Genomic DNA, 115,085 nt, shown 5'->3' with positions numbered 1-115,085 from the left:
GGGCGGCCAGGGCGGGGCCCAGGACCTGGGGGGCGGAGTCGGCGATGTTGATGATGCCGAGGTCCTTGGCGCGGCCTGAGGCGCTGGGGAGGACCTGGGTGACCAGGGCGTGGTCGACGGAGAGGTAGACGCCGTAGCCGAGGCCGAGCACGACGGCCGAGGCGATGGCGGCGGTCCAGTCGGGGACGAAGGCGAGGACCACGCCGGGCACGGCCATCACCACGCCCGCCACGCAGACCAGGCCGCGGCGTCTGCCGATGCGGTCGGAGACCATGCCGCCGACGACCGTGGTGGCGATGACGGCGCAGGTGTAGACGAGGATCAGTACGAGCAGCCCGGTGTCGGGCTCGGGGTGGCCGACGGCGTCGCGCAGGAAGTACAGCAGGTACAGCGTGGCCATCGCGTTGCCGAGCTGCATCAGGAAGCGGGTCGTCCAGGCCCAGCCGAAGTCGGGGTGCCGCCGCGGGTCCACCCAGAAGCCGGCCAGGAAGGCGCGGGCCCTGAAGGGCGGGCGCTGCTCGCGCAGAAGCGGCGGCTCGGGCTGGGTGAGGGTGAAGGGCAGCGCGCAGACCAGCACCAGCGCGCCGACCGCGACGAAGCCCCAGGTGCCGTCGGTGACCAGGATGGTCACCACGAAAACGCCGACCACGATGCCCAGCGCCCGCGGCACCCCGAGCCAGCCGGACACCGCGCCGCGCTGGCCCACCGGCACCCGGTCGGGCACGGCGGCGTACAGGGCGGCGTGCAGCGCGTTCAGGCTGCCCTGCGCCAGGCACCAGCCGATCAGCAGGCCGACCACGGTGGCCTGCGCCGACAGCAGGCACAGCGCCAGCGCCCCGGCCACCGCGCCGAGCAGCACCCAGGGCCGGCGGCGGCCGAAGCGCCCGGCGGTGCGGTCCGACAGCGCCCCGGCCAGCGGGTTGACGACCAGGGAGACGGCGGCGCCCGCGGCGGTGATCCAGCCGAGCGCCACCACGTCGCCGCCGGGGGCGATCTCGGCGACCCGCGACGGCAGCAGGATCTGCAGCGGGCCGTAGTAGCCGATCATCAGGCCGAGGTTGGCCAGCGCCAGCAGCGCCACCCACGGGGCGCGCACCGGGCGGGTGGGTTCGGCCAGGGCCGAACCGGGGGGCTCCACCGAAGTCACCAGGGACCGTCCTCACGCCGCGCAGCCGGACAGCGCCATGCTGCCCGGCCGTGCGTGCCGCGTCCAGCGCGGCGGAGTCACGATACGCGCGCCGCACCCGGTGCCCGGGGGCGGCCGGAGGCTCAGTCGCGGGAGCGGCGGGACCTGGCCCGGCCGCGCTCCTTGGCGTCCAGCACCACCTTGCGCAGCCGCACGGTGTCGGAGGTGACCTCGACGCACTCGTCCTCGCGGCAGAACTCCAGCGCCTGCTCCAGCGAGAGGCGGCGCGGCGGGATCAGCCGCTCCAGTTCGTCGCCGGTGGAGGAGCGCATGTTGGTGAGCTTCTTCTCCTTGGTGATGTTCACGTCCATGTCGTCGGAGCGGGAGTTCTCGCCGACGAGCATGCCCTCGTACACCTCGGTGCCGGGCTCGACGAAGAGGGTGCCGCGCTCCTGGAGGTTGAACATGGCGTAGGCGACGGCCACCCCGGAGCGGTCGGCCACCAGCGAGCCGGTGGGGCGGGTGCGCAGCTCGCCGAACCACGGCTCGTAGCCCTCGAAGACGTGGTGGGCGATGCCGGTGCCGCGGGTGTCGGTGAGGAAGTCGGTGCGGAAGCCGATCAGGCCGCGCGCCGGGACCAGCCACTCCATCCGCACCCAGCCGGTGCCGTGGTTGGTCATCTGCTCCATGCGGCCCTTGCGGGTGGCCAGCAGCTGGGTGATTGCGCCGAGGTACTCCTCGGGGGCGTCGATGGTCAGCCGCTCGACCGGCTCGTGCAGCTTGCCGTCGACCTCCTTGGTGACGACCTGGGGCTTGCCGACGGTCAGCTCGTAGTTCTCGCGCCGCATCTGCTCGACCAGGATGGCCAGCGCCAGCTCGCCGCGGCCCTGCACCTCCCAGGTGTCGGGCCGCTCGGTGGGGAGCACCCGCAGCGAGACGTTGCCGACCAATTCGCGGTCGAGGCGGTCCTTGACCAGCCGGGCGGTGACCTTGGAGCCCTTGGTGCGGCCGGCCAGCGGCGAGGTGTTGATGCCGATGGTCATCGAGATGGCCGGCTCGTCGACGGTGATCAGCGGCAGCGGCCGGGGGTCGGCGGGGTCGGCCAGCGTCTCGCCGATCATGATGTCGGGGATGCCGGCGATCGCGATGATGTCGCCGGGGCCCGCCTGCTCCGCCGAGACGCGCTCCAGCGCGTCGGTCATCAGCAGCTCGGTCACCTTGACCTGGCTGACGCTGCCGTCGCGGCGGCACCAGGCGACCTGCCGGCCCTTGCGGATCTCGCCCTGGTGCACCCGGCACAGCGCCAGGCGGCCGAGGAACGGGCTGGCGTCGAGGTTGGTGACGTGGGCCTGCAGCGGCGCGCCCGGGATGTACTCGGGCGCCGGGATGGTGTCCAGGATGGTGCGGAACAGCGGTTCGAGGTTCTCGTCGGCCGGCAGCTGCCCGTCGCCGGGCCGCTCCAGCGAGGCCCGGCCGTCGCGGGCGCAGGCGTAGACGATCGGGAAGTCGATCTGCTCCTCGGTGGCGTCGAGGTCGATGAACAGCTCGTAGGTGGCGTCGACCACCTCGGCGATGCGGCTGTCGGGGCGGTCGACCTTGTTGATGACCAGGATGACCGGCAGCTTCGCGGCCAGCGCCTTGCGGAGCACGAACCGGGTCTGCGGCAGCGGCCCCTCGCTGGCGTCGACCAGCAGCACCACGCCGTCGACCATCGACAGCCCGCGCTCGACCTCGCCGCCGAAGTCGGCGTGGCCGGGGGTGTCGATGATGTTGATGGTCATCGGCTCGCCGCCCGGCGGCCGGTAGCGCACGGCGGTGTTCTTGGCCAGGATCGTGATGCCCTTCTCACGCTCCAGGTCGTTGGAGTCCATGACGCGCTCGTCCACGTCCTGGTTGGCGCGGAAGGCGCCCGACTGCCAGAGCATGGCGTCGACGAGGGTGGTCTTGCCGTGGTCGACATGGGCGACGATGGCGATGTTGCGCAGGTCGGTACGGAAGGCGGGTGCGGCCATGGGGAGTTCGACTCGATCCAGGTGAGACAGGGCCGCGCCCGGCGCGGCGGGAAGATACCCCAAGTCTAGGAGACCCACGCGCCGCTCAGATACGGCCGCACCGCCGCCACCACCGGCAGGTCGGCGGCGAGCCAGGCGACGTCGAGCAGTTCGTCGGCGGCCAGCCAGCGCAGGGCCAGGTGCTCCACCGCACGCGGCTCCCCCTCAGCCACCCGCGCCAGCCACACCCGCATCACCGCGCGTTCACTCAGCGGCCATGCCGCGCCCGTGCGCGGAAGCAGCTCGGGGCCCGGTTCCACCCGCACGTCGAGTTCCTCGCGGCACTCCCGCAGCAGCGCCTGCACCGGGGTCTCCCCCGGGTCGACCTTGCCGCCTGGGAACTCCCAGCCGCCGCGCAGCGCGGCCGGCGCCGCCCGCTGCGCGGCGAGCAGCCGCCCGTCCCTGACGATCGCCGCGCCGACCACCAGGGTCGTGCCCGGCGGAGCCGGCACCGGCTCGCGCGTGGCCTCCGACACGTCCGCGCCCTTCCCCCCGCGCGGCCCGCGCCGCGCCCCGTACCGCCCCGCCCGGCTCCGCCGGACGGGGAGGGTCATCCGCCGGTCATCCGTCGAGGCCCAGCTGCTCTCTGACCTGCTCGTGGGCGAGCGGCCGGGTGAAGCCGAGCACCTGGGCGCGCCCTTCGCCCTGGTAGGGACCGGTGAGGATGCCGTAGGCGCGTCCCCGCGCCTCGATCATCAGGTTGTCGCCGATGACCATGCCGACGTGTCCGGGCCCGGGGGGCTCACCGGCCCGGGAGATGTCGAAGAACACCAGGTCGCCGGGCTGCTCCTGGCCGATCGGGATGCTCGGGCCGAAGTTCCACTGGTCCTGGGAGATGCGCGGGATGGTCACGCCGACCTGCTCGTAGGCGCGCATCATCAGGCTGGAGCAGTCGTAGGCGTCCGGCCCGGTGGCGCCGTACACGTAGGGCAGGCCGCGCTGCGCCATCGCGAAGTCGATGACGGTCTGCACCAGCTCGTTGGGCGCTTCGAGGCTCGCCTCGGCCACGTTGACGACGCACTCGGCCGTCTGCCGCTCGCGCTCCACCACGTCGAAGTCGCCGTCGGCGTAGGCGGCGGCGATCTCCAGCACCTCGTTGACATACCAGTTGGCGTGGTTGTAGGCGAACAGCGCCTCGCGGATGTTCTCCGGCGCGCCGTGGGCGACCAGGTAGTCGGCGGCGGCCGGGATGGCGTCGCCGGGGTCGTAGACGCTCACCATGCCGTCGCCGTCGCCGTCGATGCCGAAGCCGTTCACGCCCTCGCGCTCACTGGCCGGCTGCTCGGGCTCGCCGCCCCAGGTGTTGCCGGCCGCGCCGCCGATGCCGAACTGCATCGGGCCGGCCGCGCCCCACGGGTTCGCGCCGCTGGTGACGCCCTCGGCGTCCCAGGTGCCGTGCCGGGTCTCGCGCTGGCCGATGGCGGCCAGCACGTTCCAGGGGACGCCGGCCTCCTCGCCGGCCTCGGTGTACATCTCCAGGTAGTCGCTGGGGATCTCGCCATTGGCCAGCACGGACGGGGCGGGCTGGTCCTGGTCCTGCCCACCGCCCTCCTCGCAGCTCTGCGCCATCAGCTGGACCAGCGGCGAGGGCGGGCCCATCATCATCGGGGCGCCGATGCCGAGCAGCAGCAGCGCGGCCAGGGCGCCGACGGCCAGCAGGCAGCCGCCGCGCACACCGCCGGAGTCGTCGCGCACGATCCGGCGCAGCAGGGTCGAGCCCAGGGGGTGGGGGGTGTCCGGGGCCATCGCCGCTAGCCCTCCCCCTGGTTCCCCACGTCGGCGGGCGCCAGGTCGTACACCAGCCAGGCGCCGCCTTCGTAGACCACGGTGACCAGCAGGTTCTCGGCGTCGTCCTGGGGGGCGCCGCCGGCCTCCGCGGTACTGGTCCGCACGCCCACCTCGAAGATGACCGTGCTCGCCGACATGTCGCGCACCGCGTCGATCGTGGCGGTGCTGGTGGTGACGGTCTGCGCCGTGACGCGCTCCTCGCGCGCCGCGCCGCCGCCCGCGCTGGCCGCGCCGCCCGCGAACTCCTCGGTGGACAGCTCGTTCATCCGCGCGACCGCGTCCTCGACGGACTCACGGTAGTCGAAGCGGGTGTACTCGACGGCGAACTCCTCCGCGACCGCGGCGGCCGCCAGCAGTTCCTCGCGGTCGACGGGGAACCAGGCGAACACGTCGGCCTCCGCCCCGCCCGACGCCGACGCGCCGCCCTCGGCGGGCTCGGCCGCATCCGGCGGCGGGCCGGCCGGGGTGGACGGCGCGCCGGCCGCCGCCTCCGCTCCCGGGTCCGGCTCCGCGGCGACCTCCTGGCCGCCGTCGGGCCGGAAGAACAGGATGTAGCCGCCGAAGGCGACCAGCACCAGTACCAGCACCCCGAACAGGGCCTTGCGCTGCCCGTCGGACAGTTCCCTAGCCACCCGCTGACTCCTCGGTCACCCGTGCCCCACCGTCGCGCCGTCCGTCAGTCGCGGTCGCCGGGGCGCAGCCAGAACGGCACGTCTCCCCCGCGAGCGCTGCCGCGGCGGCGCGGCGTCTCCCACAGCGGCGGCGCCTCGTCGCGCTCCGCGTCGAACCAGCCGTCGGGACGCGGCCGGGCGGCCGCGTCGGACCGGCGCCCGGCGGCGGGCTCGCCGCCGCGGGGACGCGCGGGGCCCTCGCGCCGGCCGCCGTCGCGCGGCCGCTCCCGGCGCGGGCGCGGCGCGGGCTCGGAGCCGCCGCGCCGGCCGCCGGAGAACCAGCCGCCCGCGCCGCCGCCACCGCCGCCGAACGGGGCGCCGCCGCCGGAGCGGGGCGGCGCCTCGGACGGTCCGCCGGCGTAGGCGTCGCCGCCTCCCCCGCCCGCGCTGTCCTGGCCGCGCGGCGGCGGGCTCGCCGACACGGGCCGCACATTGGCGGGCGTGCCGGAGCTGGACCGCCACGGGATGGGCCGCGGCGAGCCGGAGGGCGGCGCCACGCCGAGCGGCGGCGGCGCCGCGCCGGTGCCGGGGGCGGTACCGGTGCCGGGCTGCTCGCCCGGCCGGGTGGGCAGGTTGAGCGGCGGCGGGCTGCCGGACTGGCGGTTGGGGCCGCCGCCGCGCACCCGCGCCCGGCCGGTCTCGCCCTCGCCCGGGGTGCCCGCGGCCTCGGGGTCGTCGGTGCCGGGCTGGCCGCCCCGGCCGCGCACCCCGGCCGCGGCGGCCGCCGCGGTGCCCGCGGCCGCGGCGGTGATGGCCGGCTCGCCCTTGCGGTACATCCACCGGTTGAGCCGCGCCATCGCCACCGGCGGCAGCACGTTGGCGGCCTGGCCCACCACCCCGGTGGTGGCGGCGTCGCGGACGACGCGGCCGGTGAAGCTGTCGGCGTTCACCGAGGCGAACAGCCGCAGGAACGGCCGGCGGTACATGAACACCGCGAAGGTGAGCAGCGCGATGAGCAGCATCTGCAGGCCCCAGGCGAGCGAGCTGGTCATCACCAGGGTGTAGCAGAGCATCAGCACGCTGAGCAGCAGCACCACGAAGATCTGCTTCAGCAGGATCCCGATGGTCATCTCGAACCAGCGGGTGAGCAGGATGCGGCCGAAGCCCGGATGCAGGCCGAGCAGGAAGAAGAACGGGGAGACCAGCAGCAGGAGCAACAGGCCCAGCTTCAGCACGATGATCGCGGCCGACACCACCAGGATCAGGCCGCCGGCCAGCACCGCCGACAGCAGCGCGGTGAGCGCCACCCCGAACTGCCCGACGCCGTCATGGCCCTGGAAATACGGGTAGATCTCCGGGTAGTCCTCCTCGACCGCGCTGTGGATGCGGTCGAACTCCTCGCGCTTGTGGGTGACCGCCGCCTCATACGCCTGGCCGGGGTCGTCGGCGGCGCGGATCGCGGCCAGCTCCAGCCGGGTGAAGGCCTGGGCGTGCAGCAGCGCGGCGGCGTGCTCCTCGGCCGCCTGGTTGGCCACCGGGCCGCTGCCGAACTGGCCGGCCACCCACGGGCGGCAGACCAGGGTGGTCCACAGGACGTTGCTGTTGCTGCGGCTGGCGAAGTCGGCGTCCTCCTCGCCGGGCGCCCGCTCCACCGGAGCGGCGTCGCCGGGGCAGCTCTCCGACACCTCGCCCATGGTGACGCGCGAGAGCGCGCCGTTGGCGACGGTGGTGACGGAGTTGGTGACCCAGCTCGCGCCCGCCAGCACGCTGGAGGGGTTCGTCATGATCCAGATGGCCACGCCGGTGGCCAGCACCATCCAGCCGATGCCCTCGAAGGTGACCGAGGCACGCTGGCGGATCAGCGCCCACCAGGCCAGCCAGACCGCGCCGAGGATGATCACCGGAGTGAGGAAGGGGTTGAACAGGCCGTCGCGCAGGGCCGTCACCACGCGCTCGACCGGCTCGTTGAGCACATTGGTCAGGTCGGGGTTGTTGGCCGCCTGGTAGACGGTGATGGTCAGCTCGTTGACCATGTTGGACAGCTCGAAGGTGTGCACGGCGGCGAGCGCGCCGAAGTCCCACATCCCGGCGCAGCCCAGGCCGCGGGCGATCCACAGCTGCCCGGCGGTGCCGTACTGGCCGTAGTGGCTGGCGCCCTCGGGCACGGCGTCGGCCGCCTCGACGGGCCAGTCGGCCGGGGCGGGCAGCGGCGGGTCGGCCGGGCGGTCGGTCGGGCGCAGCAGGCCGCCCATGCCGCCGTCGGGGTCCTCGGGCATGACCTCGGGGTCGGCGCACAGGGCGTTCAGCGGGTTGCCGAACAGGCCGCCGCCCGGGCTGGCCTGCACGGAGGCGGCCGGGATGATCAGGAAGAGGCCGGTGAGCAGCGTCAGCAGCGCCGCCCGCAGCCGGCGCCGGGTCACCGCCGCGCCCCGGGCAGGGTCGTGCCGTCGTCGGCCGCTTCGGCTTCGGCCCGGTCGTCCGCCGCGGGCCGCTGCCGGGTGGGGTTCGTGTCGAGCCAACTCAGCAGCTCCTCGGAGACCAGGTCGACGCCGATCCGGCCGGCCCTGCCGTCCAGATCCCGGAATATGCACTCACCGTTGCCGAGGTTGCGCAGGACGGCCTTGTGCTCCTCGACGGGTTCGACGCCGAGCAGCGCCATCACATTGGCCACCTCGACGCGTTCGCTGGAGCGGAAGGCGAACACGCTGGACAGGCAGTTGGTGACCTGCTCGTTCAGCAGGTCGCCGGCGTTCTGGCTGACCAGGATCAGGGCGGTGTTGCGGGAGCGGCCCATCCGGGAGACCTCGGGCACCAGCTTGGCGCCCTCGGGGGTGGAGGTGATGGCCCACGCCTCGTCCAGGAAGATCGCCTTGGGCAGGCGCCGGTCCAGGCCGTTCATCAGCCGCCTGGCGAACTGGCTGACCAGGTAGAGCAGCGCGACCGACAGCCGCTGCTCGTAGCTGTAGTCGTCGCGGCCGAGGCCGGAGTCGGGCAGGGTGAGCCCGCCCAGGGTGAACACGGTGGTCCAGCCGGCGCTGTCGATCTGGTGCTCGCCCTGGGGGTCGAAGCAGAGGCTGGCCAGCCGCATCTCCGACATGGAGCGCAGCACCGCGCCGAGGTTGCGCGAGGCGGGGTCGGTGGCGCCCTCCAGGTGCTCCACCACCTTGAGCAGGCTGGGCTGCGGCTGGTTGGCCACCGCCGCCACCGCCTGGATCATCGCGCTCTCGCGCTCCTCGCTCATCCGCGGCAGCAGCAGCCGCAGCGTCTCGGTGGCCATCGTCTTCTTGGCGGCGAGGTCGTCGCCGAAGCCGAAGGGGTCGAGCAGGCCGGGGGCGGCCGAGCCGAGGTTCATCATCCGCGCCTTGCGGCCGCGGCGCCGCAGCAGCTCCACCAGCGACTCGGCGTCGCCCTTGGGGTCGATGGCGGCGACGGTCACTCCGCGCAGGGCCAGCTGGTAGATGAGCAGCAGCGCCAGGGTGGTCTTGCCGCCGCCCGGCTCGCCGGTGATCGCGATCGCGGTGGGGCGGTTGCGGGCCGCCGCCACCAGCGGGTCGAAGTGCACGATGGAGCGGGCCCGGCCCAGCGTCTCGCCGATGTAGGGGCCCACCCAGCCGGCCCCGGAGTCGTCGACCCGGTCGCCGAGGTCGACGGTGGCGGTGGGCATGCCGCCGGCGATGGTGCGCAGCGGCTGGCGCTGCGCGTAGGCGTTGAGCCTGATCCGGTCGCCCGGCAGCGCCTCGCAGAAGAGCGCGAACTGGTCGCCGGTGGAGTTGACGATGTCGATGCCGATGTCGCGGTAGTGCTCCACCACGGCCTCGACCCGCTGCAGCAGCAGCTGCTCGGTGGGCGCGCCGATGATCAGCCGGTGCCAGCCGTAGACGAAGGGCAGCCGCTCCTTGGTGATGCCGTGCTCCAGCATCCGGGCCGCGTCGATCTGCTCGGCGAGCGCGATCGGCGCCTCCACCCCGGCCTCGCGGATGTGGGCGTCCATGTCGCGGGCGTGCGCGAGCTTGCGGCCGACGTCCTTGCTGGCCTTGGCGGGCGGGATCAGCTTCATCCGCGCCGAGACCTCCACCGGGAAGGGCAGCGCGTCGGTGTAGTGCAGCCACGGTTCGCCGTCGGGGAAGGGCATCAGGTCGGGGAAGCGGGCGAAGGACACGTGGGCGGCGTAGGCGGAGCCGGTGGGCTGGTCCAGCCGCAGGTGGGAGCGGCCGTTGTGGATGACGCCCTCGGCCAGCGCCTCGATCTCGCCCGCCCCCCAGCGGCGGCGCGGGGTGGACGACGGGCGGGGCTCTCCGGCCAGGCCCATCACGGCGTGCCGGATCATCCAGGCCAGTTCGGAGGCGCGGGCGTGCCTGGCGTACAGGGCGCTCGCGGACAGGGCGCGGCCCAGCCGCTCGGCCTGCTCGGTCCAGCGGGCGATCTCCCCGGTCGAGATGGTCTCGTCCTCCAGGCCCAGCACCTGCTCGCTGCGCTGGTAGGCGGCGAAGAGCTGGGAGAAGACGCCGCTGCCGGCCAGCTGGGCGCGCACGCCGCGCTGCCCGAGCCGCACGCCGAGGTAGACCTCCTTGGTCCAGAAGTCCTTGGCCCACACGTGCCGGTAGGACTCGTCCAGGTAGTCGTACCAGCCGGGGCCGCCGTCGGAGGTCTCGTCCAGCCGGGTGGCCCACTCCGCCGCCGGGTAGGCGCGCTGCGCGATGCGCAGGTGCACCTCGGCGTCGGTCATCCGGATCGCGGCCAGCGCGATGGTGATGTTGGTGGCCAGCCCTTCGCGCTCCTCCGGAGTGGTGAACTCGTAGGAGACGGTGGGCAGCCGGAAGTAGGCCCAGGCCGAGGTGTCGCTGAGCAGGACGCGGTCGTCGAAGTAGCGGACGGCCAGCCTGCTGGTGGTCTTGGTGGAGCTCATCGCGGATGCCCTGGGGCGGCGCGGCGGGGCGGAGTGTTCATCGCGAGACCTCCTGGTGTCGGCCGCCGGCGGGGGACGGCGGCTCGGACGGCTCCTGCTCGGCGTCTGGGGGCGGTGCGGGCAGCGGCGGGGCGGGCTGCCTGGCGAGGCCGGCCACCACCACGCCGGCCAGCGCCGTGTAGGCGCGCCGGGCGGGGGTGCGGAGGTTGCCCGGTTCGGTGACGCCGCCCTTGCCGTGGCCGAGGTGGTCGTCCCACGGCACCCGCACGATCGCGCGGCAGCGGCCCCGGGCGACCGCCTCGGCCTCCTCGACGTGGGCGAGGCTGCGCTTGCTCACCCCGTTGACGACCACGGTGGAGCGGGCGCGCAGCCGGCTGTAGCCGTGGCCGTCGAGCCATTCGAAGGTCATCGAGACGGCCCGGGGCGCGTCGGCGCTGGCCGGGGCGACCAGTACGACGTGGTCGGCGAAGGGCAGCACCCGGGAGACGCCGGTGGCGGCGGGGTCGAGCAGCACCATCGAGTAGAAGCGGTCGAGCAGCCCCATCAGCTGCTCGTAGTCGCGGTCGTCGAGGGTCTGCACGTAGGGGTCCTCCAGGGCGCCGACGACCTCCAGGCGGGTGTTGGACTGCGAGGTGTAGGAGCGCATGGCCAGGTAGCCGCCGATGCGGTCGGCGTTGGCCAGCAGGGAGGTGAGGGTCTCCGGGGTCTCGGTCCTGGTGCGGCGCGACATCGAGCCGGGCCCCGGGTTGGCGTCGATGGCCACGACCCGCTCGTCGCGGTACTGGGCCAGCATGTGGCCGAGCATGAGCGTGGTGACGCTCTGGCCGGCGCCGCCGGTGCAGCCGAGGACGACGATCCTGCGGTTGCCCTCGACCGGGGCGCGCAGCCGGCGCAGCTCCTCCGACGGCGACTCGGCGCGGCCCGCTCCCCCGGCGACCATCCGGGTGAGGCGGCGCCAGCCGCGGGTGCCGGAGTCGGGGGTCGAGGGGCCGGCCGCGGGCGCGGGGTCGGCGGTGGGCCGGGCCGGCGGGCGGCCGTTGCCGCGCGGCGGGGTCGACGGGGCGGGCGGCTCGGGGCGCCGCTCGCGGCGGGCGGCGGGCGGCGGGGCGGCCGGCGCCTCGGCGGGCTCGGCCGCCTCGCGGCGCGCCGAAGGGCGCGGCTCGGTGGTGGCGGCGGCCGGGTGCACGCGGGCGGGCGGTGCCGGCGGCTCGGGGCGCGCGGGGGCGGGCCGCTCGGATGCGGGCAGGCCGAGGTCGGTGGGCGGCGGCGGTTCGGCGGTGCCGGACGCTTCGGTGCCGACCACGTCGATCTCGACCTCGGGCTCGGCGGGCGGAGCGGGGGTGCCGGGGGCGGGCCAGGCGCGTTCGGCCGGCCCGGTGCGGCGCCTCGGCGCCTGCTTGGCGGCGGGGTTGTCGCGGCGCGGCTCGCGGCGCATGGAGTCGAGTTCGCCGGTGCCGTGGTCGATCTCGACCGCCGGGTCGGCCGGGCGCTCGGCCTGCGGCCGCGCCGGGCGCTCGCCGCCCTCGGCGGGTTCGCGCTGCGGCGCCTCCCAGGGCAGCGGGCGCTCGGTCCAGGCGGGCTTGGCGCGTCCGGTACGGGGGCGGCCCGGGTCGGCGGGGGGCGCCGGCGGCCGGGCCGAGGCGGCCGGGCGCTCGGCGGCGGGCGGTGCGGGCTCGGCGGCGTCGGCCGGGGTGCCGGTGCGGGCGGGCCGCTCGGGGAAGAGCTGGCGCATCCGGGACCGCTCGGCGGGGCGCGCGGGCTCGGCCGGGGCGGCCGGTTCGGCGGGCCGGGCGGCGGCGTCGGCGCGCTCGGCGGCCGGCCGCGCGGGCGCGGCGGTGCCGCGCTCCTGGGCGGCGGGCCGGGCGGGCTCGGTTTCGGGCGGTGCCGCGGGCGCCTCGCCCAGCTGGGCGGCGGCGGCCGGGTGCAGCTCGCCCCTGCGGTCGGCGCGGCGGCGGATATTGGCCTGCCGGGCGCGGTCGACGACGCTGCGGGCGCCCTTGGGCGCAGCCTCGCCGCGCTCGGCACGGTCGTCCGTGCCCGAGGGCGGCTCGGCGGGAGCCTGGCCGGCCGCGGCGGTCGGGGCGGCGTCCGCGCGGACGCCGCCCCAGGGCTCGGCGGGCCCGCGGGCGGGCGACGGCTCGGACGCGGCGGGGGCCGGGGGCGTGGAAGCGTGGGCCGCGCGGACGTCACCGGCGCCCCGGGGTTCGGCGGGCCCGGGCGAGCCGTGCGCGGCGGGCCGTGCCGCGTGCGGCGGCTCTTCGGGGGCCCGCGGCGCGGCGGTGTCGCCGGGGGCCTCATCCGCCGGGGCGGGCCGGCGGGCCGAGGCGTCGCCGGAGGCGGGTCCGGACGTCGAAGCGGTGGACGTGGCGGGCCAGGGCGAATCGGAGACCCGGCGGCGGCCCGTTCCGTCCGCGCCCCGGGACCCGGCGGGCTCGGGGTGTCCGGATGCCGCCCGACCTGCGTCGGCCGACCTGGGCGCGGCCGTCTGCTCCGCCCGCGGCGGGGTGCCGGGCGCGGCCGCCTGAGCGGCCGGGGCCGTCGCGGACCGGCGCTCGGCGTCTGCGGCGCCGTGCGCCTCGTCGGCCTGGGGCCGCGCGCCGTTCCGCGGTGCCGCGGCCGTCTCGGTCGGGATCGGCCGGCCGGCGTCGGTGCCGGGAGCGGCCGCGTCGTACGGCGGCGCGGCCGGACCGCTCGCGGCGGGCCCGGACGCGCGTGCGTCCTCCGCCGCCGGAACCCCGGCGGGCCCGTGGGCCTCTTCGGCGGCGGACGCCTCCTCGGTCCATCCGGCGGGCCTGGGCCACGGCGGGTCGTTCCTGCGGCGGGCGGCGCGCGCCTCCTCACGCGGCCCGGCGGGCCGCGGCGCCTCGGCGGCGGGCCGCTCCTGGGCGGGCCGGGCGGCGGGGCGCGCCGGTGCGTCGGCCTGGCGGCGGGTGACGCGCACCAGCGCCGGGGAGACCTCGCGGCCGCGCCGGGCGGCGCCGCGCTTGCGCTTGGCGGCCTTGCCCTTGCGCCGCTCGGGCGCCTCGGCGGCCTCGGCTCCCCGCTCGTCGGCCGCCGCCTTCGCGGCGCGCAGCGGCAGCGGCGGCGCGTCGGGGGCCCGCCGCCACACCCGTGCCTCGATGACGACGCGGGAGGGCTCCCTGGACGGGGTGAGCCGGGTGAACACCCGGGGTTCGAGCAGGTAGCGGCCCTGCGAGAGCAGGAGTTCGGGCAGACGCTTGTTCTCGATCACCGGCCGGGTGCCGAGGAAGGTGAGGACCGCGGGCGGGACCAGCCACACGACATGGCCGATCGGGGGCTCGAAGGGCACCCCGACCAGCCGCATGAGCAGGATCCACACGAGGGAGACGCCCACGAACACGCCGATGGTGACGATCGGCAGCGGCATCGGCAGCCGGAAGTCGTACAGCTTGTACAGCCGCTTCTCGATCCGCCAGATGCTCGTATACGTGGGCAGGTCCACGCCGCGTACTCCTTCCCGGCAGGCGGCCCGCGATCAGGAGACGCCGAGCGCGCCTGCGATGGCCCGCGCGGTCGTCTCGATGATCCCGGGGACGTAGAAGATGACGCCGATCAGGATCGCCAGGATGATGAACTGGGCGAACCTGGTGATCTCCCTGGTGAACAGGAAGAAGATGGCCACGATCGACACGACGACCAGGAACAGCGGGCCGAAGAAGTTGCGCAGCCAGCTGGCCAGGCCCGAGGTGTCGGGCCCCTGGACCTCGGCGAGCAGGCCGGTGTGGGCTCCCGGGGTGTGCAGCGCCTCCGCGGACAGCGGCAGCTGCGTCACGGCGTCCTGCGACGCCTGGAGCAGGTCGGGGAACATCTACGTTCTCTCCCCCCGGGGGGCGGTGCGGGTGGGCAGGGCGGACATGGGCCTCTCCTTATTCACGAACCGAACGACTGCGGGGACGCCTGGATGTCCCGGATATACCACCTGTCTCCGTCGACCATGGTGAGCCGGTAGGTCTGGGAGAGGGCGGGTTCCTCGGCGACCATCTCGCCGCCGGCCTCGGTCGCGGCGGCGGGGCGCCAGACCACGGTGGCGGTGACGGTCACGGCGCCGTCGGGAGCGGCGCTCTCGGTGCCGGGGGCGGGGACGTTGATGTCGGCCAGTTCCTGGAACTCCACCACTCCGTTCAGGCCGGAGATGGCGGCGTCGACGTCCAGGTACTGGTCGAGGGCGGGGTCGCCGCTGGCGTAGGCGGGGAAGAAGCCGGTCAGCACCTGGGTGAGCTCCTCCTCGAGCTCCAGGTCGGGTTCGGGGGCGGGCACCTCGGGAAGTTCGGCGGCGGGCGGGGCGGCCAGCAGGGCCGGCCGGCCCGACACGGTGAAGCCGCCGTTCTCGGTGTAGACGGGCACGGCCAGCCGCACGGGCTCGCCGCCCAGGCTGGCGACCAGGTTGACGACGGCGTTACGCTCGTCGACGACGTCGACGCCGGCCAGGCGGAGGTTGTCGGCGCGCAGCCGCCCGGCTCCGTTCCAGCCGGCCTGGGTGTCGGTCTCGGGGGGCAGGTAGGCGGCGAGCGCCTCGGCCCTGGCCTCGGCGGAGCCGCCGTCGAAGTTCAGGTAGACGTCGGCGAACTGGAGGGCGAAGGCGGCGGCGCCGCTCTCGGGGAAGGAGCCGGCGGGGTCCTGCTCGGGCGCGGCCTCGGGAGGGCCGGCGGTGGCGTCGGTGAAGGGGGCGCGCACGCCGTTGACGATCACCACGATGATGAAGATCCACAGCACCGCGCGGCCGAGCCAGATGAGCCAGCGTCCACCGCCGCCCGACCAGCCCCGGCGGCGCCGGGCGGGTGGGGCGTCGAGGACGTCCATCGGACCGTCCCCGTCGACGACGGGAGCCGACCCGCTCCGACCGCTCACTGAGGCCACCCTCCGCTCGTTGGTGCGCACACGTGTCCGGACCCGGGCGCTTCGCCCCGTCCGGGTCCGGTGGGGCCACCCGCGGTCGCCCTCCTCCGCGACATCCCGCCTCCGCTCATTCCCGCTATCGGACGTCCGCGAACCCTCGCGGCGGCGGGAGTGCGGCGGCGCGGACGGGCCGACCGCTCCGGCCCTCCTCCATAGTGCGCCATCGGGCGGCGGCCGCGCTCGATTCTCTCAGCCCGAGGCGCGGGACGCCCACCCGTGACGGCGCCGTCACGGGGACGCCTCGCAACCTACGCCATGGATCGGCGCCGCACAGGCTTACTTTCCGGAGATGTATTACTGGCCGAGATGAATTCGGCGTTTCGCGATGCCCATCACCCTGTTTCGCACCCGATGTCCGGTTCCGGCCGTCCGCTTGTCTTGCCCGCCGGACAGGGCGTGATCGCCGTCCGGGCGGCGGGACGGGGCGGTGCGGACGGCCGCGCACGCCGGAGGGCCCGCCCGATACCAGGCGGGCCCTCCGGGGGCCGTCCGTCCACACAGGCTCCGGCCGCGCCCCGCGTGCGGCCGGATACTGCTCAGGCGGGGGCGAGCCCGTGCTCGCGGGCGTAGGAGTCGCGGCAGCCGCGCGAGCAGAAGCCCACCGTCTCCCCGTCGTGGTCGAGCGTGATCGAGCCCTTGCCGGGGCGGACGTACATCCCGCACACCGGGTCGAGCAGGGTGCCGTCCGGCGGCGGCGGGGCGGTCCCGGCGGCCTGGGCGGCGCGGAACTCCTCGGTCATGTGGGCGAGCACACCGTCGGCGGTGGCGGGTCTGCCGTCGAGGCCGATGCTCCCGTCGGGAACGCCGCGGACCGTCACCCACAGGTCCCCGCCGCGCCGCTCCCAGGCGCGGGCCGTGTCGACCTGGCGGACGGCGGAGCGCAGCACGCCGATCGCGTAGGGTGCGACGTCCTCGCGCCACGCCTCGGGGACGGTGACGCTCGCGATCACCGGCGGGGCGGCGCCCGGGTCCGGCGGGCCGTCGCCCCGGTGCCAGCCGTACAGCTCGCGGAAGGCCACATGCGTCATCGTGGCGGCACGGCGCAGGGTCGCCTCGGGGGCGGAGCCGGGGCCGCTGTCCCCGGTGAGGAAGGCGCCGACCAGGCGCTCGGCGACGAGCCGCCGGTCCTCTTCGCGCAGGGCCCCGGCGGGGTGGGCGATCTCGATGAGGATCACCGCGCGCCTCCGGCCCGCTCGGCCTCGGCCTCGTGGTGCTCGAAGCCCTCGGGCGCCCGGTCGAGGAACGAGACCACGGCGGTGATCCGGCCGTCGGGGGCGAGCTGCGCGATGTCGGTGCCGGCCGCGAAGACGGTGCCGTCGGCGAGCACGATCTCCCAGCCGAAGCGGGCGCGGTCGTGGTGGTGGTCCGGCGGGGCGGGCACCCGGTAGGTGGCGGCGCCCACGTGCTCGATGAACTGGGTGCGGAAGCCGATCAGCGCCTCCGCGCCGGTGAGCACGCCGGGCACCGCGCGGTACTCGACGTCCTCGGTGAACACCTCGGCGGCGGCCCTGCGCTGCTCGTCGGGCGTCTCGCCGTTCCAGAAGCGCACGTAGCGCTCGACGGCCTCGGCCGGGTTCAGGCGGGCGGTGGTCATGGTCGTCCCCTCTCGTCGCGGCGGCCGGTCGGCGCGCCGGGCTCCAGGGTGGGTGCGGCCGGGGCCGCGCGTCGATTACCCGGGAGGTCATTGCCGGGCCGCGCGCGCTCGGGCAGCCTGTCGCCATGACCACCACCGAGCAGGACGTCGGATCGCTGGTGCGCCGGTGGCGGGAGCGGCGGCGCCGCTCGCAGCTCGACGTCTCGATCGCGGCCCAGGTGTCCACCCGCCACCTGAGCTTCATCGAGACCGGGCGGGCGACCCCGAGCCGGGCGATGATCGAGCGGCTCTGCGACGAGCTCGACGTCCCGCTGCGGGAGCGCAACGCCTTCTACCTGGCGGCCGGGCTCGCGCCGGTGCACCGGGAGCGTCCGCTGGCCGACCTCGGCGCCGCCCGCGCCGCCGTCGAGGCGGTGCTCGGCGGGCACGAGCCGAACCCGGCGGTGGCGGTGAACGCGCGCTGGGACCTGCTGGCCGCGAACCGGGCGATGCGGCGCTTCCTGGCCGGCCTGCCGGCCGCGCTCACCGGGCCGCCGCTGAACATGCTGCGGGCCACCATGCACCCGGACGGGCTCGCGCCCCGGCTGCGCAACCCCGCGCAGTGGCGGGCCCACACGCTGCGCCGGGTGCGGCGGCAGCTGGACCGCACCGCCGAGCCCGCGCTGGCCGCCCTGCTCGCCGAACTGGAGTCCTATCCGGCCCCTCAGGTGTCCGGCGACGCGCCGGCGCCCGCGGGCGACATCGTCACGCCCATGCGGCTGGCGACGGAGGCGGGCGAGCTGTCCCTGCTGTACGCCGTCACGGTCTTCGGCTCGCCGCGCGACGTCACCCTGGACGAGGTCGCGGTCGAGACCTTCTTCCCGGCCGACGAGGCCACCCGCGAGGCGCTGCGCGCGCTGGCCCGGGACGCGGAGCGGACGGGCGCGGCCTCGCGCTGAGGTGGCGAGGGGCCTGCCCGGCCGCGGGCTTCACATCGCCGCGCGGCGGCGGGGCTGGACCGGGCGGGCGCACGCGTCCGCACGGTGGCCGTCGGCCGCCGTGGACGGCCTGACGCGCCTGTGGCGGCCGGCCCGGTCACCGCAGCGAGCGGCCGCTCGCCTCCAGCGCCTCGCGCAGGATGCGGATCGCCTTGGGGCCGACGCCGTGCAGCGCGCGCAGTTCGGCCTCGGAGCGCTCGGCGACCTGCTCCAGCGAGGTGATGCCCGCGGTGTACAGCGCCGAGGTAGCCGGCCGTCCGATGGCCGGCAGGTCGCCGCCGGGCCGCCCGGCCGCCCGCTCCGCCTCGTCGTACGCGGCCACCAGCCGCTTGGGCGCGCGGTGGCGCCACGCCTCGGCGGCCAGGCCGTTGAGCCGCTGCCCGTCGATGTCGGCCAGCGGAAGCCGCACGCCCAGCAGCGTGCCGCGCCGCTCCAGCCGCTCGCCGGTGGGGTACTCGGCCAGCACCCGCTCGACCGCCTCGGCGGGCAGGTGCAGCAGCACCGCGTCCCGCCGGTCCAGCACCGCGAAGCCCTTGCCCCGCACCGAGAACGACGGCATCCCGAAATGGGTGCCCTCCTCGGCCTCGGGCATCGCCAGCGCCGCCTTGCGCACCTGCGCCTTCGTCGTCATGGGGGCGATGCTAGGACGCGGGACCGACAGTCGGCGGCCGCCGGGCTCAGACGTTGAAGCGGAACTCCACCACGTCGCCGTCGCGCATGACGTAGTCCTTGCCCTCCATGCGGACCTTGCCGGCCGCGCGGGCCTCCTGCATGGAGCCGGCGGCCGTCAGGTCGTCGTAGGAGACGATCTCGGCCTTGATGAAGCCGCGCTGGAAGTCGGTGTGGATGACGCCGGCCGCCTCGGGGGCGGTGGCGCCGACCGGGATGGTCCAGGCGCGCGCCTCCTTGGGGCCCGCGGTGAGGTAGGTCTGCAGGCCGAGGGTGGCGAAGCCGGCGCGGGCGAGCAGGGTGAGGCCGGGTTCGGCCTGCCCCATCTCGGTCAGCAGTTCCAGCGCCTCGTCGTCGTCGAGTTCGGCAAGCTCCGCCTCGATCTTGGCGTCCAGGAAGATGGCCTCGGCCGGGGCGACCAGCTCCGACAGCCGCTTCTTGACGCCGTCGTCGGCGAGTTCGCCGCTGTCGAGGTTGAAGACGTACAGGAAGGGCTTGGTGGTGAGCAGGCTCAGCTCGCGCAGCAGCGCGAGCTCGATGCCCGCGGCGGCGGCGCCCGCGTACAGGGTGGTGCCGCCGTTGAGCAGCTCCTGGGCGGCCGCGGCGGCCTCGGCCACCAGCACCCGCTCCTTGTCCTTGGCGTCGCGGACGAACTTGGCCTCCTTCTGCAGCCGGGGCACCGCGCGCTCCAGGGTCTGCAGGTCGGCCAGGATCAGCTCGGTGTTGATCGTCTCGATGTCGCGCGCCGGGCCGATGTCGCCCTCGACGTGGGTGACGTCGGGGTCGTGGAAGGCGCGGACCACCTGGCAGATCGCGTCGGTCTCGCGGATGTTGGCGAGGAACTGGTTGCCCAGGCCCTGGCCTTGCGAGGCGCCGCGCACCAGGCCGGCGATGTCGACGAACCGCACGGTGGCGGGCAGCACCTTCGCCGAGTCGTACATCTCGGCGAGGCGGGCCAGCCGCGGGTCGGGCACCCCGACGACGCCGACGTTCGGCTCGACCGTGGCGAACGGGTAGTTCGCGGCGAGCACGTCGTTCTTGGTGAGGGCGTTGAAGAGGGTGGACTTGCCGACGTTGGGCAGGCCGACGATGCCGATGGACAGACTCACGAGTGGCGAGTCTACCGGCGGCCCCGACCGGCCCGGCTGCCCCGGAGTCCGGCCCCTCGGTGCGCGGGCGCCTGGCCGGAGCGGGCCGCCCGCGCGCGTCGGTGCGCCCCCGGCGCGCCGAGGGCTGGCAGCATGCCCGCATGGACGCGCTGTGGATGTTCGCCTGCCTGCTGCTGGGCCTCGCGGTCGGGGTGGCCGTCGGCCTGGTGCTGGCGCGGGCCCGCCAGGCGGAGCTGCGGGCGCAGGCCACCGCCGCCGAGGAGAAGGCGGCCTACATCGAGGAGCAGCTGGCCGAGCGGTTCAGATCGCTGTCGGCGCAGGCCCTGGACGCGACCAACCAGCGCTTCCTGGAGTTGGCCGAGGGGCGGCTGCGGGCCGCCACCCAGGCCGCCGGGCACGACCTCGACCAGCGCAGGACCGCGGTGGAGCACCTGGTCGGGCCGCTGCGCGAGACGCTGGCCAAGGTCGAGGCGCAGCTGCGGGAGTCCGACGCGGGGCGCATTGCGGCGCAGGCGGAGCTGTCCAAGCAGGTCGAGTTCGTCCGGGAGGGCTCCGAACGGCTCAGGGAGCAGACGCAGGCGCTGGTCACCGCGCTGCGGCGGCCCGAGGCGCGGGGGCGCTGGGGCGAACTCCAGCTGCGCCGGGTGGCCGAGCTGGCCGGAATGGACTCCTACTGCGACTTCCAGGAGCAGGCGTCCGCCGTGGCCGCCGACGGCAGCGCGCAGCGGCCCGACATGGTGGTGCGGCTGGTGGGCGGCAAGAGCATCGTGGTGGACTCCAAGGTGTCGCTGTCGGCGTACCTGGAGGCGGCGGAGGCAGGCGAGGAGCGGGTGCGCGCCGAGCGGCTGGCCGCGCACGCCAGGCAGCTGCGCCGCCACGTCGACCAGCTGGCCGCCAAGGCGTACTGGGCGGCGTTCTCGCCCGCGCCGGAGTTCGTGGTGCTGTTCATCCCGGGCGAGGCCTTCCTGGCCCCCGCGCTGGAGCACGACCCCCGGCTGCTCGACTACGCTCTGGCCCGCCGCGTGCACATCGCCACCCCGACGACGCTGGTCTCGCTGCTGCGCACCGCGCAGTACGCCTGGCAGCAGGCGGCGCTGAGCGAGAACGCCCGCGCCGTGTTCGAACTGGGCCGCGAGCTGCACGAGCGGCTGGGCTCGCTCGGCCGCAACGTCGACGGGCTGGGCAAGGCGCTGGACCGGGCCGTCGCCTCCTACAACCAGACGGTCGGCTCGCTGGAGAGCCGGGTGCTGGTGACGGCGCGGCGCCTGCGCGACCTGGGGCTGGTCGCCGACGAGCTGGCCGCGCCCGACGCCGTCGACGCCCGCTCGCGGGTGCCGTCGGCGCCGGAGCTGCTGGACGCCGCGGCGCTGCCCGACCCGGTCCCGTACGGCCGCAACGGCGACCGCTGACTCGCGCCGGCGGGACCGGGTACGACGAGACATACGGGGGCGAGGCCCCGCGCCGTCCGCGGGGGCGGGCGGCGGGAGGGGACGGGAGGACGGCCATGGCAGGGCGGACACACGGGGGGCCGGGGCGCGCGGACGCGCCGCGGGCATCAGGGCGCCGCGCGCCGCGCTCGCGCGGACGTCGCGGCCAGGGCGGCGCGGCGCCGGTCCGGCTGACGGCGCGGGGGGCGCTGCTGGCCGTCGTGCTCATCCTGACGGCCGCGGCGCTGATCGGCTCGCTGCTGCGCACCGTGGTCGCGCCGTCGACGCTGATCGGAGTGGTCTTCGTCGCCGTCTCACTGGCCGGGGTGCTGCTGGTGCGGCGGCGCGACGTGATCTGGATGGCCGTGACACCGCCGCTGACCTGCTTCGTCGCCCTACTGCTCGCGGAGACCCTGCTCGCGCTGCCCACCGGCGCCTTCGCGCAGGCGCTGGCCATCGGCATGGGCACCCGCCTCGCCGAACTGGCACCGTGGCTGTTCGGCGGCACCGCCCTCGCCCTCGCCCTCGCCTGCTTCCGCGGCCTCCCCGACAACATCCGCGAACTCCGCGAGGACCTGTCGGGCCGCGCCGTCCGCCGCTACGCGTCGCGGCCGGAGGAGTGACGCGGCCCGGGCGGCCCGCTAGCCCGCCGTGAGGCGCAAGGCTTCGGCGCGGAGGTCGCGGCGGAGTTCCTTGGGCATGGAGAAGGTGAGCTTCTCGCGGGCGGACTCGACCTCGCGGACGTCGGAGAAGCCGTGGCGGTCGAGTAGGGCGAGGACGTCCTGGACGAGTTCGTCGGGGACCGAGGCGCCGCTGGTGACGCCGACGGTGGTGGCGGCGGTCAGCCACTCGGGGTCGACCTGGTCGGCGTTGTCCACCAGGTGGGCGGCGTCGGCGCCGGCGTCCAGGGCGACCTCGACCAGGCGCACGGAGTTGGAGGAGTTGGTGGAGCCGACGACCAGCACCAGTTCGCACTCGGCCGCGATCTCCTTGACCGCGGTCTGGCGGTTGGAGGTGGCGTAGCAGATGTCGTCGCTGGGCGGGTCGAGCAGCTTGGGGAAGCGCTCGCGCAGCGCGGCGACGGTGGCGTTGGTCTCGTCGACGGACAGGGTGGTCTGGGAGAGCCAGGCGACCTTGTCGGGGTCGCGGACCTCGACGTTGGGGACGTCCTCGGGACCGCCGACCAGGGTGATGTGCTCGGGCGCCTCGCCGCTGGTGCCGATGACCTCTTCGTGGCCCTCGTGCCCGATGAGCAGGATGTCGTAGTCGTCCTTGGCGAAGCGGACGGCCTCGCGGTGCACCTTGGTGACCAGCGGGCAGGTGGCGTCGATGGTGGCGAGCGAGCGGCCGCGCGCCTCCTCGTGCACGACGGGGGCGACGCCGTGGGCGGAGAAGACCACGATGGCGCCCTCGGGCACCTCGGCGGTCTCGTCGACGAACACCGCGCCGCGCTCCTCCAGCGTGCGCACGACGTGGGTGTTGTGCACGATCTGCTTGCGGACGTAGATCGGGGCACCGTACTGTTCCAGCGCCTTCTCTACCGTCTGCACCGCCCGGTCGACCCCGGCGCAGTAGCCGCGCGGCCTGGCGAGCAGCACGCGCCGGGCTGGTGCGGCGGGGTCGGCGGTCGCGGCCGGCGCCACGGACTCGGACGGCTCGGTCGTAGCGGCTGAAGCGGCAGACACAGCAGACATGATCCCCATCCTAGGTGCTGGCGCCGAACGGAGGGCGTTCGGCAGGTCGGCCGCCGCGCATCCCGCGCGGCGAGCGGCGCCGAGACGCGCAGGAAACCAAAATGGTGCAGGTTCGAGGAGGCGACGGGGCGGCGCGGAGCCGTGAGATACGGCACAGTGGACGGCAAACCATCGAAACGGCGCGAATCCGTACCTCCCGGCACAGTAGCCACGCTATAACCGTGACCCGTACACGCGTATAAGGAGCACAGCATTCATGCCTAACGCCGGACTCAAGGGAGTCCTGGACTCGGTGAAGATCGGCTTCGCCAAGCTCCTGGGCCGCACCGACACCCCCGCCAAGGATTCCGCGGCCGCCGAACCGGCTGCCAAGCCGACCACCGCGAGCACCCCCGCCCCGGCGACGGCGTCGACCGACACGGTCGCACCCGCCACCGACACGGCCGCCGACACCGCCACCGCCGCCCCCGCGCCGGCCCCCGCCGGCACGGTCGACGTCGCCGCCGACACCGCGAGCTCCACCGGCACGGCCGCCCCGGCGGGCGCCGCGACCGAGGCGGACACGGCCGCGAAGGCGGAGGCGAAGTCCGAGGCCGCCGTCGCGGCGGACCCCGCTCCCGCCGCCACCGCGCCGGAGCCCGAGCCCGCGGCCGACCCCGTCGCGGACCCGGCACCGGCCGCCGTCGCCGACCCCGAGGCCCCCACCGCGGCCCCGGCCGAGCCGCCGCTGGCCAACTACGACACCCTCTCCGTCGCGTCCATCCGGGCCCGCTTCCGCAACCTCAGCCTGGAGCAGGTGCGCGAGCTGCGCGCCTACGAGGAGGCGAACGCGGCACGGCCGGAGTACCTGAAGATGTACGACAACCGGATCGCGAAGGTCCAGGCCGGCCCGGCCAAGTAGCCGCCCGCCCCCCGCAGGCCGGGGCCCTTCCTCCGCCCCGCCCCCTACCGGGCCGCTCGGCGCCGGCGCCGTCCCGTGCCGGACGCCGTCAGGCCCGCCCGCTCCGCATGCCGGCCCGCGGCGCCCGTCCCCACCCGGCCGGCGCCGCGCCGCCGGCGGCCGCGCGGCGGCTCCGCCGCGCCCTCCCGGGCCCGCCCGCCGCCGTCCCGCACGCCGCCGCTGACCGTGGCAGCGGCTAGGGTCGGGCGCATGGGTATGGACACGTCGGCCGAGTCGCCGGCCCCGGTCCGGGTGGTGAACCAGCTGATCGGCCAGTGGATCGGCAAGCTGGGCCGCATCTGGGTCGAGGGCCAGATCGCCGAGCTGAGCGTGCGCGGCGCCACCGCCTACCTCACCCTGCGCGACCCCGTCGCGAACATGTCGGTGCGCGTGGTCTGCCAGCGGCGGGTGCTGGAGGCGTCCCAGCCCGCCCCCACCGAGGGCACCCGCGTCGTGGTGCACGCCAAGCCCGACTTCTGGGTGAACCGGGGCAGCTTCTCCCTCCAGGGGCTGGAGATCCGGCACGTCGGCGTGGGCGAGCTGCTGGCCCGGCTGGAGCGGCTGCGCGCCACCCTCGCCGCCGAGGGCCTGTTCGCCGAGGCGCGCAAGCGGCCGCTGCCCTTCCTGCCCGGCCAGGTCGGGCTGATCTGCGGCCGCAACTCCGCCGCCGAGCGCGACGTGCTGGAGAACGGCCGCCGCCGGTGGCCGGCCGTGCGCTTCCGGGTGGAGCAGGTCGCCGTGCAGGGCGACCGCGCCGTCGGCCAGGTGCTGGCCGCGCTGCGCGAACTCGACGCCGACCCGGCTGTGGACGTGATCGTGATCGCCCGGGGCGGCGGCTCCATCGAGGACCTGCTGCCCTTCTCCGACGAGGCGCTGGTGCGCGCGGTGGCGGCCTGCCGCACCCCCGTGGTCAGCGCGATCGGCCACGAGCAGGACAGCCCGCTGCTGGACCTGGTGGCCGACGTGCGCGCCTCCACCCCCACCGACGCCGCCAAGCGGGTGGTCCCCGACGTCGCCGAGCAGCTGGCCCTGATCGCCCAGCTGCGCGAGCGGGGGCGCCGCTGGCTGCACGGCTGGCTGGGCCGCGAGGAGGCGTGGCTGCGCGGGGTGCGCTCCCGGCCGGCCCTGGCCGACCCGGTGCGCGAGATCGACCGGCTGGCCGAGCAGGCCGAGGGCCTGCGCGACCGCGCCCGCCGCTGCTTCGAGGGGCGGCTGGACCGGGCCGGCGAGGACCTCGGCCACACCCTGGCGCGGCTGCGCGCGCTCTCCCCCGCCGCCACCCTGGGGCGTGGCTACGCCATCGTGCAGCAGGCCGACGGCACGGTGGTGCGCTCGGCCGCGCAGGTGGCGGCCGGCGAGGAGCTGCGGCTGCGCTTCGAGCACGACGCCCTCGCCGTCCGGGCCGGCGACGCGGCGGATGGCGGCGAGGCGGCCGAGGCGGTCGGCGCCGACGGCCAGGCCGCGACGGGCTGACACACCGAAGGACGGACGGAACCGACATGGGCGGGAGCACCGCGATGGGCAAGGCGAGCGGCGAGACGGCGGCCGGCACCGGCGAGGGCGCGCCGGAGGCGGCCGAGGCCACCCTCAGCTACGAGCAGGCCCGCGAGGAGCTGGCGGCCGTGGTCAGGCGGCTGGAGGGCGGCGGCCTCAGCCTGGAGGAGTCGCTGCGGTTGTGGCAGCGCGGCGAGGACCTGGCCACCACCTGCGAGCAGTGGCTGGAGGGCGCCCGCGCCAAGCTCGCCGCCGCGCTGGCCGAGCGCACCGAGCCCGACGACGGGGCCGAGGCGCCGTTCTGAGCCGGGGCGCGGCGTCCTCAGCCGCTGTGCGGGCGCAGGGAGCCGGCCAGTTCGGCGAGTTCGTCGAGGCTCGCGGTGCCCTCGACCACCAGGGTGACGCCTTCGGCCTCGCGCGCCAGGGCGCGGCGCTGCCCGTCGCCGCTGAGGTAGCGGGTCCACGGCTCGCCGCCGAGGTTCAGCTCTCCGTCGGGGCGCGGCTCGGCCAGGCGCTCGGCGACCAGTTCCTCGGCGGCCGTGCCCGCCTGCCAGACGGAGGCGTGCTCCAGCTGGGGGGTGGCGAAGCCGAGGCGCCAGGTGACGGCCTCGCCCTCGCCCTCGACCCGCGAGGCGGTGGGGCGCCACTCGGGGCCGAGGCCGGCGGGGGCGTACACCGGGAAGGGGTCGGTCATCTCCAGGGCGGCCAGCTGGGCGGAGTAGTCGTGCGGGGGCGGCGCCTCCGGCTGGTGCAGGGCGGCGTTGGCCGCCATCAGCACACCCACCAGCGCGCACAGCCCGAAGGCGACCGCGAAACCGCCGAAACCCGCACGCGCGCGGCCCGCCGCGCCACTCATCGCCCGCCTCCTCGCTCCGCCGCGCCCTCGCGGCGGCCCTCCCCTCGACCTTAAGGGGCGCCTGCTCAGCCCGCGCGCGAGGTCCGGATTCCGGCGAGGGTGCCCAGGACGTCGGCGGCGAGCGCGCGGGCGCGCCGCTCGTCCTCCAGCCGGGCCAGCTCGGCCACCGCCGCGATCATCGTGCCGCTGACCACGATCAGCAGCGCGGCGTCGACGGGCTCCTCGGCCTGCCGGAACACCCGGGCGCTGCGGTTCACCCAGTCGTGCATGTGCCGGCGCAGGATCGCGTCGAAGCCGGGCGGGCCGTCGCCGCTGACGAACAGCCGCGACAGCTCCCGCTCCAGGATGCAGCCGTCTAGGTAGGCGCGGGCGCCCTCGATGAGCAGCGGCACCGGCTCGGTGCGGCCCTGGGCGCGGGCGGCGTGGATGGCGGTGCGGGTGCGCTCCTGCTGCCGCTGCTGGAAGTCGTTGTAGAGGCTCAGGTAGAGGTCGCCCTTGCCGCTGAAATGGTGGTAGAGGCTGCCGACGCTGGCCCGCGCACGGGTGACGATGTCGTGCACCGACGCCTGCGCGAAACCGACCTCGCCGAACACCGCGCGGGCCGCCGCGAGCAGGGCGTTCCTGGTGGCCACGCCGCGCTCCGACACCGGACCGGGACTCTGCACGCACTCCTCCGTCCGCTCGGCCGAAAGCGGCGCGGCGCGCCGCGCCGCACAGCGGCCCCGGAGCGCTGCGCTCCGGTGCCTCCAAACTACGCTGGTGGTGCGCCGGGCGGCACGTCCGTCCGGTCGGTCCTGCGGACGCGCCCCGACCGCGCAGCGGAGCAGACGAAAGCAGAGAGGCAGCCCCACGATGGCGAACCCGACCACCGAACCGCTGGCCACCGACCACGCCGCCCCCGACCGCAACCTCGCGCTCGAAATGGTCCGTGTCACCGAGGCCGCGGCGCTGGCCGCCGCCCGGTGGGTGGGGCAGGGCGACAAGAACGGCGCCGACGGCGCGGCCGTCACCGCCATGCGGCGGCTGATCAACACGGTCGCCATGAACGGCACGGTCGTCATCGGCGAGGGCGAGAAGGACAACGCGCCCATGCTGTTCAACGGCGAGTCCGTGGGCGACGGCACCGGCCCCGACTGCGATGTGGCGGTCGACCCGATCGACGGCACCCGGCTGACGGCCGACGGCATGCCCAACGCCATCTCGGTGATCGCGGTCAGCGCCCGCGGCTCCATGTACGACCCCTCGGCGGTGTTCTACATGGAGAAGCTGGTCACCGGCCCCGAGGCCGCCGACCACGTCGACATCGGCGCCCCGGTCGCCGACAACATCCGCGCGGTGGCGCGCGCCAAGGGCGGCTCGCCGCAGGACGTCACCGTGGTCATCCTGGACCGGCCGCGCCACCAGGACCTGGTCCGCGAGGTGCGCGCCGCCGGGGCCAGGATCAAGTTCATCACCGACGGCGACGTGGCGGGCGCCGTAATGGCCGCGCGGGCGGGCACCGGTGTCGACCTGCTGCTGGGCATCGGCGGCACCCCGGAGGGGGTGATCGCGGCCTGCGCGATCAAGTGCCTGGGCGGCGTCATCCAGGGCCGGCTGTGGCCCACCTCCGACGACGAGCGGCGCCGCGCCCTGGACGCCGGGCACGACCTCGGCCGGGTGCTGACCACCGACGAGCTGGTCGCCTCCGACGACGTGTTCTTCGCCGCCACCGGCATCACCGACGGCGAGATCATGAAGGGCGTCCGCTACCGCTCCGGCGGCGCGCACACCAACAGCCTGGTCATGCGCGGCCGCAGCGGCACCATCCGCCAGATCGCCAGCGAGCACCGGCTGGCCAAGCTGCACGCCTACAGCGTCGTCGACTTCTCCTCGGCCGCCGAGCGGCGCTGACCGGTCCGCCCTACCCCCGGCGCCCGAAGCGGCGGCGCGGGCGCTTGGGGGTGTGGACGCGGATGGAGCCGAGCACCGTGTAGCCGACGATCTCCACGACGGGGGCGTCGGGGCGGGGCGGGCGGCGCGGGGGGCGGCCGCGGCTGCCGAGGAAGGACCAGCCGCCGGTGAGGCGCACCTCCACGCCGTCGGGCACGGTGATGTGCACGGTTCCGGCCAGGGCGGCGGCGGTGACGACGACGCGGCGCTCCTGGAGCAGGGCGTCGGTGAGGTCGAGGCGGGCGTTGCTGAACGCGGCCACGGCCAGTTCGCGCTCGCCGACCACCCAGCGGCCGTCGCGCTCCTGGGGGCGGCCGAGCGCGATGACGGGGCCGTGGGCGATGCGGACCGGCTGGGCGTTCTCGGGGGCGAGGTCGGCGGTGATGGCGGCCAGTTCGCCCAGGGTGCGGGCGCGGGCGGCGCGCTCGGACCGGGCGGCGTGCTCGTCGAGGTCGAGGCGGCCGTCGGCGGCGGCCGCGTCCAGCAGTTCCCGGACGCCCTCGCGGTCGGCGTCGGAGGCGCGGAGGTCGCGCGGGGGCAGCGGCTGGCTCACACCGCAACGGTAGCCGATCCGACCCCGGCACCCCGGTGCCCGCGGGCCTTCGGGCCCTTGGCGGAGGAGTGGCGAGCCGACGCGAACAGGCCCGTGCCCGGCGCGCGGCGGCCGTCCCTCCCGGACCGCCCGCGATCGGCCCCGACGCGACGCCCGCGCATGGGCGCCGCCGGCCGCCTGACGCTTCGGGACGCCTGTCAAATCGGCCGTGCACAGGCGGCCGAGTGCGGGGCCGCTCGTCCACAGGCGGCGGCGCACGGCGGCGCGGACCGTGCCGGGCGCGAAATAATGGTGATGGGGTCGCCCCCCTGGGCGGGAGGGGGATGCGCGGAGGGGACGTGCGCGTGCCGGGCGGGACCCGCCCGGCGGTTCGGGGCCGGCGCCCTTCGAACACATCAGCGAGCGGGCCCGTAGGATGGCGCAATGATCTCGTCCGATGCCGTGCTCGGCCCCGACCACGTGCCCGGTGGGCCCGCGATCCGGCTGGGCGGGGTGGTGAAGCGCTATGGCGACGTCGCCGCGGTGAACGGGCTCGACCTCGATGTTCCCGCCGGGATCTGCATGGGGCTGCTCGGGCCCAACGGCGCGGGCAAGAGCACCACCATGAGGATGCTGACCGCGCAGAGCCGGGCCGACGCCGGGGAGATCTCGGTGCTCGGGTTCCCGGTCCCGGCCATGTCCAAGCAGGCGCGGGCGCTGATGGGCGTGGTGCCCCAGCACGACAACCTGGACGAGGAGCTGACGGCGCGGCAGAACCTGGAGGTGTTCGCGCGGCTGTACCGGGTGCCGCGGCGCGAGCGGGCGGCCGCGGTGGACCGCGCGCTGGAGCTGGCGCAGCTGACCGACCGCCAGCGCAGCCGCACGGTCGACCTCTCCGGCGGCATGCGCCGCAGGCTGCTGATCGCCCGCGGCCTGGTGCACGCGCCGCGTGCGGTGCTGCTGGACGAGCCCACCGTCGGGCTCGACCCGCAGGTGCGCCAGCAGCTGTGGACGCTGATCACGGCGCTGCGCGACGACGGCGTCACCGTGCTGATGTCCACCCACTACATCGAGGAGGCCGAGCGGCTCTCCGACGAGGTGGCGCTGATGTCCAGGGGCCGGGTGATCGCCCGGGGCCGCCCGGCGGACCTGGTGGCCGACCATGCCGGGGTGCGCACCGAAGAGTTCTACGGACCGCCGCGCCGCCTCGCCGAGGTGGAGCGGATCGCGGCCGACCTCGGCTTCACCACCCGGCGCACCGGCCCGTCGGTGTCGGTGCTGCGGGCGGAGAAGATCACGCCGCAGGCGCGCGAGCGGCTGGGTCAGGGCGAGGCCAGGGCCAGCCACCTGGAGGACGTGTTCGTGCTGCTGACCGGCGAGACGGTCGAGTAGCGGAAGGCGAGGACGATCATGAACGCCGACGCCGACGCCGCGGTGCGCACACCGCTGCGCACCGGCCGCCCGCACGGCCCGGTGCACCGCTTCGAGCTGGCGGCGGTGGCCGGGGTGTGGCGGCGCGAGCTGGCGCTGTACCGGCGGTACTGGACCACCACCACCTTCGCGTCGGTGGTGGAGCCCACCATCTACCTGCTGGCCTTCGGCTTCGGCTTCGGCTCGCTGGTGGGCGTGGTGGCGGGCTACCGCTACATCGACTTCGTCGGCACCGGGGTGGTGGCCACCGCGGTGCTGTTCACCTCGGCCTTCCCCGGCATGTTCAGCACCTACGTGCGCCGCACCTTCCAGCACACCTACGACGGCATGCTCTCCACCCCGGTCGACACGCACGAGTTGGTCACCGCCGAGGCCACCTGGATCGCGGCCAAGTCGGGGGTGTACGGCTGCGCGCCGCTGCTGGTGGCGATGGCCTTCGGGCTGCCGCCCGCGCCGACCATGCTGCTGGTGCCGCTGATCGCGTTCGTCACCGGGCTCGGCTTCGGCCTGTTCGGCATCCTGGTGTCGGCGCTGGTGCCCTCGATCAACTCCTTCGACTACATCATCTCCGGCGTCCTCACCCCGCTGTTCCTGGTCGCCGGAACCTTCTTCCCGCTGGACCAGCTGCCGCCGTGGGTGGCGGTGCTGGCGCAGTTCAACCCGCTTTACCACTGCGTGGAGCTGGTCAGGCACGCCGTGTTCGGCCCGCAGCCGCTCGCCGATCTCGGCCACGTCGGCGCGCTGCTGCTGTTCGCCGCGCTGATGTGGGTGCTGGCCGTGTGGCGGATGCGCCGCAAGCTCATCGACTGACCGGCCCCCGTCCGCGGAACCGGAGCCGAGAGGACGCCCGCATGCTCGTCCGCGACGCCCACGGCAGCGCGCTGCTCGCGCTGCACCCACCGGACGCCGCGCCCGGCGGCATCCCGGTCCCGGCCGCCCTGGTGGTCGCCCGGCTGGGCGGCTCGGTGCTGCTGGTCTTCGACCGGTGGCGCGCCCGGTGGGAGCTGCCGGGCGGCGGGATCGACCCCGGGGAGACGCCGCGGCAGGCGGCCGGGCGCGAACTCTTCGAGGAGTCCGGCCAGCGCGCCGACCGGCTCGACCCGGCCGTGCTGGCCGAGTTCGAGCTGCCCGGCGGCGACGGCACCGTCCGCCGCGAGCTGGCCGCCGTGTACCGGTGCGCCCTGGCGGCGCTGGAGCCGGGGGGTGTGCCCAATGACGAGATCGCCGAGACCATGCTGTGGGACCCCGCGCGGCCGCCGCCGGCGGACGCCTCGCCGATCGACACCGCCATCGCGGCGGCGGTGCTCGCGGCCTGGCCGGGCCCGCCGGGCCGCCGCGGCGCCCCTTGTCCGCCCTCCGGCCTAAGCTGAACGGATCCGCGGGTCGAAGCCTCGACCCATCCCCCGGGAGAGCCGCCGTGGACCTGAACTACTACCGCACCTTCATCGCCGTCAGCGACGACTGCCCGGCCGAGGCCGCCGCGGAGCCGCCGGTGCGGGCCGGCCGCGAGACGGTCGCCTCCGTCCAGTACCGGATGCTCGCCGAGCACCCCGCCGCCTACACCCAGGAGGACGTGCTCTTCGAGAGCTGGCTGCGCCGGCAGCCGCCCTCCGAGGAGGTGCCCGCCGAGCCCACCGACGCCCAGCGGGCCGCGCTGCGCGACCGCTTCTTCTCCCGGTCCCACGCCTGCCTGCGCGCCTCCCCGCTGCCCAAGACCTACGGCTGGGGGCTGCTCTTCGACGACGAGGGCCGCATCACGCTCTGCCCCCGCGAGTCCGAGGAGTACGCCCGCCTCCTCACCGGCCCCGACGGCATCCGCGTGCTGAAGGCGATGCGCTCCAAGCGCGCCTGAGCGGGCCGCGCGGCCGTCAGCCGACGGCGCGGTCCAGACGCTCGCGCAGCCTCGCGCAGTAGGAGCGGAAGGCGTCGGGTTCGGTGATGTCGAAGTCGACGCCCAGGGTGAGGACGACGGTGGCGAGCCATTCGAAGGAGTCCACCCAGGCGGTGAGGCGGCAAGCGCCGTCCGTCAGCGGTTCCAGCACGCCGTCCTGGGCGCGCAGCCGGTCGGCGACTTGCTCGGCCGGGGCGTGCAGGGTGAGCACGGCCCGGTGCCGCCGGGCGCGGAAGGCGGCGGCCAGGTAGTCGGCGGCGGACTCTGCGGGCAGCTCGCGCGGGGTGAAGTACTGGCCGGTGCGGACCAGCCCGCTGACGCGGTCCAGCCGGAAGCTGCGCCAGTCGGCGCGCTCGGTGTCCCAGGCCAGCAGGTACCAGCGGCGGCGGAGCAGCACCTGGCGGTAGGGCTCGGCGCGCCGCCGGGTGTCGGCGCCGTCGCGGTCGCGGTAGGTGAAGCGGACGCGCTCGTGCCGCCGCACCGCGCCGCCCAGGTCGGCGAGCAGCCCGGCCGGCACCTGCGCGCCGGGGTCGGGGGCGATCTCGGTGCCCTCGTGCGCGGCGGCCACCCGGGGCCGCAGCCGGGCCGGCAGCACCTGTTCGAGCTTGCGCAGCGCGCGGGTGGCGGCGGAGTCGTCCACATCGGCGATGGCCGAGGTGCGCGCGGCCAGCCGCACCCCGACGGCCACCGCGATCGCCTCCTCGTCGTCCAGCAGCAGCGGCGGCAGGGCGGTGCCCGCCGCCAGCCGGTAGTGCCCGCCGGGCCCGGGCCGGGTGTGCACGGGGTAGCCGAGCGAGCGGAGCCGGTCGACGTCGCGGCGCAGGGTGCGGCGGCTGACCCCCAGCCGCTCGGCGAGTTCCTCGCCGCTCCAGCCGCCGCCGTCCTGGAGCAGCGAGAGCAGTGCCAGCATGCGGCGGCTCGCGTCGGCCATCCGGCCATTGTGCCCGAACACCTGGGAGATGCGGCCGCGTTCTGGCCGCATCTCTGCCTAGCGTGGCGGCATGGACACGAAACAGCAGGTCACCGCCGAACATGACCGCATCAGGGTCGTCGGGGCCCGGGAGAACAACCTCAGGGACGTGAGCCTGGAGATCCCGAAGGGATGCCTCACGGTGGTCACCGGGGTGTCGGGCTCGGGCAAGTCCTCGCTGGTGTTCGACACCGTCGCCGCCGAGTCGCAGCGGCAGCTCAACGAGACCTTCCCCGCGTTCGTCCGCAACCGGCTGCCGCACTACGGGCAGCCCGAGGCGGACGCGCTGGAGAACCTGTCGGCGACGATCGTGGTCGACCAGCGGCGGCTGGGCGGCAACGCCCGCTCGACCGTGGGCACCGCCACCGAGATCGGCCCGCTGCTGCGGCTGCTGTACTCGCGGGCCGGCACCCCGTTCGTGGGCTACTCGCCCGCGTTCTCGTTCAACGACCCGCGCGGCATGTGCCCGCGCTGCGAGGGGCTGGGCCGGGTGGACGACATCGACGCCGACCGGCTGCTGGACTACGACCGCTCGCTGCACGAGGGCGCCATCCGCTTCTCCCCCTTCGCGCCGGGCGGCTGGCGGCTGCGGCGCTACACCGAGACGGGCCTGTTCGACAACGACCTGCCGCTGCGCGACTACTCCGCGGAGCAGCTGCACACCCTGCTGCACGCCGAGGGCTTCAAGCCGGCCGACCCGGGGCCGGGCTGGCCGCCGTCGTCCACCTACGAGGGGCTGCTGCCCCGGATCAGGCGCGGCTTCCTGACCAGGAGCAACGAGCGGGCCAAGCCCGAGGTGCTGGCCGAGCTGGACACCTTCGTCACCCGGCGGACCTGCCCGGCCTGCGGCGGCGCCCGGCTGAACGCGGCCGCGCTCAGCAGCAGGGTCGACGGCCGCACCATCGCCGAGTGCACCGCCATGGAGGCCGAGGCGCTGCTGGAGGCGGTGCGCGGCATCACCGATCCGAAGGCGGCCACCCTGGTGGCCGCGCTGGCCGCCCGGCTCGAAGCGCTCATCTCGGTGGGGCTGGGCTATCTCACCCTGGACCGGGAGACGCCGTCGCTGTCGGGCGGGGAGTCGCAGCGGGTGAAGCTGGTCCGCCACCTCGGGTCCAGCCTGACCGGGATGACCTACATCCTGGACGAGCCGAGCGCCGGGCTGCACCCGCACGACGTGGCCCGGCTGAACCGGCTGATGCTGCGGCTGCGCGACAAGGGCAACACCGTGCTGGTGGTCGAGCACGACCGCGACGTGATCGCCATCGCCGACCACGTGATCGACATGGGCCCCGGCGCGGGCGCCGACGGCGGCACCGTGGTCTACCAAGGCGATGTGGCCGGCCTGGCCCGCTCGGGCACCGCCACCGGCCGCCACCTCGCCGCCGCGGTCCGCACCCGCGCCGAGCCGCGCACCCCCGCGGGCTGGATCCGGGTGCGCGGCGCCACCCGGCACAATCTGCGCGGGGTCGACGCCGACCTGCCCACCGGTGTGCTGACCGCGGTCACCGGGGTGGCGGGCTCGGGCAAGAGCACCCTGGTCCGCGAGGCGCTGCCCCCGTCGGACCCGGACACGGCCACGATCGACCAGTCGCCCATCCCCGGCTCGCGCCGCTCCAGCCCGGCCACCTACACCGGGGTGCTCGACCCGATCCGGCGGCTGTTCGCCCGCGCCAACGGGGTGCCCGCGGCGCTGTTCAGCGCCAACTCGGCCGGCGGCTGCCCGGAGTGCGGCGGCCTGGGGGTGATCGAGACGGACCTGGCCTTCATGGACCCGGTGACGACGGTGTGCGAGGCCTGCGGCGGCGCCCGCTTCTCGCCCGAGGCGCTGCGGCACCGGCTGCGGGGCCGCGACATCGCGCAGGTGCTCGGCCTGTCGGTGGCCGACGCACGCGACTTCTTCACCGAGCCCGAGATCGCGCCCGCGCTGGCCCGGCTGGACGAGGTGGGCCTCGGCTACCTCAGCCTGGACCAGCCGCTGAGCACCCTGTCGGGCGGCGAGCGGCAGCGGATCAAGCTCGCCGCCGTGCTGGACCGCGGCGGCGGCCGCTACGTGCTGGACGAGCCGACCACCGGGCTGCACCCGTCGGACACCGGGCGGCTGCTGGCCGTGCTGGACCGGCTGGTCGACCAGGGCGGCACCGTGGTCGTGATCGAGCACGACCTGGAGGTGATCGCCCGGGCGGACTGGGTGCTGGACCTGGGGCCGGGCCCCGGCCGCCACGGCGGGCGGGTGCTGTTCGCGGGCCGGCCCGCCGCGCTGGCGGAGTCGCCGGACTCGCTGACAGGCCGCCACCTGTGCGGATTTCGCTACGACACCACGTCGGCGGAGCGGAAGCGGCGGAAGGCCCACGCGAACAGCACCACGGCGTAGCTGAGCGAGACGACGGCGCCGGTGGTCATCTGGTCGTAGGAGACGGTGGGCGCCAGGGCGTCCAGCCAGGCGAAGCCCCAGTGGCCGGGCAGCGCCTGCCGCCAGTCGCCCAGCGCCTCCACCGCGTCCAGGATGTTGGAGACGATGATCATGGCCACCGCACCGCCGACCGCGCCGAGCGGGGAGTCGGTGGCGACCGAGAGCAGGAAGGCGGCGCCGGCCACCACCGCCAGGTTCACGAAGGCGTAGCCGACGATCAGCGCCACCCGGCCCAGACCCTCCCCGGCGGGCAGTTCGGCGCCGCCGCCCGGCAGGGTCAGCGGGTTCCAGCCGTAGACGACCGCGCCGGACACCAGGGTCATCACCACCAGCACGGCCAGCGCCGCCGCGCTCAGCACCAGCGCGACCAGCAGCTTCTGCCGCAGCAGCCGCGAGCGGGGCACCGGCGCGGCCAGCAGGTAGCGCAGCGAGGACCAGTTCGCCTCGCTGGCGACGGTGTCGCCGAAGAAGAGCGCGACCACCACCACCAGCAGGAAGCTGCTGGAGACCAGCATGGTGAAGACGGTGAAGTTCAGCGCCCCGCCGGTGGCGAGGTCGACCAGGCTCACCGCGGTGCCCTCGTCGTCGCCGCCGCCGATCTGGAAGGCGGCGATCAGCACCCACGGCAGCGCCAGCAGCAGCCCGAAGGTGATCACGGTGCGGCGGCGCAGCAGCTGCCGCAGCAGCTCCACCCGCAGGGGCAGGGTGCGCCGCGCCCGGTAGCCGGCGGCGGTGACGGCCGCCTCAGGGGCGCGCCCGGTGCCGTCCGCGCTCATGCCCGCTCTCCGATCAGGCTCAGGAAGGCGTCCTCCAGCCGGCGGTGCGGCATCACCCGCTCGACGGGCACCCCGTGCGCGGCCAGCGCCGCGACCGCGTCGGCGGTGCTCGCGCCGTCGAGGGTGACGACCAGGCCGTCGGGGCCGTCCTCGACCGCGGCCACCCCGGGCAGCCCGGCCAGCGCTGCGCGGGCCCGCTCGGGCTCGGGGGTGCCGACGGCGACGGTGCCGGCGCCGCCCACGATCTCGCGGACCGGGCCCTCGGCGACCTTGGCGCCGCGGTCCATCACCACCACGTGGGTGCACACCTGCTCCACCTCAGCCAGCAGGTGGCTGGAGACGATGACGGTGCGGCCGCCCCTCGCGTAGCGGGCCAGCACCTCGCGCATCCGGTGGATCTGCGGCGGGTCGAGGCCGTTGGTCGGCTCGTCCAGCACCAGCAGGTCGGGCAGGCCGAGCATGGCCTGGGCGATGGCGAGCCGCTGCCGCATGCCCTGCGAGTAGCTGCGCACCGGGCGGCGCAGCGCGGCGCCGAGGTCGGCGATGGCCGCCGCTTCCTCCAGGTGCGCGTCGGCGGCCGGGCGCCCGGTGGCCCGCCAGTACAGCTCCAGATTGGCCCGGCCGGACAGGTGCGGCAGGAAGCCGGGCCCCTCCACGAAGGAGCCGAGCCGCGAGAGCGCGGGCGTGCCGGGCACCACCCGGCGCCCGAAGATCCGGATCTCGCCGCCGTCCGGGGTGATCAGGCCCATCAGCATTCTCAGGGTGGTCGTCTTCCCTGCCCCGTTGGGGCCGAGCAGGCCGAGCACCTGGCCCCGCTCCACCCGCAGCGACAGGCCGTCGACGGCGAGGTGGCCGTCGCGGTAGCGCTTGGTGAGATCGGTGATGACCAGCGGCACATCGGCCAGCGCGGGCTCGGGCGGCCCGGGGCGGACCCGGCGCCGCCCGGTGAGCAGCAGCAGCGCGGCGAGCGCGAGGGCGGCGAGCGGCAGCACCGGCACCCACCAGGCCAGCGGGGTCTCGGGCGCCGCGAGGCCCTCGCGGACCGGCATCTCCACCCCGACGTCGGCCGCGGCGATGGCGACGGCGCCGTCCCGCTCGGGGACGTGGTAGGCCATGTCGGTGGTGCTCACCACGAAGGCCAGCGTGTGTCCCTCGGCGAAGGTGTAGTCCATCGCGGGCAGCCGCACGTCGACCTCGGTGCCCTCGGGGGTGGCCGTCACCGTCAGCGGCGCCACCAGCTGGTGCGGCAGCACCGGCACCCCCTGCGGACCCACGTCGTAGACCTTGGCGAACAGGGTGACCTCGCCCTCGCCGATCACGCTGATGCGCATGGACGGGCTGCCGGTGACGGCGAGGTCGGCGCCGAGCGGTTCGGAGCTGAGGTAGGCCGCCTGCCCGGGCGGGTCGACGGCGAGGCCGCCGGCCGCGGCCCCGCCGAGCGCGCCGAGGCCGCCGCCCGCCCCCGGCATGACCGACACGGACTCGGGCACGCCGCCGATGGGGGTGGTGACCGGCTGCGGCGGGGAGGGCAGCAGCCCGACGGTGCGGCGGGTGTCGCCGCCCAGGCCGGTGTACTCGGCCGTGCTCACGTGCTGGAGGGCGCCCGGCGCGGCCTGCCCGCCGCCGCCCTGCGGGCCGGGCCGGGAGGCGACCGGGCCGGCGTAGCGGGTGACGGTGAAGCCCTGGCCCGCGCCGTGGGCGGCGTCGTCGGCGGAGTCGCCCGGACCGCCGGGTTCCCCGGTGGCCGGGGCGGCCAGTTCGCCGGAGGGGGCGGGCTCGGCCAGCCAGCGGTCGAACCACTCGCGGGCGCGGGCGCGGCGCAGTTCGTCCTCTCCGTCGCCGCCGTCGTGGCCGCCCTCGAACCACACCACCTCCACCGGCGCGCCGTTGGCCTGGACGGCCTCGGCGATCGCGTCGGCGTGGGTGAGCGGGAAGAGCGAGTCGTTGAGGCCCTGCATGACCAGGGTGGGGACCGCGATCCGGTCGGCCACCGCGGCCGGGCTGTGCTCGCGCAGCAGGTCGAGCTGGGCGCCGGTGGCGGCGCCGTCCTCGGCGACGTCCTGGTAGAGCGCGCAGATGTCGGAGCGGAAGCTGCCGCAGCGGATGCCCTCGCCGATCGCGGCCAGCTCCCCGGCGGTGGGCGGCGCCATGTCCTCGGCCGTGGGCGGGGGCGGCTCGGGCGGCGCCGCGCCCGGGCCCGGGTCCGCGTCCTCCCCTTCGGCCGGTCCGGCGAGGGGCGAGGGCCCGTCGAGCCCGCCCGCGCCGAACAGCACCCCGGCCCAGCGGCGCTGGAAGACGCCCTCGGCCGGGCCGCCGGGCCCGGCGTTGGGGAAGAGCGCGTCGGCCAGGTCGAAGTAGGTCATCTGCGGCACGATCGCGTCGACCCGCTCGTCGTACCCGGCCGCCTGGAGGGCGACGGCGCCGCCGTAGGAGGCGCCGCTGATGCCGACCCTGGGGTCGCCGGGCCCGTCCAGCCGCACGTAGGGGCGCGCGGCCAGCCAGTCGATCAGCGCCCGCACGTCGGCCACCTCGTGGTCGGGGTCGTTGAGCCCGATCAGGCCGTGGTCGGGGTCGAAGGAGCCGCCGGAGCCGCGCGCCGACCAGGTGAGCACCGCGTACCCGCCGGCGGCCAGCTCGCGGGCCTCCTCGGCGGTGTCGTCCTTGGTGCCGCCCAGGCCGTGCCCGATCAGTACCGCCGGGTAGCGCGCGTCCTCGGGGCCTTCGGGCAGGAACAGGGTGGTGTCGATGCCGACCGTCTCGCCGGGGTCCGCGCCGGGCCCGGCCGGGACCTGGAGGGTGCGGTCGAAGTCCTGGACGGCGGGCTCGGCGGCGGGCGCCGACACCGCCCAGGCCGTGGCGCCCGCGACGGCGGCGAGGGCGGCCACGGCGGCGATCGCGGCGGTCGACTTCCCCCGAAGAGCCATGGACGCACTCTATGACGCACCCCATGGGGCACCGCGCGGGGGCGCTAGGCGGGCAGCCGCCGCCGCCACTCCAGGGGGTCCACCAGGATGCGCGTCGACGGGGAGCCGTCCCAGCTCACCTGGAATCCGGCGCCGCGGAGCGCGTCGGCCACCTCGCGGCCGACCGCGGCCGTGGTCTCCTCGGAGCCGTCGAAGCCGCCGTAGGCGAGGTAGAGGCCGGAGCCGGCGGCTGCGGCCTCGGTGTCCTGGTAGTGGTAGAAGACGAAGCCGCGGGTGCGGTCGTCGGCCTCGGCGCCGATCTCGGCCAGCCCGCAGCTGCGGCAGCAGGTGAAGTTCTCCCGCGCCACCACCCCGGCGGCCGACAGCTCCCCGAACACCTCGGTGAGGCGGTCGGAGTCGGTGCGCTCGGGCCAGCCGGCCTGCTCGGCCAGGCGCCGCTCCCACAGCGGGCGGACGATCAGCCGCGCGTGGTAGCCGCTGACGCCTTCGCGGCTGGACTCCTGCGCGACGGCGCGGACCACGGCGGGGAAGCCCATGAACCCGGCGGCCACGTGCGCCCTGGCCGTCGCCTCGGCCGCCGCCCGCGCCTCGGGGCCGGGCTCGGCGGGGACGGGCGGCTCGGCCGGGAGCCGCGCCGGGTCCTCGGCCCAGGCCCTGATCCGGTCCCAGAAGACGCGCATCACCTCGTCGCCCTCGGCGAGGACGGTGGCGGTGATCTCGCTGTCGGCGCCCTCCCTGGTCTCGACCTCGTAGGCGCCCGCGCCCGAGCGGTAGGTCTGCGCGAAGCGCGCGTCCACCGGCGGCAGCGGCCCGAAGGTGATCCAGGAGTCGCCGTCCGCGCCGATGAACTCCACCAGGTCGGACAGTTCGGCGGCGGTGGGGTACTCCTTGGTCGTCCCCCGCTCGGTCTCCACCGCCACCGGCAGGACGGTGTCGGCGGGGTCGGCGGGGGTCTCGGACACGGGGTGGTCGGCCATGATCAACGTCTATCGGTTCGCCCCGGCGCCCGAAGCCCCCCGGGAGCGAACTGACCGCTTGTGGACCGGCCGCCGGGCGGGGGGCGCCCCTGGTCTGGCAGGCTGGCCCGAGGAGGTAACACACGAAGATGAGCGAGTTGAGCGAGTACCGCATCGAGCACGACTCGATGGGAGAGGTCCGGGTCCCCGCCCACGCCAAGTGGCGCGCGCAGACGCAGCGCGCGGTGGAGAACTTCCCGGTCTCCGGCACCCGGCTGGAGAGCGCGCACATCGCGGCGCTCGCCCAGATCAAGGCCGCCGCAGCGAAGGTGAACGGCGAGCTCGGCGTGATCGAGGCCGACCTGGCCGATGCCGTCGCCGCGGCCGCCGCCGAGGTGGCGTCGGGCGCCTGGGACGCCCACTTCCCGGTCGACGTGTTCCAGACGGGCTCGGGCACGTCCAGCAACATGAACGCCAACGAGGTGATCGCGACGCTGGCCACTGAGCGGCTGGGCCGCCCGGTGCACCCCAACGACCACGTCAACGCCTCGCAGTCGTCCAACGACGTGTTCCCGTCCTCGATCCACATCGCCGCCACCGCCGCCGTCACCGGGCAGCTGATCCCGGCGCTGCGCCACCTCGGCCGCTCGCTGGAGCGCAAGTCGGCCGAGTTCGCCTCGGTGGTCAAGAGCGGCCGCACCCACCTGATGGACGCCACCCCGGTCACCCTCGGCCAGGAGTTCGGCGGCTACGCCGCGCACATCGCCTTCGGCGTGGAGCGGCTGGAGGCGAGCCTGCCGCGGGTGGCCGAGCTGCCGCTGGGCGGCACCGCCGTCGGCACCGGCATCAACACCCCGCCCGGCTTCGCGCCGAAGGTGATCGCGGAGATCGCCAGGGTCACCGGCCTGCCGCTGACCGAGGCCCGCAACCACTTCGAGGCGCAGGGCGCCCGCGACGGCCTGGTGGAGCTGAGCGGCCAGCTCAAGACGATCGCCGTCGGGCTGATCAAGATCGCCAACGACCTGCGCTGGATGGGCTCCGGCCCGCGCACCGGCCTGACCGAGATCTTCCTGCCCGACCTCCAGCCGGGCTCCTCGATCATGCCCGGCAAGGTGAACCCGGTCATCCCCGAGGCCGTGCTCCAGGTGGCCTCGCAGGTGATCGGGAACGACGCCGCCGTCACCGCGGGCGGCGCCTCGGGCTCCTTCGAACTGAACGTGCAGCTGCCGCTGATCGCCAGGAACGTGCTGGAGTCGATCCGGCTGCTCAGCTCGATCAGCGTGCTCTTCGCCGACCGCTGCGTCGACGGAATCGAGGCCAATGTCGAGCGGGCGCGGGAGTACGCCGAGTCCTCCCCCTCGATCGTCACCCCGCTCAACCGCTACATCGGCTACGAGGAGGCGGCCAAGGTCGCCAAGCAGGCCCTCGCCGAGCGCAAGACGATCCGCCAGGTCGTGGTGGAGCGCGGCTACCTCGACCGCGGGCTGCTCACCGAGCGGCAGCTCGACGACGCCCTCGACGTGCTGGCGATGACCAACAGCGGCGCCAAGTAGCGCCGCCGGGCGGCTCCGCGGCGGCGGGTCCGGGCACGGGTCCCGGCCCGCCGCCGCCGTGTCCGCATCCGGCCGCATCCGGCCGTCCGGCCCGTCGCGGGCTCCGATCCGGGGTCCGGCGCGTCGTTACCATGACAGCAGACACGCCGGGGAAGGGCGGGTGCCAATGAGCCAGCGGGACCGGCTGGTGGCGGGGCGCTACCAGCTGCTCGCGCCGCTCGGGCGCGGCGGCATGGGCGCGGTGTGGCGCGCCCGCGACACCCTGCTCGACCGCGATGTCGCGGTCAAGGAGGTGCTGCTCCCGGCCGACCTCGGCGAGGAGGAGCGGCTGCGCTCCTACGAGCGCACCCGCCGCGAGGCGCGGCTGGCGGCCCAGCTGAACCAGCCGTCCATCGTCACCATCCACGACGTCGTCGACGACGGCGGCCACCCGTGGATCGTGATGGAGCTGGTCTCGGGGCGCTCGCTGCAGGAGACCGTGGACGCCACCGGCCCGCTGCCGGCCCGCCGGGTGGCCGAGATCGGCCTGCAGCTGCTCGACGCCCTGGAGGCGGCGCACGCCCTGGGCGTGGTGCACCGCGACGTCAAGCCCGCCAATGTGCAGCTCGCCGACAACGGCCGGGTGGTGCTCACCGACTTCGGCATCGCCACCCGCGACGGCGACCCCTCGGTCACCCGCACTGGCGCGCTGGTCGGCTCGCCCGAGTACATGGCGCCCGAGCGGATCAGCGGCGAGGGCGCCGGCCCGGCCGGCGACCTCTGGAGCCTGGGCGCCACCCTCTACCTGGCCGTGGAGGGGCGCTCCCCGTTCCGCCGCGAGGGCATCACCGCCGTGATCGCCGCCGTGATGAACCAGCCGCCGCCCCCGGTGGTACGGGCCGGTCCGCTGGCCGGCGTGCTGTCGGGCCTGCTGGACAAGGACCCCGCGCGGCGCTTCGACGCGGCCCGGGCGCGCGCCGCGCTGGCCGAGGCGGCCGGCACCGCCCCGGCCCGGCCGGCCGCTCCGCCGGCCACCCCGCCGGCCGGTTCGGCGGGGCACGGCCCGCCGCACTGGCCCGCGCACGGCGGCCGCTCCGGCCCCACCCTGCCACCGGGCCCGACCGGCCCGGCCCCCCACCCGGCGCACGGCGGTCGCACCGTGCCCGCCACCTCGGCCGGCTACTCGGTCTCGGCGGGCTACCAGCCCCGCCCGCCCCGCTCCGGCCGCCCGTGGACGCTCGCGGCGCTGATCGGCATCCCGGTCGCGCTCGTGCTGGCGCTGGTCGGCGGGGTCGTGGTCGTCATGGCCAACAGCGAGGCCGGCGCCGTCGCCCCGCCCGGCGGGGCCGCGTCCTCGCCGGCGCCGGCCGCCACCGAGCCGCCGCCGCGCCAGTCGCCACGCGGCTACCGGGTGGAGTCCAACGCGGTCGACGCGGTGCACTACTCGGTGCTGGTCCCCGACGGCTGGTCGGTGAACACGGCGGACGAGACGGTCACCGAGTCCGACCTCGCCTTCCGCTCCTACGACAGCCTGCACTCCTTCTACGTGCAGTACCGCGACACCTACACCGACCCGGAGAACTTCGCCCGCGACACCGAGTCCTGGCTGGAGGGCGAGTACGACGACTACGAGCGGGAGCGCCTGGAGGACCTCGACCGGCCCGGCGAGTGGACCGTGCTCGACGCCACCTTCGACTACACCGCCGAGGGCTACGACCCGCAGGAGTACCGCACCCTCGTGTACACCACCGTCGACGCCTCGGGCAATGCCTTCCTGCTCATCTGGTACTCCCCCGCCGACCTGTGGGACGCGCTGGCCGACGAGCGCGAGGCCGTGATGGACTCGCTGCTCACCTACAGCTGTGAGGGCCCGTCCGGGTGCGTGCCCGGCCAGTCCTAGGCCGCCGGAGCCGCCGGGCGCGGTAGAGTCGGCCGCCGCGCTCCCGCGCGGGCGCGGGCGGACCCGGACCACCGGACGACACTGCGAGCACCGGTCCGCGGCGCGGACCGACCAGGAAGGACGGACTGGCGATGGCCCAGCGGGAACAGCTGGTGGCGGGGCGCTACCGGCTGCTGGCGCCCCTGGGGCGGGGCGGCATGGGCACGGTGTGGCGGGCCCACGACGAGACGCTGGACCGCGAGGTGGCCGTCAAGGAGGTCGTCTCGCCGCCCGACCTCAGCGATGAGGAGCGGCAGGAGTCCTACGCGCGGACCCGCCGCGAGGCGCGCTCGGCCGCCCGGCTGAACCAGTCCTCCATCGTCACCATCCACGACGTGGTCGACGACGGCGGCCACCCGTGGATCGTGATGGAGCTGGTCTCGGGGCGCACCCTGCACGACGCCGTGCGCGACGACGGCCCGCTGCCGCCGGCGCGGGTGGCCGAGATCGGGCTCCGGCTGGTCGACGCGCTGGCCGCCGCGCACGCCGGCGGCGTGGTGCACCGCGACCTCAAGCCGGCCAATGTGCTGCTCAGCGCGGACGGCCGGGTGGTGCTCACCGACTTCGGCATCGCGTCGATCGCCGGCGGCGAGACCCTGACCAGCACCGGCGCGCTGCTCGGCACTCCGGAGCACATGGCGCCCGAGCGCTTCGAGAGCGGGCCCGCCGCGCCGGCGGCCGACCTGTGGAGCCTGGGCACCACCCTGTTCACCGCGCTGGAGGGGCGCTCTCCGTTCCGGCGCGACACCCTGACCGCCACCGTCGCGGCCGTCATCGGCGGCGCCCTGCCCGCGCACCGGGCCGACGGGCCGCTGGCCGCCGCGCTGACCGGGCTGCTCACCCGCGACCCTCGGCAGCGGATCACCGCCGCGGCGGTCCGGCCGCTGCTGGCCCGTGCGGCGAGCGCCGCCGCGACGGCTCCGGTCGCACCCGCCCCGGACCTGCGCCCCGAGGCACCGCGCGAGGCGGCGCCGACGGGCCCCCGCCCGCCGCTGCACCCCACCGGGCCGCAGCCGCTGTACCCGCCGCGGCCCACCGCGCCGGTCCATCCGCCCGCGCAGCGGGGCGACCGGGTCACCCGGACCGCGGTCGGCCTGGCCATCGCGGCCGCCGCCATCGCCGCGGTGGTGGTGGTCGCCGCGGCGCTGTCGTGGCCGCCCGGCCCCGAGTCCCCGACCGGCTCCGTCGATCCGGCCGCCGCGGAGGGCGCGCAGGACGGCGGCCCGACCGGCGGGCAGACGGACGCGGGCTCGGATACGGATGACGACGCCGGCACGGACGACGGCCAGGAGACCGGCGAGACCGGCGACGGCGAGCCGGCCGGGTCCGGCGGCACGGCCGAGGAGCCGCCCGAGGGCTACGTCCTGCACGAGGACCCCTCCGGTTTCGGCATCGTGGTGCCCGAGGGCTGGGAGCCCAGGTACGAGGGCGCCAGCGTGTACTTCGAGTCCCCCGACGGCCCGGCCTACCTCCAGGTGGACCAGACGGAGCACCCGACCTCCGACGAGATGGCCCACACCGAGCAGGCCCACGCCGACACCGCCTCGTCCGGCCGGCTGGAGGGGTACCGGTTGGTCGAGATCCGCCCGGTCGACTATCCCGGCGGCTCGGCGGCCGACTGGGAGTTCACCTGGACCGACGACGACGGCCCCAGGCATGTGCACGTCCGCAACATCACCACCGGGGGCGGCTCGCCCTACGCGGTACTGCTGTCGGTACCGGAAGCGGAGTGGGACTCGCACGCCGGCATGCTCTCCATGGCGATGGACAGCTTCCAGCCGGCCGGCTGAGCGGGGGCCGGGCCGGCCGGAAGCGTGCGCGGTACGGGCCGGTCAGTACCAGCCGTTGGCCTCGGAGTGCTCCCACGCGCCGCACGGGCTGCCGTAGCGGTCCTCGATGTAGCCGAGGCCCCAGGTGATCTGGGTGGCGGGGTTGGTCTCCCAGTCGTCGCCCGCGGTGGCCATCTTGGTGCCGGGCAGCGCCTGGGGGATGCCGTAAGCGCCCGAACTGGGGTTCTGCGCCTGGTGGTTCCAGTTGCTCTCGCGCTCCCAGAGGCTGTCCAGGCAGGGCCACTCGCTCTCGCCCCAGCCGTGATCGGCCAGCATCTCGCGGCCGAGCGCGCGGTTGGAGCCGGGGTCCACCGGGCCGTTGCCGGCGGGGGCGTCGGTGCCGCCGGAGTCGGTGGACTCCTCCGCCGGCTCCTCTTCCTCCTCCTCGACCGTCATCCCGGCCTGGCCGGCGGCGGAGGCGCCGATCAGCTCGGGGCGCTCGGTGGGCGCGCCGCTCTCCTCGGGCTCGGCCGAGGGCTCGGCGGACGGGCTGGCCGGGGCCGAGCCGGAGGGGCTCGCTGAGGCGGCGGCCAGCGGCTCGGGGACGACCATCTGGGTGCTGTCCTCGGGCCGGACGAAGCCGCTGAGCGCGGCCGCGCCGCCCGCCGCCACCACGACGGCGGTGGCGGCACCGCCGACCACCAGGGGGAGTCGGGCGCCGGTGGGCCTGAGTCGGGACACGGCGAGGGCCAAGCCGTTCTTCTTGCGGCGTCTTCCCGCTTGTCTGGGCACGACGTTCACTTTCGACGGCGACAGGTGAGTTCGCTCCGTCCCCTGCTCTGCTACGGGGTGGGGCGTCGGGGGGCCGTCCAAGGCCGCACCGGACGCCGGAGCCGGGACGGGGGCGCGGACCGCGCTGCGGGACAGGGCAGCCGATCGCCTGAGGCGAGGGTCGCGCACCCATGGGTGCCGGTTCAGCTCGTCCGTGTATATCAGACCGTGACCAATAGGCCCAACAAAACAGCGAAATGTGTTGGTTCGTGCACAGAACGCCCGGTACTCACGGCGATTGAGTACGGGGCTTGAGTACGCCTCCGCTGGGGCGCGCCGCCCGGCGCGTACAGGCTCGTCGCATGCGGTACGACACCCTCCCCCCGGCACCCGGGGTGGCCTGCCCCGACTGCGGTGCCGCCGTGGCGGTCGGCACCCCGGCCTGCCCGTCCTGCCGGCTCCCGCTGCGCGGCCCCTGGGCCGAGCGGCTGTGGGCCGTGGACCAGGAGCTGGACCGCCTGGGCCGCCACGCCCACCGGCTGGAGGCCGAACGCGTCCACCTGCTCGCACTGCTCCGCCGCGAGCGCACCGCCGCCCGGCCGCATCCGGCCACCGCCCCGCCCGGTGCCGGTGCCCGGACCCCCGGACGTGACCTTGGCGACACCCCGGCCGCGGCCGGGGCGGGGGACGGGCACGGGACGGGGGAGGCGCCCCGCACGCCCGGCACGGCCGTCCCGGCCCACGCGGGCGGCGAGGCCCGGACGCACAGCCGGCCCCGCGCGGGCAGCGGAGCCCACCCGGCCGACGCGGCGGCGGTCGGGACCGGCGCACCCGGCGCGAACGCGGCCGCTCGCCCGTCCGAGGCGGCGGCCCCGCGCTTCGAGCTGAGCCGCCACTCGGTCCGCAACCTGCTGCTCATGCTCGGCGGCGCGCTGCTCGCCGTCGCGGCCGTCGTCTTCACGGTGGTCAGCTGGGGCCAGCTCGGCATCGGCGCCCGCGCCGCCGTCCTGGGCGGACTCACCCTCCTGGTCGGCTTCCTCCCGCTCCCGCTGCACCGCCGCGGCCTGACCGCCACCGCCGAGGCCGTCGCCGCGCTGGCCCTGCTGCTGGTCCTGCTGGACGCCTACGCCGTCTGGGCCGTCTTCGACCTGAACGTGCCCCCGCTCCCCTACGCCGCCGGAGTCGCCGCGGCCGTCGCCGCCGGCTGGGCCTGCTACCCGGCCCTGGTCCCGCTGCGCGGCCCCCGGATCGCCGCCCTGCTCCTGGCGCAGCTCCCCGCGCTCCTGCTCGCCTTCGAACGGCCCAGCGCGGCCGCCTTCGCCCTCGCCCTGGCCGCCACCGCGGTACTGGACGCGGTCGTGGCCGCCCGGGCGGCACGGAGATCCGCCCGCGCGGCCGCCGGCCCCGCCGGACCGCTGGCGGCCGCCGTCACCGCGACCGCCGAGACCGCTGCCGACCTGCTCGCCCTGTTCGGCATCCGCGTCGGCGCGACCGACGCTGCGGGCCCCGGCGGCGCCCGACCCGCGCCGAGGCCCGACGGGTCCGCCCGCACGGACCGCCCCGGTCCCACCGGACGGCCGGCCGGCCCTGGCGGCACCGCCTCTCCGGCCGCCGCGACGGCCACGCCCGACGACACGCCCGCCGCCAACGGCCCGACGGCGCGCTCCCGGACGCACGGCGCGGGTGTCGGGACCGGCTCCAGTCCGGCGCACCGGCCCGCCGAGCGGCCGAGATCCGTAGCGGACGCCACCGGCGCCGCTGCCACCGCACCGCCCGGCGGCGCGTACGGCGCCGGCGCACCGGCGGCACCCGGCGTGCCGACCCCCGCGATGGCCGCTCCGGACGCTGCGCCGTCCGCCCTCGGCTCCATCGGTCTCCTGGCGGCAGTGCTGGGCGCGTCGGCCTGGGCGAGTGCCGCGCTGCTGGCCCTGGTGGGGACGGTCGCCGTCGCCACCGCGCCGGGCGGCGCGTGGGCCGGTCCCGCTTGGCTGCTGGCGGCGGTGCTGCTCGCGGTGGCGGCGCGGGCCCGCTACGACCTGCTGCCCCCGGCGGCGGAGCGGGTCGTCGGATCCGCCGCGGCCGTGCCGGCGGGCACGGCCGCGGTGGTGGCGCTGGTCGCCGGGTGGGCCGGTCCCGGTATCGGTCCGGTGCTGGCCCTGGCGGCGTGCGGGCCGGTCGCGGCGGCCTTCGGGCGCTTCGGGCCGGCCGGGCGCCGGGGGGCGGGCACCGCCGCCGCGCTCGCGGTCGTCGGCCTGTCGGCGCTCACCGCGCTGCCGCTGCTGCTCGGGCTGCCCGCCGTCTACCTGCTCCCGGCGGCGGTCCCCTGGGCCGGGATGCCCGCCGCCGTTCCCGACCTGTTGGGGCTGGGCACGGACTGGCGGGCCGCCCTGGCGGCCGCGCTGGCCGCCTCGGTCGCGGGCGGCGGTCTGGCGCTGGGACGCTGGGCGCCCAGGTACGCGCACCGCGTCTGGCTGCTCGGCGGGGCGCTGACGGCGCTGGCCGGGATATCGCTGGCCGGGGACTACCGGGCCCTGCTGCTCGCGGCGGCGCTGCTGGCGGTGGCCGCCTGGCCGGCCGCGAGCCTGGCCGGGGAGCGGCTGGGCGTCGCGGCGGCGGCCGCCGCGCTGGGCTGCACCGCCGCCGCCTGCTGCGTCGCGCTGGCCGATCCTTCGGCCAGTACGGCCCTCGCGGCCGCGCTGCTCGCGGTCACCGCCGGGTGCGCGCTCGCCCCTGGACGGGCCGGCAGCGGCCCGGCGCGGTGCGCGGCGGCCGGCGTGGCGGTGCCGGCCGCCGGGGCGCTCGCCGCCTGCCTGGCGCTGCGGGCCGGGCTGCCGCCCGCGCTCGCCGCCTTCGCCGTCATCGGCACCGCCGCCGTCGCGGTCGCCGGACTCGCGGCCGCGCACTGGGCGGCCGGGCGCATCGGCCGCGCCCAGGCCGACCCCGCGGACGAGCGACAGGACCAGGCGTCCCGGGCGACCCGGACGACGACCGCTCCGCAGGCCGGTTCACCACAGGACCCGAAGCCCGCCGCAGCCGCCCCGGCGGCGAGCCCTCGAACCGAACCACCGCACGACCAGACACCCGCCACCGAGACCCCCCGCGCCGTACTCCGCCGCCGCCAAGGCGTCGCCGTCCTCGCGGCGGCGGCCGTGCTGGTCGGGGTGGGGGTGCTGATGACGGTGCCGTACCGCGACGCCACCGCGCTCGCCCTGGTGTGCGGGGCGGCCCTGGCCGCGCTGGCCGCGTGGCGGCCGCTCGGCGCCGAGGCGCCCGGTGCCGCCCCGGCGGCCCGGGGGCTGTCCCTGGCCGCGGCGCTCGGTGCCGCCGCGGCGCCGCTGCTGCTGCTCGACCAGCTGGCGGCGGTGCTGGTCGGCCCGTTCGCCTGGCTGTTCGCGCCGTGGTCGGGACCGCCGGGCGGCACGGCGGCGGCGCTGCCGCCGCTGGGCTTCGTCGCGCCCTCGCCGCTGCTGCTGCCGGTGCTGGCCGGGGCCACCGCCGTGGCGGCCGGCGCCGTGCTGCCGCTGCGGCGCGGAGCGGCCGCCGTGGTCGGCGGCACGGGCCTGGCCGTGCTGGTGGTGCCGGTGGCGCTGGTCGCCCTGGACGGCCCCTACGCGCTGTCGCTGGCGGTGCAGGCGGCCGTCGCCGTCGCGGTGACGCTGTGGTCGGCGCTGGCCGCCGATCGCACCGCGGCGCGGGTGCTGGCGCTCGTCGGCGGCTACCTCGGGGCGGCCGTCGCCGCCTGGGCGCTGACCGGCCGCGTCGCCACCCTGCTCGTCCTGGCGGTGCTCGCCGCCGGGGTGGCGGCCGCCGCCCTGCTGGCGCGCGACGGCCGCTCGCCCGCCCCGGTCCCGGCCGCGCTGGCGGCCCGGGCGGTGCTCACGGCGGGTCTGGCGGCGACGGTGGGCGCGCTGGTCGCCGGGGTGCCCGAGGCATGGCTGCCCTTCGTGCCGCTGGCCGCGGCGGCGGCCGCCTTCGCGGCCGCGCGGGTCCCGGTCTCCGCGCGGCGGCTCGGCTCGCGGGCGACCGGCATGGCGGCGGGCGCCGCCGTGCTGGTGCTGTTCGCGTCGGTGGTGGCGGGCTTCGGCTACGGGCCGTTCAGCCTGGTGGCGGCCTGCGCGGGCGCGGTGTTCGTCGGTGCCGCCTGGGGTGCGCGCGGCCCGTGGGCGCGGGCGGCGGTGCTGGCGGGCACGGCAGCGCTCGGCCTGGCCGCCGCCCTGGTCGCGCTGCCGCTGCTGTACGTGTACGCCGGGCCCTACGGCTGGATCGCCGCCCCCTGGAGCGGGCTGCCCGCCTCCGGCGGCGCCACGCCGCTCGCCCCCGGCGGTCCGTCGCCGCACCCGGGCGGCGCCGTGCCGGTGGCCACGGTGGTCTGCGCCTCGCTGCTCGCGCTGGCGCGCGGCGCCGGCGGGCCGGCCGGACGGGCCAGGGTGCACACCGCCGCGGGCGTCCTCGCGCCGTTCCTGCTGCTGCCCTACGGCGCCGCCGCCGAGCTGCCCTACCCGGCGGCGCTGGCCTGGTGCCTGGTGGTCTGCGCGGTCCCGGCCGCGCTCGCGGTGCGGGCCGCCGATCCGCGCACCGCGCGGATCGCGGGCGCGGCCGCGCTCTACCCGGCGAGCCTGGCAGCCGCGTGGTCGCTGACGGCGCCCTCGGCGACCGTCACGGTGCTCGCGGCGCTGTTCGCGCTGGCGATCGCGGTGGCGGTGCTCTCCCAGGACACCGTCCTGTCTGCGGGCGCGGCCGCCGCCGCGGTGCTGGTCGCCGGCGGGGTGGCGGTGGCGGGCGCGCTCGCGGCCGGGGCGCCGCCGCCGCTCGCCGCCTTCGCCGCGCTGGCCGTCGCCGGCGCGGCGATGGGCGCGGCGGCGGTGCCCGCCCTGCCCGAGCGCACGGTGCCCGCGGTCGAGGCGGCCGCCGCCGTCCTCGCCGTCTTCGCGGCGCTCGCCACGCTCGACCGGCCGGAGCTGTTCAGCCTGGCCTGCGCCGTCGCCGGAGTGATCGCGCTGGCGACGGGGCTGCGCGAGGACCGCCGCGCCGCCGGCTATGTCGGCGCCGCGCTGCTGCTGGTGGCGCTGTGGCTGCGGCTGGCGCACCTGGAGGTGGCCGTGCCCGAGCCGTACACGCTGCCCCCGGCGGCGCTCGCGCTGCTGGTCGGCTTCCTGCACCGGCGCGGTGTGCCGCGCCCGCTGCGGCCGCACTCCTGGCTCGGCTACGGCCCCGGCCTGGGCCTCGCCCTGCTGCCGAGCCTGGCCATGGTCGGGCTGGCCGACGAGGGCCCGCTGCGGCCGCTGCTGCTCGGCGCCGCCGCCCTGGCGGTGACCCTGCTCGGGGCCCGCTCCCAGTTGCAGGCGCCGCTGCTGCTGGGCGGCGGGGTGCTGGCGCTGACGGCCGCGCACCAGCTGGTGCCGCCGCTGGTGGCGTGGACGGCCGCGGCCCCGCCGTGGATCCCCGCGGCGGCTGCCGGGGCGGTGCTGCTGGTGCTCGGCGCCACCTACGAGCGGCGGCTGCGACAGCTCAAGCGGCTGCGCGAGCGCATCGCGGCGCTGCGCTGAGAGCGGGGCGGCGCCGGTCGAGGGGGGCCGGCGCCGCCCTGCACCCGCTAGCGGCGGCCCTCAGGCCGCAGCGTCGTGGACCACAGCGAGCGGCCGTCGATGTCGCGCAGGTCGACCCGCAGGTCGCCGCTGCCGGCGTCGATGTTCACCTCGCCGAAGTGCTGGAAGCCGTCCATCGGCGAGGTGGCGGCGTTGGGCGGGGCGTTGACGAACTCCACCCGCGGCCCGAAGGTCGGGTCGAGCCGGTTCGGGCCGAAGGCGCCCGCGTGCAGCGGGCCGGACACGAACTCCCAGAACGGGCTGAAGTCGCGGAAGGACGCGCGCTCGGGCGCGTAGTGGTGGGCGGCGGTGTAGTGCACGTCGGCGGTCAGCCAGACCACGTTGCGCACCCGGGCCCGGTGGATCTCGCGCAGCACCCACGCCAGTTCGGCCTCGCGGCCGTTCGGCGCGCCGGGGCGGTCGTTGGCGACGCCCTCGATCACCTCGCCGTCGGGGACGACCACCCCGATCGGCATGTCGGAGGCGACGATCTTCCAGGTGGCGCGCGAGCGGTCCAGGCCGTGCGCCAGCCAGCGCGCCTGGCGGTCGCCCAGCACCCGCTCGTACCCGGAGGTGCCCGCCGAGTTGGGCTCGCGGTAGGGGCGCATGTCGATGACGAAGACGTCCAGGTCGGGCCCGTAGGAGATCTTGCGGTAGATCCGGCCGTCGACGGCCTCGGAGGGGCGGATCGGCTGCCACTCGTGGAAGGCCCGGTGCGCGCGGGCGGCGAGCACGTCGACCCGCCGCTCGGTGTAGCGGGCGTCGGTCAGCACCTCGCCCGGCCACCAGTTGTTGGTGACCTCGTGGTCGTCCCACTGCACGATCTGCGGCACCTGGGCGGCGAAGGCGCGCACGCCCTCGTCCAGCAGGTTGTAGGCGTACTGGCCGCGGAACTCGGCCAGCGTCTCGGCGACCTTCTGCTTCTCCGGGGTGACGAGGTTGCGGTAGACGCGGCCATCGGGCAGGGTCAGCGCCTCCACCAGCGGCCCGTCGGCGTAGACGGTGTCGCCGCTGTGCAGGAAGAAGTCGGGCTCGCGCCGCGCCATCGCGCGGTAGATGGGCATCCCGCCCAGGTCGGGGTTGATCCCGAAGCCCTGCCCGGCCACGTCGCCCGACCACAGGAAGCGGATGTCGCGCCGGCCGACGGTGCGGAAGCCGCCGGTCACCGGGGCGCTCGCCAGCCGCCCGTCGGGGTCGGTCGCGGTGACCCGGACGTGGACGTGGCTGCCGGGCCGCAGCCCGCGCAGCCGCAGCCGCCCGGTGCCGTCGGTCTCCGGGGTGAGCAGCGGGCCGCGCACGCGGCGCGCATCGCGGAAGTCGGGCCGGGAGGAGACCTCCACCACCATCCGGGCCGGCCGGTCCGCACGCGCCCACACCACGGCGCCGTCCGCGCGGGGGTCGCCCAGCTGGATGCCGTGGGTCAGCTCGGGCCGGCCCCGGTGCACCAGCGCGGGGGCGGCCGCGCCCGCGGGCGCGGCGCCGAGCAGCCCGGCCGTGACGGCGGCGCCCGCCCCGAGCACGCCGTAGCGCAGCGCGGTGCGGCGGCTCAGCGGCGGGGCCGGCGGCTCCTGGGCGGGGGTTTCCGGTGCCGGGCTCTCGGACATGGGCGCTCCTCGCGGACGGGGTGGGACCTGCGGCGCCGCTCGGGGTGTGCGGGACGCGGCGCCGGCCAAGATCAGCCTCACCGGCATGCCCGACCTGGCCGGTAACGCAGGCCGTCCCCCCGGTGAACCCGGAGGGACGGCCGAGGCGCGGCGGCAGGTCAGCTGCCGATGTCCTCCAGCATCTCGGTGACGAGCGCCGCGATCGGCGAACGCTCGGACCGGGTCAAGGTGACGTGCGCGAACAGCGGGTGGCCCTTCAGCTTCTCCACCACCGCCACCACACCGTCGTGCCGGCCCACCCGCAGGTTGTCGCGCTGCGCGACGTCGTGGGTGAGCACCACGCGCGAGCCGGTGCCGATCCGCGACAGCACCGTCAGCAGCACGCCGCGCTCCAGCGACTGCGCCTCGTCGACGATCACGAAGGAGTCGTGCAGCGAGCGGCCGCGGATGTGGGTGAGCGGCAGCACCTCCAGCATGCCGCGGTCCACCACCTCGTCGATGACGTCCTGGGTGGTCAGCGCGGACAGGGTGTCGTGCACCGCCTGCGACCAGGGGCTCATCTTCTCGTTCTCGGTGCCGGGGAGGTAGCCGAGGTCCTGGCCGCCGACCGCGTACAGCGGCCGGAAGACCAGCACCTTGCGGTGCTGGCGGCGCTCCAGCACCGACTCCAGGCCCGCGCACAGCGCCAGCGCGGACTTGCCGGTGCCGGCCCGCCCGCCCAGCGACACGATGCCGACGTCGGGGTCGAGCAGCAGGTCGAGCGCGATGCGCTGCTCGGCGCTGCGCCCGCGCAGCCCGAAGACCTCGCGGTCGCCGCGGACCAGCCGCACCTGCTTGTCGGGAGTGACCCGCCCCAGCGCCTTCCCTCCCTCCGACAGCAGCACCAGGCCGGTGTGGCAGGGCAGTTCGCGGGCGTCCTCCAGCTCGACCGTGCCGCTGTCGAACAGCTCTGTGACGGCGGCGGCGGGGACGTCCAGCTCGGCCATGCCGGTCCACCCGGACTCCGGCGCCAGTTCGGCGCGGTACTCCTCAGCGCTCAGCCCGATCGAGGACGCCTTGATCCGCAGCGGGAGGTCCTTGCTGACCAGCACCACCTCGCGCCCCTCGTCGGCGAGCGTGCGCGCCACCGTCAGGATGCGGGTGTCGTTGTCTCCGGTGCGGAACCCGGCCGGCAGGATCGAGGGGTCGCTGTGGTTCAGCTCGACTCTGATCGATCCACCGAGCTCGCCCACCGGGATCTCCACGTCGAGGCTGCCGTGCCGCACGCGGAGGTCGTCAAGGTGCCGGAGGGCCTGCCGGGCGAAGTAGCCCAGCTCCGGGTGGTGCCGCTTGCTCTCCAGCTCGGTGATGACGACGATGGGCAGGACCACCTCGTGCTCGGCGAAGCGGCTGAAGGCCGACGGGTCGGCCAGCAGCACGCTGGTGTCGAGCACGTAGGTGCGTCGGGCCCCGTCTCCGGTGCGGAATGCGGACTCACCGGTGCCGGAACCGACGGATGGGCTGATGGAGGGACTGGTCACTCGTTCTCCCCCGGGCGCCCCGCAGGGCGCCCTGCACTCGCGGGACTGGCGGCCGCATGACCCACACATCTGGCCTTGCGGCCTTGAAGGACCGGGTCCGGACCCCGTGATGAGGGCCGAGCACCGACCCTCCTCGAGTGGTGCAACGCAGGCTGCGCAAACGAGTCGGGGCCTCCCGAACGGGTGTACGGACGACACCCGCTGGTTGCGACGCTACGCGAAATTCGGCGACATACAAGCCCGAAACTCCCGCCACGCCGTTAACGGCGGGTAACACGGGCCGCAGGTCACGTGCCGTAGCGGCGGTGCCGGGCCGCGTAGGAGCGGAGCGCCCGCAGGAAGTCCACCTTGCGGAAGGCGGGCCAGTAGACCTCGCAGAAGTGGAACTCCGAGTGGGCGCTCTGCCACAGCATGAAGCCGGACAGGCGCTGTTCGCCCGAGGTGCGGATGAGCAGGTCCGGATCAGGCTGGCCGCGGGTGTAGAGGTGCTCGGCGATGTGCTCGATGTCGAGGGTCTCGGCGAGTTCCTCCAGCGGTGTGCCCTTGGAGGCGTGCTCAAGGAGCAGCGAGCGCACCGCATCCGCGATCTCACGCCGACCTCCATACCCGACGGCGACGTTCACAATCAGCCCCGGCTTGCCGGATGTGGCCTCCCCCGCCTCCTTCAGGATCGCGGCGGTGCCGTCGGGCAGCAGGTCGAGCGCGCCCACCGGGTTGGTCCGCCAGCCGCCCGCCACCAGCCGCCGCACGGTGTTCTCGATGATGCGCAGCAGGGGGTCGAGCTCCTTGGCCGGGCGGTTGAGGTTGTCGGTGGACAGCAGCCAGAGGGTGACCACCTCGATGCCGCTCTCCGAGCACCACTGCAGCAGCTCGAAGATCTTGTCGGCGCCGCGCTGGTGGCCGGTGTTGACGTCGGTGAGCCCGACGCTGCGCGCCCAGCGCCGGTTGCCGTCGAGCAGGACGCCGACGTGCCTGGGGGTCTCCATCGCGCCGAGGGTGCCGCCGAGACGCCGCTCGTAGAGACGGTACGCGAGCTTGCGAAGTCCCATACTGGTTGCCTTTCGGGACAGTTCGAAGGAGCTTTCGGGCGGAAGGGCGGCGAACCGGTAGGCGCGGACGGGCCGGCGGAGGCGGGCGCAAGCCGACGCGAACCGGCGATCGCGGGGCGTCCTGGACGCCGCGGGGCACGCTGGACACCCACGTTACTCGCCCGAGCCGCCGCGCGGGGCCTTCTCGCCGGTCCCGGCCACCGGTCACCGGCGTCGGGCGCCCGGCCCCCTCACAGCTGGGCCGCCAGCTCCTCCGGCTCGGTCACCGGCGCCCGGCAGGCGAAGTCGCGGCAGACGTAGGCGGCCGGACGCCCGTCGACGGCGGTGCGGTGCTCCAGCAGCGGCACCGGGGTGTCGGGCGAGCCGTCGCCGAGCGAGACGACGGCACCGGGCGAGACCCCGCCGAGCGCCGTGCGGTGCAGGGCGCTGGTGCGGGGGTCGCCGGCCGGGCCCACCACGGCGATCTCCACCGGCCCCGCGAGCAGGGCCTCGGCCACGGCCAGCCCCCACCCGGCGAAGCGGGGCGCCCGCGCGGCCAGCAGGCCCACCGGCGCCAGTGCGGCGGCGGCCGCCTCGCGGTGCCGGGCCGAGCCGGTCAGCGCCGCGTAGGACAGCAGCGCCCCGGCGGCGGCGAAACTCCCGCTGGGGGTGGCGGTGTCGGTGGGGTCCTGCGGCCGGCGGAACAGCCGCTCGGCGTCGTCGGCGGTGTCGTAGAAGCCGCCCCGGCCGTCGCCGAAGCGCTCCAGAACGGTGTCGAGCAGCCGCCCGGCCGCGCCCACCCACTGCGCCTCGCCGGTGACGGCGTGCAGCACCAGCAGCGCCTCGGCGACGCAGCCGTAGTCCTCCAGCACCCCGGCGTTGGCGCCGGCCGCGCCGCCCAGCGAGGTGCGCAGCAGCCGGCCGCCGCGCAGGTGCACCGCGAGCAGCAGCTGGGCCGCGCTGCGGGCGGCGGCCACCAGGTCGGGGCGGTCGAACAGCGCGCCCGCCTCGGCCAGCGCGCTGATCGCCAGCCCGTTCCAGGCCGCCACCACCTTGTCGTCGCGGCCGGGCTGCACCCGCTGGTCGCGTGCGTCGAGCAGCGCGGCGCGCACCCGGGCGTAGCGCTCGGGGTCGTCGGGGTCGGCGGGCAGCCGGAGCACGGAACTCCCGTGCTCGAAGCTGCCCTCGTCGGTGACGCCGAACAGGCCGGCGGCCCACTCGGCGTCCTCGCCGCCCAGCACCTCGCGCAGCTGCCCGGGCGTCCAGACGTAGCTGCGCCCCTCCTCGCCCTCGGCGTCGGCGTCCAGCGCCGAGGCGAACCCGCCCTGCGGCGTGCGCAGCCCGGCGAGGGTCCAGTCCAGGGTCTCCAGCGCGATCCTGCGGGCGAGGGCGGCGGTGCCGGCGTCACCCGAGGCGACGGCCTGCCGCCACAGGTGGGTGTAGACCCGCGCCAGCAGCGCGTTGTCGTACAGCATCTTCTCGAAGTGCGGCACCACCCAGCGCGCGTCCACCGAGTACCGGGCGAAGCCCCCGGCCAGCTGGTCGTACATACCGCCGCGCGCCATCGCCTCGGCGGTGTGCCGCACCATCTCCAGCGACCCGGTATCACCGGTACGGGCGTGCTGCCGGAGCAGGAACTCCATCACCATCGACGGCGGGAACTTGGGCGCCCCGCCGAAACCGCCGTTCACGGCATCGAAGTCGGCCCGCAGCGCCCGCACCGCACCGTCCAGCGCCTCCGCCCCGGGCGCGGCGCCTCCCCCGGCCGACCGAGGCCGCGCCAGCGCGTCGACGACCTTGCGCCCCTGCGCCAGCACCCCGTCGCGGTCGCCCCGCCACGCCTCGGCCACCGCCCGCAGCAACTGCTGGAAGTGCGGCCGCGGATAATAGGTCCCGCAGTAGAACGGCTCGCCGTCGGGAGTCGCGAACACCGTCATCGGCCAGCCGCCCTGGCCGCTCATCGCCTGCGTCGCCTCCATGTACACCGCGTCGACGTCAGGCCGCTCCTCCCGGTCGACCTTCACACTGACGAAGTTCTCGTTCATCAGCGCCGCCGTACCGGGGTCCTCGAAGGACTCGTGCGCCATGACGTGGCACCAGTGGCACGCGGAGTACCCCACCGAGAGCAGCACCGGCACATCCCGCCGCCGCGCCTCCTCAAAGGCCCCCGGCTCCCAGGGCCACCAGTCCACCGGGTTCTCGGCGTGCTGCAGCAGATAGGGCGAGGTCGCACCAGCCAAGCGATTCACGCGTTCCAGCCTCTCACACCGCCCCGGACCTGACGGCTCAGCCCGCGGGCCCGCCGCCCGGCCGGACCGGTGTCAGCGGATGTCGTGACCGGGATGGGCCTGGTCGTAGGCGTGCCGCGCCTCGGCGATGGCGGCACGGTGCGCGAGGGACCAGTCCGCGAGCGCCTTGACCAGGTGGGTCAGGCCGGCGCCGGTCCCGGTGAGGCGGTAGTCGACCTGGGCCGGGACGGTCGGGTACACGGTGCGCAGCACGAGGCCGTCGCGTTCGAGCCTGCGCACGGTGAGGGTGAGCATCCGCTGGGAGATGCCGTCGATGGCGCGTTGCAGTTCACGGAAGCGGCGCGGCCCGCCGGCGAGCTCGACGATCACGAGCACCGACCACTTGTCGCCGATGCGGTCCAGGACATCGCGGATACCGCAGTCGGGGTGGTCTTCGCGCCCGCACGGGTCGAGGTCGGCGGAGGTGGTGGTTACCCCGGTGTGCGTGGGTGACATCGAACTGCCTTCTTGTGGCCGGTGGGCGTGCGGTCGAGGATCAAGCGTAGTTACCGAAGAGAACCACGACGGAAGACTGTGATCGATCATGATCTTGGTGACCGGAGCGAACGGGAACCTCGGCTCGGCCGCCCTCGCGGCGCTGCGCGCCCGTGGCGTCCCTGCGATGGGCGGCAGCCGCACGCCGGGCGAGGGCATGCGGCGGCTCGACTTCGACGACCGCGTGGGGCTCGACCTCGCCGGAGTGTCGACCCTCGTGCTCGTCTCCGCCGGCTATGCCGAGGACGACCAGGTCGTCGCCCGGCACACGGCTGTCCTGGACGCCGCCGTCCGCGACGGCGTCGGCCACGTCGTCTACACCAGCCTGACCACTGCCGGCGACCACCTCGGTTTCGCCCTGGCCCACCGGGCGACCGAGCGCCTGGTGCGGGCGAGCGGCCTGCCGTGGACCGTCCTGCGCAACGGCCTGTACGCCGAACTCTTCGGCGGACTGCTGATGTGGGCCGGGCACGGGGTGGAGTCCGCGTTCGGGGACGGCGCCCTGGCGGCGGTCGCGCGTGAGGACCTGGCCGAGGTCGCGGCGGTGGTGGCGTCGGATCCGGCGCGGCACCGCGGGCGCGTCTACGACCTCGTCGGCACGCCAATCACGGCGGAGCAGGTGGCGAACGAACTCGGCGTGGCGCATCGCACCATCAGCCTGGGCGAGTACCGGCGCAGGCTCCTTCAGGAGACGCCGGGGCTGCTGCCATTCCAGCCGCCGATGCTCGCCTCGATCGCCACGGCCGTCCGGCACGGCTGCCTGGACGGGACCGCACCCGACCTCACCGACCTGCTCGGCCGCGCGGCCCGGGACCCGCTGACGACGGCCGCCGCGGCCGCGTCGGCTGCCCGGCCGGCGGCGCGCGTCTAGCGGCGGCGTTCGCCCTGCGGCGGGATGCGGCCCCCGCTCCTGGCCTCCTCGAAAAGGGTCCCATGCGGCTCGTGCGCCGACCGCCCTTACCGCCCCGAGTCAGCGCCGGCCTGGTGGTATTCGAGCACTTCGACGACCGTCTGCACCGCTTCCGGGTCGCTCCGGCCCATCAGGGGCAGCGCCCAGTACCAGGCCGGAGTGTCCAGGGCCCTGACGAGGAGGTCGCGCACGAGAGCCGTATCACCGGCTCCCTTCGGACGCAGGTGATACGCGAGGGAGCGGAGCAGCGACAGCCTCCAGCGATCCTCACTCCCGGCCACGTCCGGGTATACGGGGAACCCGGACAGGTAGGCCGCCACGGTCACCTGAGCGATGCCCCGCGTCTCCGCGTCCGGCACCTCTCCCGCCGTCCGGCACGCTTCCGCGGTGTCTCCGCACCCGGCCTGGAGCAGGGCGTATCCCGTGGCGATCAAGGGTTCGCTCGCGAGGCGGGTGCGTGCCTCCTCCTTCAGGGAGGCCATCCGGGCGTCCAGTCGATCGCCTGAGGCGAGGGCACGGAAGGCCGCCGACAGTTTACTCTCGGCGGTGATGCCGCTGCCCGGCAGACCGTTCGCCTTGAACCCGTCGACGAAGGCCGTCGGCCGCAGACCCAGTTGCACAGCGAGAGCGGCACGTCGATACAGATCCCCCGGCCGCCCACGGGGACGGACGCCGGAGCCGGGCCCAGCGCCCAAGTCCGCCTTCTCGGCATCGCCCAGGTGAGCGAAGACCTGCGCCAGCAGCGCCCACGCCTCCGTTTCTCGCGGTTTGAGGCGTTCGGCGATCCGCGCCGCCTCCACCGCGTACTCCAGCGCCTCATTGCGACGCCCAATTGCGGCATGCCCCCTCGCAGCCGACACCAGCACACGTACGTGCGCCAAGCCGTCAGGGTCTCCACTCGTCAAGGGGGCGAGAGCGGGGCCGATGTCCTGAGCGGCCGCCGCAAGGGCTTCGGCGAGGAACGGCAGCCACGGGACGCGGGTCTCCGCTACGGCGCGGGCTCTCATGAACTCATCGAGCCGCCTCCTGAGCCGCGGGCCGTCGCCGAGGGCCGACAGGTCGCTCATCTGCTCCAGCAGCAACTCCTCCTCTGTCTCGGCCGCGTTCTCCCCTTCGCCCTCAGTGACGGCCCTGACCCGGTCCGCGCGGTCCGCGGAGTCCGTGACGGCGTCGAGCAACGACCAGGCACGCACGGCGAAATCGGGCGCCCCGACGAGCATGTCGCGTATCTCGGCATGCCGTTCGCCGAGATCGAAAAGGGCCTGCACCAAAAGGGCCAAGGTCTCACCGAGTTCGTCCGCCGCTACGGGGTCCAGCGCACCCGGTCCTCCGTCCTTTCCGGTCGCCACCAGGCCGCGCGCCTGCTTCCAGACCTCCTCGCGCATGGCGCGGGTCCCCGCCTCGCCGAACGCGGAGGCCGTGAGGGCGAGGCATCTGACCGCGATCGGGCCCGGGTGGTCCGCGAGGAGTTCTTCGGAAGCCTCTTTCATAATCCGGAGAACCTGCTCAGCCCGTCCGGGTTCGTGCGCGGCCACGGAGGCCCGGATCACACAGGCGAGGACGGGGCCTCCCTGTTCCTCAGCCGCCTGGGTCTCGGCCACGGACAGCAAATCGTCCAGCATGTGCTCGGCGAGGGAATCGGTGGCCGTTCGAATTTGTGACCGTACGGCCGGCACACGCCTAGTCGAAGAACCGGCGGTCCCACGGACTCCCTGCATATCCGGCACATATGGCGCAAGGTGAGCGGCCATCTCACGCAGTTCCGCGTCCGCCAGGTGTTCCGCAAGGGAATCGGCGGCCTCACGAAGTAGGCACGTCGCCCTTACCACCGCTTCCGCGTTCTCTTGCCGGCAGCGGTCCACTCGTACCAACGACCGGACAGCTGCTACGAACAACCGGGCCGCGTCGCCGCTCAGTTTCGCCTCGGCCAGTCGGCCGGCCAGTCCCAGCTCGACCAGTACGACGGCGAGCCGCGGAAACTCCACAGGTGTGTCCGACTCGGCCGCACCGGAGGTCAGGTACGGCTGTCGTTCGCACTGCTCGGCCGACTCGGCCGCTTGCTTGACGAGCGGCACCGCCTTCGCCGGCTCCGTCTTCGTGGCCAGAACCGCCTTCACCACCTCGACGAGCCGGTGCGCCGTGGCGACCGGGTCACCGGGCACCACCGCCAGCGCACCGGCCCGCTCCTCGTCCCCCACCACGCACAGCGCGTGCAGCACCTCCCGGGGGACGAGCCTGCGGTCCGCCTCGAGGAGGCTCCGGGACGCAGCCACCGAAGCCAGAGCGACAGGAGTCGGTTCCTTCTGGTCCTTCTGCACGACGCGCTGCGCGACGCGGTCGAGCGAAGCCAACGCGAGGTCGACCCGGCCTCTGGCGGCGAGCCGCACCAGCCGACGGTGGTCGCGGGCGAAGGCGGTGTAGCGCTCCGCATCACCGGAGCGCTCCAGCAGGTTCGCGTAGTGGTGGAGCAGGTATCCGGGGGTGGATGCCGGCCAGCCTGCTTTTCGAAAGCCGTCCGCCCAGGCGTGGAGGCGTTCACTCAGCGCAGTGCGTGTTCGGGGGCGCACTTTGTATAAGGCCTCTTGGAGCAGGTCCGCGTGCGCTAGAACGAGCGTGTCCGGGTCCAGGTCTTCGGCACAGAACCCCCTAGCGGCCACGCTGCGCAGCCGATTCTCCAGCTCGGCCGGGATCGAAATGCCATTGTGGCCACCGCTTTCCACCAAATCGAGCAGGTCGTCCTGAGTAAGGCCGCCATCGGCCACCACCAGGAATCCGACCAGCTCCGGAACCCAGGGCCGACGGTCAGTAAGTAGTGCTTCGAGATCGCGCCGTGCCGCCTCGCGCATGCCGACAGCCTCGGGAGAAGGGCGGAACCCCGATATCCGTTCAGCACTACGCAAAGGATGGTCCTGCGGGACGTCGTCCGGCAGAGGCGGATGGTGCCGACGGCTGACCAGGACGAGCAGCCCGGTGTACGACCTCGGCGGCAGCAGTGAGGCGATACTCTCCCTGGCCGGAGACGCCTCGGCGTCTTCATCGAGCCCGTCGACCACCAGCAGTAGTTTTCGGCCATCCGCCACACTTTTCCTGGCCGCCGCGTCGTAGATGTTCAGGAGTGCGGCGGCGTCCTTGACGGCGGGCTGTGTCCCGACGTGGTTGCCCAGTTCGGTGCACATGGTCCTGAGAAAGTCCTGAGCATTGTCGCTTCCGGTCTTCCAGCGGACGAAGTAGGCGACAAGGTCGATCTTCGGCAGCGTGCACGTCATGACGAAGGTGGCGAGGAGTGCGGTCTTGCCGGACCATGGCGGCGCCACCAGCGACAGGTAGCCCGCACCACTGCCCGCCCACTCGTGCAGTCGATCCAGTTCGGCTTGCCGGCCAGGCAGCGCCTGCGGCTTGTACCTCTCGGCAGTGTGGGGCGAATGAAAGGGACCTTTAGCGGTAGGGCGGTATGAGTTGCCCGGCCTGCCGCCCTTACTCCTCTGGGACTCCTTCTGGGCGGCCTGCAGCAGTTCCGTCCAATGCTGCGGCGGATGCAGCGGTTCGCCGCGATGTTCCTCCATGACGGCGATCACGCGTCGGGCCTCCAGCAACGACGGAAGCTCGATCCTCCTCTCATTCCTAGCGCGCCAAGCGCTGAACCTTTTGTCGTCTACACCCGCCTTCTCGCAGATCTGCCTGTTCGTGAGGGGTGAGCCCGGAATCGTCGTGGCAAGGCTGTACAGCTCTGCGAGGGCGTCGGCAAGCGCTCTCCGAGCCTTCCGCCGCGGGTCCGGAGTCTCCAGGGCGTTCATTCCGTCCGCCTCCTCGCATTCGTCCTCAGATTTTTTTCATCTCTGACCAGCGGAAAAACCGTCGCACCGGTCACCCAACCTCGCCGGAAACCTCCCGGACGAGAGACAACCGTCCAGCAGTCGGCCACCAGCGTCCGGTCGACCCGTCCAGGAGGGAACTCTCGCCATGTCCACACTGCTCACCCTGCTGACCGATGCCACGGTGCTGGCCGCCGCCACCGGGCTCGCTTACGCGCTCACTCTGGTCGGCGTCGCCCTGGTGTCGGTCGTGGCTCGCACGTCGACTCGTCGACGCGACGCACGGGCGACCCTGGCAATTCTGGTACGGCGCAACCCTCGCGAGTGACCAGTTTCCACACAAGCCGAGCATGGGCAAGATCCGCTTCGTGCATTTTGCGACGAAACTGGGCAGCGCCACCGAAAGAACGGAACTCGGAATCGCTAATTGTAGCCGTTCCACCAAACTACGGACACTGGTCCGCGCCTCATGCGACGCTTCTTCCCACGGGTGCACCTCGGGCACCGCGTATCCGCCCCTTGACGCATGCCATGGGTCAGGACTCAGGTTCCGTGCCTGGAGGGATGATCCTTCGGAATCGCTGCTTGGCGGAAAGGCCGCAGCGTCGTCCCCGCACACCCGCGGGGAGTAAATCCCTCGGACTCCACCGGGGCAACCCACGACCTTCAGGAACCAACCGACATGCAACCGCCTGATCCTCCGCCACCCGGCAGGACCGTCGAACGCCCCCACTGGGACCCCCGCAAGCACAAGTGCGTCAAGGCCCTCACGCCGGACGGCGCCGTGGTCGGGCAGCGCCTGCCCGAGCTCTTCTCACAGGCCGACAAGCTGACGGAGGTGCACGGTGACACTCCGGGCGAGAAGGTCGCCGTCATCGAATTCCTCCTCGCCCTCTGCTACGCCTCGGGCGTCTACCCCACCTCCGCCGAGGAGTGGCGGCACTGGGTGGAGTCGGAACACCCACTCGACGGGGTCGCCACCTGGCTGGCAGAGCAGCAGGACGAGGACTGGGATCTGTTTCACCCGACCAGACCTCTGGGGCAGAACGGTCTACTCGCCGAATTCCTGGCAGAGCACGGAACGGGCCCCGCCCAGCTCGTGCTCGAACGCGCCGGGGACTACAACCAGTTCGCAGATCACCACCATCTGGCCCATCCCGCCCCACTACCGGCCGCCAAGGCATTTCGGGCCATGCTGATCCAGCACGTCTACGGCCCGTCCGGCCGCGCGCGGATATCGGGGAAGGCGACTCTCGGGCCGACCCTCACCAACCTCGCCACCGGACGGCTGGCGGGCCGCGTCCGGGTCCTCGCGCTGGGGCAGACCCTCGGCGACATCCTGCGCCTGAACCTGACCCCGACGACCGACGATCCGCGCATGCTCAACCTGACGTGGACCCAGGACGGCGCCGAGCGGCGCGGGTTCAAGCACAAGCCGGATCCCCGCACCGTCAATGGCTACGCGGACCTGCACAGCTACCTGGGCCGGTCGGTGCTGCTGGAGCCGAAGCCCGGCCTGTCCGGCGAGCAAGCCGTCGTCGAGCGGGTTCTGGTCGGCGCGGGCGAGCTGATCGACCTTGATGCCGACGCGCACCTCCAGGACGCGGTCATATCGGACACGCGCACCGGGGTGCGGAAGCCCTTGTGGCCGTCGCCGACGCGCGACCTGTGGCGTGAGGCGCACGCCCTCTACGCGGCGGTCGAGAAGAGGTCGGGCGGCCTCTACACCCGCCTGGCAAGCCTGCCCAGGGAGAGAGGAGTCGCGCGCCGTCGCTGCGATCTGCTGGCGGTCGGGCTCCTCACCAACAAATCGGCACTTATCGGCTGGGTCTCCAGCGTCTTCCCCTTCGCCCCCGGTCTGGCCCCCGAGCTGTACCAGGCGTCGGCGCGCGGCTCCCAGGTGGCGGAGTACATCGCCCGCGCCTTGGACCGTGCCGCGTACAAGGCCTGGGAGGTGATGTTCCCCAACCCCAAGCCGAGCGACAAGAAGGCGCAGATCGCCCGCTTCGACGCGCGGGGCGAGCAGTGGAAGGCGACGGAGCAGCCCTTCCACACCCTGCTCACCGACGTCGCCGACGGCGCGATGGTCGCCGACTGCATGCCCGAGTACACCCGGTGGCTCGTGGAGCTGGCAGAGGGATCCCTGAACAAGCGCCTGGACGCGCTGCCGAGAAACGCCCAGGGCTGGCGCGCGCGCAAGGCCGCCCTTCGCGGATTCACGGACTTCCTGGCCGACTCCCGGGCACCGGCCGACCTGGCCTACCTCAGGAACGGAGGAGCATGACCAGCGCAGACGGACCGGAGTCCGTGGAGTCCAGTGCCGCCCGGCTGACGGCCTGGCTGGCGGCACTGGTGCACAACCGGCAGTACGGCGACCTCGCCCAACTCCGGCGTGTCACCGCCGCCAGCAAGCCCAGCTACCAGGCCGGGTGGTTCGCCCCGGGGCGGGACAGGCGGGAGACGTACGAGCAGGTGGCCTTCCTGTTCGCCGTGTACCACCGGGGTATGGCCAGGCCGCTGCAGGGCCACGGCAGTTTCGGCGCCGCAGCCCGCAGGATCGGCCACCCCCGCTCCCGAGGTCCCGAAGACCCCGGGGCGACGCGCCTGATCGACCGGATCGTGGCCAGCCGACGCATCCCGTGGCGGCACCTCCAGCACGGCATCGCGCGGCTGCGCACCTGTGAGCGGCCACCGCCCTCCTGGACCGCACTCGTCGTGGACCTCGACCGGTGGAACGACCGGAAGGCCCGCGTCGCCTACAACTGGGCGGTCGATTTCCACGAGCCGCCCAGCCTCAGTCGGCCCAATCGCCAGAAGGGCGAGAGCACATGACCGCAAGCCCTCCTCCGAACGCACAGTTCCTCTCGCTCCACCTGCTGGAGACGCTGGCAGCGGTCCTCCCGGTGCGGGATGAGAACAACGCCCCGAAGACCATCGTCTTCGGAGGCTTCGAACGGCACATGATCACCAGCCAGGCCAGGCGCCGCGCCGAGCGGGTGCACGCCCGGAACCGGGCGAACGCCGGAATCGGCCCGCTCGCGGGCCGCACCACGGGTCTGCGCACCCGGGAGTGGGCGCTGTCCACGGCGCGGGAGCTGGAGAGCACGCACGGCTGGGAGAAGGACGAGGCCGTGACCACGGCGCGGGCGGTCCTGGAGGCGGTGGGCCTGAAGTTCGGCGACCCTTCGAAGAAGACCGTCGCCAACCTCACCAAGGTGCTGCTGTTCGCCCCCGCCGACACCGGTGCGCGGATCGCGGCGCACATCGCCGAGCACGCCGAGGAGCTGCGCCGGTGGCGGGACGAGTACCACAAAGCCCAGGCCGCCGCCGCGAAGCCGAAACGGGGCGCGCGCAAAGCGTCCGAGGAGTCCGAGAGCGACGAGGGCGACGCAGCCAACGGGACGCAGGACAAGAACCTCCCGCCGCTGCTGAAGGAGTCGCGCGCCGCGGTCCTCACCGCCCTGGCCCCGCGCGACGCCATCGACATCGCGCTCTACGGCCGCTTCCTCGCGGAGGTCGCCGACTCGCCGAACGTGGACGGCGCGGTCCAGAGCGCGCACGCCTTCACGATCCACGAGGCGGAGACGGTGGACGACTTCTACGCCGCGGCGGACGACGCGAAGCTGGAGCGGAAGAAGAACGCGCTGGACTTCCTGGACGCCCCGGACGACGCCGGAGCCGGAATGACGGGGTACCAGTCCCTGATCTCGGGCACCTTCTACCGGCACGCCGTCCTCGACCGGCGCCAGCTGCGGACCAATCTCCAGGCCGCGGGCATGTCCGCGCCGGAGGCGGAGAAGCTCGCCGTCGCCGCCGAGCAGGAGTTCGTCACCGCGTTCGTCGAGGCCTTCCCCGAAGCCAAGAAGAACTCCACGGCCTCCACCGGCTCACTGCCCGCACTCGTGCTGGCCTTCGAGGGCGGACGCCCGTACAACTACGCGGCCGCCTTCCAGAAGCCCGTCAACGAGGACCCCCAGGACCGGGGCGGTGAGGGACCGGCCGGGCTGGCGGGAGTGAAGCGGCTGCTCGACCACCACGTGTTCGTCGGCAGCCGCCGGCCCGACATCCGCGCCGCCCGGCTGCTCACCTACGACCCGCAGGTGGACGCGCTCCTCGACGACTTGCAGTCCCTGGAGGCGGCCCGGGTGGACACGATCGAGGGGCTGACGTCGTGACGCACGTCCTGCTCATCCGGCTGGCGGGGCCCCTTCAGTCCTGGGGTGTGGCCAGCCGCTTCGCCGCCCGCCGGGACTCCCACAGCCGCCCCGCCAAGTCCGCGGTGATCGGCATGTGCGCGGCCGCCCTGGGCCTGCCGCGCTCCATGGGGCTGGAAGAGCCGGAGCAGCCGGGATCCACGCGGCGGCGCGGAGAACCGACGATCCTGGGCGAGCTGGCGCGGAGCCTGTTCGGCGTACGCGCCGACCACGCCGGGGTTCCGGTCCGCGACTACCACACCGTGGGCGCCGGTTCCTTCCCGCTGCGCCCCCGTGACCTGATCCTGGACCACCGACGGGCCGCCGCCGTGGCGGCGGAGGTCGACACGGGCCCGAGCGACCGGTTCGGCCACCACACCCTCGCGGGCTGGTACGGCTCCCCGAAGAAGATCGCCGCCGATCCCGTCTCCGGCGTCCCGGTGTCCGGCGAACTGACGCGCTCGGCACTCATCACGGAGCGCTGGTACCTCGCCGACGCCACCTTCGTGGTCGGCCTCCAGCACGAGGACGAAGGCTTCCTCAGGTCGGTCGGCCGGGCGCTGGAGCACCCGCGGCGCCTGCTGTGGCTGGGGCGCAAGTCCTGCCCCCCGTCCGGAACCCTCACCCTGGGCACCTTCCCCGGCGACCTGGACACGGTCTTCCGGGCGCGGCGGCTGCTCCCCGGTCCCGACGGCACCGGGCAGTCGAAGAGCCGCGTATGGGCCTGGTTCCAGGTCCCGCCCTCCGAGCCGGGCGCCACCCCCGTTCACGACCAGCCGGTGAGCTTCGACGCCATGGGGCCCGAACACACCACGCGCTGGGAGGTCCGCCGCAGGATCACGATCTCCCTCGACGCCGCCGAGTGGGAGGACATCATCCCGTGAGCACACCACCACGGCTCCGGACGGCGGCGGCCCGCTTCATCGCCTCCCACTCGGTGCTGACGCTGGACGCCCGCCACCCCTATGTGGCGAAATCCCTGGTAGACGCCCAGGAGATGCACCGCACCGTGATGTGCGGCTTCCGAGGGTGGGTCGACGACGGCAGCGCCGACGCCCGGGCTCAGATGGGCGTCCTGTCGACCTGGGCCCTGGACCTCAAAGCGGCCGCCCTGGTGCTCGTCGTGCAGTCCAAGGTGGCCGCGGACTGGCAGCACATCCCCGAGGGCGCGCTGAGAGAGGCACCGCGCCTCCTCACGGTCGACCGCACCTTCCGCGCCGGCGACGCCGCCGGATTCCGCGCGGTCGTCAACCCCACCTACAGCAAGCCGCGCACCGCGCCGGACGCGAGCCTGCTTCGCGGCCGCCGGGTGGCGCACACCAACCCCCAGGGCGTCCGGAAATGGTGCGCGCGCCGCTTCGGAGACGGCAACGGATCCGAGGGGAGCGCCGGCGCCGCCGCCGACCCGGAGACCATCTCCGTGCGCATGCTGCCCACGGTGTCCAGTCCCGCCCCCCACAAGGGCTTGAAGATCGCCCGTGCCGAGCTGCGCGGCTCGCTGACCGTCACCGACCCCGACGCCTTCGTCCATGCGCTCTCCGAGGGCGTGGGCCACGCGCGGGCGTACAGCTGCGGTCTGATCCTGACCCGGTGACCCGCTCCGCCGCACGGAGGCGGGGGCGCCGTACTCCCGTCCCGTCCGGTGGCCGTCCGGGCCCGCTACGCTCGGCCGCGTGGACGGGAGGGACTCCATGGACAGCGTCGGCACCGTGCTCTTCGCCGCCGACCCGCTGCGGCCGGGCCGGGTGGATCCGCACTTCGCGGCGCAGGCCGAGGCGGTGCGCGAGCTGGGCGGGACCGTGAAGACGGTCGATCACGACGCGCTCGCGCACGGTGACGCCGAGGGGGCGGCGCGGCGGGTCGACCGCGACTTGGGGCCGGCCTGGTACCGGGGGTGGATGATCCCGGCGGTCGCCTACCGGGCGCTGGCCACGGCGCTGGCCGGGCGGGGGACACCGCTGGTGGTGGGTCCGGGCGCCTACGTGCGCGCCCACCACCTGCCCGGCTGGTATCCGCTGTTCGCCGAGGCGACGCCGGCCAGCGTGTGGTGGGCGGCCCAACCCGGCGAGGTGCCCGGTGAGGCGGAGCTGGCGCGGGCGCTGGCGCCGCTGGGCGGCGGGGCCGGCATGGTGAAGGACTACGTCAAGTCGCGCAAGGACGCCTGGGCCGACGCCTGCCACATCCCCGAGCTGTCCGACACGCCGGCCGCGCTCGCGGTGGTGCGCCGCTTCGTGGAGCTTCAGGGCGAGTACCTGGAGGGCGGGGTGGTGGTGCGCGCCTTCGAGCCCTTCGAGGGCACCGACGGGCGGGCCGCCGAGGCCCGGGTCTGGTGGCGCGACGGCGAGCCCGTGCTGGTCGCCCCGCACCCCGACTCCCCCGGCGAGCTGGTCGAGCCGGACGTGGAGCCGTTCCGGCCGCTGGTCGACGCGCTGGCCTGCCGCTTCGTCACCACCGACCTGGCGCGGCGCACGGACGGCCGCTGGCGGCTGGTGGAGCTGGGCGACGCCCAGGTCAGCGACGCCGGAGCCGGGGTTCCGCCGGACGCCCTCGCCCGGATGCTGCTCGGCCTGCCGATGGCGGAGGACTGAGGCGCGGCGATCAGCTCCCGTCGACCCTGCCCCACAGCTCGCCGTAGCGCCGCACCAGCCCGACGGGGTCGGTCGCCAGCAGCGCCTCGAAGGCGAGCGAGGGCGCGCGGTAGCGCCAGGTTTCGGGGCCGAGCCGGGTGTAGGTCTGGTCCAGCCGCTCCACCACCAGTTCGGGGTAGCGCAGCCAGGCGGCGGCGACCGGGTGCTCCTCGCCCTCGGCGGCGCCGCTCAGGCGGCGGATCGGCAGGGTGTTGGTGACGGGTGAGAAGCCGAGGTCGACGTCGGCGCAGCCGGTCAGCTCGGGCGCCGGCAGGCCGTCGCGGATCCAGCCGCCCGCGCCGTCGGCGCGCAGCTCCAGCCGCCAGGGCTCGCCGCCGGAGCTGATCTCGACGGAGGCGGAGCGGGTGGTGCCGTCGGGGCCGGTCTCGACCCGGTAGCCGATCCGGCCGGGCCGTCCGCCGATCGGCAGCAGCACCACTCCGGTGAGCCGTTCGCCGCCGGGGGCGGCGGCCGCCTCGGCGTACTCGCGGGCGTCCAGCCAGTCGGCCCGCCACAGGGCGGCGCCCAGCAGCCGGGCGTCGTCGTCCACGGCGCGGCGCCTAGCGGGCCGCGCCCGCGCACGCGGGTGTCACCCGCGCTCCGGACCGGTGTCGGCCTTGTCCGACGCCTCGGACCGCTCCGCCTGCTCCCGCTCCTCGAAGCGCAGCCGGCTGATGCGCTGGTTCATGTTCTTCAGCAGCAGGTACAGCACGAAGCCGAGCGCCGCGATGACGGCGAAGCCGAGGATGCCCGGAGTGACGTTCGCTGCCATGGCCATGGTGTTCACCCTTCCACTGTCGCACGCCCCGCCCGCCGCGGGCACCCGGGTGCGGCGGCGGGCGGGCCGGGGCCGGTCAGACCGCGGCGGCGACCGGCGGCCGGCCCTCGCTGCCGTCGCGCTGCACGCCCGCGAAGAGGTCGGTCTCGGGGAGTTCGGTGTCGACCAGCGAGCGGGCGAGGTGGTAGTCCTCGGTGGGCCAGACCTCGCGCTGGAGGTCGAGCGGGATGGCGAACCAGAAGCCGTTGGGGTCGATCTGGGTGGCGTGGGCCAGCAGCGCCTGGTCGCGGATCTCGAAGAACTCGCCGCACTCCACCCGGGTGGTGATCGACCACTCCTTGCGCTCCTCGGCGCGGTCCTCCTCGCGCTTGAACCACTCCGCGTAGGGGTCCTCCAGGCCGCGCTCGGCCAGCGCCCGGGAGATCGCCTCGAAGCGCGCCCGGTGGAAGGAGACGTGGTAGTAGAGCTTGAGCGGCTGCCAGGGCTCGCCGGAGCCGGGGTAGCGGGCGGGGTCGCCGGCCGCCTCGAATGCCTCGACGGAGACGCGGTTGGTCATGATGTGGTCGGGGTGCGGGTAGCCGCCGTTGTCGTCGTAGGTGAGGATGACGTGCGGCCGGAACTCGCGGATCGCGCGGACCAGCGGCTCGCTGGCCACCTCCAGGGGCTGCAGCGCGAAGCAGCCCTCGGGCAGCGGCGGCAGGGGGTCGCCTTCGGGCAGGCCGGAGTCGACGAAGCCGAGGAAGCGCTGCTGCACGCCCAGGATCTCGCGCGCCCGGTCCATCTCGGCGCGGCGGATCTGTGTCATGTTCTCCGCAACCTCGGGGCGGTCCATCGCCGGGTTGAGGATCGAGCCGCGCTCGCCGCCGGTGAGGGTGGCGACGAGCACGTCGGCGCCCTCCTTGACATAGCGCGCCATGGTCGCGGCGCCCTTGCTCGACTCGTCGTCGGGATGGGCGTGCACGGCCATCAGCCGAAGTCGCTCGGACAACTCTACGGATTCCCTTCGCGCGTCTCGTGGCCGCCGCACCCGCCTCCCGCGGGTGACGGCCGGGGGGGTTCTGCGGCGGCGGCACCCCGCGCGCGGTACACGCCACGGGTGCGCCATGATTATCTCTGTCAACACCTGTTCAGCGCACGGAGATTCCCATGTCGACCCCCTCCGCGGAAGCGAGAACCCCCGCGGACGACGGCGTCGCGCCCGCCCGGCCACGCCGCCCGTCCGTCGGCCTGATCGTGCTGGGCGTGATCGCCGCGGTGTTCACCGTCGGCTGGGGCATCGCGCACTTCACGTACAAGGAAGGGGGGAGCGTCTCCAACCAGATGATCAGCTATTCGGTCCCGACCGATGACGAGGTGTCGCTGCGGTTCGCCGTCGGCCGTCTCACCCCGGGCCATGTCACCTGCCTCGTCCGCGCCACCGACGCGCAGCACGTCGAGGTCGGCACGGCCGAGGTGCCGGTTCCGCCCGGCGACGACGAGGTCCGCTTCGAGCTCGCCACGACGCACCGCGCCGCTTCGGCCGAGATCACAGGTTGCTGGATGACCGATACGGGGAACGAGGGCTAGGGAACACCGTTCCGCAAGGACCCGTTCACCCGGTAGTGCGTCTTTTGTGACCTGTCATAGAGGCTTTTGTTACTCCGCGTACCAAGTACGGCGGTGGTAGCCTCGTACATTCAACTGCGGTTTCCCCGATATACGCAGTTCACGGACGGAACAAGGAGTAACCGTGACCGAGACCCGCGACAAGGCCGTCACCTGGCTGACTCAGGAGGCGTACGACCGGCTCAAGGCGGAGCTGGACCATCTGTCGGGCCCTGGTCGCATCGAGATCTCCGCGAAGATCGAGGCAGCTCGCGACGAAGGCGACCTGAGGGAGAACGGCGGCTACCACGCCGCCAAGGAGGAGCAGGGCAAGATCGAGGCCCGCATCATCCAGCTGCAGGAGATCCTGGCCCACGCCCGCGTGGGTTCGGCCCCGCAGACGGAGGGCGTGGCCAGCCCCGGCATGACCGTCACCGTCCGCTTCGACGGCGACGACGAGGAGGTCACCTTCCTGCTGGCCTCCCGCGAGGAGAGCAGCGGCGCGCCGATCGACGTCTACTCGCCGCGCTCGCCGCTCGGCTCGGCCATCAACGGCAAGAAGGTCGGCGAGAAGGCCAGCTACACCCTGCCCAACGGCCGCACGCTGAGCGTGGAGGTGCTGGAGGCCGTCCCCTACGTGGGCAACTGAGCCCGCGCGGGACCGCCCGGCCCGTTCAGCCCGCGCCGCCGGCCGCGCGCACCAGCGGCAGCGTCCGGTAGGCGACCGGCGTCGCCAGCGCGATCACCGTCGAGGCCCGCACCACCCCGTCCACCGCGACGATGCTGTCGATCACTCGTTGCAGGTCGGCGTTGGTGCGGGCCACCACTCTGCACAGCAGGTCACCGGTGCCGGTGATGGTGTGCGCCTCCAGCACCTCGGGAATCTCGGCCAGCCGCGCCGCCACGGGGTCGTGCCCGCCGACCTGGCGGATCTCCAGCGTGACGAAGGCCGTCACCCCGTAGCCCAGCGCGCCGGGGTCGATGTCGGGGCCGAAGCCGGTGATGACCCCCCGTTCCACCAGGCGGTCCAGCCGGGCCTGGACGGTGCCCCTGGCCACGCCGAGCCGGCGGGACGCCTCCAGGATGCCGACGCGCGGTTCGCGGGCGAACAGCTCCACGATCCGGGCGTCGAGTGAGTCGAAGGCCATGCGGGCCGCCTTCCGGTGGTCGGTGCAAGTCCCAGCTATACCAACGGACACCCGGTCCGCTCTAGTGCGGGCCGCGTCCCGGGACGCGCGGGGCCGGGTGGCACCGGGCACGGGTCCGCGCCAAGATGTTCGACCGTGAACCCATCGATTCCCTACGGCGGCCCGCCGTCCGGCCGGCCCGCCGCCACCGGGCCCGCCGGTCCGCGGGGCGAGCCCGTCGCCGACTGGCCGCTGCGGGCGCTGGCCCGCGTCATCGACCTCGTGGTCTTCCTCGGCGTCTGGTGGGGACTGGTCCTCTTCGCGGCGGTCGTCATCGCCATGCTGCTGCCGCCGGAGGTTATGAACGCCCCCGAGGTCCCGCCCGCCTACGACGCGCTGGTCTGGGTCTGGTTCTTCTGCGGGCCGCTGCTGCAGTGGCTGGGCGACTGGCTGTGCCACGCCCAGTGGGGCGCCACCCTCGGCAAGCGGATGCTGTCGCTGCGGGTGGTGGCGGTCTCTGACGGCGGCCTGCCCACCGGCGGGCAGGCGGCCGGGCGCGCCGCGCTGGCGTGGCTGCCCGGCCTGCTCCCCTGCCTGGGCACGCTGTTCCAGCTGGTCGACGCCGCCTCCCCGCTGTGGGACGAGCGGCGCCGGGCGTGGCACGATGTGGCCGCCGGCACCCTCGTGGTGCGCACCCGCTGGTGAGGCCGCCGCGGCCCGGCCGGGGCGCGGATGCCGACTTGGCCGCCGGCCGTCCACGCGTCAGGATGGGCGCATGAACCCAGGCGTCCCGCACCACGGTGCCCCGCCGGGCGGCTACGGGCCGCCGCCCGGAGCGCCGTACGGGCCCCACCCGTACGCGATGCCGCGCCCGGCCGTCAGCCCGCAGGGCGTACCGCTCGCGGAGTCCTGGCGGCGCCTGGCGGCGCGGGTCATCGACGGCCTGGTGGTGGGCGTCCCGGTCACCGCCGTGCTGCTGGGCGCCTTCGCGTGGATGGTGTACGGGATCGTCGGCCTCTCGGAGGCCGATCCCTCCACCGTGGGCGGAGCGGAGGTGCTGTCGGTCTTCGGCGGCATGTTCCTGCTGATCATCGCCGCGATCGCGCTGCCGCTGGGCGCCCTGTGGGTCTACGACTGGGTGTGCCACGCCCGCTCGGGCCAGACCGTCGGCAAGCGGATCCTGGACATCAAGGTCGTCAGGATCGCCGATGGCGGGCTGCCCACCGGCGGGCAGGCGTGCGGGCGCGGCGCCGCCTACGTCGCCATGAGCCAGCTCCCGGTCATCGGCCTGCTCGACGCGCTCTGGCTGCTGTGGGACGAGCCCTTCCGGCAGTGCCTGCACGACAAGGCGGCCGGCACCGTGGTGGTGTCCACCGATTACGAGGGCTACCCGGGCTACTAGGCGAAGGCCAGCACGCAGGCGGTGAAGCCGTGCACGTGGTTGCGGCCGGCCACCGGGCCGATCTCGCCCGCGCCGAAGAAGCCGCCGACGGCGTCGACACCGAGGGTCTGGCGGACCAGGGCGGGGTCGTGGCCGGTGGAGTCGAACATGGCCGAGCCCCGGCCGTTGCAGGTGAACAGCAGCGCGCCGCCGGGGCGCAGGGCGGCGTTCTTGGTGAAGCGCAGCAGCCGCTCGCGCAGGTCGGTCTCTGCCGTGGCGGCGTCGCGCACCTGGAAGCGCACGGTCTGGCCGACCGAGACCAGGCTGCCGAGCAGCAGCGCCGTCTCGTCGCCCTCGGCCCCGGCGACGGCGCGGATCAGGAAGTCGCCGTGCTCGTGGCGGTCGGCGTACTCGTCCATGGCGACGCCGATGTGCAGGCCGAGCGCCGCCAGTTCCTGCTCGGCCGGCGGCAGCCCGTTGACGATGGACTCCAGCTTCTCCAGCGCGGGCACCCCGGCCAGTTCGAGCACGACATTGCCCTCGGCGCGGGTGACGACCATCGGCGGGCCGATGGGGCGGCAGCCCTGGCTGACGGTGGCGCCCAGCACGCCTTCGCCGCCGAGCAGCACGCCCACCGCGCCGCCGCGCAGCACCCGGCCGTTGAGGAAGAGGCGGACGCCCTCGCCGCCGATCGGGGAGTCCGCCAGCCCGCCGACCAGCGGCATGCCGCCCAGCGCCTCGGTGGTCTCCTCGACGAAGGCGTCGGCGGGGAAGTCGTAGGGGTCGGCCAGGATGACGGCGACCTGGTCGTCGGGCCCGGGCTCGGCCATGCCGAGGACGGCGAGGTGGTCGTCGTCGCGCACGGTCGTCAGCTCGAAGGGCACCAGCCGGGTGCCGGGCAGCCGCGCCGCCCAGACGCTGACCGCGCCCTCGTTCTCGACCGCGCGGTCGCCGCCGAGCACGCCGACGGCCGTGCAGCCGAGGATGGTGCCGGCGCCCGACAGCTCCATGGCGCGGCGCGCCGCCGCCTCGACGTCCTCGGGCGAGCCGCCGCTGACGAAGACCGTGAGGAGGTCGGGCATCTCCTCCAGCCCGAAGACGGCCTCGCGCACCGCCCTCTCGGCTGCGCCGACCAGGTCGGCCCCTGTAGCGAGCCCTGTGCCGAACCGGTTCACCGACCGCCTCCTCAAGTGCTTTCAGGAACGTTGAGCCCGGGCGTCCGATCCGCGCGGATGCGCGGCGGTACGCGCCGGTCCGTGCGGGTTCGCCCCCCGCGCCGGGCGGACCGGCGCCGTGCTCGCAGTGCCTACCCCATTGTCCGGCCGATACCCGCTCCGCACGCGGGTGCGGCGGGTTTCGCCCGCGGCGTACGGACTGCTCCCAGTAGACGTGAACGCCGGAGTTTACAAGGCATTCCTTGACAGGAGCTTTCTCCACCTACATAGAGTCGAACGGTGCGAACCGAGAACCGCCCCACCACGCTGCGCGAGCTGCGCGCGTCCGGGCACCTCCACCGCTCGGTCAAGGCCGAGCTCCGCGACAACCTCCTCGACCGGCTGCGCGACGGCCGGCCGAGGTTCCCCGGCATCGTCGGTTTCGACGCCACCGTGCTGCCCCACGTCGAGCGGGCCGTACTGGCGGGCCACGACTTCGTGCTGCTCGGCGAGCGCGGCCAGGGCAAGACCCGGCTGATCAGGACGCTGGCCGGGCTGCTCGACGAGTGGACCCCCGTGGTCGCGGGCTGCGAGATCAACGACCACCCCTACGCGCCGGTGTGCGCGCGCTGCCGCCGGCTCGCCGCCGAGGCGGGCGAGGAGCTGCCGGTCGGCTGGCTGCACCGCGACGACCGCTACGCGGAGAAGCTGGCCACCCCCGACACCAGCGTCGGCGACCTCATCGGCGACATCGACCCGGTGAAGGTGGCCGAGGGCCGCACCCTGGGCGACCCCGAGACCGTCCACTTCGGCCTGGTGCCGCGCGCCAACCGAGGCGTGTTCAGCATCAACGAGCTGCCCGACCTCGCCGAGCGCATCCAGGTCGCGCTGCTGAACGTCCTGGAGGAGCGCGACATCCAGGTGCGCGGCTACACCCTGCGGCTGCCGCTGGACGTGTTCCTGGTCGCCAGCGCCAATCCCGAGGACTACACCAACCGGGGCCGGATCATCACCCCGCTCAAGGACCGCTTCGGCGCCGAGGTCCGCACCCACTACCCGATGGACCTGGCCGACGAGCTGGACCTGATCCGCCAGGAGGCCGAACTCGACCACCCCGGCGGGGCGGTCTCCTCGGTGGTGCCCGGCTACCTGCTGGAGACCGTGGCGCGCTTCACCCGGCTGGTCCGCGACTCCACCTCGGTGGACGCCCGCTCCGGGGTGTCGGCCCGCTTCGCGATCGCCGCCGCCGAGACCGTGGCGGCCGCGGCGGCGCGGCGCGCCGCGCTGACCGGTGAGGAGCGGCCGGTGGCGCGGGTGTGCGACCTCCCGCCGATCGTGTCCACCCTGCGCGGCAAGGTGGAGTTCGAGGTGAGCGAGGAGGGCCGGGAGCAGGAGGTGCTCGAACACCTGCTGCGCCGCGCGACCGCCGAGACCTTCCGCCGCACTCTGGGCACCGCCGACCTCAGCGGCCTGCTGGAGCGCTTCGCCGACGGCGGCACCGTCGAGACGGGCGAGCTGGTGGCCGCCTCGGAGCTGCTGCAGCGGGTGGGGCGCGTCACGGGGCTGGCCGCGATCATGGACCGGCTCGACCTCGGCGACGGCGCGGAGGCGCCCGAGTACGCCGCCTCGGCGTGCGAGTTCGCGCTCGAAGGGCTGTTCCTGACCCGCAGGCTGTCAAAGGACGACCTCGACGGCACCACCGTGTACCGGACGTGAGCCCGATGCGGAACTTCCGGTACGGCCCCTACCGCGACGGCCCCGACCCGCTCGCACCGCCCTACGACGTGCGCGCGGCGGTCGACGCCGTCGGCGACTCCGTGATGTCGGGCAAGGGCACCGCCGAAGCCCTGCGCGAACTGCTGCGCCGCGGCTCGCAGGGCCTGCGCGGCCTCAACGACCTCCTCCGCCAGGTGCGGCGGCGCCGCGAGGAGCTGCGCGGGAGCGGCCGGCTGGACGACGTGCTGGCCGGTGCCCGCGAGCTGCTGGACCGCGCCGTGGAGCAGGAGCGCGACGCGCTGGCCGCCGACCCCGGCGACGACGCCCGGCTGCGCGAGGCCGAGCTGGACTCGCTGCCCGCCGACACCGCGCAGGCGGTGCGGCAGCTGGCCGACTACGGCTGGCGCTCCCCCGAGGCGGCCGCCACCTTCGAGGAGCTGCGCGCGCTGCTGCGCAGCGAGATCCTGGACAGCCGCTTCCAGGGCATGAAGCAGGCGCTGGGCGGCGCCGACCCCGAGGCGATGCGCCGGGTCCGCGAGATGATGGCCGACCTGAACGCGATGCTGGACGCCGACGACCGCGGCGAGCACACCCAGGCCGACTTCGACCGCTTCATGGAGCGCCACGGCGATCTCTTCCCCGACCGGCCGGAGAACCTGGAGGAGCTGGTCGACTCCTTGGCGCGGCGGGCCGCGGCGGCGGGCCGGATGCTGGCCTCCCTCACCCCCGACCAGCGCGCCGAGCTGGAAGCGCTGATGAACGACGCCATGGACCGCGCCGGCCTGGGCCAGGAGCTGTCGGGCCTGTCCGACCGGCTGCGCGCCCGCCGTCCCGACCTGGACTGGTCCAGCGGCGAGCGCTTCACCGGCGAGGGCTCGCTGGGCATGGGCGACGCCACCACCGCCATCGAGGAGCTGGCCGACCTCGCCGAGGTCGAGGGGGCGCTGCGGCAGAACTACCCCGGTGCGCGGCTGGACGACGTCGACCCCGAGGCGGTGCGCCGGGCGCTGGGCCGCTCGGCCGTCGACGACCTCGCCCGGCTGCGCCAGATCGAGCGCGAACTGGAGGAGCAGGGCTACCTGCGCCGCTCCGGCGGCAAGCTGAGCCTCACCCCCAAGGCGGTGCGCCGGATCGGCGAGTCGGCGCTGGGCCGGATGTTCAACGGCTCCACCGCCACCCGGCGCGGCGGCCACGACGACCGCAGGGCCGGCCACTCCGGCGAGCCCACCGGCGCCAGCCGCCCGTGGGAGTTCGGCGACTCCCAGCCCGTCGACGTGGTCCGCACCGTGCGCAACGCGGTGCTGCGCGGCGAGCGGCGCGAGGGCGGTGTGAGCGGCGGAGTGCGGCTGCGGGTCGAGGACTTCGAGGTGGCCGAGACCGAGCGGCGCAGCGGCGCGGCGGTCTGCCTGCTGGTGGACCTCTCGTACTCCATGGCGCTGCGCGGCACCTGGGGGCCGGCCAAGGAGACGGCGCTGGCGCTGCACACCCTGATCACCACCCGGTTCCCGCAGGACGCCGTGGAGATCATCGGCTTCAGCAACTACGCCAGGCCGCTGCCGGCCACGGGCCTGGTCGACCTGGAGTGGGACATGGTGCAGGGCACCAACCTGCACCACGCCCTGCTGATCGCGGGCCGCCATATCGACCGCCACCCGGGCTTCGACCCGATCGTGCTCGTCGTCACCGACGGCGAGCCCACCGCCCACCTGCTGCCCGACGGCCGCTCGTGGTTCGACTGGCCGCCGTCGGAGGAGACCCTGGCGCTGACGCTGGCCGAGGTCGACAAGATGACGCGCCGCAAGGCGGTGATGAACATCTTCATGCTCGCCCCCGACGAGCGGCTGCTGGCCTTCGTGGAGGAGGTGGCCAGGCGCAACGGCGGGCGGGTCTTCTCGCCCGCGTCGGAGAACCTGGGCGAGTACGTGGTCAGCGACTTCCTGCGCTCGCGGCGGGCCAGGAGCGGCGGCTAGCGGACGGCGCCCGGCTAGGTGGCGTGCTCGGTGAAGTCCGACACCTCGCCGGTGAGGTCGTAGAGCAGTTCGTTGCGGTCGGCCGGGAAGATGGTGACGGTCAGCCGGATGGGGCGCCGCGCGGAGTTGGCGGTGCGGGCGTGCACGATGACGGGCACGCCCGGGCCCAGCTCCAGCCGGCGCTGCTCGGCCGGGTTGGGCATCCGGGCGCGGATGGTGTCGGTGTAGCCGACCTGCTCGTGGCCGAGTTCGGCGAGCAGCTTGATGGTGCCCCGGTCGATGTTCACCGGGTTCATCAGCTCGGTGCCCTCGGCGATGTCGGCCGGGTAGAAGGAGTCCTTGAACCACCAGGGCGAGCCGTCGAGGATGTGGATGTGGCGGCGCCGGATGACGGCGGCGCCCACCTCCAGGCCGAGGCGGCGGGCCACCCGCTTGTGCGCGGGCAGCAGCCGGACGTCCAGCTCCTGCCTGACCTGCTCGATGCCCGACTCCTCGCGCAGCCGCTCGGCGTAGTGGCGGACGAAGTGGGCGGCGTCGGGCTGGTAGCCGCTGGGCGAGGCGTCGTAGGTGAGCACCCGCCCCCGGCGCACGTAGGTGCCGCTGCCCTGCCTGCGCTCCAGCAGGCCCTCGTTGACCAGCACCTCGATGGCGTTGCGGATGGTGTTGCGCGAGGCGTCGTACTCGGCGCCCAGCTCCTCCTCGGTGGGCAGCTTCCCGCCGTCGGAGCCGTCGGGTCCGGCGTCCGCCGGCGGGTCGAACTCGCCGCCCTCGATGCGTGTCCGCAGGTGCTCGGTGATCTGCTGCTTCTTCGACGTGATCATGGCTGTCCTCCGCGCCCGCCGCCCCGGCCGGGGCGCGGCTCCTATCGTTCCGAGTCGCCGTCGAGTCCGGCGAAGTACGCGCTGACGTCGTTGACCTCGTACTGGAAGCGGGCCAGGTCGCCGGCGAAGACCGTCCAGGTGACCCGGATGGGACGGGTGGCGGAGTAGGCGGTGCGGTAGCACTCCACCACCGGTACGCCGGGGCTGAGTTCGAGTTCGCGCGACTCGTCGGGGGTGGGCATCCGGGCGGCCAGTTCGTCGACGTAGCCGACCTGCTCGTGGCCGTGCTCGGCGAGCACCCGGATGGCGCCCCGCTCGATGCCCTTCGGGCTCAGCAGCTCGGTGCCCTGGGCGATGTCCTGCGGATAGTACGAGAAGACGATCGAGACGGGCTGGTCGTCGATCTTGCGCAGCATCCGCCGCACCACCACGGTGGCGTCGGTGGCGATCCGCAGCCGCGCCGCCACCATCGGGCCGGTGATCTCCAGGCCCACCTCGGGCTGCTGCTCGGCCCGCCGACCCTGCTCGGCGACGGCCAGCGCGAAGGCGTCGATCGGCGGGCCGTCCAGGCGCAAACGCTCGCGCGACTGGTGGTAGGTGAAGGCCAGCCGCTCCTTGACGTAGGTGCCGCGGCCGGGCCGGCTCACCACCAGCCCCTCGTTGACCAGCTCGGCGACGGCCAGCCGCACCGTGCTGCGGGAGGTGTCGTAGGTGCGCTGCAGCTCCTGCTCGGTGGGCAGTCTGCTGCCGGGGGCGAGCGTGCCGTCGGCGATGCGGTCGCGCAGATCGCCGGCGATCTTGCGGAACCTGCTGCTGTAGGCCACCGCGAGTCAACTCCTAGTGATTCGCCATTGAACACACCGTGACGACGCCGAGGGCACTCAGCGATATCTCAGCAAAATTGTACCAACAAGCCGGACCATGCCTATTGACGACCCGGTTGAGACTCCGTCATTATGGCCGTAGAAATAGGTTGGTACAAGTCGAACCGTCAGATCAAGGCCAATCGTTACACCGGTACCCCACATGCCTGCGATACCCGCCATACCTGCCAACGGCGGATCCGGTCGGGGCACCCGGCGCCCCCACGGCGCCCGAACCGCGGTAAGGAGCGAAGTACCTGCTTAAACGGAGGTAGCCCCCATGATCGGAGCAGTCATCGCCGTCGGGATGGTCCTGTTCGCCGCCGGAGTCGGACTGGGTGCCTTCGTCCTGATGTCGCTAGCGAATCGGAGCAAGTCCAAGGACTGACACAAGCCCATTTGGAGGAAGCCATGTTCGGTTACGTCGTGATCGCCCTCGCGGTCGTGCTGGCCGGCGCCGGCCTCGGCGTCGTCTTCTTCGCCTCGATCGCCATCCACCTCGACGACCGCGACCGCCAGCGCCTGGGCAGCCGCCCCGGCAGCCTGGTCTCGGCCAGCCGCCGCCTGACCGGCCTGTACGTCGGCGGCGCCCCCGGCGCCCCCCGCGCGGTGCCCGCCCCCCGCACCGCCGCGGACGACGCCGTCACCGAGCGCGAGCCCGCGCTGCACTAGCCGCCCCACGGCCCCGACCGCGCGGACAGTCCCCTCCGCGCACGCGAATCGGCCAGTGACCTCGTAGCGCGACCGTCAGCCCAGCGCCTGGCGCAGGTCCGCTACCAGGTCGTCGGCCGACTCGATGCCCACCGACAGGCGCACCAGGTCGCCCGGAACCTCCAGCGGCGAGCCCGCCGCCGAGGCGTGCGTCATCCGGCCGGGGTGCTCGATCAGCGATTCCACGCCGCCCAGCGACTCCCCGAGGGTGAACAGCCGGGTGCGGGCGCACAGCTCGACCGCCGCCTGCTCGCCGTCGCGCATCCGGAACGACACCATGCCGCCGAAGGCGCGCATCTGCTTGGCCGCCACGTCGTGGCCCGGGTGGCCGGGCAGCCCCGGGTACAGCACCGAGCCCACCTTCGGGTGCTCGGCCAGCAGCCGCACCACCTGCTCGGCATTGGCGCAGTGGCGGTCCATCCGGACCGCGAGGGTCTTGGCGCCGCGCAGGGTGAGCCAGGCGTCGAACGGCCCGGCCACGCCCCCCATGGCGTTCTGGTGGTAGGCCAGCCGGTCGCCCAGCTCGGGATCGGCCACCACCAGCGCACCGCCGACCACGTCGGAGTGGCCGCCGATGTACTTGGTGGTGGAGTGCACCACCGCGTCGGCACCGAGCGCCAGCGGCTGCTGGAGGTACGGCGAGGCGAAGGTGTTGTCGACCACCAGCAGCGCGCCGCCGTCATGGGCCACCCCGGCCAGCGCCGCGATGTCGGCGATGTTCAGCAGCGGGTTGGTGGGCGTCTCCACCCACACCGCGACGGTCTCGGACCGCATGGCCGCCCGCACCGCCTCGGGGTCGGCCGGGACCGCGTCCCAGGCCACCCCCCACTCCGCCAGCACCCGCGCGAACAGCCGGAAGGTGCCGCCGTAGGCGTCGTCGGGGATCAGCACATGCGAGCCGGGCCGCGCGATGGTGCGCATCAGGGTGTCCTCGGCCGCCATGCCGGAGGCGAAGGCCAGCCCGCGCGCCCCGCCTTCGAGCGCCCGCAGGCACTCCTCCAGCGCACTGCGCGTGGGGTTCGCGCTGCGGCTGTACTCGTAGCCCGACCGCAGCCCGCCGACCCCGTCCTGCGCGTAGGTGGACACCTGGTAGATCGGCACCACCACCGCGCCGGTGGTCGGATCGGGCTCCTGGCCCGCGTGGATCGCCAGCGTCTCGAAGCCGTCCGCACTCATGCGCCCGACCCTACCGGGAGCACCGCCCGCGCCGGTCACCCGTCCGCAGCCGGGCGATTCCCGGCGGCCCGGCGTGCCTCCGGCCGCCGATGGGTACGCTGCCGCCGGGACGCGGCGGCCGTGGGTGAAGGAGTGGGCGTGACGCGAATCGGGATCACCGGGCATTCCAACCTGTCCGCGGAGACGGTGGGGCTGGTGCGGGCGGCGCTGGGTGACGCGCTGGCGCCGTACGCGGGCGGGGAGCTGGTGGGGCTGTCGTGCCTGGCTCGCGGGGCCGATCAGCTGTTCGCCGAGGTGGTGCTGGCGGCGGGCGGGCGGCTCGAGGTGGTGCTGCCGTCCGCCGACTACCGCGAGGCGAAGGTGAAGGCCGCCGACCGGGAGCAGTTCGACCGGCTGCTGGTGCGGGCGCACCAGGTGCGCTATATGCCGCACCTCACGGCGGGGCGGGCCGCCTACGAGGACGCCAACGAGGCGGTCCTCAACGGGATCGACCGGCTGTTCGCGGTCTGGGACGGGCGGCCGTCCGGCGGGGGCGGCACCGGCGACGCCGTCGAGCGCGCCCGCAAGCGCGAGGTGCCCGTCGACGTGATCTGGCCGCAGGGCGCGCGGCGGGTCTAGTCGCCCTCGGGCGGCTCGCCGCCCGGGACGCCGTCGACCAGCTCCTGTTCGGCGGCCAGCGCCGCGACGGGCGGACCCGCCGGGTCCTGGGCGCGCAGCGCCTGCGGGCCGCGCAGCGGGGGCTGCCAGCCGGTGCCGGGCTCGTAGCGGCGGACGACGCGGGCGGGCACCCCGGCCAGCACGCAGTGGTCGCCGTAGACGCCGCGCACCACCGAACCGGCCGCCACCACGCAGTTGCGGCCCAGCACGGTGCCGGGCAGGATCACGGCGTTGGCGCCGATCCAGCTGCCCGAGCCGATCCGTACCGGCTCGTTGACCGGCCACTGCTTGCCGATGGGGGTGTCGGGATCGACATAGGCGTGGTTCTGGTCGGTGATGTAGATGTAGGGCCCGGTGTAGACGTTCTCGCCGATCTCGATGGACTCGTGCGCCACGATGTGCGAGCCGCGGCCGATGGTGCTGCCGTCGGCGATCCGCAGCAGCGGCTCGGGGCCGAGGTCCAGGCCGGGCACCATCCCGGCCGACAGGGTCGCCTCGGCGCCGATCATCACGCTCGAGCCCAGCGCGATCCAGCGCTCGCCGAAGAGGGTGCCGTACGGGAAGGCGATCGAGCTGTGCTCGCCGAACGCCCCGAACGCGCGCCCCTGCGAGGTCTGCGCGGTGATGTGGCCGTGCAGCCGCCCCCACATCCAGGCCCGGCGCAGCCAGGCCCGGCCGAGGCGGCGCAGCGCGTCCCTCGGCCAATCACGTCGTGCCATGGACGCCAACGATAATGCGGCCGACCGAGCGCTCGGTCGGCCGCGTCCGGCCGTCCGCGCCCCTCAGCCGCGGCTGAGGAAGCTGAGCACGTCCTGGCGGGTGACCACCCCGGCCGGCTTGCCGTCGACCACCACGATCGCCGCCCCCGCGTGCTGGAGCAGGGTGACGGCCCGGCTCACCGGCTCGCCCGAGCCGACATTGGGCAGCGGGCGGCCCATGTGGTGCTCGACGGGGTCGTCGAGCTGGGCCCGGCCGTTGAACAGGGCGTCGAGCAGGTCGCGCTCGGCGATGGCGCCGACCACCTCCGCGGCCATCACCGGCGGCTCCTCCTTCATCACCGGCAGCTGCGACACGTTGTACTCGCGCATGATCGCGATCACGGTGCCGACGGTCTCGTGCGGGTGGGTGTGCACGAACTCCGGCAGCTGCGGGCCCTTGCCCGCCAGCACGTCGGCCACCCGCGGCTCGCCGGTCTCGGTGCTGAGGAAGCCGAAGTCGCCCATCCACTCGTCGTTGAAGATCTTGCCGAGGTAGCCGCGGCCGCCGTCGGGGAGCAGCACCACGATCACGTCGTCGGGCCCGGCCCGCTCGGCCACCCGCAGCGCCGCCACCACCGCGAGCCCGCAGGACCCGCCGACCAGCAGCGACTCCTCGCGGGCCAGCCGCCGGGTCATCAGGAAGGAGTCCTTGTCGCTGACCGCGATGACCTCGTCGCAGATGGAGGTGTCGTAGGTGGCGGGCCAGATGTCCTCGCCGACGCCCTCGACCAGGTAGGGGCGCCCGCTGCCGCCGGAGTAGACCGAGCCCTCGGGGTCGGCCCCGATGATCTTGACTCGGCCGCCGGAGACCTCCTTGAGGTACTTCCCGGCCCCGCTGATCGTGCCGCCGGTGCCGATTCCGGCCACGAAGTGGGTGACCTTGCCCTCGGTCTGCTCCCAGACCTCGGGGCCGGTGGAGTGGTAGTGCGAGGCGGGGTTCTCGGGGTTGCTGTACTGGTCGGGCTTCCAGGCGCCCGGGATCTCCTTGGCCAGCCGGTCGGAGACGGAGTAGTAGGACTCGGGGTGCTCGGGCGCGACGGTGGTCGGGCAGACCACCACCTCGGCACCGTAGGCGCGCAGCACGCTCAGCTTGTCCGCGCCGACCTTGTCGGGGCAGACGAAGACGCAGCGGTAGCCCTTCTCCGCCGCCACGATGGCCAGCCCCACACCGGTGTTGCCCGAGGTGGGCTCCACGATGGTGCCGCCGGGGCGGAGCCGTCCCGACGCCTCGGCCGCCTCCACCATGCGCAGCGCGATGCGGTCCTTCACCGAGCCGCCGGGGTTGAAGTACTCCACCTTGGCCAGCACGGTCGGGCGCGGGCCCGCGACCACTTTGCGCAGCCGGACCAGCGGGGTGTCGCCGACCAGCTCGATCAGGGAGTCGTACACGCGCACGCGCAACCGCCTTCACATCCGTTCACCGGGGCGGCGCGGATCGGCGCGCCCTGCCCCCTGCCCCTGCTCCACCACTATGCCCCACGGCGGCCGGCGGCCAGGCGCACTCGCCGACGTCGGGCGGGACGCCGCGCCCAGCCGTTCGGGCCGGTCGCGGCGACGTGACGGAACCTACCTGCCCCGGCCCGCGGCACGCCAGCCCGGGCCCGGCACCGGACGTGAGCGGGGCGGATCGCCTAATCTGGTCAGAGCGTGCCGCAGCCGGGCGCAACGGGGACGCTCCGGGCGCGGCCTTCGAGTCGAGGGGGTGCTCACCGCAGTGGTGTTCCGTGCTGCGCGGGTGCGCCGGATCGCGACCGCGACGGCCTTCGGCGGGGGCGGCCTGACCCTGCTCGGCGCGGCCACCGTGGGCCTGCTGTTCGTCCAGGCGCTGGTGGCCAGGCGCACGATCGGCCTGCCGACCGAGTCCCCGCCCCCGGCCGACGGGCTGTACGGCGCCGGCGGCGGCCCCGAGATCTCCATGGTGATGATGGGCGACTCCATCGCGGCCGGCCTCGGCGTCGACGACGGCGTGCGCACCCCGGCCGGGCTGATCGCCGGGGGGCTGGCGGCGGTGGCCGAGCGCCCGGTGCGGCTCACCAGCCTCGCCGTGGTGGGCGCGGAGTCCAAGGACCTCCCCGCCCAGCTCAGCACCGCGCTGGAGCTGCGCCCCGACCTCGCCGTCATCTTCATCGGCGGCAACGACGTCACCCACCTCACCCGCCCGGCCGACTCCGTGCGCTACCTGGAGACCGCCGTGCGCGAGCTGCGCGCCGCGGGCTGCACGGTGGTGGTCGGCACCTGCCCCGACCTCGGCACCATCGAGCCGCTGGGCCAGCCGCTGCGCTCGCTGGCGCGGCGCGCCTCCCGGCAGCTGGCCGCCGTCCAGACGGTCGCGGTGGTGGAGGCGGGCGGCCGCACGGTCTCGCTGGCCGACCTGCTCAGCGCCGACTTCTCCGCCAATCCCAAGATCATGTTCGGCCCCGACCGCTTCCACCCCTCGGCGCGCGGCTACGCCCAGGCGGCCGCCGCCGTCCTGCCCTCGGTCTGCTCGGCGCTGGGCTACGGCCCCGAGTTCGACGCGCTTCCCGACGTCCGCGAGGACGGCGGCGCGCTGCCGGTCTCGGTCGCGGCCGTCGAGGCGGCCGAGGAGGCCGGTGCCGAGGTCTCCGGCGCCTCGGTGGCCGGGCGCGACCGCGGCCCGCGGGGCCGCTGGGCCACCCTGATGCGGCGGCGCCGGGCGCCCGCCGGGCCGCGCGAGGGCGATCCGGAGACGAGCCGCAGCCCGTCCTGACGGCCCCGGTCTCGGCGTCCGGGAGCGCGACGCGCTACCGTTCAGAGACGAAGCGACTCGCGGGTAACATCCGGCGCGCCGGAAGCGCCCGCCCGCCGCTGCCGGCCGGGCCGCCGCCGGGCCCGGGTGCTGATCAGGGAGACGCCATGCCAGAAGCCGTCATCGTCGCCACCGCCCGGTCCCCCATCGGACGGGCCTTCAAGGGATCGCTCAAGGAAATCCGGCCCGACGACCTCACCGTGCAGGTGATCCAGGCCGCGCTGGCCAAGGTGCCGCAGCTCGACCCGGCCGACATCGAGGACCTGCTGCTGGGCTGCGGCCTGCCCGGTGGCGAGCAGGGCTTCAACCTGGCCCGCGTCGTCGCGGTCAAGCTGGGCCTGGACACGCTGCCCGGCGCCACCGTCACCCGTTACTGCTCCTCGTCACTGCAGACCACCCGGATGGCCTTCCACGCCATCAAGGCGGGCGAGGGCGACGTGTTCGTCTCCGCCGGCGTGGAGATGGTCAGCCGCTTCACCAAGGGCAACAGCGACTCCCTGCCCGACACCAAGGACCCCGCCTTCACCGAGGCCGAATCGCGCACGGCCAAGCGGGCCGAGGGCGGCGCCGCCGCCTGGCGCGACCCGCGCGAGGACGGCGAACTGCCCGACGTCTACATCGCGATGGGGCAGACCGCCGAGAACGTGGTGCAGCTGCGCGGGCTGAGCCGCCGCGAGCAGGACGAATTCGGCGTCCGGTCCCAGAACCTCGCCGAGCAGGCCCTGGACAACGGCTTCTGGGCCGGCGACATCACCCCCGTCACCCTGCCCGACGGCACCGTGGTGAGCGCCGACGACGGCCCCAGGCGCGGCACCACCTACGAGGTGGTCTCCCAGCTGCAGCCGGTCTTCCGTCCCGACGGCACGGTCACCGCGGGCAACAGCTGCCCGCTGAACGACGGCGCCGCCGCCGTGGTGGTGATGAGCGACACCAAGGCGGCCGAGCTGGGCATCACCCCGCTGGCCCGGATCGTCTCCACCGGCGTGGGCGCGCTCTCGCCGGAGATCATGGGGCTGGGGCCGGTGGAGGCGTCGCGGCGGGCGCTGCGGCGGGCCGGCCTGACCATGGAGGACATCGACCTGGTGGAGATCAACGAGGCCTTCGCGGCGCAGGTGATCCCGTCCGCGCGCGATCTCGGCATCGACTTCGACCGGCTGAACGTCAACGGCGGCGCCATCGCGGTGGGCCACCCCTTCGGCATGACCGGCGCCCGGATCACCACCACGCTGCTGAACAGCCTCGCCTTCCACGACAAGACCCTCGGCCTGGAGACCATGTGCGTGGGCGGCGGCCAGGGCATGGCCGCGGTCTTCGAACGGCTGAGCTGAGAACTCGCGGCGGGAGAGCGGGGCGGTCCGGGACCGGCGCGCCGCCGCCGGAGCAGCGATCGGTAACGGTCGGACCGGCGGAGGTAAATTAATTCATTCGTTTCCAGGTATTGCCCTCAGCGTCATCCTGATGCACCCTCGGGTGCAAGGTGATCCGGCCTGACCGGGTCGGATCCGCTGCCGGTCCCCGCGGGCCGCAGCGAGCCCGACATCGCGGAGGTGCCTCGCCTATGTCCCTGAACCACTCGCCGGAGACTCATTCCAAGCTGATCAACCGCATTCCGACCGTAACCGGACGCGACCTCCCCGAGTGGTTCGGCCGCATTGAGCAGGGACCCGCGTTCCTGCGCTGTGCGGAACGCACCAGCTGGCTGGCTGACGAGTACAGCCTCTCCCACGGATACGCCCGCGCCATCGTGCGCGAGTACGAGATGCGCCGCAAGGGCCGCCTGCGGGTCTGAGCCCGGCGCCGCACCGCACATGACGAAGCCGGCCCGTTCGGATGCCGATGAGGCACCCGATCGGGCCGGCTTCGCCGTGCCGTCGGCTGGGCCGCCGGAGGGTCAGTCGCCGCCCTGGAAGTACGAGAGCAGGCGCAGCACCTCCAGGTAGATCCAGACCAGGGTGAGGGTCAGGCCCAGCGCGCACTTCCAGGCGAAGTTGCGCGGCGCGCCGTAGTTCACGCCGTCCTCGATGTCCTTGAAGTCGAGGCAGAGGAAGAAGCAGCCGATCAGGATCATCACGATCGAGAAGATCCAGCCGAGCGGGCTGTCGGTGCGCAGGCCCAGGCCGCCGGGGACGAAGAAGCCCACCAGCAGGTTGACCAGCACCAGCGCGAGCGCGCCCACCGCGGCGCCGATGACCACCTTGGTGAACATCGGGGTGACGCGGATGACCCGGAAGCTGTAGAGCGCCAGCATCGCGCCGAAGGCGAAGATGGTGCCGAGCACGGCCTGGGTGACGATGCCGTTGAAGACGCTGTTGAACAGCAGGCTGATCACGCCGAGCGCGGTGCCCTGGAAGGCGGCGTACAGCAGGGTCAGCACCGGGCTGGGCTGCGACTTGAACGAGGCCCACAGGCCGAACACCAGACCGCCGATGGCGCCGACGATCATGAGCATGGTGCCGAGGCCCGGGTTCAGCTGCGTGGCCATCCAGCCGAAGGCCGCGCCGAGCACCAGGACGCCGAGCGTGATGAAGCTCTTCACCACGACGTCGTCATAGGTCAGCGTGCGGCCGGTCTGGGTGGGGTGCGCGGGACCGTACCCGGGCGGCATCGGCTGCCCGTAGCCCGGCTGCGTCTGGGGGTACGGCTGGCCGTACCCCTGCTGGGGGTACTGCTGGCCATAGGCAGGCCGGTTGTACATGTCGTTGAGCTGCTGGTGGGACGGCGCGGCGCCGGCACCGAACCCCCGCTTAAGGATGGGGTTCCTACTCCTCATGATGGCCAAGCCTTTCGGGGCGGACACGTCTGCGATCAACTAACGACCGAGTACAAGGCTAAAGTTCCCTGCCGCCCCCAACTCCACCACAACCTCCCCCGCCCAGCAAAGCCACGCCACATACCAACCCGGTCACACGCCGGAACCGGCCCGCACCCCACCCCGCCCAGGTCAACCCCGCGAACTCCGACCGCACCCGTGAGGGGCGAAGCCCCAACCAACCACCGCGAACCCGAACCGCACCCGCAAGGACCGAGGACGCACCGCACGCCGTGGGGGTCGGGGGGCGTGGGGGGCGAAGCCCCCCACATCGGGGGGTTCCGGGGGGTCGCCCCCCCGGGAGATATGCGAACCGAGCCAGGCGAAGGGGCCCGCCAGGGCCACAAGCACACCTCCCCCGAGGTTCGCGTGCCCTCGGTCGGATTCGAACCGACACTCATGACCCTTTTAGGGGGCCTGCCTCTACCGTTGGGCTACGAGGGCGAGGACATAATACCCGCAGCTCAAGTACATCAGGCGAATCAGCGGAGAGCGCCACAAAGGGGAAAATCAATTTGACGCGCGGCGTACGGGGCATTTCCGCACTTCGCGCCGGAGTGCGGAGAATGCCGCGGCGCTTTGCGATGATCGTCCGCCTTCCTCAATTCTCACCAGCGGGCCAGAACGTTGTATCCGTCGTTCGCCCGGCTGGCGGTGGCCGGGACGCTATGGTATCGAGCGGACGCGTGCGGCGCCCCGGCCACGCCGGTGATCAGCTGACGCGTCGCAGCCGGCCGTCTTCGAATTGCGGGTTGGCGGCCATCTCGAACGGCAGTCGCGGCTGTTCCAGTCCGCCGAGGGAGACGAATTCGCGGCGGAAGAAGAGCGAGAGCGTCCAGTCTGCCATCACCCGGGTCTTGCGGTTGACGGTGGGCACCCGCGACAGGTGGTAGGTGCGGTGCAGGAACCACGCCAGCACGCCGCGCACTTTCACGCCGTAGACGTTGGCGACGCCCATGTGCAGTCCGAGCCCGGCCACCGAGCCGACGTAGGCGTGGCGGTAGGGCTTGGGCTCCTTGCCGCGGAGCCGGGCGACGATGTTGTCGCCGAGCACCTTGGTCTGCCGGACGGCGTGCTGGGCGTTGGGCGCGCAGAATTCGCCGGGGGCGGTGAGGTCGGGGACGGCGGCGTTGTCGCCGGCGGCGTAGGCGTCGTCGTGGCCGGCGACGCGCAGGTACTCGTCGGCGACGACGCGGCCCTTGCCGTCGGTGGGCAGGTCGCTGGCGGCGACGACCGGGCTGGGCTTGACTCCGGCGGTCCACACCAGGGTGCCGGCGTCGAAGGCGGTGCCGTCGCTGAGCCGGATGTGCTGGTCGACGGCGGATTCGAGCCGGGTGCCGAGCCGGATCTCCACGCCGCGGCCGCGCAGCTGGTCCAGTGCCCAGCGGCCCATCTCGGGGCCGACCTCGGGCAGGATGCGGTCGCTGGCCTCGACCAGGTGGAAGCGCAGGTCCTCGGGCCGGATGCTGGGGTAGAGCGCGCAGGCGTCGCGGGCCATGTCCTCCAGTTCGGCGATGGCCTCGACTCCGGCGAAGCCGGCGCCGACGAAGACGAAGGTGAGCGCCTTGCGGCGTTCGTCGGCGTCGGTGGTGGAGTCGGCGGTGTCGAGCTGCTGGAGCACATGGTTGCGCAGGTGGATGGCCTCGCCGACGGTCTTGAAGCCGATGCCCCACTCGGCCAGGCCGGGGACGGGGAGGGTGCGCGAGACCGAGCCGGCCGCCATCACCAGCACGTCGTAGCCGATCTCGCGGTTGGGTCCGGCGTTGGGTTCGAACTCGACGGTGCGGGCGGCGTGGTCGATGCGCACGGCCCGGCCGTTGAGGACCTCCACCCGCCTTAAGACCCTGCGCAGCGGCACCACGACGTGGCGGGGCGAGAGGTTGCCGGCGGCGGCCTCAGGCAGGAACGGCTGGTAGGTCATGTACGACTGCGGGTCGATCACGGTGATCGCGGCTTCGTCCCTGCGGAGCCGGCGCTGCAGCCGCAGCGCGGTGTAGAGGCCGACGTAGCCTCCGCCGACGATGAGGATCCTGGGGACCTTGGTGACGGTCTTCGACACGGGACGCCCTTCCGCTGGCGGGCCTCCCGTTCCCGGAAGTGCCCGGCTTCCACTCTGGAGAACTGCGCGAAAATTTGGCAATAGTTGTCAGCAGAGCAAGCTTCATACTGCGATTCGCCGTCAATCCCGGCGAATCTTTCGCTCTGGCCTTATCGTAGCGAGATCTCCGAGCTTGTGCATCCATTCACAAGCTCTGCTTCAACAGTGCCACAGCGGATCGGAATGGTCCAGACCAATATGGGCCCGGCCAGGCGCGCACGGCGCGGCGCCGACCGCCGCTCACCCCCGCTGAGCAGCGGTTTCGGTGCGCCGCCGGTCCCCCGACCCTCTCAGGGCGGGGCCTGTGAGATGCCTAACCGGACCCTGGGCCGCGGCTCACACCCGGCGGCCGAGCAGCGACCACGCGATGCCGTCGAGGATGTCGTGCTCGCTGACCAGCACCTCGGAGACGTCCAGCCGGCGCATCACCCGGTCCAGGATCAGCGCGCCGGCCGCGATCACGTCGATGCGGCCGGGGTGCATCACCGGGATGCGGGCGCGCTGCTCGCGCGGCAGCGCGAGCAGGTAGGTGCTGACCTCGTACACCTGGCGGGCCGGGATCGAGGAGTGGTGGATGCGCTCGGCGTCGTAGCCGGACAGGCCGAGCGCGATGCCGGCCACCGTGGTGACGGTGCCGGCCAGGCCGACGAGGGTGCGGGCGCTGCGCAGCGGCACGGTGCCGCTGGCCCGCTCGACCGCCGCCTCGATGTCGCCGGTGGCCGCGGCCACCTGCGGCGGCGTCGGCGGGTCGGAGCGGAGCCGCCGCTCGGTGAGCCGCACGCAGCCGATGTCGACGGAGGCCGCGGCCGCCACCTCGGTGCCGCCCAGCACGAACTCGGTGGAGCCGCCGCCGATGTCGACGACCAGGTACGGCTCGGGGAGTTCGCGCCCGGCCAGCTCGGCGGTGGCGCCGGCGAAGGACAGCCGCGCCTCGGCGTCGCCGGTGATCACCTCGGGCTCCACGCCGAGCACGCCGCGCACGCCGTCGATGAACTCCTGGCGGTTGGCGGCGTCGCGGGTGGCGCTGGTGGCGACCATGCGCACCGAGCCCACGGCGTGCTGGTCGATGAGCTTGACGAAGCCGGTGAGCGCGGTGAAGGTGCGCTGCAGCGCCTCGGGGGCGAGCCGGCCGGTCTCGTCCACGCCCTGGCCGAGCCGGACGATCTCCATGCGCCGCTCGATGTCGCGCAGGCCGCCGGTGGCGGGGTCGGGCTCGGCGATCAGCAGCCGGATGGAGTTGGTCCCGCAGTCGATCGCGGCCACACGGGTCATCGGGGGTCCTTGTCGCTGGTGGGCTCGGTGCGGGGGCCGGCGGCCGGGGCGTCGCCGGCGGGGTCGGGCACGCAGGGGCCCGCCGCCCACCACCGCGGCAGCCGGTCGAGCGCGGCGCGGCCGACCGGGTTGGCGCCGGGGTCGGCGAGCTCGTGGGCGACCAGGGCGTGCAGGCACTTCACCCGGTCGGGCATGCCGCCGGCGCTCTGCATGCCGGCCGGCAGCGGCGGGGTGCCGTCGGCGCGGGCCTGGGCGTCGCGGTCGGCGAGGTAGGAGGCGTGCGCGGCGGCGTAGCCGGCGGCGAGTTCGGGCTCGTCGGCCAGCCGGGCGGCCAGTTCGCGCATGACGCCGCCGGATTCCAGGGTGCCGATGGCGCTCGCGGCGCGCGGGCAGGTCAGGTAGTAGAGAGTCGGGAAGGGGGTGCCGTCGTCGAGCCGGGGCGCGGTGGTGACCACGTCGGGCAGGCCGCACGGGCAGCGGTGCGCGACCGCGCGCAGGCCGCGCGGCGGGCGGCCCAGCTGCCCGGCCACCGCCGCGGTGTCGCGGGCGTCCGGGGCTCCGGCGCCCTCGGCACGGGCGGGCATCAGCCGCCCTCCGTTCCGGTGCCGGCCGGCTCCTCGGCGCCGCGCTCGCCGGAGTCGGCGTCCGGGGCGGGCGGCACCCGGTCGGCGGCACGCACCGACTGCCACAGGCGGGAGAACCAGGGGTCGGGATCGGCCTGGGCGGCGTCGGCGCCGGAGCCGGCGAGGTCGTCGCCGCCCACGATCACGTAGGAGCGCTCGCCCGGATAGTGGTAGTGCAGCCGGTTGCGGGCCTCGCGCTCGGTGAAAACGGGATCCTCCAGCTGGTCGCGGCGCTCCTCCAGCGCGGCGATGGCCTCCCGCAGCCGGGCCTGCTCCTCGGCCAGGGCGGCGATCTCGGCCCGCTGCGCGATGTACTCGCGCAGCGGGTACGCGACGCTCAGCGCGATGGCGCACACCACGATGGCCAGCACGGCGGCGCGGCTGGTGAGGTTGGGCCGGCCGCGACGGTCGCGCGGCGGGTCGCCCGAGCCGGCCGCGGTGCGGGCCTGCGCCGGGCGCCTGCCGGATGCGGCGGGCTTGGCCGGCTCGGCGGCGCCGCCCGCCTCGGGCTTAGCGGCTTTGCCGGGCTTGCCCGGCCGGCCCGGCGCGGGCTTCGCACGCGGACGCGGGGACGGCTCGGCCCGGCCCTTCGGCTCCGGCCGACCGGACCGGGGCGTGCCAGGGCGGCGGTCGCCCGCGCCTTTCGGCCGCGGCCCGGGGCGGTCGGGATCGGGTTCGGAGGGCTGGGCTGAGCGCGTCATCGCGGCGTCCGGCTAGCCGGCCTGGCCGGAGCGGGGGAAGGCGGTGCGGCCGGCGTAGGCCGCGGCCTCGTCCAGCTCCTCCTCGATCCGCAGCAGCTGGTTGTACTTGGCCACCCGGTCGCTGCGGGCCGGCGCGCCGGTCTTGATCTGGCCGGCGTTGGTGGCCACCGCGATGTCGGCGATGGTGGTGTCCTCGGTCTCGCCGGAGCGGTGGCTGATGATGTTGGCGTAGCCGCTGCGCGCGGCCAGCGAGACGGCGTCCAGGGTCTCGCTGAGGGTGCCGATCTGGTTCAGCTTGACCAGCAGCGCGTTGGCGGCGCCCTCGGCGATGCCGCGGGCCAGCCGCTCGGAGTTGGTGACGAAGAGGTCGTCGCCGACCAGCTGGACGCGGCCGCCCAGCGAGGAGGTCATCGCCTTCCAGCCGTCCCAGTCCTCCTCGTCCAGCGGGTCCTCGATGGAGACCAGCGGGTAGGAGTCGAGCAGCTCGGTGTAGTAGGAGATCATCTCCTGCGAGCCGCGCACGCCGCCCTCGAAGGTGTAGCCCTCGGCGCCGTGGAACTCCGAGGCGGCGACGTCGAGCGCGAGCGCGATGTCGGTGCCGGGGGCGAAGCCCGCCTTGCCGATGGCCTCCATGATGAGGTCGAGCGCGGCGCGGTTGGCGGGGAGGTTCGGCGCGAAGCCGCCCTCGTCGCCCACGCCGGTGGCCAGGCCCTGCGCCTTGAGCACGGACTTGAGCGCCTGGTAGACCTCGGCGCCCCAGCGCAGCGCCTCGCGGAAGGAGGCGGCGCCGACGGGTGCGATCATGAACTCCTGGATCGCGACATTGGTGTCGGCGTGGGCGCCGCCGTTCATGATGTTCATCAGCGGCACCGGCAGCACGTGGGCGTTGGGCCCGCCGACGTAGCGGAACAGCGGCAGCTCGGCGGCGTCGGCGGCGGCCTTGGCCACCGCGAGCGAGACGCCCAGCAGCGCGTTGGCGCCCAGCCGCGACTTGTCGGGGGTGCCGTCCAGGTCGATGAGGGCGCGGTCGATGAGCCGCTGCTCCTGGGCGTCGGAGCCGACCAGCTCGGGGCCGATCTCGTCCTCGATCCCGGCGATGGCCTTCTCCACGCCCTTGCCACCGAAGCGCTCGTCACCGTCGCGCAGCTCGACGGCCTCGAACCGACCGGTGGAGGCGCCGCTGGGCACGGCCGCGCGGGCCACGCTGCCATCGTCGAGGGCGACCTCGACCTCGACGGTGGGATTGCCGCGGGAGTCGAGGATCTCCCGCGCGATGATGGCGTCGATGGACGACACGGACAGCTCCTTCTCGTGGTCCGGGCCACCCGGCCCGGTGGTGTTCCCCTAAGTCCCCTAGAGCGTAGCGAGTCGTCCGGCGCCGGTGGTCCCGGCACGCGCGGCAGGCGGGGACGAGTCGGGCCGAATCAGCCCGGGACCGGCCGGAACGCCGCGAAGATGAACAGAAATGGTCCAGACCACATACCCGGTGTCGGGCACGGCGGGCACCGGAGCGCAAAACCCACGAAATCGATCGACATTGCCAGGCTTGCGGCATTGACGCGCCTCGACCACTCTCCCTAAAATCCTACTCAAATAGTAGGGATAGGAAGTGCTCGCCCATGCGCGCTCTGGTTCTGCTCGGCATCGTCGGGTTCCTGGCACAGCTGGTGGACGGCAGCCTCGGCATGGCCTACGGGGTCACCTCCACCACGCTGCTGCTGGCCATCGGCACCAATCCGGCCGCCGCCTCGGCGACCGTGCACCTGTCGGAGATCGGCACCACGCTGGCCTCGGGCGTCTCGCACTGGCGCTTCGGCAATGTGGACTGGAAGGTCGTCCGCAGGATCGCGCTGCCGGGCGCCGTCGGCGCCTTCGCCGGCGCCACCTTCCTCAGCTGGCTGTCCACCGAGGCGGCCGAACCGGTCATGGCGGGCATCCTGCTGGCCCTCGGCGTCTACATCCTGGTCAGGTTCACCCTGTGGGGCACCCCGCGGGGCAACCTCGGCAAGCCGCTGCGCAAGCGCTTCCTCGCCCCGCTCGGCCTGGTGGCCGGCTTCGTCGACTCCACCGGCGGCGGCGGATGGGGCCCGGTCGGCACCCCCGCGCTGCTGGCCAGCGGCCGGATCGAGCCGCGCAAGGTGGTCGGCTCCATCGACACCAGCGAGTTCGTGATCGCGCTCGCCGCCAGCCTCGGCTTCCTGATCGGCCTCGGCTCGGAGAACATCGACTTCGCCTGGGTGGGCGTGCTGCTGCTCGGCGGACTCGTCGCCGCCCCGATCGCGGCCTGGCTGGTGCGGCACGTGCCGCCGCGCGTGCTCGGCTCGCTGGTCGGCGGCGTGATCGTGCTGACCAATGTGCGCACCATCCTGCGCAGCGACTGGGTCGCCGCCCCCGAACTGGCGCAGAACCTCGCCTACCTGTTCATCGCGCTGGTCTGGGCCGCCGCCGTCGCCTTCTCCGTGCGGGCCCACCTGGCGCAGCGCAGGCTGGACGCGGAGCGGCCGGCCGCCGGTTCGCGGGAGGCCGGCGGGTCGGACGAGTCGGAGCCGGTGCCGTCCTGACGCGCCGTGCCGCTCCGGGTCCTCACCGGGCCGCCGGGCCGAGCGCCGCGATCGCGGCGTCGAGCGCGGCGGCCCGGAAGTAGTCCGGCGGGTCGTTCAGCATCAGGCAGTCCTGGAGGCCGCCGACGGCGACCGTCGCCCGGGCGAGGTCGGAGGGCGCCGCTACCGGGCCGACCAGAAGCGTGTTCATCCGCTGCCGCCAGCCGAGCACCTGCGGGAGCAGGTCGAGCCGGGCGAGCAGGGAGACATCGCCGAACATCATCTGGAACAGGGCGCGGTGCCGCTGGAGGGCGTCGAAGAATTCCGCGAGCAGCGGGGCGGCCGCCACTTGGCCGCGCTCGTCGGCGCGCGCCTCGGCGGCGGCGAGCACCTCTTCGGTGCCGTCCAGCACCGGCTGGACGATCGCGCGGACCAGTTCCTCCTTCGACCGGAAGTGGTAGTAGAGCGCGGCCTTGGTGATGCCCAGCCGCTCCGCGATCTCCCGCAGGCTGGTCTTCTCGTAGCCCTGGGCGGCGACCAGTTCCCTGGCCACCGCCTGGATCTCCTGCCTGGTGTCGGTCTGGGTCCTCGGCACGCCCGGCCTCTCCGTGATCCCGGGGTCTCCCGGCCTCCCACTGCTCCTGCGGCGGATGACCGGCCGCGTCCGGCCGGTCCGCCGAGTCGAGTGTATCCCGAGGCCAAACCTGCCGCCCGGTAGAAAACTGGCCGACCGGTAAGCAACTTGACGCCCGGTAAGTTGCTTGACGGCCGGTAAGTCGGCTCCGTAGGCTCGCTTCCGTCGCCCGCACCGCGCGGACGGCGGGGCTACGGCGGCCGCACCACGGGGGACCGACATGAACCAGACCGACACTGGCGTACTCGTCTCCGGCGCGGGCGTCGCCGGACTCGCCCTGGCCTACTGGCTGCGACGCTTCGGCTTCCGGCCCACCGTGGTCGAGCACGCTCCCCGGCTGCGCACCGGCGGCTACGGCATCGACCTGCGCGGGGCCGCCGTCGACGTGGCCGAGCGGATGGGCCTGCTCGACACCGTGCGCGCCGCCCGCACCCGGATGCGCGGCATCGCCTATGTGGACGCCGCGGGAGCCACGAAGGTGGAACTGTCCGCCGACGTCTTCGCCGGGGCGGGCCGCGACCGCGATGTCGAGATCCCGCGCGGCGACCTGCTGGAGATCCTGCACCGGGCCACCGCCGACGGGACCGAGTACCTGTTCGGCGACTCCGTCGCCGCCCTCACCGAGGGCGCAGACGGCGTGGAGGTCGCCTTCGAACGCGGCGGCACCCGCCGCTTCGGCCTGGTGGTGGGCGCCGACGGCATGCACTCGCGCGTCCGCGCGCTCGCCTTCGGCCCGGAGACGCGGTACCGGCACCACCTGGGCTACTACATCTCGATCTGCACCGTCCCCGACCGCCTGGGCCGCGAGCACTGGACGCTGCTGCACAACGAGCCGGGCCGGCTGGTGGGCACGGCCCGCGCCGCGAGCGGCGCGCCCACCCACGCGGTCTTCGGCTTCGCCTCGCCCGAGCTGCCCGGCGACCGGGACCCGGCGGTGCAGCGCCGGGCGCTGGCCGACGCCTTCGCCGGGGTCGGCTGGCGGGCGCCGGAGCTGCTGGCCGAGATGGAGCACGCACCCGACTTCTACTTCGACTCCATCAGCCAGATCCGGTTGGACCGCTGGTCGCGGGGGCGGATCGCGCTGGTCGGCGACGCCGGCTACTGCGCCTCGCCGCTGTCGGGCCAGGGCACCAGCCTGGCCCTGGTCGGCGCGTACGTGCTCGCTGGCGAGCTGGCCGCCGCCGGCGGCGACCACGCCGCCGCCTTCGCCCGCTACCAGGAGCGGATGGCCGGGTTCGTCGCCCGGAACCAGAAGGTGGCGCTGTCGGGGGCCGGGACGCTGGCGCCGCGCACCCGCGCCGCGCTGTGGCTGCGCGACCGCACCATCCGCCTGCTCCCGCACCTGCCCCGGCTCAACGGCCTGGCCTCGGCGCTGGACCGGGCCTCCACCGCGATCGAGCTGCCCGACTACGCGCCCACCGGACGCGCGGTCGGCTGAGCCGTCAGTCCCAGTAGGCCCGCCACTGCTCGGGGCTGAGCGAGCGGGGGTCCAGGCCCTCGGCGCGGGCCTTGGCCTCGGCGGCGCGGACCCGGCGGTCGAAGCGGCGGGCCGCGGCGCGCAGGTCGGTCTCGGGATCGCCGCCCCGGCCGCGCTCGGCCAGCACGGCGGCGAACAGCCGGCCGCCGGGCTCGCCGTCGTCGGCCATCACCTCGGGCGGCACCCCGGCCGCCTCGGCGCGCTTGGCCAGCTCGGCGCTGAGCTGGGCGGCGGGCTGGCCGAAGGGGACGCCGGCCAGCACCGAGGGCTCGGCCCCGCCGTCGGGGGCGGCGAGCCGCTTGGCGGCCCGCTCCTCGGCCTTGATGCGGTTCCAGTTGGCCCGGATGTCCTCCAGGCCGCCGACCTCGGCGCCCGCGAAGACGTGGGGATGGCGGCGGACGAGCTTGTCGTTGAGCGCGGCGGCGACGTCGTCGATGGTGAAGCCGCCGGGCCGCTCGGCCGCGATCCGGGCGTGGAAGACGACCTGGAGCAGGACGTCGCCCAGCTCCTCGCGCAGCTCGTCGGGGTCACCGCCCTCGATGGCGTCGAGGGTCTCGTAGGCCTCCTCGATCAGGAAGCGGGCCAGGGTGCGGTGGGTCTTGCCCGCCGTCCAGGGGCACTCCCGGCGCAGCCGGTCCATGGTGGCCACCAGGTCCAGCAGCCGCGCCCCGGGGACCTCGCCGGCTCCGGGGCGCTCCCCGCCCGCGGGCGGATCCGGCTCAGCCGCCATCGGGAGGGATCACACCGCCCATGCCGGGCACCGTCGGCTGCCCGGACTCCTCGGGCGCGGAGACGGCGTTCCACTCCGGGTTGATGCTCAGGGTGGCGGGGTCGAAGGTGCCGTAGCGGGGGTTGACGTCGACCGAGATCTCCTGGGCGGCGGTCTGCACCGCCTGCAGCGCGACCTGCTGGCGGGCCTGGCCCTCCAGCTGGCGATTGATCTCGGCGTCGATCAGCTCCTGCTGGTCGCCGTACATCTGCTGGAGCTGCGGCAGCAGCTGCGCCTCGGCCTGCGGCCGCAGCTGCTCGACCACGGCGGCCAGCTCCTGCTCCGACGCCTGCTCGCCGAGCCGCTGCACCAGCAGCTCGAAGCGGACCACGGAGTCCTGGTGCGCGGGCAGCACGCCCTGGGCGGCCAGCTGCTCGGCGCCGCCCATGGACTCCAGCTGGGCGTCCAGCTCGCCCTGGCTGAACTCCAGCCCGGCCTGCTCAGCGGTGGTGTCGCCGATCACGTACAGAATGCGCTGGCGCAGCACCTCGCCGGAGAGCTGGCCGCGCTGCTCGTCGGTGAGCTGCTGGCCCGACTCCTCGGCCAGCACCGCGATCTCGTCGAGGTCGGCGCGGACGGACTCGGTGCTGATCCGCTCGCCGCCCACGATGGCGGCCGCGCCCGCCTGCTGGGGCCCGCACGCGCTCAGCGCGAGGCCGGCGGCGGCCAGGGCCAGTCCGGCGAGCAGGGTCCGGGCGCGCGGGCGCCGCGGACGGGACGCCGGGGAGGAGGAGTGCGGCAACACGCGGTCGGTTCCTTCCACGAACGTGCGGTATGCGACTGCCAGGGTAGCGCGCGTCACCGTGCGCCCGACCCCGCGGTGCCGCGCCCGGCGCCCACCGGCTCCAGCAGCACGGCGCGCACCAGTTCGGCGCACCAGTCCAGCAGCTCGATGTCGCGCAGCGGCTTGCCGCCGAAGCCCGACGACCTGGGCGCGGGCACCAGCAGGGTGCTGGTCGGCGCCTTGTACACGCTCTTGGGGTACAGCCGCCGCAGCCGCAGCATGCCCGACTCGGGCAGGTTCACCGGCCCGAAGCGCACGGAGGTGCCCTGGAGCACGACGTCGGTGAGTCCGGCGCGCTTGGCGACCACCCGGAAGCGCGCCACCCGCAGCAGGTTGTCGACCGGCTCGGGCGGCTCGCCGTAGCGGTCGGCCAGCTCCTCGCGCACCGCGGCGATCTCGTCGTCGTCGGCGGCGCCCGCGATCCGCTTGTACGCCTCCAGCCGCAGCCGCTCCCCCGCGACGTAGTCGTGCGGGATGTGCGCGTTGACGGGCAACTCGACCCGCGTCTCGACCTCCTCGGCCTGGCGGCCCTCGCCCTTGAGCTCGCGGACCGCCTCGCCGACCATGCGCACGTAGAGGTCGAAGCCGACCCCGGCGATGGTGCCCGACTGCTCGGCGCCCAGGATGTTGCCGGCGCCCCGGATCTCCAGGTCCTTCATGGCGACGTACATGCCCGCGCCCATCTCGGTGTGCTGGGCGACGGTGGCCAGCCGCTCGTGCGCGGTCTCCGTCAGCGGCTTGTCCGGCGGGTACAGGAAGTAGGCGTAGGCCCGCTCCCGGCCCCGGCCCACCCGGCCGCGCAGCTGGTGCAGCTGGGACAGGCCGTAGGTGTCGGCGCGGTCCACGATCAGGGTGTTGGCGTTGGGCACGTCCAGGCCGGACTCGACGATGGTGGTGGAGACCAGCACGTCGAAGTTCTTCTCCCAGAAGTCGACCATCACCCGTTCGAGCTGGTTCTCGTTCATCTGGCCGTGGGCGAAGGCCACCCGCGCCTCGGGCACCAGCCGGCGGATCGTGGCGGTGACGCGGTCGATGGAGGCGACCCGGTTGTGCACGAAGAAGACCTGGCCCTCGCGCATCAGCTCGCGGCGGATGGCGGCGGCGATCTGCTTCTCGTCGTAGCCGCCGACGAAGGTCAGCACGGGGTGCCGCTCCTCGGGCGGGGTGAGGATGGTGGTCATCTCCCGGATGCCGGTGATGCCCATCTCCAGGGTGCGCGGGATCGGGGTGGCCGACATGGACAGCACGTCGACCTGGGTGCGCATCCGCTTCAGGTACTCCTTGTGCTCGACCCCGAAGCGCTGCTCCTCGTCGATGATGATCAGCCCGAGCTGCTTGAAGCGGGTCTCGTTGGACAGCAGCCGGTGGGTGCCGATGACCACGTCCACGCTGCCGTCGCGCAGCCCCTCGAGCGTGGCGCGCGTCTCGGCGTCGGACTGGAAGCGCGACAGCGGCCGCACCACCACGGGGAAGGAGGCGTAGCGCTCGGCGAAGGTGGACAGGTGCTGCTGCACCAGCAGGGTGGTGGGGACGAGCACCGCCACCTGCTTGCCGTCCTGGACGGCCTTGAAGGCGGCGCGCACCGCCACCTCGGTCTTGCCGTAGCCGACGTCGCCGCAGATGAGCCGGTCCATCGGCACCGGCTTGCGCATGTCGGCCTTGACCTCCTCGATGGCGGCCAGCTGGTCGGGGGTCTCCACGTACGGGAAGGCGTCCTCCAGCTCGCGCTGCCAGGGGGTGTCGGGGCCGAAGGCGTGGCCGGGCGAGGCCTGCCGCGCGGAGTACAGCCGGATGAGGTCGCCCGCGATCTGCCGGACGGCCTTGCGGGCGCGCTGCTTGGTCTTGGCCCAGTCGGCGCCGCCCATCCGGCTCAGGGTGGGTGCCTCCCCGCCGACGTAGCGGGTGACCTCCTCCAGTTGGTCGGTGGGGACGAACAGGCGGTCACCCGGCTGGCCGCGCTTGGCGGCCGCGTACTCGATGACCAGGTACTCGCGGGTGGCGCCCTGGACGGTGCGCTGCACCATCTCGATGTAGCGGCCCACGCCGTGCTGCTCGTGCACGACGTAGTCGCCGGTGCGCAGCTGGAGCGGGTCGACGACATTGCGCCGCCTGCTGGGCATCCGGCGCATGTCCTTGGTGGAGGAGCGCTGCCCGACGATGTCGGACTCGGTGAGCACGGCGGTGCGCACCGAGCGCCAGACCGAGCCGCGCTCGATCTGGGCGCACGACACCACCGCGATGGCGGGCGGCGGCGGCTCGCGGACGTCGTCGGCCAGCCGGGCGCCGAGGCCGGCGGCGCGCAGCATCTCCAGCAGCCGCTGGGCGGGGCCGTGGCCCTCGGTGAGCAGCACCACCCGCCACTGCTCGTGCAGCCAGTCCTTGACGTCGGCCAGCGCGCGCTCGGTGTCGCCGCGGTACTCCTCGGCGGCGGTGGCGCCGATGACGAGGGAGTCGTCGTCGGCCGCGGCGCCGGCGGCGCCCTCGTCGGCGGAGAAGGGGGTGACGGTCCACCAGGCCAGGCCGAGGCGGCCGGCGTCGGCGCGGATCTCGGCGATGGACTTGTAGGCGGCCGCGCCGAGGTCGATGGGCGCCTCGCCGCCGGTGGAGGCGGCGATCCAGGACGCCTCCAGGAACTCCTGGCTGGTGGCGACCAGTTCGGCGGCGCGGGTGCGGATCCGCTCGGGGTCGCAGGCGACCACGAAGGCGCCGTCGGGCAGGTAGTCGAGCAGCAGCTCCATGCCGTCGGCGAGGACCGGCGCGAAGGCCTCCATGCCCTCGACGGAGATGCCCTCGGCGAGCTTGTCGAGGATGTCGGCGAGCGCGGGGTGCCGCGCGGACAGCTCGCGGGCCCGCTCGCGCACCTCGGGGGTGAGCAGCAGCTCCCGGCAGGGCGGGGCGAACAGCCCCGCGCCAGGGCCCTCGGTGAGGGCGCCGTCGAGGCTGCGCTGGTCGGCGACCTTGAAGTAGCGGATCTCCTCGACGGTGTCGCCCCAGAACTCCACCCGCAGGGGGTGCTCCTCGGTGGGCGGGAAGACGTCGACGATGCCGCCGCGCACGGCCAGCTCGCCGCGCTTCTCGACCAGGTCGACCCGGGAGTAGCCGGCCTCGACCAGGGCGGTGACCACGTCCTCCAGGTCGGCTTCGTCGCCGGTGCGCAGCCGCACCGGGCGCAGCTCGCCCAGGCCCGACACGATCGGCTGCAGCACGCCGCGCACCGGGGCGACGACGACGCGCAGCGGCGAGGTGAGCGGGTCGGCGGGGTCGGGGTGCGCCAGCCGGCGCAGCACGGCCAGCCGCTGGCCGACCGTGTCGGAGCGGGGCGACAGGCGTTCGTGCGGCAGGGTCTCCCAGGCGGGGAAGAGCGCCACCGCGTCGGGCGGCAGCAGTGAGCGCAGCGCGTCGGCGAGGTCTTCGGCCTCGCGGGCGGTGGCGGTGACCGCGAGCACGGGCTGGCCGGCGCCCGCTGGGGCGTCGGCGGCCAGGCCGCCCACCAGGAACGGGCGCAGCCCGGGCGGGGCGACCAGGTCGAGGTGGGCGACGCCGCCGCTGCGGGCGGCCTCAAGGGCGCGGTTCAGCGCCGGATCGTCGGCGAGGACGGGCAGCAGTCCGGAAAGGTTCATCTCCACTGACCGGGGGATGACGGCGATCCCGACCCGGTCTCGGAGTCGGGTTTGAGCCCCCGGCCCAACTCTATGCGCCGGTGGACGCGGTCGCGCGCGCCGCCACCGAGCGCGTCGGAGCGACCGCTCAGCGTGCCGCCCGGAGTGCTGCCGCCCACTCAGCGTCATATGCGGCTACTCTCTGCATCATGGCGGAGCATGCAGTGGCAGGACCACCGACCGGGCCGAGCGGCGCCGACCCCTTCTCCAAGCGGGTGCGCTTCCACGGCCAGGACCTCGGCTACCGCCGGCTGGCCGTGCTGGACGCGGGCTGCGGGCTGGCGCCGCCGCTGGACCTCGGCCGGCTCGCCGCGCAGGTGGTGGGGGTGGAGACCGACGAGCCGGGGCCGCGCGAGCGGGCGCTGGGCCGCACCGACCTGGCCGAGCTGCACCTGGGCGACCTGCGCACGGTGCCGCTGGGGCAGCGGTGCTTCGACATCGTGCACGCGTCCTTCGTGATCGAGCGGATCGGCCACGCGGAACTGGTGCTCGACCGGCTGGTGGCCGCGCTGCGCCCCGGCGGGCTGCTGCTGCTGCGCTCGCACGACCGCGACTCCCGCTACGGCGTCCTCGACCGGGCGCTGCCCGAGGCGCTGCGCGCCCGGCTGCCGTGGCCGCGCCCGACCGGCCGCCGGGGCGCGGGCGACCGGACCACCTGGACGGAGTGGGCGGCCGAGTTCGGCGTGCTCGGGCGCGGGGGCCGGCCCAGGACGGGCCGCGACGACGGCTACGTGGCGACGCCCACCAGCGCCAAGCCCGAACCGCAGGCGCCGCAGCAGGGGCCCGGCGCCGGGGACGGCGCCCGGCCGCCCGACCGCGGCCCGGCGGTGTACGAGCCGGTGGTCAGCCTCAACGGTGTGCGCGCGTACGCGATCGTGCGCGACCTCGACATCATCGACCAGCACAGCTCCCGCTACCCGCTGCCGGTGCCCGGGCTGGCGGCCCGGCTCGCCGCGGCGCTCGGCCGCGGCACCGACCGCGCGGGCAACCGGATCGCCGACGAGTTCACCCTGGTCCTGCGCAAGCGCGAGAAGCGCGACGCGCGGGTGCTGTAGCGGCGGCGCCGGCCCGGTCGCCTCCCGTCTTACGGGCGGACTCGGCGGCGGGCTGCGGACGTCCGAAACCGGCTGGGCACGCCCGGGGCCCGCTGACATTTCGCCAGGAAGCGGATGGGTCACGGAAAAGCGCCGATCGGCGCGCCTCCGTGCGCGCGGGCCGTCCTACGATGCTGGCATGCTGCCTCACGAGCTGCGCGAACTCCCGGCTCACACCCCGTCCGCCGCCGAACTCGCGGATCTGGAGCTGCTGCTCAACGGCGGCTACCCGCTGCCCGGCTTCCTCGGCGAGGCCGACGCCGAAGCCGTCCGCGCCCGCCGCCGACTGGCCGACGGCACGCCGTGGCCGGTGGCGATCACCCTGCGGCTGCCCGAGGGCGAGCCGGACGCGCCGAGCCTGGTGCTCACCGACCCCGAGGGCACCCCGGTCGCCCGGCTCGACGTCACCGAGCGCTGGGGGCCGCCGGGCGAGCGCCGCGCCGCCGGGCCGGTGCACGCCCTCCGCCCGCCCGCGCACGGCACCTTCCGCGCGCTGCGCCAGGGCCCCGAGGCGGTCCGCGCCCAGCTGGGCACGGCCTCGGCCGTGCTGGCCGTGGTGGCGGGCGGGCCGCTGCACCGCCGCGCCATCGCCCAGCTCCGCCACACCGTGGAGCAGCTCGGCGGGCCGCGCGAGGTCCGCGTCCTGGTGCTGGTGAACCCGGCCGCCGCCCACCCCGTCGCCACCGGCGACGCCCTGGTGCGCACGGTGCGCGCCGCGCTGCCCGAGCTGCCGGCCGGCACCGCGCTGGCCGTGGTGCCGCTGCCCGGCCACGGCGCGCCGCCGGAGGCCGAGCGCGCGCTGGCCGGCCGGGTCGCCGCCGCCTACGGCGCCACCCACCTGCTCAGCGAGCAGCCGCTCCCGCTGGGCGACCGCGCCGCCGAGCAGCCGTCCGTGCTGGTCCCGCCGCTGTGGGTCTACGACACCGACGTCGAGGTGTGGCGCCCGGCCGAGAAGGTGGCGCCCGAGCACGTCCGCGCCGAGCCGGGGCCCGAGGAGCTGGCCGAGCTGCTGGACGCGGGCGAGCCGCTGCCCGACTGGTTCACCCCTCCGGCGGTCGCCGCCGAACTCGCCGCCGCCCGCCCGCCGCGCTCCCGGCGCGGCCTCGTCGTCCTGTTCACCGGCCTGTCCGGCTCGGGCAAGTCCACCGTGGCGCGCGGCCTCGCCGACTCCCTGGCCGAGGCCGGCCGCCGGGTCAGCCTGCTCGACGGCGACGTCGTGCGCCGGCTGCTGTCGGCCGGGCTCGGCTTCTCCCGCTCAGACCGCGAGCTCAACATCCGCCGCATCGGCTACGTCGCCGCCGAGGTCGCCCGGCACGGCGGCGTGGCCGTGTGCGCGCCGATCGCCCCCTACGCCGCCACCCGCGCCGAGGTCCGCGCCATGGCCGAGGAGGTCGGCGGCTTCGTTCTCGTCCACGTCGCCACCCCGATCGAGGTCTGCGAGGCCCGCGACACCAAGGGCCTGTACGCCAAGGCCCGCGCCGGCGAGATCACCGAGTTCACCGGCGTGTCCGACCCCTACGAGGAGCCCGCCGACGCCGACCTCACCGTCGACACCTCCGACCTCACCGTCGACGAGGCCGTCGCCCGCGTCTTCGACCACCTGGTCAAGGACGGCTGGGTCGCGGCCGACGGCTGACTAGGGCTGGCGGCGGCGGGCGTTGACATCCAGCAACGGGATGTCGAGCGGGAACGGCACCGTGGTCTTCAGCCGGTCGTGGAAGATCCCGGTCAGCGCGTACGTGCCGCCGGCCGGGTCGCGCTCGTAGGTGTAGACGACGGCGGAGTCGGGATCGTCGCACTCCACCCGCCAGAAGTGCGGGATACCGGCGGCGGCGTACTTGCGCGGCTTGGTATCACGGTCGCGGTCCTCGGAGTCGGGCGAGACCGCCTCGATCGCGAGCAGCACGTCGGCGGGCAGATAGTAGGTCGATGGCTCGCTGCGATCGAATGCCTCGGTCGTGACGACCACGACGTCGGACTCGGGCACCTGGCGCTTTGCCAGGCGGACCGTCATCTCGCGGTGGGCACGGCACTCAGCCGGAGCCTGCGCGTCGAGCTCCGCGACAAGCAGGTCGATGACCTTGCTGTGCCACTTCTGCCGCGGGCTCATGAAGACGAGGCTCCCGTCGATCAGCTCGGTGTGCCGGGGCAGCCCCTTCAGCTCGAAGAAGGCGTCAGCGGTGAATCCACCCGGCGGAGGGATTACCCAGTCTGGCAGGGGTTCGACGCTCGCCACGCTCATATGTGGAGTCTACGCATTGCGCTAAAACGATACTCGTAAACGGGTGGCAGATCTTTTGCGACCGATCCGCACCTCCCGCTACCGATCCCGCACTCCTCACACGACGCGTGCCGAAGAGACCCTCGAACAACTACTCAAGGTGATTAGATGGTCACTAATCGCACAGAGTCGTCGGAAGTCTGAGGGGCTGATGAGGGTGTCGATGGGGGAACCGCCGGACGCGGCCTCGGCGGCCGGGCCCGCCGATACGACCTTGGGTGACTACGCCGCGCTGCTGCGGCGGCGGTGGTGGATCGTGGCGGGCGGGCTGGCGGCCGGGCTCGCGGTGGCCGGGACGGTCTTCGCGGTGCTGCCGCGCGCCTACACCGCCACCAGCACCGTGCAGGTGGACGCCATGGCGACGTCGACGCCGGCCACCGGGCCCTCCGCCGGGCGGGCCGGCGAGGTGAACCTGGACACCGAGGCGCAGCTGGTCACCTCCGCCGAGGTGGGCGAGCGCGCCATCGCGGCGCTCGGCGGCGGGGTGGGCTACCCCGAGCTGCGCGAGGGCACCGCGGTCACCGTGCCGCCCAACAGCACCGTGCTGGAGATCTCCTACACCGCGCCCACCCCGGAGCGGGCCCGCGACGGGGCGCAGGCGCTGGCCGAGAGCTACCTGGAGCAGCGCCTGGACGTCGGAGAGCGGCAGGTCCGCAGCCGCATCCGGGCGCTGGAGAACGAGATCACCGACCGCACCGACGACCTGGACGCCTGGAGCGAGCGCGCGGCCGAGGCGGCGCCGGGCTCGGCCGACCTGCTGCGCGCCCAGACCCAGCTCCAGGTGCTCGGCACCGACGTGGCCGCGCTGCGCGACCAGATCACCCCGCTGGCCACCGCCGAACTGGTGCCGGGCCGGGTGATCACCGCCGCACGGCCGCCCGAGGCGCCCAGCCGCCCGGTGCCGGTGCTGTGGCTGGGCGGGGGCCTGATGACGGGGCTGCTGGCCGGGCTGGCGCTGGCCTGGTGGACCGACCGGCGCGACCGCTCGGTGCACCGGCCGCAGGACGTCGAGCGGCGGGTCGGCCTGCCGGTGCTGCTCGACCTGCCGCCCGGCTCCGTCGCCGCCACCGGGCCGCTGTCGCCGCACGGCCGGACCGGCCAGGGCTACCACGACCTCGGCCTGTCGGTCGCGGCCACCCTGGGCAGCGGCTCGCATGTCGTGCTGGTGACCGGCACCGGTCCGGGCGGCGCGGCCGACGCCGTGGCGCTGAACCTGGCCGCCGCGCTGGCCCGCACCGGGCACGACACCCTGCTGGTCGGGGCCGACCTCACCGTGCCCGACGACGACGGCGACCGTCCCGGCCTGGCCGAGCTGCTGCTGGCCGCCGCCTACCCGGCCGAGGTCGAGCGGCGGCCCGCGCAGGTGCCCGCGCTGCGGGTGATCGGCCCGGGGCGGCAGCGGGCGCGCGCCGCCGACCTGGTGCAGCGCGGCGCGATGACCCGGCTGATCGAGAAGTTCCGCGCCGGCGCCCGCTACGTGGTGGTGCGCACCGCCGCGACCACCGACCGCGCCGACGCCACCGCCATGGCCGCCGCGGCCGACGCCGCCGTCCTGGTGGTGGAGCTGGGCCGCACCCGCCACGACACGCTCACCGCCGCGGTGGCCAAGCTGTCGCGCCGGGGCGCGGCCGTACTGGGCGCGGTCACCGTCCCGCCCGCGTCGGCCGCCGCACCGGGGCCGGAGATCTCCGCCCCGGTGCCGACCGAGGCCGTGACCGAGAGCCTGCCGCGGGTCACCGACGCCGTCCCGGCCGACCGGGACGGCTCGGCCCCCGCGCCCCGCGCCGCGACGGGCGCGGACGCGGACGCCGCCGGGCAGGCGGCCGAGCCGGAGGCCGGCGCCGCCGCGCTGCCCCGGCCATGAGCCGCGGCGCCGTCCGAGCGCCGACCGTGCCGCCGACCGCCCGCCGCGCCGCGGCGGGCCCGGTCGGCGGGCCCGCCGGCGCGCTGCCGCCGGGCTGGCCGCTGATCGCGATGGTCGGCGGCTACCCGCTGTGGTGGGCGCTGGGACTCGGCCAGTTCGCCTTCTGGCTGTTCGCGGTCCCGATGGCGGTCGAGCTGGTGCGCCGCCCGGCGATCCGGGTGCCGCCGGGCTTCGCGCTGTGGCTGCTCTTCCTGGCCTGGTCACTGTTCGGCCTCGCACTGGTGCACCTGACCCCGCCGGACACGATGCCGGGCTCGGCCGGCTACCTGGGCTTCGCGCTGCGCCAGGTGAACTACCTGGTCGCCACGGTCGTCTGCCTCTACATCGGCAACCTCGGCCGCTCGCGGCTGCCCGACGCGACGGTGGCGCGGCTGCTGGCCTGGCTGTGCGCGGTGACGGTGGCGGGCGGGCTGCTGGGCACCTTCGCCCCGCACTTCTCCTACCCCTCCCCGCTGGAGGCGCTGCTGCCCGAAGGGCTGGCCGGAGACGCCTACCTGCGCGCGCTGCTGCGCCCCACCGCCGCGCAGACCATGGACTTCCTCGGCTACGACGCTCCGCGCGCCTCGGCGCCCTGGGAGTACACCAACACCTGGGCGCAGAACTTCTCGCTGCTGCTGGCCTGGCTGGTCGCGGGCTGGTGGTGCCTGGGCGGGACGGCGCTGCGCTGGGCGGCCGGGATCACCGCGGCGCTGGCCCTGGTGCCCGTCGTGTACTCGATGAACCGCGGGCTGTGGATCGCGCTCGCCCTGGCCGCCGCCTTCGCGGCGCACCGGCTGGCGCGCGCCGGACGCGTCCGCACGCTGCTCGCGACGGGCTGCGCGGCGGCGCTGCTGGCCTCGGCCGTCGCGCTGTCGCCGCTGCTGGACGTGGTGCAGGCCCGCCTGGACAACCCGCACAGCGACGACGGGCGGGAGGCGGCCAGCGCCGCGGCGGTGCGCGCCTCCTTCGGCTCCCCCGTCGTCGGCTGGGGCAGCACCCGGGAGATGCGCGGCAGCGGGCGCTCCATCGCGATCGGCGCAAGCCGCGACTGCCCGCAGTGCGGGAACATGGTGATCGGCAACAACGGCCAGCTCTGGCTGATGCTGATCGCCAACGGCTGGGTCGGCGCGGCGCTCTTCCTCGGCTACTTCGGCTACACCGCCTGGCGCTACCGCGCGGACCGCTCGGCGGTGGGCTCGGCCGCGCTGCTGGGGCTGCTGCTGCCGTTCTGGTTCATGTTCGTCTACACCACGATGCTCGCCGCGCTGATCATCACCATGGCCGGGGTCGCCGTGCTGTGGCGGCGCGAGCGCGAGACGGCACGCGCGGGCTCGCCGCCTGTGCCGAGGGGCGCGCCATGAGCGGTCCGGCGCCCGAGCCGGGCCGCGACCCCTGCGTGGCGGCGCTGTGGCCGGCGCCGGTGCGGCTGGCGGCGTCGACGGGCGGCGCGCCGAGCCGGGCCGGGTACCTGCCGCTGCCCTCGGCGCGGGCGCCCCGGCTGCTGCTGCCGTGGCCGCACCCGCGTGCCGCGGCGCGGGCGGTCGCGAGCACCCGCCGCTTCGGCGCGGCCGCGCTGGGCGCGGCGCTGCGCTGCGGGCTGGCGGACCGGCTGCTCACCGAGCGGCTGCACGTGCTGGCGCCCGACGGCGTCGCGACGATCGAGGAGTGGCTGGCCGGCCTGCTCGGCCGTGAACTCGCGGTAGCGGTGCGGCTCGGCCCGCCGCGCGCCAACCGCAAGCCGGTGCTGCACCTGATGACACCGCGGGGGGCGACGCTGGCCTTCGCCAAGCTGGCCGCCAACGCCCTCACCGCCGAACTCGTGCGGGCGGAGGCGGCGGCGCTGCGGACCCTGGCCGCAGCGCCGCTGCGCCACACCCGGGTGCCGGGGGTGCTGGCGCTGTCGGAGTGGCACGGGCGGCCGCTGCTGGTGCTCGAGGCGCTGCCGGTGCCCGGCCCGGAGCTGACCCGCCGCCCGGCGCGGCTGCGCGCCTGCCTGGCCGAGATCGCCGCCGCCCAGGGCACCCACACCGCGCCGCTGCTGGGCTGCGCCTACCTCAAGGACCTGTACCGGGACCTGGACGGGCTGGCCGCCCGTGGCCCCGAGGCGGCCGAGCCCGCCGCGGCGCTGCGCGCGGTGCTCGACGGCCTGCCCGACGTCGAGCTCGCCTTCGGCGGCTGGCACGGCGACCTCACCCGCGGCAACCTCGCGCCGCACCGCACCGGGGTGCTGGTGTGGGACTGGGAGCGCTACCGGCAGGGCGTCCCCGTCGGCTTCGACGCGCTGCACCTGCGGCTGCAGGACATGGTCAGCGCCCGCGGCCGGGCCGGCCCCGCCGACACCACCGCGCTGTGCGCGTCGGCCGGGCGGCTGCTGCGCCCGTTCGGCGTCGCACCCGCGGCGGCGGGCGTGGTCGCCGCCCTCTACCTCACCGAGATCGCGGTGCGCTACCTGCGCGACCGCCAGGACGACGTGGGCGCGCCGGTGGCCGGGATCGGGCGCTGGCTGCTCCCGCCGCTGCGCAGACACGTCCGTACGCTCCGCCCCCGCTGACGCCGCCCGCGCCGCCCCGGCGCTCCGACACCCGAAGGACTCCGACCGTGGCCTCCCCCCGCCCCGCCCCTCCGCGAGCCCCCGCGCGCCGCGCGCTGCGCTCCGCCGCGCTCGCCGCCGCCCGGGGCGCGTGCCGCGCTGCCGGGCTGCTCAGCGCCGACGCGCGGATGCTGCCCGGCTTCCTCATCGTCGGCGCGCAGCGCTCGGGCACCACCTCCCTGTTCAAGGCGCTGGTCCAGCACGGCAACGTCATCGCGCCGCCGCTGCGCAAGGGGGTGCACTACTTCGACGTCGGCTACCACCGCACGCTCGGCTGGTACCGCTCGCACTTCCCGCTGCTGCGCACGGCGGAGCGGGTGCGGCGGCGCACCGGCGCGCCCGCGCTCACCGGCGAGTCCAGCCCGTACTACCTGTTCCACCCGCTGGCCGCCGAGCGGATCGCCGCCACCCTGCCGCAGGCGCGGCTGCTGGTGGCGGTGCGCGACCCGGTGCAGCGGGCCTACTCCGCGCACGCGCACGAGCGGGCGCGCGGCTTCGAGACGGAGCCCTTCGAGCGCGCGCTGGACCTGGAGCCCGAGCGGCTGGCGGGCGCGCAGCGGCCCGGCGCGGACCCGTCGGCGCTGCCCGCCGCCCTCGCGCACGCCCACCGCCACCACGCCTACCTGGCCAGGGGCCGCTACGCCGAGCAGCTGGAGCGGCTGGAGAAGGCGGTCGGCCGGGACCGGATCCTGGTGGTGGACAGCGGCGACTTCTTCACCGACCCGCGGCCGGTGTTCGCCGCGGTCGAGCGCTTCCTGGGCCTGCCGCCCGCGAACGGCGTCGCCTTCGAGCGGCACAACGCCCGGCCGCGCAGCCCGATGCCCGAACGGCTGCGGGCACGGCTGGACGCGTACTTCGCCCCGCACGACGAGCGGCTGGCCGCCTGGCTGGGACGGACCCCGAGTTGGCGCCGGTGAGCGCCCCGGCCCCCTCCCGCGCCGCCGAGACCGGCGCGGTGCTGCGCGGCGGGGTGCTGAACATGGCCGGGGCGCTGGTCGGCGCGGCGCTGAACGTGGCGATCGTGGTCGCGGTGACCCGCACCCTGTCGACGGCGGAGGCCGGGGTGTTCTTCTCGGCCACCTCGGTGTTCGTGATCGCCGCCGCGGCGGCCTCGCTGGGCTGCACCACCGGGCTGGTCTACTTCATCGCCCGGGTGCGGGCGCGGGGGGCGCCGTGGCTGGTGGTGCGGGTGCTGCGGATCGCCTTCGGGCCGGTGCTGGCCGTCTCGGCGCTGGTCGGGGCGGCGCTGTACGCGTGCGCTCCCGCGCTGGCCGAGGGGCTGCTGCCGGGCGCCCCGCCGCACACCGCCACCTACCTGCGCACCCTCGCCCCCTTCCTGCCGCTCGCGGTGCTCACCGACTCCTGCCTGGCCGCCACGCGCGGGCTTCGGGTGATGCGGGCGACCGTGTACGTCGAGCGGGTGGCGCGGCCCGGCGCGCAGCTGGCGCTGCTGCTGGCCGTCGCCTCCAGCGGCGGCGCCGGGCTGCTCGCGGTGGCCTGGGCGGGCCCGTACCTGCCCGCGGCGGCGCTGGCCGCCTTCTGGCTGCACCGGCTGCTGCGGCGGCACCCGGGCGCGGCGGAGCCCGCGGCCGCCGGAGCGGAGACGGTGCGGCCGCGCGCCTTCTGGGGCTTCACCCTGCCGCGCTCGCTGGCGGACCTGGCCCAGATCAATGTGCAGCGGCTGGGGATCGTGCTGGTCGGCGCCCTGCAGGGCGCCGCGGAGGCGGCGGTTTTCACGGCGGCGACCCGCTTCCTGGTGGTCGGCCAGTTCGGCAACCAGGCGCTCGGCAACGCCGTCTCGCCCCGGCTCTCGGAGCTGCTGGCCGTGGACGAACGGGCCGGGGCCCGGCACCTGTACGAGGTGTCGACGGCCTGGCTGATCTGCGTGAACTGGCCGCTGTACCTGACCGCGACCGTGTACGCGCCGCTGCTGCTGGCCGTCTTCGGCGACGGCTACACCGAGGGGGCCGCCGCGATGGCGCTGCTGGCGGCCGCGCTGCTGGCGGCGACCGGCTGCGGCATGTCGGACCTGGCGCTGACCATGGCGGGCAAGACCGTGTGGAACCTGGTCAACCAGGTGGCGGCGCTGGCGGTGAACGTGGCACTGTGCGTGGTGCTGGTGCCGCGGCTGGGCATCGCGGGGGCGGCGCTGGGCTGGGCCGGGGCGATCCTGGTCCGCAGCGGCCTGCCGCTGCTCCAGCTGCGCGGGCTCGGGCTGCGCCCGCTCAGCCGGGCCGCCGCGGCGGCCGCGGCGGCCTGCCTGGTGTGGTTCCTGCTGCTGCCGCTGGCCGCGCAGGCGCTGCTCGGCGACGGCCTCGGCACCGCCGCCGCCACCCT

Annotated in this window: 94 protein-coding genes and 1 tRNA gene (2 of these 95 cut by a window edge); 44 read left to right on the top strand and 51 right to left on the bottom strand. The window is 74.8% G+C overall.

Translation table 11 applies throughout. The features are described from left to right. The 12 genes from CLV72_RS02645 to CLV72_RS02585 all read right to left on the bottom strand — a co-directional run. Positions 1–1,147, bottom strand: partial view of an MFS transporter gene (locus tag CLV72_RS02645; protein ID WP_245929825.1) — the 5' portion only. Its footprint begins 104 nt before the window's first position; only the first 1,147 of its 1,251 coding nucleotides appear in the window; the start codon lies at positions 1,145–1,147; its stop codon lies beyond the left edge, outside the window. A gap of 122 nt (positions 1,148–1,269) precedes the next feature. Then, on the bottom strand, positions 1,270–3,138 hold the full coding sequence (typA, locus tag CLV72_RS02640) for a translational GTPase TypA (protein WP_106238529.1): 1,869 nt from the start codon (positions 3,136–3,138) through the stop codon (positions 1,270–1,272). 65 nt (positions 3,139–3,203) lie between these two features. Next, complete coding sequence (locus CLV72_RS02635) at positions 3,204–3,653, bottom strand: (deoxy)nucleoside triphosphate pyrophosphohydrolase (RefSeq protein ID WP_245929824.1); 450 nt, start codon at positions 3,651–3,653, stop codon at positions 3,204–3,206. Positions 3,654–3,738: 85 nt separating this feature from the next. Further along, positions 3,739–4,923 carry a C40 family peptidase gene (locus CLV72_RS02630; protein WP_245929823.1) on the bottom strand — a complete coding sequence of 395 codons (1,185 nt, stop codon included), beginning with the start codon at positions 4,921–4,923 and terminating at the stop codon, positions 3,739–3,741. A gap of 5 nt (positions 4,924–4,928) precedes the next feature. Next, on the bottom strand, positions 4,929–5,597 hold the full coding sequence (locus tag CLV72_RS32015) for a hypothetical protein (RefSeq protein ID WP_170140848.1): 669 nt from the start codon (positions 5,595–5,597) through the stop codon (positions 4,929–4,931). 44 nt (positions 5,598–5,641) lie between these two features. Continuing rightward, the gene (locus CLV72_RS02615) at positions 5,642–7,996 is read right to left on the bottom strand and encodes a type IV secretion system protein (RefSeq protein WP_106238518.1); all 2,355 of its coding nucleotides are present in this window, start codon (positions 7,994–7,996) and stop codon (positions 5,642–5,644) included. After that, positions 7,993–10,482 carry an ATP-binding protein gene (locus CLV72_RS02610; protein WP_106238514.1) on the bottom strand — a complete coding sequence of 830 codons (2,490 nt, stop codon included), beginning with the start codon at positions 10,480–10,482 and terminating at the stop codon, positions 7,993–7,995. The genes CLV72_RS02615 and CLV72_RS02610 overlap by 4 nt, the downstream gene beginning before the upstream one ends. 37 nt (positions 10,483–10,519) lie before the next feature. Then, on the bottom strand, positions 10,520–13,945 hold the full coding sequence (locus CLV72_RS02605; protein ID WP_106238510.1) for a TcpE family conjugal transfer membrane protein: 3,426 nt from the start codon (positions 13,943–13,945) through the stop codon (positions 10,520–10,522). Between the two features lie 33 nt (positions 13,946–13,978). Next, positions 13,979–14,311, bottom strand: coding sequence for a hypothetical protein (locus tag CLV72_RS02600; RefSeq protein WP_106238506.1), 333 nt, complete (start codon positions 14,309–14,311; stop codon positions 13,979–13,981). Positions 14,312–14,373: 62 nt separating this feature from the next. Beyond that, the gene (locus CLV72_RS02595) at positions 14,374–15,303 is read right to left on the bottom strand and encodes a conjugal transfer protein (RefSeq protein WP_106238503.1); all 930 of its coding nucleotides are present in this window, start codon (positions 15,301–15,303) and stop codon (positions 14,374–14,376) included. Between the two features lie 632 nt (positions 15,304–15,935). Further along, the gene (locus CLV72_RS02590; protein ID WP_106238499.1) at positions 15,936–16,574 is read right to left on the bottom strand and encodes a YHS domain-containing protein; all 639 of its coding nucleotides are present in this window, start codon (positions 16,572–16,574) and stop codon (positions 15,936–15,938) included. Continuing rightward, positions 16,571–16,993, bottom strand: a complete 423-nt coding sequence (locus CLV72_RS02585; protein ID WP_106238497.1) for a nuclear transport factor 2 family protein — start codon at positions 16,991–16,993, stop codon at positions 16,571–16,573. The genes CLV72_RS02590 and CLV72_RS02585 overlap by 4 nt, the downstream gene beginning before the upstream one ends. Before the next feature lie 125 nt (positions 16,994–17,118). On the opposite strand from CLV72_RS02585, the gene CLV72_RS02580 reads away from it, so the two are divergent. Further along, positions 17,119–17,931: a helix-turn-helix domain-containing protein gene (locus CLV72_RS02580; protein WP_106238494.1), complete on the top strand. Its 813-nt coding sequence runs from the start codon at positions 17,119–17,121 to the stop codon at positions 17,929–17,931. 136 nt (positions 17,932–18,067) lie between these two features. Here the strand turns inward: CLV72_RS02580 and CLV72_RS02575 are convergent, their stop codons facing one another. Next, positions 18,068–18,601 carry an MmcQ/YjbR family DNA-binding protein gene (locus CLV72_RS02575; RefSeq protein ID WP_106238490.1) on the bottom strand — a complete coding sequence of 178 codons (534 nt, stop codon included), beginning with the start codon at positions 18,599–18,601 and terminating at the stop codon, positions 18,068–18,070. A gap of 46 nt (positions 18,602–18,647) precedes the next feature. Then, positions 18,648–19,748 carry a redox-regulated ATPase YchF gene (ychF, locus tag CLV72_RS02570; protein ID WP_106238487.1) on the bottom strand — a complete coding sequence of 367 codons (1,101 nt, stop codon included), beginning with the start codon at positions 19,746–19,748 and terminating at the stop codon, positions 18,648–18,650. 140 nt (positions 19,749–19,888) lie between these two features. Between ychF and CLV72_RS02565 the strand changes: the two genes are divergently transcribed. Both CLV72_RS02565 and CLV72_RS02560 read left to right on the top strand, forming a co-directional pair. Beyond that, positions 19,889–21,157, top strand: coding sequence for a DNA recombination protein RmuC (locus CLV72_RS02565; RefSeq protein ID WP_106241122.1), 1,269 nt, complete (start codon positions 19,889–19,891; stop codon positions 21,155–21,157). A gap of 95 nt (positions 21,158–21,252) precedes the next feature. Continuing rightward, on the top strand, positions 21,253–21,798 hold the full coding sequence (locus CLV72_RS02560; protein WP_245929822.1) for a DUF6542 domain-containing protein: 546 nt from the start codon (positions 21,253–21,255) through the stop codon (positions 21,796–21,798). 18 nt (positions 21,799–21,816) lie between these two features. Here CLV72_RS02560 and CLV72_RS02555 read toward each other — a convergent pair whose 3' ends face one another. Then, positions 21,817–22,869 (bottom strand): 4-hydroxy-3-methylbut-2-enyl diphosphate reductase, encoded by a 1,053-nt coding sequence (locus CLV72_RS02555; RefSeq protein ID WP_170140847.1) that lies wholly within the window; start codon positions 22,867–22,869, stop codon positions 21,817–21,819. A 256-nt stretch (positions 22,870–23,125) separates the two neighbouring features. Between CLV72_RS02555 and CLV72_RS02550 the strand changes: the two genes are divergently transcribed. The 3 genes from CLV72_RS02550 (at position 23,126) to CLV72_RS02540 (ending at position 25,608) form a co-directional block, all read left to right on the top strand. Continuing rightward, positions 23,126–23,770, top strand: a complete 645-nt coding sequence (locus CLV72_RS02550) for a hypothetical protein (protein ID WP_106238477.1) — start codon at positions 23,126–23,128, stop codon at positions 23,768–23,770. Positions 23,771–24,019: 249 nt separating this feature from the next. Beyond that, positions 24,020–25,282 carry an exodeoxyribonuclease VII large subunit gene (xseA, locus tag CLV72_RS02545; protein WP_106238473.1) on the top strand — a complete coding sequence of 421 codons (1,263 nt, stop codon included), beginning with the start codon at positions 24,020–24,022 and terminating at the stop codon, positions 25,280–25,282. 44 nt (positions 25,283–25,326) lie between these two features. Continuing rightward, positions 25,327–25,608, top strand: a complete 282-nt coding sequence (locus tag CLV72_RS02540; protein WP_106241118.1) for an exodeoxyribonuclease VII small subunit — start codon at positions 25,327–25,329, stop codon at positions 25,606–25,608. A gap of 17 nt (positions 25,609–25,625) precedes the next feature. Here CLV72_RS02540 and CLV72_RS02535 read toward each other — a convergent pair whose 3' ends face one another. Together CLV72_RS02535 and CLV72_RS02530 are read right to left on the bottom strand one after the other, a co-directional pair. Continuing rightward, positions 25,626–26,159, bottom strand: a complete 534-nt coding sequence (locus CLV72_RS02535; protein ID WP_106238469.1) for a DUF4245 domain-containing protein — start codon at positions 26,157–26,159, stop codon at positions 25,626–25,628. A gap of 65 nt (positions 26,160–26,224) precedes the next feature. Next, entirely contained in the window at positions 26,225–26,824 is a 600-nt protein-coding gene (locus CLV72_RS02530; RefSeq protein ID WP_106238466.1) for a TetR/AcrR family transcriptional regulator, read from the bottom strand. 187 nt (positions 26,825–27,011) lie between these two features. On the opposite strand from CLV72_RS02530, the gene glpX reads away from it, so the two are divergent. Continuing rightward, positions 27,012–28,049 carry a class II fructose-bisphosphatase gene (gene glpX, locus CLV72_RS02525; RefSeq protein ID WP_106238462.1) on the top strand — a complete coding sequence of 346 codons (1,038 nt, stop codon included), beginning with the start codon at positions 27,012–27,014 and terminating at the stop codon, positions 28,047–28,049. Positions 28,050–28,059: 10 nt separating this feature from the next. On the opposite strand, the gene CLV72_RS02520 is transcribed toward glpX, so the two are convergent. Continuing rightward, positions 28,060–28,641, bottom strand: a complete 582-nt coding sequence (locus CLV72_RS02520; protein ID WP_245929821.1) for a DUF1707 SHOCT-like domain-containing protein — start codon at positions 28,639–28,641, stop codon at positions 28,060–28,062. A 423-nt stretch (positions 28,642–29,064) separates the two neighbouring features. Here CLV72_RS02520 and CLV72_RS02515 point away from each other — a divergent pair, with 423 nt between their 5' ends. Genes CLV72_RS02515 through CLV72_RS02500 form a run of 4 tightly spaced genes read left to right on the top strand, consistent with a single transcriptional unit; the run spans position 29,065 to position 31,903 of the window. After that, positions 29,065–30,012 (top strand): ABC transporter ATP-binding protein, encoded by a 948-nt coding sequence (locus CLV72_RS02515; RefSeq protein ID WP_211302665.1) that lies wholly within the window; start codon positions 29,065–29,067, stop codon positions 30,010–30,012. A gap of 18 nt (positions 30,013–30,030) precedes the next feature. Then, complete coding sequence (locus CLV72_RS02510; RefSeq protein ID WP_106238457.1) at positions 30,031–30,861, top strand: ABC transporter permease; 831 nt, start codon at positions 30,031–30,033, stop codon at positions 30,859–30,861. A 41-nt stretch (positions 30,862–30,902) separates the two neighbouring features. Beyond that, entirely contained in the window at positions 30,903–31,421 is a 519-nt protein-coding gene (locus CLV72_RS02505) for an NUDIX hydrolase (RefSeq protein ID WP_106238454.1), read from the top strand. Positions 31,422–31,468: 47 nt separating this feature from the next. Then, complete coding sequence (locus CLV72_RS02500; protein ID WP_106238451.1) at positions 31,469–31,903, top strand: DUF6157 family protein; 435 nt, start codon at positions 31,469–31,471, stop codon at positions 31,901–31,903. Between the two features lie 16 nt (positions 31,904–31,919). Here the strand turns inward: CLV72_RS02500 and CLV72_RS02495 are convergent, their stop codons facing one another. Then, positions 31,920–32,873, bottom strand: a complete 954-nt coding sequence (locus CLV72_RS02495) for a helix-turn-helix transcriptional regulator (RefSeq protein ID WP_106238447.1) — start codon at positions 32,871–32,873, stop codon at positions 31,920–31,922. Between the two features lie 70 nt (positions 32,874–32,943). Between CLV72_RS02495 and CLV72_RS02490 the strand changes: the two genes are divergently transcribed. Further along, positions 32,944–35,283 carry an ATP-binding cassette domain-containing protein gene (locus tag CLV72_RS02490; RefSeq protein WP_106238445.1) on the top strand — a complete coding sequence of 780 codons (2,340 nt, stop codon included), beginning with the start codon at positions 32,944–32,946 and terminating at the stop codon, positions 35,281–35,283. Here the strand turns inward: CLV72_RS02490 and CLV72_RS02485 are convergent. From CLV72_RS02485 to CLV72_RS31650, 3 genes are read right to left on the bottom strand one after another with little or no spacing between them, the layout of a single operon-like run. Next, positions 35,220–36,098 (bottom strand): ABC transporter permease, encoded by an 879-nt coding sequence (locus tag CLV72_RS02485; protein WP_106238442.1) that lies wholly within the window; start codon positions 36,096–36,098, stop codon positions 35,220–35,222. The two genes, CLV72_RS02490 and CLV72_RS02485, sit on opposite strands and share 64 nt — an antisense overlap. Then, positions 36,095–39,022: an alpha/beta fold hydrolase gene (locus CLV72_RS02480; protein WP_106238438.1), complete on the bottom strand. Its 2,928-nt coding sequence runs from the start codon at positions 39,020–39,022 to the stop codon at positions 36,095–36,097. Before CLV72_RS02480 ends, CLV72_RS02485 begins: the two co-directional genes overlap by 4 nt. Positions 39,023–39,066: 44 nt before the next feature. After that, entirely contained in the window at positions 39,067–39,999 is a 933-nt protein-coding gene (locus tag CLV72_RS31650; RefSeq protein ID WP_146159320.1) for a DUF6891 domain-containing protein, read from the bottom strand. 137 nt (positions 40,000–40,136) lie between these two features. Here CLV72_RS31650 and CLV72_RS02470 point away from each other — a divergent pair, with 137 nt between their 5' ends. From CLV72_RS02470 to CLV72_RS02460, 3 genes are all read left to right on the top strand, one after another. Continuing rightward, on the top strand, positions 40,137–41,531 hold the full coding sequence (locus CLV72_RS02470; protein ID WP_106241108.1) for a class II fumarate hydratase: 1,395 nt from the start codon (positions 40,137–40,139) through the stop codon (positions 41,529–41,531). 166 nt (positions 41,532–41,697) lie between these two features. Continuing rightward, the gene (locus CLV72_RS32685; protein ID WP_211302664.1) at positions 41,698–43,410 is read left to right on the top strand and encodes a serine/threonine-protein kinase; all 1,713 of its coding nucleotides are present in this window, start codon (positions 41,698–41,700) and stop codon (positions 43,408–43,410) included. Positions 43,411–43,541: 131 nt separating this feature from the next. Beyond that, positions 43,542–45,239, top strand: a complete 1,698-nt coding sequence (locus tag CLV72_RS02460; RefSeq protein WP_106238435.1) for a serine/threonine-protein kinase — start codon at positions 43,542–43,544, stop codon at positions 45,237–45,239. A 42-nt stretch (positions 45,240–45,281) separates the two neighbouring features. Here CLV72_RS02460 and CLV72_RS02455 read toward each other — a convergent pair whose 3' ends face one another. Next, positions 45,282–45,971, bottom strand: a complete 690-nt coding sequence (locus CLV72_RS02455) for an aggregation-promoting factor C-terminal-like domain-containing protein (protein WP_146159319.1) — start codon at positions 45,969–45,971, stop codon at positions 45,282–45,284. A 380-nt stretch (positions 45,972–46,351) separates the two neighbouring features. On the opposite strand from CLV72_RS02455, the gene CLV72_RS02450 reads away from it, so the two are divergent. Continuing rightward, a complete protein-coding gene (locus CLV72_RS02450) occupies positions 46,352–51,535 on the top strand; it encodes an SCO7613 C-terminal domain-containing membrane protein (protein WP_106238428.1) in 5,184 nt (1,727 codons plus the stop codon). Between the two features lie 47 nt (positions 51,536–51,582). On the opposite strand, the gene CLV72_RS02445 is transcribed toward CLV72_RS02450, so the two are convergent. The 5 genes from CLV72_RS02445 to CLV72_RS02425 form a co-directional block, all read right to left on the bottom strand. Then, a complete protein-coding gene (locus CLV72_RS02445) occupies positions 51,583–53,178 on the bottom strand; it encodes an alkaline phosphatase D family protein (protein WP_106238425.1) in 1,596 nt (531 codons plus the stop codon). 158 nt (positions 53,179–53,336) lie between these two features. Then, entirely contained in the window at positions 53,337–54,611 is a 1,275-nt protein-coding gene (gene phoH2, locus CLV72_RS02440; protein ID WP_425428039.1) for an RNA 5'-3' helicase PhoH2, read from the bottom strand. A gap of 374 nt (positions 54,612–54,985) precedes the next feature. Next, positions 54,986–55,747, bottom strand: coding sequence for an isoprenyl transferase (locus CLV72_RS02435; protein WP_106238419.1), 762 nt, complete (start codon positions 55,745–55,747; stop codon positions 54,986–54,988). 230 nt (positions 55,748–55,977) lie between these two features. Beyond that, on the bottom strand, positions 55,978–57,975 hold the full coding sequence (locus tag CLV72_RS02430) for a thioredoxin domain-containing protein (RefSeq protein ID WP_106238415.1): 1,998 nt from the start codon (positions 57,973–57,975) through the stop codon (positions 55,978–55,980). 72 nt (positions 57,976–58,047) lie between these two features. Next, entirely contained in the window at positions 58,048–58,470 is a 423-nt protein-coding gene (locus tag CLV72_RS02425) for a winged helix-turn-helix transcriptional regulator (RefSeq protein WP_106238412.1), read from the bottom strand. An 88-nt stretch (positions 58,471–58,558) separates the two neighbouring features. Between CLV72_RS02425 and CLV72_RS02420 the strand changes: the two genes are divergently transcribed. After that, a complete protein-coding gene (locus CLV72_RS02420; protein WP_106238408.1) occupies positions 58,559–59,380 on the top strand; it encodes a Rossmann-fold NAD(P)-binding domain-containing protein in 822 nt (273 codons plus the stop codon). Between the two features lie 86 nt (positions 59,381–59,466). Here CLV72_RS02420 and CLV72_RS02415 read toward each other — a convergent pair whose 3' ends face one another. Beyond that, on the bottom strand, positions 59,467–63,213 hold the full coding sequence (locus CLV72_RS02415) for a hypothetical protein (RefSeq protein WP_106238405.1): 3,747 nt from the start codon (positions 63,211–63,213) through the stop codon (positions 59,467–59,469). Positions 63,214–63,379: 166 nt separating this feature from the next. On the opposite strand from CLV72_RS02415, the gene CLV72_RS02410 reads away from it, so the two are divergent. The 7 genes from CLV72_RS02410 to CLV72_RS02380 all read left to right on the top strand — a co-directional run bounded on the left by CLV72_RS02410 (position 63,380) and on the right by CLV72_RS02380 (position 70,012). Continuing rightward, complete coding sequence (locus CLV72_RS02410; protein WP_106238402.1) at positions 63,380–63,559, top strand: hypothetical protein; 180 nt, start codon at positions 63,380–63,382, stop codon at positions 63,557–63,559. Between the two features lie 354 nt (positions 63,560–63,913). Next, positions 63,914–65,515 carry a type I-E CRISPR-associated protein Cse1/CasA gene (locus tag CLV72_RS02405; protein WP_106238400.1) on the top strand — a complete coding sequence of 534 codons (1,602 nt, stop codon included), beginning with the start codon at positions 63,914–63,916 and terminating at the stop codon, positions 65,513–65,515. After that, on the top strand, positions 65,512–66,063 hold the full coding sequence (locus tag CLV72_RS02400; RefSeq protein WP_106238397.1) for a type I-E CRISPR-associated protein Cse2/CasB: 552 nt from the start codon (positions 65,512–65,514) through the stop codon (positions 66,061–66,063). The genes CLV72_RS02405 and CLV72_RS02400 overlap by 4 nt, the downstream gene beginning before the upstream one ends. After that, positions 66,060–67,406 carry a type I-E CRISPR-associated protein Cas7/Cse4/CasC gene (locus CLV72_RS02395; protein WP_106238394.1) on the top strand — a complete coding sequence of 449 codons (1,347 nt, stop codon included), beginning with the start codon at positions 66,060–66,062 and terminating at the stop codon, positions 67,404–67,406. The genes CLV72_RS02400 and CLV72_RS02395 overlap by 4 nt, the downstream gene beginning before the upstream one ends. Then, complete coding sequence (gene cas5, locus CLV72_RS02390; RefSeq protein WP_106238391.1) at positions 67,403–68,308, top strand: CRISPR-associated protein Cas5; 906 nt, start codon at positions 67,403–67,405, stop codon at positions 68,306–68,308. Before CLV72_RS02395 ends, cas5 begins: the two co-directional genes overlap by 4 nt. Further along, positions 68,305–69,018: a type I-E CRISPR-associated protein Cas6/Cse3/CasE gene (locus CLV72_RS02385; protein ID WP_211302663.1), complete on the top strand. Its 714-nt coding sequence runs from the start codon at positions 68,305–68,307 to the stop codon at positions 69,016–69,018. The genes cas5 and CLV72_RS02385 overlap by 4 nt, the downstream gene beginning before the upstream one ends. A 79-nt stretch (positions 69,019–69,097) precedes the next feature. After that, a complete protein-coding gene (locus CLV72_RS02380) occupies positions 69,098–70,012 on the top strand; it encodes an ATP-grasp domain-containing protein (protein ID WP_245929819.1) in 915 nt (304 codons plus the stop codon). A gap of 10 nt (positions 70,013–70,022) precedes the next feature. Here CLV72_RS02380 and CLV72_RS02375 read toward each other — a convergent pair whose 3' ends face one another. From CLV72_RS02375 to mca, 3 genes are all read right to left on the bottom strand, one after another. Next, a complete protein-coding gene (locus tag CLV72_RS02375) occupies positions 70,023–70,601 on the bottom strand; it encodes a putative glycolipid-binding domain-containing protein (RefSeq protein ID WP_106238384.1) in 579 nt (192 codons plus the stop codon). 39 nt (positions 70,602–70,640) lie between these two features. Beyond that, on the bottom strand, positions 70,641–70,829 hold the full coding sequence (locus CLV72_RS02370; RefSeq protein WP_146159318.1) for a hypothetical protein: 189 nt from the start codon (positions 70,827–70,829) through the stop codon (positions 70,641–70,643). Positions 70,830–70,905: 76 nt separating this feature from the next. Beyond that, on the bottom strand, positions 70,906–71,817 hold the full coding sequence (mca, locus tag CLV72_RS02365) for a mycothiol conjugate amidase Mca (protein ID WP_106238376.1): 912 nt from the start codon (positions 71,815–71,817) through the stop codon (positions 70,906–70,908). A gap of 158 nt (positions 71,818–71,975) precedes the next feature. Here mca and CLV72_RS02360 point away from each other — a divergent pair, with 158 nt between their 5' ends. Further along, positions 71,976–72,395 carry a DUF4307 domain-containing protein gene (locus tag CLV72_RS02360; RefSeq protein ID WP_106238372.1) on the top strand — a complete coding sequence of 140 codons (420 nt, stop codon included), beginning with the start codon at positions 71,976–71,978 and terminating at the stop codon, positions 72,393–72,395. A 163-nt stretch (positions 72,396–72,558) separates the two neighbouring features. After that, positions 72,559–73,062, top strand: a complete 504-nt coding sequence (gene greA, locus CLV72_RS02355; RefSeq protein ID WP_106238368.1) for a transcription elongation factor GreA — start codon at positions 72,559–72,561, stop codon at positions 73,060–73,062. 25 nt (positions 73,063–73,087) lie between these two features. On the opposite strand, the gene CLV72_RS02350 is transcribed toward greA, so the two are convergent. Continuing rightward, positions 73,088–73,561: an Lrp/AsnC family transcriptional regulator gene (locus CLV72_RS02350; RefSeq protein WP_106238365.1), complete on the bottom strand. Its 474-nt coding sequence runs from the start codon at positions 73,559–73,561 to the stop codon at positions 73,088–73,090. Positions 73,562–73,696: 135 nt separating this feature from the next. Here CLV72_RS02350 and CLV72_RS02345 point away from each other — a divergent pair, with 135 nt between their 5' ends. Together CLV72_RS02345 and CLV72_RS02340 are read left to right on the top strand one after the other, a co-directional pair. Next, positions 73,697–74,245, top strand: a complete 549-nt coding sequence (locus CLV72_RS02345) for an RDD family protein (RefSeq protein ID WP_170140846.1) — start codon at positions 73,697–73,699, stop codon at positions 74,243–74,245. Between the two features lie 70 nt (positions 74,246–74,315). Next, positions 74,316–74,942: an RDD family protein gene (locus CLV72_RS02340; RefSeq protein WP_170140845.1), complete on the top strand. Its 627-nt coding sequence runs from the start codon at positions 74,316–74,318 to the stop codon at positions 74,940–74,942. On the opposite strand, the gene CLV72_RS02335 is transcribed toward CLV72_RS02340, so the two are convergent. After that, positions 74,939–76,096 carry an FIST signal transduction protein gene (locus CLV72_RS02335; protein ID WP_106238354.1) on the bottom strand — a complete coding sequence of 386 codons (1,158 nt, stop codon included), beginning with the start codon at positions 76,094–76,096 and terminating at the stop codon, positions 74,939–74,941. The genes CLV72_RS02340 and CLV72_RS02335 overlap by 4 nt on opposite strands. A 279-nt stretch (positions 76,097–76,375) precedes the next feature. Between CLV72_RS02335 and CLV72_RS02330 the strand changes: the two genes are divergently transcribed. Both CLV72_RS02330 and CLV72_RS02325 read left to right on the top strand, forming a co-directional pair. Beyond that, positions 76,376–77,791 carry a sigma 54-interacting transcriptional regulator gene (locus tag CLV72_RS02330; protein ID WP_211302662.1) on the top strand — a complete coding sequence of 472 codons (1,416 nt, stop codon included), beginning with the start codon at positions 76,376–76,378 and terminating at the stop codon, positions 77,789–77,791. A 5-nt stretch (positions 77,792–77,796) separates the two neighbouring features. After that, positions 77,797–79,761, top strand: coding sequence for a vWA domain-containing protein (locus CLV72_RS02325; RefSeq protein WP_106241099.1), 1,965 nt, complete (start codon positions 77,797–77,799; stop codon positions 79,759–79,761). A 14-nt stretch (positions 79,762–79,775) separates the two neighbouring features. On the opposite strand, the gene CLV72_RS02320 is transcribed toward CLV72_RS02325, so the two are convergent. Beyond that, the gene (locus CLV72_RS02320) at positions 79,776–80,582 is read right to left on the bottom strand and encodes a GntR family transcriptional regulator (RefSeq protein WP_106238351.1); all 807 of its coding nucleotides are present in this window, start codon (positions 80,580–80,582) and stop codon (positions 79,776–79,778) included. A gap of 41 nt (positions 80,583–80,623) precedes the next feature. Then, complete coding sequence (locus CLV72_RS02315; RefSeq protein ID WP_106238347.1) at positions 80,624–81,406, bottom strand: GntR family transcriptional regulator; 783 nt, start codon at positions 81,404–81,406, stop codon at positions 80,624–80,626. A gap of 450 nt (positions 81,407–81,856) precedes the next feature. Between CLV72_RS02315 and CLV72_RS02310 the strand changes: the two genes are divergently transcribed. Further along, entirely contained in the window at positions 81,857–82,117 is a 261-nt protein-coding gene (locus CLV72_RS02310) for a hypothetical protein (protein WP_106238344.1), read from the top strand. A 75-nt stretch (positions 82,118–82,192) separates the two neighbouring features. Here CLV72_RS02310 and CLV72_RS02305 read toward each other — a convergent pair whose 3' ends face one another. Next, positions 82,193–83,332, bottom strand: a complete 1,140-nt coding sequence (locus CLV72_RS02305) for a cystathionine gamma-synthase (protein WP_106238340.1) — start codon at positions 83,330–83,332, stop codon at positions 82,193–82,195. Between the two features lie 138 nt (positions 83,333–83,470). On the opposite strand from CLV72_RS02305, the gene CLV72_RS02300 reads away from it, so the two are divergent. Then, positions 83,471–83,950 (top strand): hypothetical protein, encoded by a 480-nt coding sequence (locus CLV72_RS02300; protein ID WP_106238337.1) that lies wholly within the window; start codon positions 83,471–83,473, stop codon positions 83,948–83,950. On the opposite strand, the gene CLV72_RS02295 is transcribed toward CLV72_RS02300, so the two are convergent. Beyond that, positions 83,947–84,708 carry an acyltransferase gene (locus CLV72_RS02295; protein ID WP_425428008.1) on the bottom strand — a complete coding sequence of 254 codons (762 nt, stop codon included), beginning with the start codon at positions 84,706–84,708 and terminating at the stop codon, positions 83,947–83,949. The genes CLV72_RS02300 and CLV72_RS02295 overlap by 4 nt on opposite strands. 63 nt (positions 84,709–84,771) lie before the next feature. Continuing rightward, the gene (locus CLV72_RS02290; RefSeq protein ID WP_106238332.1) at positions 84,772–86,142 is read right to left on the bottom strand and encodes a cystathionine beta-synthase; all 1,371 of its coding nucleotides are present in this window, start codon (positions 86,140–86,142) and stop codon (positions 84,772–84,774) included. 307 nt (positions 86,143–86,449) lie between these two features. Here CLV72_RS02290 and CLV72_RS02285 point away from each other — a divergent pair, with 307 nt between their 5' ends. The 3 genes from CLV72_RS02285 to CLV72_RS02275 all read left to right on the top strand — a co-directional run bounded on the left by CLV72_RS02285 (position 86,450) and on the right by CLV72_RS02275 (position 89,303). Then, complete coding sequence (locus CLV72_RS02285; RefSeq protein WP_245929818.1) at positions 86,450–87,475, top strand: SGNH/GDSL hydrolase family protein; 1,026 nt, start codon at positions 86,450–86,452, stop codon at positions 87,473–87,475. A 146-nt stretch (positions 87,476–87,621) separates the two neighbouring features. After that, entirely contained in the window at positions 87,622–88,842 is a 1,221-nt protein-coding gene (locus CLV72_RS02280; RefSeq protein ID WP_106238329.1) for an acetyl-CoA C-acetyltransferase, read from the top strand. A 230-nt stretch (positions 88,843–89,072) separates the two neighbouring features. Then, entirely contained in the window at positions 89,073–89,303 is a 231-nt protein-coding gene (locus CLV72_RS02275; RefSeq protein WP_106238325.1) for a DUF4287 domain-containing protein, read from the top strand. Between the two features lie 102 nt (positions 89,304–89,405). Here the strand turns inward: CLV72_RS02275 and CLV72_RS02270 are convergent, their stop codons facing one another. The 7 genes from CLV72_RS02270 to eno form a co-directional block, all read right to left on the bottom strand. Further along, entirely contained in the window at positions 89,406–90,284 is an 879-nt protein-coding gene (locus tag CLV72_RS02270; RefSeq protein WP_106241092.1) for a Bax inhibitor-1/YccA family protein, read from the bottom strand. 409 nt (positions 90,285–90,693) lie between these two features. Continuing rightward, a tRNA-Leu gene (locus CLV72_RS02265) sits at positions 90,694–90,767 on the bottom strand. Between the two features lie 268 nt (positions 90,768–91,035). Next, positions 91,036–92,382: an NAD(P)/FAD-dependent oxidoreductase gene (locus CLV72_RS02260; RefSeq protein WP_106238322.1), complete on the bottom strand. Its 1,347-nt coding sequence runs from the start codon at positions 92,380–92,382 to the stop codon at positions 91,036–91,038. Positions 92,383–92,757: 375 nt separating this feature from the next. Continuing rightward, entirely contained in the window at positions 92,758–93,693 is a 936-nt protein-coding gene (locus CLV72_RS02255) for a Ppx/GppA phosphatase family protein (RefSeq protein ID WP_106238318.1), read from the bottom strand. Then, complete coding sequence (locus CLV72_RS02250) at positions 93,690–94,277, bottom strand: DUF501 domain-containing protein (protein WP_106238315.1); 588 nt, start codon at positions 94,275–94,277, stop codon at positions 93,690–93,692. Before CLV72_RS02250 ends, CLV72_RS02255 begins: the two co-directional genes overlap by 4 nt. Continuing rightward, positions 94,277–94,687 carry an FtsB family cell division protein gene (locus CLV72_RS33045; RefSeq protein WP_245929817.1) on the bottom strand — a complete coding sequence of 137 codons (411 nt, stop codon included), beginning with the start codon at positions 94,685–94,687 and terminating at the stop codon, positions 94,277–94,279. Before CLV72_RS33045 ends, CLV72_RS02250 begins: the two co-directional genes overlap by 1 nt. Positions 94,688–95,029: 342 nt before the next feature. Then, entirely contained in the window at positions 95,030–96,313 is a 1,284-nt protein-coding gene (eno, locus tag CLV72_RS02240) for a phosphopyruvate hydratase (protein WP_106238308.1), read from the bottom strand. A gap of 323 nt (positions 96,314–96,636) precedes the next feature. Between eno and CLV72_RS02235 the strand changes: the two genes are divergently transcribed. Beyond that, entirely contained in the window at positions 96,637–97,578 is a 942-nt protein-coding gene (locus tag CLV72_RS02235; protein WP_106238305.1) for a sulfite exporter TauE/SafE family protein, read from the top strand. A gap of 22 nt (positions 97,579–97,600) precedes the next feature. Here CLV72_RS02235 and CLV72_RS02230 read toward each other — a convergent pair whose 3' ends face one another. Beyond that, positions 97,601–98,152 carry a TetR/AcrR family transcriptional regulator gene (locus tag CLV72_RS02230; protein ID WP_106238301.1) on the bottom strand — a complete coding sequence of 184 codons (552 nt, stop codon included), beginning with the start codon at positions 98,150–98,152 and terminating at the stop codon, positions 97,601–97,603. 259 nt (positions 98,153–98,411) lie between these two features. On the opposite strand from CLV72_RS02230, the gene CLV72_RS02225 reads away from it, so the two are divergent. Then, positions 98,412–99,629 (top strand): FAD-dependent monooxygenase, encoded by a 1,218-nt coding sequence (locus CLV72_RS02225; protein WP_106238297.1) that lies wholly within the window; start codon positions 98,412–98,414, stop codon positions 99,627–99,629. A 4-nt stretch (positions 99,630–99,633) separates the two neighbouring features. Here CLV72_RS02225 and CLV72_RS02220 read toward each other — a convergent pair whose 3' ends face one another. From CLV72_RS02220 to mfd, 3 genes are read right to left on the bottom strand one after another with little or no spacing between them, the layout of a single operon-like run. Further along, a complete protein-coding gene (locus tag CLV72_RS02220; RefSeq protein ID WP_106238295.1) occupies positions 99,634–100,398 on the bottom strand; it encodes a nucleoside triphosphate pyrophosphohydrolase in 765 nt (254 codons plus the stop codon). Beyond that, a complete protein-coding gene (locus tag CLV72_RS31645) occupies positions 100,388–101,182 on the bottom strand; it encodes a hypothetical protein (RefSeq protein WP_146159317.1) in 795 nt (264 codons plus the stop codon). Before CLV72_RS31645 ends, CLV72_RS02220 begins: the two co-directional genes overlap by 11 nt. 53 nt (positions 101,183–101,235) lie before the next feature. Then, entirely contained in the window at positions 101,236–104,841 is a 3,606-nt protein-coding gene (mfd, locus tag CLV72_RS02205; RefSeq protein ID WP_106238284.1) for a transcription-repair coupling factor, read from the bottom strand. A 188-nt stretch (positions 104,842–105,029) separates the two neighbouring features. On the opposite strand from mfd, the gene CLV72_RS02200 reads away from it, so the two are divergent. Both CLV72_RS02200 and cysC read left to right on the top strand, forming a co-directional pair. After that, positions 105,030–105,935 carry a class I SAM-dependent methyltransferase gene (locus CLV72_RS02200; protein ID WP_106238281.1) on the top strand — a complete coding sequence of 302 codons (906 nt, stop codon included), beginning with the start codon at positions 105,030–105,032 and terminating at the stop codon, positions 105,933–105,935. 178 nt (positions 105,936–106,113) lie between these two features. Next, positions 106,114–107,610: an adenylyl-sulfate kinase gene (cysC, locus tag CLV72_RS02195; RefSeq protein ID WP_106238277.1), complete on the top strand. Its 1,497-nt coding sequence runs from the start codon at positions 106,114–106,116 to the stop codon at positions 107,608–107,610. On the opposite strand, the gene CLV72_RS02190 is transcribed toward cysC, so the two are convergent. Continuing rightward, a complete protein-coding gene (locus CLV72_RS02190) occupies positions 107,611–108,216 on the bottom strand; it encodes a Uma2 family endonuclease (RefSeq protein ID WP_106238274.1) in 606 nt (201 codons plus the stop codon). A 202-nt stretch (positions 108,217–108,418) separates the two neighbouring features. On the opposite strand from CLV72_RS02190, the gene CLV72_RS02185 reads away from it, so the two are divergent. The 5 genes in view from CLV72_RS02185 to CLV72_RS02165 are tightly spaced (at most 47 nt apart) and all read left to right on the top strand, a layout consistent with a single transcriptional unit that may run on beyond the window. Beyond that, positions 108,419–110,119, top strand: coding sequence for a lipopolysaccharide biosynthesis protein (locus tag CLV72_RS02185; RefSeq protein WP_170140844.1), 1,701 nt, complete (start codon positions 108,419–108,421; stop codon positions 110,117–110,119). 26 nt (positions 110,120–110,145) lie between these two features. Next, positions 110,146–111,519: a ligase gene (locus CLV72_RS02180; RefSeq protein WP_245929816.1), complete on the top strand. Its 1,374-nt coding sequence runs from the start codon at positions 110,146–110,148 to the stop codon at positions 111,517–111,519. Beyond that, positions 111,516–112,709 (top strand): phosphotransferase, encoded by a 1,194-nt coding sequence (locus CLV72_RS02175; protein ID WP_146159316.1) that lies wholly within the window; start codon positions 111,516–111,518, stop codon positions 112,707–112,709. The genes CLV72_RS02180 and CLV72_RS02175 overlap by 4 nt, the downstream gene beginning before the upstream one ends. A gap of 47 nt (positions 112,710–112,756) precedes the next feature. Further along, the gene (locus CLV72_RS02170) at positions 112,757–113,665 is read left to right on the top strand and encodes a sulfotransferase family protein (RefSeq protein WP_425428007.1); all 909 of its coding nucleotides are present in this window, start codon (positions 112,757–112,759) and stop codon (positions 113,663–113,665) included. Then, a protein-coding gene (locus tag CLV72_RS02165) for a lipopolysaccharide biosynthesis protein (RefSeq protein WP_245929815.1) crosses the window boundary here: on the top strand, positions 113,662–115,085 show its 5' portion. 115 nt of this gene lie beyond the right edge of the window; the window shows 1,424 of its 1,539 coding nt (coding positions 1–1,424); it begins with the start codon at positions 113,662–113,664; its stop codon lies off the right edge, out of view. Before CLV72_RS02170 ends, CLV72_RS02165 begins: the two co-directional genes overlap by 4 nt.

The sequence above is a fragment of the Allonocardiopsis opalescens genome (assembly GCF_003002095.1).
In the GTDB taxonomy this organism is placed as follows: domain Bacteria; phylum Actinomycetota; class Actinomycetes; order Streptosporangiales; family Streptosporangiaceae; genus Allonocardiopsis; species Allonocardiopsis opalescens.
The sequence above is the reverse complement of the archived record's forward strand: the minus strand, read 5'-3'. Positions and strand labels throughout refer to the sequence as shown.

Coding starts and splice junctions, on each gene's coding strand:
- CLV72_RS02505 (WP_106238454.1), top strand. CDS start 30,903: ATGCTCGTCCGCGACGCCCACGGCAGCGCGCTGCTCGCGCTGCACCCA.
- CLV72_RS02190 (WP_106238274.1), bottom strand. CDS start 108,216: ATGAGCGTGGCGAGCGTCGAACCCCTGCCAGACTGGGTAATCCCTCCG.
- CLV72_RS02425 (WP_106238412.1), bottom strand. CDS start 58,470: ATGTCACCCACGCACACCGGGGTAACCACCACCTCCGCCGACCTCGAC.
- CLV72_RS02575 (WP_106238490.1), bottom strand. CDS start 18,601: ATGACGACGAAGGCGCAGGTGCGCAAGGCGGCGCTGGCGATGCCCGAG.
- glpX (WP_106238462.1), top strand. CDS start 27,012: ATGGCGAACCCGACCACCGAACCGCTGGCCACCGACCACGCCGCCCCC.
- typA (WP_106238529.1), bottom strand. CDS start 3,138: ATGGCCGCACCCGCCTTCCGTACCGACCTGCGCAACATCGCCATCGTC.
- CLV72_RS32685 (WP_211302664.1), top strand. CDS start 41,698: ATGAGCCAGCGGGACCGGCTGGTGGCGGGGCGCTACCAGCTGCTCGCG.
- CLV72_RS02340 (WP_170140845.1), top strand. CDS start 74,316: ATGAACCCAGGCGTCCCGCACCACGGTGCCCCGCCGGGCGGCTACGGG.
- CLV72_RS02540 (WP_106241118.1), top strand. CDS start 25,327: ATGGGCAAGGCGAGCGGCGAGACGGCGGCCGGCACCGGCGAGGGCGCG.
- CLV72_RS02420 (WP_106238408.1), top strand. CDS start 58,559: ATGATCTTGGTGACCGGAGCGAACGGGAACCTCGGCTCGGCCGCCCTC.
- CLV72_RS02630 (WP_245929823.1), bottom strand. CDS start 4,923: ATGGCCCCGGACACCCCCCACCCCCTGGGCTCGACCCTGCTGCGCCGG.
- CLV72_RS02415 (WP_106238405.1), bottom strand. CDS start 63,213: ATGAACGCCCTGGAGACTCCGGACCCGCGGCGGAAGGCTCGGAGAGCG.
- CLV72_RS02585 (WP_106238497.1), bottom strand. CDS start 16,993: ATGACCACCGCCCGCCTGAACCCGGCCGAGGCCGTCGAGCGCTACGTG.
- CLV72_RS02445 (WP_106238425.1), bottom strand. CDS start 53,178: ATGTCCGAGAGCCCGGCACCGGAAACCCCCGCCCAGGAGCCGCCGGCC.
- CLV72_RS02460 (WP_106238435.1), top strand. CDS start 43,542: ATGGCCCAGCGGGAACAGCTGGTGGCGGGGCGCTACCGGCTGCTGGCG.
- CLV72_RS02275 (WP_106238325.1), top strand. CDS start 89,073: ATGTCCCTGAACCACTCGCCGGAGACTCATTCCAAGCTGATCAACCGC.
- cysC (WP_106238277.1), top strand. CDS start 106,114: ATGCTGCCTCACGAGCTGCGCGAACTCCCGGCTCACACCCCGTCCGCC.
- CLV72_RS02405 (WP_106238400.1), top strand. CDS start 63,914: ATGCAACCGCCTGATCCTCCGCCACCCGGCAGGACCGTCGAACGCCCC.
- CLV72_RS02495 (WP_106238447.1), bottom strand. CDS start 32,873: ATGGCCGACGCGAGCCGCCGCATGCTGGCACTGCTCTCGCTGCTCCAG.
- CLV72_RS02555 (WP_170140847.1), bottom strand. CDS start 22,869: ATGTCTGCTGTGTCTGCCGCTTCAGCCGCTACGACCGAGCCGTCCGAG.
- CLV72_RS02485 (WP_106238442.1), bottom strand. CDS start 36,098: ATGAGCGCGGACGGCACCGGGCGCGCCCCTGAGGCGGCCGTCACCGCC.
- CLV72_RS31650 (WP_146159320.1), bottom strand. CDS start 39,999: ATGGCCGACCACCCCGTGTCCGAGACCCCCGCCGACCCCGCCGACACC.
- CLV72_RS02490 (WP_106238445.1), top strand. CDS start 32,944: ATGGACACGAAACAGCAGGTCACCGCCGAACATGACCGCATCAGGGTC.
- CLV72_RS02320 (WP_106238351.1), bottom strand. CDS start 80,582: ATGATCACGTCGAAGAAGCAGCAGATCACCGAGCACCTGCGGACACGC.
- CLV72_RS02200 (WP_106238281.1), top strand. CDS start 105,030: ATGGCGGAGCATGCAGTGGCAGGACCACCGACCGGGCCGAGCGGCGCC.
- CLV72_RS02250 (WP_106238315.1), bottom strand. CDS start 94,277: ATGCCCGCCCGTGCCGAGGGCGCCGGAGCCCCGGACGCCCGCGACACC.
- CLV72_RS02310 (WP_106238344.1), top strand. CDS start 81,857: ATGTTCGGTTACGTCGTGATCGCCCTCGCGGTCGTGCTGGCCGGCGCC.
- CLV72_RS02325 (WP_106241099.1), top strand. CDS start 77,797: ATGCGGAACTTCCGGTACGGCCCCTACCGCGACGGCCCCGACCCGCTC.
- mfd (WP_106238284.1), bottom strand. CDS start 104,841: ATGAACCTTTCCGGACTGCTGCCCGTCCTCGCCGACGATCCGGCGCTG.
- CLV72_RS02515 (WP_211302665.1), top strand. CDS start 29,065: ATGATCTCGTCCGATGCCGTGCTCGGCCCCGACCACGTGCCCGGTGGG.
- CLV72_RS02600 (WP_106238506.1), bottom strand. CDS start 14,311: ATGTTCCCCGACCTGCTCCAGGCGTCGCAGGACGCCGTGACGCAGCTG.
- CLV72_RS02580 (WP_106238494.1), top strand. CDS start 17,119: ATGACCACCACCGAGCAGGACGTCGGATCGCTGGTGCGCCGGTGGCGG.
- CLV72_RS02550 (WP_106238477.1), top strand. CDS start 23,126: ATGCCTAACGCCGGACTCAAGGGAGTCCTGGACTCGGTGAAGATCGGC.
- CLV72_RS02185 (WP_170140844.1), top strand. CDS start 108,419: ATGGGGGAACCGCCGGACGCGGCCTCGGCGGCCGGGCCCGCCGATACG.
- CLV72_RS02595 (WP_106238503.1), bottom strand. CDS start 15,303: ATGGACGTCCTCGACGCCCCACCCGCCCGGCGCCGCCGGGGCTGGTCG.
- CLV72_RS02480 (WP_106238438.1), bottom strand. CDS start 39,022: ATGGCTCTTCGGGGGAAGTCGACCGCCGCGATCGCCGCCGTGGCCGCC.
- CLV72_RS02510 (WP_106238457.1), top strand. CDS start 30,031: ATGAACGCCGACGCCGACGCCGCGGTGCGCACACCGCTGCGCACCGGC.
- CLV72_RS02400 (WP_106238397.1), top strand. CDS start 65,512: ATGACCAGCGCAGACGGACCGGAGTCCGTGGAGTCCAGTGCCGCCCGG.
- CLV72_RS02305 (WP_106238340.1), bottom strand. CDS start 83,332: ATGAGTGCGGACGGCTTCGAGACGCTGGCGATCCACGCGGGCCAGGAG.
- xseA (WP_106238473.1), top strand. CDS start 24,020: ATGGGTATGGACACGTCGGCCGAGTCGCCGGCCCCGGTCCGGGTGGTG.
- CLV72_RS02175 (WP_146159316.1), top strand. CDS start 111,516: ATGAGCGGTCCGGCGCCCGAGCCGGGCCGCGACCCCTGCGTGGCGGCG.
- CLV72_RS02360 (WP_106238372.1), top strand. CDS start 71,976: ATGTCGACCCCCTCCGCGGAAGCGAGAACCCCCGCGGACGACGGCGTC.
- CLV72_RS02370 (WP_146159318.1), bottom strand. CDS start 70,829: ATGGCCATGGCAGCGAACGTCACTCCGGGCATCCTCGGCTTCGCCGTC.
- CLV72_RS02535 (WP_106238469.1), bottom strand. CDS start 26,159: ATGAGTGGCGCGGCGGGCCGCGCGCGTGCGGGTTTCGGCGGTTTCGCG.
- CLV72_RS02225 (WP_106238297.1), top strand. CDS start 98,412: ATGAACCAGACCGACACTGGCGTACTCGTCTCCGGCGCGGGCGTCGCC.
- CLV72_RS02610 (WP_106238514.1), bottom strand. CDS start 10,482: ATGAGCTCCACCAAGACCACCAGCAGGCTGGCCGTCCGCTACTTCGAC.
- CLV72_RS02295 (WP_425428008.1), bottom strand. CDS start 84,708: ATGGCACGACGTGATTGGCCGAGGGACGCGCTGCGCCGCCTCGGCCGG.
- CLV72_RS02410 (WP_106238402.1), top strand. CDS start 63,380: ATGTCCACACTGCTCACCCTGCTGACCGATGCCACGGTGCTGGCCGCC.
- CLV72_RS02280 (WP_106238329.1), top strand. CDS start 87,622: ATGCCAGAAGCCGTCATCGTCGCCACCGCCCGGTCCCCCATCGGACGG.
- CLV72_RS02270 (WP_106241092.1), bottom strand. CDS start 90,284: ATGAGGAGTAGGAACCCCATCCTTAAGCGGGGGTTCGGTGCCGGCGCC.
- CLV72_RS02450 (WP_106238428.1), top strand. CDS start 46,352: ATGCGGTACGACACCCTCCCCCCGGCACCCGGGGTGGCCTGCCCCGAC.
- CLV72_RS02235 (WP_106238305.1), top strand. CDS start 96,637: ATGCGCGCTCTGGTTCTGCTCGGCATCGTCGGGTTCCTGGCACAGCTG.
- CLV72_RS02435 (WP_106238419.1), bottom strand. CDS start 55,747: ATGGGACTTCGCAAGCTCGCGTACCGTCTCTACGAGCGGCGTCTCGGC.
- CLV72_RS02220 (WP_106238295.1), bottom strand. CDS start 100,398: ATGGCGGCTGAGCCGGATCCGCCCGCGGGCGGGGAGCGCCCCGGAGCC.
- CLV72_RS02350 (WP_106238365.1), bottom strand. CDS start 73,561: ATGGCCTTCGACTCACTCGACGCCCGGATCGTGGAGCTGTTCGCCCGC.
- CLV72_RS02255 (WP_106238318.1), bottom strand. CDS start 93,693: ATGACCCGTGTGGCCGCGATCGACTGCGGGACCAACTCCATCCGGCTG.
- CLV72_RS02565 (WP_106241122.1), top strand. CDS start 19,889: ATGGACGCGCTGTGGATGTTCGCCTGCCTGCTGCTGGGCCTCGCGGTC.
- CLV72_RS02395 (WP_106238394.1), top strand. CDS start 66,060: ATGACCGCAAGCCCTCCTCCGAACGCACAGTTCCTCTCGCTCCACCTG.
- CLV72_RS02560 (WP_245929822.1), top strand. CDS start 21,253: ATGGCAGGGCGGACACACGGGGGGCCGGGGCGCGCGGACGCGCCGCGG.